Below are 111,942 nucleotides of genomic sequence, written 5' to 3' on the forward strand. Positions count from 1 at the left end.
CACTCGCCAGAAAACTCCTGGTCATCCTCAATGCAAAAGCACGCGATGCGCGCAACGAGGTCGCAATTGCAACTTGACACCCCAGATAGTCGCTCTCCCCCGCTTCGCGGGGGCGAGGAACTCTCGTTTTGAGACGCCATCATCTCAAAACCTCGGAATGTCCGGGAACGGCAGCTTGCCGCCGGAAATGTGCATGCGGCCGAGTTCGGCGCAGCGGCGCAACTGCGGGAAGACCTTGCCGGGGTTGAGCAGGTGGTTGGGATCGAAGGCGCATTTGACCCGCATCTGCTGGTCGAGGTCGACCTGTGTGAACATTTCCGGCATCAGGTCGCGCTTCTCCACGCCCACCCCGTGTTCGCCGGTCAAGACGCCGCCGACCTTGACGCAGAGCCGCAATATGTCGGCGCCGAAACTTTCGGCCTTGTCGAGTTCGCCCGGCACATTGGCATCGTAGAGGATCAGCGGATGCAGATTGCCGTCGCCTGCGTGGAAGACATTGGCGACGCCGAGACCGTATTTCTCCGACAGCTCGCGCATACCGGCGAGCACACGCGGCAGCTCCTTGCGCGGGATGGTGCCGTCCATGCAGTAATAATCGGGCGAGATGCGGCCGACTGCGGGAAACGCCGCCTTGCGGCCGGCCCAGAAGCTCAACCGCTCCTGCTCGGACCGCGATATGCGGCAGGTGGTCGAGCCGTTCTTGTAGGCGATGGCCTCGACAAGGCCGATCAGATGATCGACCTCGACGCCCGGCCCGTCGAGCTCGACGATCAGCAGCGCCTCGACATCGAGGGGATAGCCGGCATGGACGAAATCCTCGGCCGCGTGGATCGCAGGCCGGTCCATCATTTCCATGCCGCCCGGAATGATGCCAGCGCCGATGATGTCGGCGACGCACTGGCCGCCCTGCTCGCTGGTGGGAAAGCCGATCAGCAGCGCACGCGCCGTCTCCGGCTTCTTCAGGATACGCACGGTGACCTCGGTGACGACGCCGAGCAGCCCTTCGGAGCCGGTCATGACGCCGAGCAGGTCATAACCTTCCGCGTCGAGGTGGCTGCCGCCCAGCCGCACCACCTCGCCGTTCATCAGCACCATCTCGATGCCGAGCACGTTGTTGGCGGTGAGGCCATATTTCAGGCAGTGCACGCCGCCGGAATTCTCCGCGACGTTGCCGCCGATCGAGCAGGCGATCTGGGAGGATGGATCGGGGGCGTAGTAAAAGCCCTCCTGCTCGACGGCGGTGGTGATGCCGAGATTGGTGACGCCCGGCTGGGCGACGACGACGCGATTGGGAAAATCGATCGCCAGGATACGGTTGAAGCGGCTCATGACCAGCAGCACCGCGTCCTCGAGCGGCAGCGCGCCGCCCGACAGCGAGGTGCCGGAGCCCCGCGGCACAACCCGGATATTGCGGTCGTTGCAGTATTTCAGCACGCGCGAAACCTGCGCCACCGTTTGCGGCAGCACGACGACCAGCGGCAGCTGCCGATAGGCGGTCAGGCCATCGCTCTCGAAAGCACGCATGGAATTGGCGGCGTCGACGACGCCCTCGCCCGGCACGATGATGCGCATGTCGGCGACGATCTCGTCGCGCCGCCGCATCGTGGCGTCGTCTGGTTTCGGCATGGCCAGGCCGGACATCAACAGCCTCATTTCGCTTGACTGGTCAAAATCTTTTACCAGTGAAGCGCGTTGGTTGCAAATCCTGCCTTGGTCGGGAATCCAGCCTCATGGTCGAGACAGGCTTCCGCAGCGGCAATCTGCCGCTGCCTCGCCTGGCTGTTCTGCTATTCGCTCGCCAGCTTGCCGGGTTCGGAATGCATCCGCCGCACGCGGCGCACGCCCCACCAGACCAGCAGGATGGCGACCGGCACCGAAGCGGCGGTAATGATCTCTGGCGCGAAGGCATGGCCGAAGATCGAGGCGCCCTTGGCGACATAGCCGATAAGGCCGACCACATAATAGGAGACGGCGGCGACCGAGAGGCCTTCGACGGTTTGCTGCAGGCGCAGTTGCAAGCGGGCGCGGTTGTTCATCGAGGCGAGCAGGTCGCGGTTCTGCTTCTCGACCTCGACATCGACCCAGGTGCGCAGCAGCGTCGTGGCGCGAGTCAGTTTTCGCGAAAGGTTGGCTTGCCGCTCCTCGACCGAGCGGCAGGTGCGCATGGCTGGTGCTACACGTCGCTGCAGGAACCCACCCCAGGTGTCGTAGCCGGGCACGGCTTCTTCCTCGAGCGCTTCCAGCCGCTCGACGACGATGCCGTCATAGGCGCGGCTGGCGCCAAAGCGGTAGAGACTCGACGCCGCGTCGGCTTCCAGTTCCGCGGCAAGTTCGGTCAGGTCGGCCAGCAAGGTCTGACTGTCTCGCGTCTCGGCGACCTTCATCTCCCGTGTGGTCTGCGCCAGCCGGTCCTCGATGCGGCGGGCGCGGCCGGACAAGTTCAGCGCCAGCGGCAGGCCAAGCATGGCCAGCGTGCGATAGGTCTCGATGTCGATCAGCCGCTGTGACAACGCGCCAGTGCGCGCCGGGGTCAGGCCGCGATCGAGCACCAGCATGCGGGTCATGCCGTCGCCATCCTGGCGGAAGTCGGTGACGATGGCGGCGTTGCCGCGCTCGACCAGCGAGTAGCACAGGCTGGTCGGATCAAAGCCGGCGATCAGTCTTTCGCTGACCTGCGTCCATTTGCGGATTTCGAGCCGGATGCCGGAAATCACGGTGCCTGGAGGTGAGAAACCGTTGCCGAAGGGCGAATCTTCCTGCGTCCTGCCGCTTTCGGAGAGCGGCCCTTCCCACAGATAGGTCGAGAACTCGGTATGCCGCTCCCAGCGCAGCGAGCCCTTGCCCCATTTCATGGCGTGGTGGCGAGCCTGGCGGTCGGGTGCGGCGATGCCGAGGCGTCGCGATAGTTCGGAAAGCACGGCCATGTCGACGCCGGAGCCGCCCTCGGTCATGAAGGCGAGTTGCACCAGGACGCGTGGCTTTTCGATCAGCGGATGCGGCCGGGCATGGACCTCACCGAGCGCGCCGGGCCGGCCCTCATGTGCGGGAAACCCCATGACGCTGCCCTTGGCGCGCGGCTGGAATTCGAGATTGGACGGGTCGTCTGACACGGCTTGTCCCCCGGGCTTCTTTGAACCCTCTTGCACTCGCGTCCCTCTAGAGCCAATGGCCAGATGACGCAAACAGCAAAGTTTAGCTGAGGATGATATGGCGCCAAGCGGCAAATTCCACATGCTTCGGCCAATTGGATAAATAATTTGACCAGTTGGCGACGCAGGCTTTATCCTGCGCGACACCGGTTCACCTTCCAGGCATTCTGTTGAGCGACATTTTTTCCAGGATCGAGCATTCGCGAACCGCCGACGAGGTGATGCAGCAGATCGAGAGCCTCATCCTCGAAGGCGTGCTGCGCACCGGCGACCGGCTGCCGGGCGAGCGCGAGCTTGCACGGCAGTTCGACGTGTCGCGGCCGATCCTGCGCGACGCACTGAAAGCGCTGGAAGGGCGCGGCCTTCTGACGACAAGGCCCGGCGGCGGCACGCATGTCGCCGATGTCATCGGCCAGCTGTTCACCAAGCCGGTGACGGACCTGATCTCGATGCACCGCAAGGCTGTGACCGACTATCTGGAATACCGCCGCGAGATCGAAGGGGTGGCGGCTGAATACGCGGCGCGGCGCGCCACGCCAGACGACATGGCGCTGCTCGACAAGATCATGGCACGCATGGACGATGCGCACCGGACCGGCGACTTCGACGACGAGGCCGAAATCGACGTCGAGTTCCACCACGCGATCTGCGAATGCGCGCACAATATCATCCTTTTGCACACGCTGCGCTCCTGCTATCGGCTGTTGTCGGAAGGCGTGTTCCAGAACCGGCTGATGGTGTTCACCGTGCCCGGCGCGCGCGAGGCGCTGCTTGCGCAGCACCGGGCGATCCATGCAGCGGTGAAGGCCGGCGACCCCGCCGCTGCCCGGCAAGCGGCGATGGACCACATCACCTATGTTGAACGGTCAATGGCGGAGGCCGAGCGCAGCGGTGACTGGCAGCGCGTCTCGCGGTTGCGGCTGAAGCAGCGCGTCGACGCCACCGATACCGAACCTGCACGCAAACGCTCCTAGTCATCGAAACGGGAAGCCCATGAGCCAAATCCTGACCATCGCCGACCTCAAGGACCTCGCGCGCCGGCGTGTGCCGAAGATGTTCTTCGACTATGCCGATTCCGGCGCCTGGACCGAGAGCACCTACCGGGCCAACGAGGAGGATTTCGGCAAGATCAAGTTCCGCCAGCGCGTGCTGGTCGACATGAGCAACCGCTCGCTGGAATCGACTATGATTGGTGAAAAGGTGGCAATGCCCGTGGCGCTGGCGCCGACCGGCCTGACCGGCATGCAGCACGCCGATGGCGAGATGCTGGCGGCGCAGGCGGCGGAGGAATTCGGCGTGCCGTTCACCCTGTCGACGATGAGCATCTGCTCGATCGAGGATGTCGCCTCCGTCACCAAGAAGCCGTTCTGGTTCCAGCTTTATGTGCTGCGCGACAAGGATTTCGTGATCAATCTGATCGACCGGGCAAAGGCGGCGAAATGCTCGGCGCTGGTGCTGACGCTCGATCTGCAGATTCTCGGCCAGCGCCACAAGGATGTCCGCAACGGCTTGTCGGCGCCGCCCAAGATGACACTAGCCAACATTGCCAACATCGCCATGCGCCCACGCTGGTTGATGGGCATTGCCGGCACGAAGCGCCGCACCTTCCGCAACATTGTCGGTCATGCCAAGGGTGTCGGCGACGTCTCATCTCTGGGTTCATGGACGAACGAGCAGTTCGATCCGCATCTGTCGTGGAAGGATGTCGCCTGGATCAAGGAGCGCTGGGGCGGCAAGCTGATCCTGAAAGGCATTCTCGACAAGGAGGACGCGCTGATGGCGGCCAAGACCGGCGCCGACGCGATCGTCGTTTCCAACCATGGCGGGCGCCAGCTCGACGGCGCATCGTCGTCGATCATGGCACTGGAGGAGATTGCCGATGCAGTCGGCGACAGGATCGAGGTGCATATGGATGGCGGCATCCGTTCGGGACAGGACGTTCTGAAGGCGCTCTGCCTCGGCGCCAAGGGCACCTATATCGGCCGGCCATTTCTTTACGGGCTGGGTGCACTTGGCAAGGAAGGAGTTACCAAGGCATTGGAAATCATCCGCAAGGAGATGGACATCACGCTGGCGCTGTGCGGAAAGCGTCTGGTCACCGACATGGGCAAGGACCAGCTCCGGCGCTAGAGTTCCGTGACAGCCAGACCACGGAGACGACAAGACGTTGACGGAGCCCGGCATCCATTTTCTCGACGCGCATGGGCCGGACGGCATGCGTCTTTATGCGATTGGCGACGTCCACGGCCGGCTCGACCTGCTGGCCGCCATGCATCAGCGCATCAAGGCCGAGATCGAGCAGGAGGCGCCTGCCGACTGGCGCATCATCCATCTTGGCGACTATGTCGACCGCGGGCCGGACTCAAAGGGCGTCATCGACTTCCTGATCGAAGCGCGACAGCGCGACCCGCGTCACCTGACGCTGGCCGGCAACCACGACATCGGCTTTCTCGATTTTCTCAAGACCCCCGACCCGGAGGGGCTTTTCATCCGGTTTGGCGGCATCCAGACGGCGCAGTCCTATGGCGTGGCGATCAGTGAAGGCACCAACGCGTGGTTCGGCAAGGCCGAGTCCGCCGTGCGCAAAGGACATCAGGCACTGGTCGAGGCCGTGCCGCAAAGCCACATCGACTTCCTGCGGTCGCTGCCGTTTTCGGTGACGCTGGGCGACTTTTTCTTCTGCCATGCCGGCATCCGGCCAGGCATCGCGCTGGAAAGGCAAAACCCGCAGGATCTGGTCTGGATCCGCGACATCTTCCACAACCATCCCGGCCTCTATCCGAAGATCGTGGTGCACGGCCACACGCCGGTGCCGGAGGCAGAGGTGATGGCCAACCGCGTCAATGTCGACACGCTCGCCTGGCAATCAGGCATGCTGACCGCGCTTGTCGTCGACGGCGCGGACAAACGCATCCTGACAATGACGATCAAGAAACCTGCGACGATCAAGAAGCCCGGGACTATAAAAGAGGCTTGAGCGCGGCGTGTCCGAGGACCAAAGACGCTCGGGCTTGTGGCGCAGCCCCGGCTTTAGCGAAGCGAGGCGGTGACGCCGTAGCCGTCGACGGCGTTGTGGTTGTTGGCTGCGTCGGCGGCATAAATGCCGAGGCCGCACAGCACGATCGCGGATACCATGGCAAAGGACAGAAGCGCTGCTTTCACGGACGTCATCTCTTGTTGAGCTTTCTGCATCTGTGCACGAGGCGGTTACCAATGCGTTGAAACGGAGAATTCGCTTCAAAGTTTCGACGATTTCGCGCTTCTAGGCATATTCTGTATCAACGGTGTGTCGCGCGGGTCACACAAAAGGTTCATCGCGGTTGCACAAGAGATGCAGAGCGCGCGCCTTCTACGCCGGCGGGCGGACACAAGCCAACGATGAAAAGTGTTTTCCCCGGCGGTTTTACCGCCGCGTGCTAATTATGTCACGCGGCAGGGCACTGGGGGATGGATGCTCAGATCGTCGCTACCCAGGCACGGGCGATAGCGAGGCCCGCGGCATCCGCGTCAGGCCCGTTGCGGGCCATTTCGCCATCGAGCTTGCCGGCCCAGTCAGGATGGCGCGCGGCAATGGTCGGGGCAAAGGACGTGCTCCAATCCTCGACCATCGGCCGGTCGGCCTCGAAATGGAACTGGAAACCGTAGACGGCGCGGCCGACGCGGAACGCCTGGTTCTCGGCGATATCGTTGCCGGCGAGCCGCACGGCGTTCTCGGGCAAAACGAATGTGTCGTCGTGCCACTGGAAGATCGGAAATTTCTCCGGCAGTGCGCCCAGTACCGGATCGGCCTTGGCGTCCGGCGTCAGCGACACGCCGTGCCAGCCGAATTCATTGGCGCCGCCAATGCGGTTCTCGCCACCGAAGGCACGGGCGACAAGCTGGCTGCCGAGGCAGATGCCGAGCACGGCGCGGTCCTTGCCGGCGAAATCGCGGGTCAGTTCGAGCAGCGCCGGGAAATAGGGGTACTCATCGTCGGCCAGCGCATTCTGGCCACCGCCGAGCACCACCATGGCATCATGCCCGGTCGCGTCATCCGGTAGGGGATCGCCCTTGTAAGGGAGACGCAGATCGAGATCGGCACCCGCCTCTGCAAGTGCTGCACCGACCTGACCAAGGCCGGTATTGTCGTAGTTCTGGACCACCAGCACCCGCATGAAAAACCCTGCTGACATGAAAATGATGCGACGAGCGATATCATGCCATCCGCATTGCAGCCAAGATGCGCGTTCGGAGAGAAAGCTATGCCACTGCAAAACCGGGTCGATCCGTTCGGCGCCCTCCACGCTGTGCCCGAGCGCGGCCTGTTCACCGGCAATCGCGGCATCATCCACGATCCCAAGACGAAGACGTTGCTGAAAAAGCGCTGGGCGCTTCAGGCGTGGATCATCTGCGTCTGCCAATTCCGCAATGTGCGGCGCGAACCGATGGGCCGCAACCGGAAGGGCGGTAAGGCCGGCTGGACCGAGCTGTTCTTCCTCGACGAAGTGACGGCATTGGCGGCCGGGCATCGCCCCTGCTTCTTTTGCCAGCGCGAACGGGCCAGGGATTTCGTCGGCCGCTTCGGCGAAGCCTTCGGCGTTGCCGAGCCGCGCGCGCCGATGGTCGACAAGCGGCTGCACAAGGAGCGGCTGGCTTCGGGCGCCAAGCCGCCGATGGTGGCATTTGAAGAGCTTTCCGGCTTGCCGGACGGCGCGATGGTTGCGGATGGCGGCAGCGCTTATGCCTTGCGCGGCGGCAGAGCATTGCGCTGGTCCTTTGCTGGATATGGGCAACCCCACGATTTCGGCCTGCTCGAAGGCAAGACGCTATCGCTGCTGACGCCGACCACGACGCTCGCGGTGTTGCGGCATGGCTTTCGGCCAGTGTGGCATCCGACCGCCGAGGCTTGACGCCGGCGGCCGGCTCGCTCATTCCTCGGCGATGCGCGCCAATTACAAGATGCAACGTCTGTTCGTGCCCGACGATCTGCGGCCAGACATCGAGTTCGACGCCGGCCAACAGCAGAGTCACTATCTCCTGCATGTGCTGCGGCTTGCCGAAGGCGCCGAAATCCTGGTGTTCAATGGCCGCGACGGCGAGTGGTCGGCGGCCATCTCGGCGAAAACAAAAAGGGCGGTGCGGCTGAAGGTGTCGACGCAGCAACGGCCGCAGCCGCTGCCACCCGATCTCGTCTACTGCTTTGCACCGCTGAAGCAGGGCCGGCTCGACTATCTCGTGCAGAAGGCGGTGGAGATGGGCGCGGGCGTCCTGCAGCCTGTCATCACCCAGCACACGCAAGTGGCCAAGCTGTCGATCGATCGCCTGCGCGCCAATGTCGTCGAAGCCGCCGAACAATGCGGCATCCTTGCGGTGCCGGAGGTGCGCGAAGCGGAAAAAATCGACCGTCTGCTGACCGGCTGGGACAAGGAGCGGCGGCTGATCTTCTGCGACGAGGACGCCTCGACCAACAATCCGCTGACCGCGCTGCAGGCGGTCAAGGAAAAGAAACTTGGGCTGCTGGTCGGGCCGGAGGGCGGCTTTTCCGACGACGAGCGCAAGATGCTGCGCGCCTTGCCCTTCGTCACCGCCATTCCGCTCGGCCCGCGTATCCTGCGCGCCGATACGGCGGCGGTAGCCGCGCTCGCGGTGATGCAGGCGACAGTCGGAGACTGGTAAGGCCTCGCCCCTTGCAAGGAATGGGCAGCGCTGCCACGTTCAATTCCTCTTGACCTCTGGCTCAGGATTTTTCGCTTGATCGGCTGCTGACATTTCGTCCATTTACCGCCGGCGGTCGTCCGGCCGCTCTACAGTGCCGCGCGTCCTTTCGGACGCGCAAAGGACGCTGTAGCACTTTGACTGGCCCATGATCCTTTCCGAAAATCGAAAGTCGATTTTCGGGGTCATGTGCGGAGGGCTCAATCATGGCGCGTGATACAACCGATTTTCGGCCGATCGAAGACTTCGACGAACTCGTCGAGCACCTGGCCGAGGGCAACAAACCGCGCGACAAGTGGCGCATCGGCACCGAGCACGAGAAATTCCCCTTCTACGTCGACGGCAATGCGCCTGTGCCCTATGGCGGCGAGCGCGGCATCCGCGCCATCCTCGAAGGCATGCAGTCAAAGCTCGGCTGGGATCCCATCGTCGACGATGGCCGCATCATCGGCCTGGTCGAACCGACCGGCCAGGGAGCGATTTCGCTGGAACCCGGCGGCCAGTTCGAGCTTTCCGGCGCACCGCTGGAGACGATCCATCAGACCTGCCGCGAGGGCAATGCGCATCTGGCGCAGGTGCGCGAGATCGCCGAACCGATGGGCATCCGCTTTCTTGGCCTCGGCGGCAGCCCGAAATGGTCGCTGGCCGAGACGCCGAAAATGCCGAAATCGCGCTACGAGATCATGACGCGCTACATGCCCAAGGTCGGCACCAAGGGTCTCGACATGATGTACCGCACCTGCACGATCCAGGTGAATCTCGACTTCGAGAGCGAGGCCGACATGCGCCGCAAGATGCAGGTGTCGCTGAAGCTGCAGCCGCTGTCGACGGCATTGTTCGCCAATTCGCCTTTCACCGAAAGCCACCCGAACGGCTTGCAGAGCTGGCGCGGCGACATCTGGCGCGACACCGACAACCAGCGCTCGGGCCTGCTCGAATTCTGCTTCTCGCCCGATTTCGGTTTCGCCGACTATGTCGAATGGGCGCTCGACGTGCCGATGTATTTCGTCATCCGCGACGGCCACTATCACGACATGACGCACATCACCTTCCGCCAGTTCATGGCCGGGGCCGCGCGCAATGAAGTGCCCGACGGGCTGCCTACAATGGGCGACTGGGCGAACCATCTGTCGACGTTGTTCCCGGATGTGCGGTTGAAGCGCTTCCTCGAGATGCGCGGCGCCGACGGCGGGCCATGGCGGCGCATCTGCGCGCTGCCAGCCTTCTGGGTCGGGTTGCTCTATGATGAGGCCGCACTCAATGCCGCCGAGGCGCTGACCTCGAGCTGGACGTATGAAGAAACGCTGGCGATGCGCAACGCCGTGCCGGAACAAGGCATTTCCGCGCCGTTCCGCAACACCACGCTGCGCGAGATCGCGCGCGACGTGATGGTCATTTCGCGCATGGGGCTGAAGAACCGCGGCCGCAAGAACCGCGACGGCTACGACGAGACCTCGTTCCTCAACACTTTGGACGAAGTCGTCGCGCGCGGCACAACCAGCGCCGAGGAGATGCTGTCCGCCTATCACACGCGCTGGGGTGGCTCGATCGAGCCGGTTTTCATGGAATACGCCTATTGACCCTCGGATTTGACGCAACCGATTGATCGGCAAAAGTCGCTTCAATCGGAAGTGGAAACAAACTAGGCTTCTTCGGCGAGGATTTCCGGAGGAGACGCCGATGCCTACCTTGTTCGACATGCTGACGCAGGCCCAGAACGGCAACGGCATGCAGGCCCTTGCCCAACAATATGGACTATCGATGCAGCAGACGCAGGCGGCGGTTGCCGCGCTGCTGCCTGCCTTTTCACAAGGGCTGCAACGCAACACTGCCGATCCCTACGGGCTCGGCGCCTTCATGACCGCGATGGCCAGCGGCCAGCACGCCAAGTATTTCGAGGACGCAAGCCGGGCCTTCTCGCCGCAAGGCGTCGATGAGGGCAACGGCATTCTCGGACATTTGTTCGGCTCGAAGGATCTGTCGCGCGCGGTGGCCAGCCAGGCGGCGCAAGCGAGCGGCGTCAATCAGCAGATCCTGCAGCAGATGCTGCCGGCGATCGCCTCGATGGTCATGGGCGGGCTGTTCAAGCAGACGACAAATCAGATGCAGGCCGCTGGCGGTTTCGGCGGCGGCGGCAACAATCCGCTCGGTGAGATCATCGAGCAGATGATGCGGCAAGGAGGCGGCATTCAGGCCCCTGCGCCGCAGCAACGCCAGGCGCCCCAGCCCCAGAACCCGATGGACAACCCGCTCGGCAAGGTTTTGCAGGACATGTTCGGCGGCGGGACGCCACAGCCGCAAAGCCAGCCGCAGCCGGCACCCAATCCCTATGGCGACAACCCGCTCGGCAAGGTGCTGCAGGACATGTTCGGCGGTGGCGCGCCTCAGCCGCAGCCGCAAGGCCGAGCACAACCGCAACCTCAGCAGACACAAAGCCCCTATGGCGACAATCCGCTGGGAAAAATCTTCGAGGAGATGCTGCGGCAAGGCGGCGGTGGCGGCTTCGGCATCCCGGGCGGCCAGCCGGCGCCGCAACAGCCTCAGGCACCACAGCAACGGCAGGCGCCGCAGCCACAGACCAATCCGAGCGGCAGGCCGAAAAACCCCTTTGACGACCTGTTCGGCAAGATGTTCGAGACCGGCGCCCAGCAGCGTGACGACTACCAGAAGGGCGTGGAAACGATCTTCGACCAGTTCAAGCGGGATATGGACCGGCGGTAGGCGACATCAAGCGCCATCCCCGGCCAAGAAAAGAAAAGCCCGGTCCTGGGAGGACCGGGCAGAGTGCAGGCGGGCCGGCGGGGATCCGGCAGGGAGTGGGGCCTGCATACTTTTCAGTCGCGTCGAACCTCGAAAAGGTTCACGGCAACCCAAACGACAAGCGACAGATCAGGCCACCTTGCGGGCGATGTCCTCGATCGTCTCGACGCGATCGCTGGCGATTTCGCGCAACATCGCCGTCGGGTCGCGGCCAAACGGCACGTCGATGGCGACATGCAGGTCGGCGCGCGTCAGGCCGATATCGGCGAGCTCGGCATCCGACATCTCGCCAAGGCGGTAGAAGGCGCGGCGGTTTTTCCAGGCGCGGTAGATGTTGGAGACGGCGTTTGCCACGCGCGTCGCAACGGCCGGACGCGAGGTGATGCGCGAGGTCTCGGTGGCGAAATCAAACGTGGTCATTGTCGGTCTCCTTCAGACTGCCGCATGACCCCGAACCGGAGGTTCGGAAAAGGATCATGCGCAAATCAAAGTTGCTACAGCGTCCTTTGCGCGTCCAAAGGACGCGCGGCGCTGTAGGGCGGGCGAGACCAGGCAATCGGCGCTGGCAACAGCGGCGGTTCCAGTCCCAATTCACATGCTTTCGTGTGGACAATGCGAATTTGCCATGATGCGATTGATTAATCCAACGAATGTTTCTAATCTTTAGCATCAACACTAGTGATGGATTGGACCGATGAAAGCGCCGCTCGATCTCGATCAGTTGCAGACCTTCATCTCGATTGCCGATACCGGCAGCTTCACACGGGCGGCCGAAGAGGTGCACCGGACCCAGTCGGCAGTGTCGATGCAGATGCGCCGGCTGGAAGAGCGGATCGGCAAGCCGCTGTTCGAAAAGGACGGGCGTACCAACAGACTGACCGAGGAAGGCGACAAGCTGCTGTCCTACGCGCGGCGACTGCTCTACCTCAACCGCGAAACGCTGGCTGCTTTCGACGACCGGCGGCTCGAAGGCACGATCCGCATCGGCACGCCCGACGACTATGCCGACCGTTTCCTGCCGGAGATCATGGCGCGGTTCACGCGCTCCAATCCGCGCGTCGAACTGACCGTCATCTGCGAGCCGACGCCGGGGCTGGTCGAGCATATCAAGCGCGGCAATCTCGACCTCGCGCTGGTGACGCACAACGACGTACGCGGCCAGTCGGAGGTGGTGCGGCGCGAGCCGCTGCTGTGGGTCACCTCGGCCAACCACGCGACACACGAGCAGGAAACACTGCCCATGGCCTTTGGCCGGCCGAACTGCATCTGGCGGCGCGCCGCCGTCGATGTGCTCGACCAGCAGAACCGCGACTATCGCATCCTGTTTACCAGCTTCTCGGCAACCGTCATCACCGCCGCCGTGCTTTCTGGCCTGGCGATCTCGGTGCTGCCGGAATGCGCGCTGCGGCCCGGCATGCGGGTGCTGGGTGAAGCCGACGGCTTCGGCGCCCTGCCCGACTGCCGCATCGGCATCATGCGCGGCCAGACGTCGCGGCCGGAGATCGTCGATGCGCTCGCCCGCCATATATCGGAAAGCCTGGACAATATTTCGGTGCCGATCAGCGAGGACACCGGGACATTCGACTTCGCAGCCCTCGCCTTCACCAAGCTGCGGCGAACCAAGCCGAACCAGATCCTGCCCGGCTGGTAGGCAGGGTCAGATATGCGGGTTATGAACGCCTGGCCCGACACGGCCACCTTGACGCGGGCGCCCAACCATCCCCCAATCGGCCGATGAGCGACGCAGCATCCGAATCACGCACCAACGCCGCCGAATACACGGTGAGCGAGATTTCCGGCGCACTGAAGCGCACGGTCGAGGACGTCTTCGGCAATGTGCGGGTGCGCGGCGAAATATCAGGCTATCGCGGGCCGCATTCCTCCGGTCATGCCTATTTCGCGCTGAAGGACGACCGCGCGCGGCTCGACGCTGTAGTGTGGAAAGGCACGATGAGCCGGCTGAAGTTCCGCCCCGAGGAGGGGATGGAAGTGATCGCCACCGGCAAGCTCACCACCTATCCCGGCAAGTCCAACTATCAGATCGTCATCGACAATCTGGAGCCGGCAGGCGCCGGCGCGCTGATGGCGTTGCTGGAAGAGCGCAGGCGGCGGCTGCAGGCTGAGGGCCTGTTCGACGCCGGCCGCAAGCGATTGCTGCCGTTCATGCCGCGCGTCATCGGCGTCGTCACCTCGCCGACGGGGTCCGTCATCCGCGACATCATCCACCGCATCAAGGACCGGTTTCCGCTGCATATACTGGTCTGGCCGGTGCGTGTGCAGGGCGAGACGTCAGGCGCGGAAGTGGCTGGCGCGGTCAACGGCTTCAATGCGCTGGCATGGGATGGCGCCATCCAGCGCCCCGATCTGCTGATCGTGGCGCGCGGTGGCGGCAGCCTCGAAGACCTCTGGGGCTTCAACGACGAGGCCCTCGCCCGCGCCGTCGCCGCCTCCGGCATTCCGGTGATCTCGGCTGTCGGCCACGAGACGGACTGGACGCTGATCGACCTCGTCGCGGATGTGCGGGCGCCGACACCGACGGGTGCGGCCGAAATTGCCGTGCCGGTGAAGGCCGACCTCGAAGCGATGCTTGCCAGTCTCGGCGCGCGGCTCAAGGCGGCGGTCCTGCGCAATTTCGAGCGCAAGCGGCAGGCTGCCCGTGCGGCTGCCCGCGCACTGCCCTCGCCCGATCAATTGCTGGCACTGCCGCGCCGACGCCTCGATGAGGCGACATCCAGGCTCGGTCGGGCGCTGTCCGTCAGTGTCGACCGCAAGCGGGCGCGGCTGCAAGGCCAAAGGCTGACGCCGGCCACGCTGTCGCGGCGCATCAATGAAGCGCGCACGCTGACCGGCCGCGACCTCGCGCGAGCGCAGGCGGCGTTTTTTGCCATAGTGCGCGAACGACGCGCGCGATTCTCCCGCACCGCGACGCGGCTGTCACCGGCACCGATCGTACGGCGCCAGAAACTGCTGGGGGACACGCTGGCGGCGCTGGCGCGGCGGCAGGATCGGGTGATCTCGGTGCGGTTGGAGCGCCTGCGCGGACAATTGAACCAGGCCGACAGACTGCTTGCCACCCTGTCGCACAAGGCCGTTCTGACACGCGGCTTTGCCCTGGTGAAGGATGCCGACGGGATGGTAATCAAGCAGGCGGCCGATGTGGCATCGGGCATGGTGCTTTCGCTGGAATTCGCCGATGGCACCGCCGATGCGGTAGCAACCAGCGGTGCGGCGAGGCCAAAGCCGGTTGCCAAGCCAGCAGCCAAGGCCAAAGAGCCAGGCAATCAGGGATCCCTGTTCTGACACCATGACCGACAATCCGAACCATCTGGCAACGCCCTTAGGCAAACCGCGCGCGCGAAGTTTTGGCATCGGCTTCGACGGGAGCCCCGGGTCGTTCAACGCGATCACCGATGTGCCCGGGGTTGCGGTCGGTTATGCGACGCTGATTTCCGGCGATGGCGCGCTCGTCGTCGGCCAGGGTCCGGTGCGCACCGGCGTGACCGCTATCCTGCCCAGGCGGCGCGCCGATCTTGCCACGCCGGTCTTCGCCGGCATCTTCAGCCAGAACGGCAATGGTGAACTGACCGGCTCGCACATCGTCGAGGAAACCGGCGCTTTCAACTTCCCCATCACCATCACCAACACGCATTCCTGCGGTGTCTCCCGCGACGGCACGCTGCGCTGGATGCAGAGCGTGCTGCCGGTGGCACTCGACAGCGGCTGGGGGCTGCCGGTGGCGGCGGAGACCTATGACGGCTTCCTCAACGACATCAACGGCCACCATTTGACGTCAGAGCATGTCGCCCAGGCCCTTGACCGTGCTGCCAGCGGACCGATCGAGGAAGGCAGCGTCGGCGGCGGCACCGGCATGATCACCTTCGGCTTCAAGGCCGGGTCCGGCACCGCATCGCGCATCGTTGAATGGCACGGCCGCACTTACACGGTCGGTGCCTTCGTGCAGTCGAATTTCGGCAAGCGGCACAATTTTACCGTCCGCGGTATGCGCGCCGGGCCGGAACTCGTCGAACCGGCGGTCCGCGAAGGCACGCCGCGCGCTGAAAAGGGTTCGATCATCGCCGTCATCGCCACCGATGCCCCGTTCCTGCCGCATCAGATGAAGCGACTGGCCCGCCGGGTGCCGCTTGGCGTCGCCATGACCGGCGGTTTTGGCTACCACAGTTCAGGCGACATTTTTATCGCCTTCTCGACCGCCAATGCGAGCGCGGCGCTTTCGCCATCCGGCCGCATCGCCAGCGCCGATTTTATTCCGGACACTGACATCGATCCGTTTTTCGATGCGGTGATCCAGACCGTGGAGGAAGCGATCCTCAACGCATTGGTCACCAATGACGACATGACCGGGCGCGACGGAAACTTCGTGCCGGCGCTGCCGAAGGCGTGGCTGAAAGAAAAATTTGGCTGAAAGCCATCGCTGAAACGAAAAACGCGGGCCAAGCAAGCCCGCGTGTTTCGGATGGAGTCGCTTTTATGCGGTCATTCCGCGGCTTTGCTGGATGCCTGCTGCTGCTCGTCGGCCTCGGCCGCTTCCTCGAGCCGAGAGGCGATAAGTTCCTTGATATCGCCGACTTCTTCCTGGATGTCCTCCAGCGGGATGCCGACCTCCGCCGCCTTGGCAGCGCATTCCTTGGCCAAAGTCTCAGCCTGCTTGTCGATCCTGGCCTGGGATGACTGGCAATGGACCTTTTCGCCAATCCATCCCCGCAAAAACTCGATCGCGTGTTCACTCATACTGCTGTTCCCTGGCGGCAAAGCCGGTTGGTAATCACAAACGTCGACATCCCACAAAGGATGCATGCCCCCATTCGAGCCGAGTCGCGGTCAGCCGGCAAGCCGATGCCGTCCAAGGTCCACAGAGCCATAGGAAATCGAGGGGTCAAGAGCATTTTCTGATTCTGGGGGGTCGGTACCGTTGGCTGGGCCACGCCCAGCTCTGCGCCACTGTTTCTACTTGCTTTTTCCGGTTTCCGAGCCGATTTTCGTCACAATAGATGGCGCAACACACAACAAATTTACAGTTGCTTCGCGGCGCAAACCCTCAGGCGCGCGGGTCGAAGCCGCCGGTATATAGTGTCATCCTCATGCGATGTCGACTCCGCTCGCTATCCTGCTTCTTTCCGCCGCGCCGGAAGCTCCGCGCAGGGCGCAGAGCAAGTGATGATGGAGTTGACCGTGCGGAGCACGGCCTTGGCGGAACCGCTCAGGCGTGCACCGCCACTACCGCCGCGCAGTCCCCGGCCTTGACCAGGCCGGGGAAATGCCGCGCCGCCAGTATGCCCGACATTTTTGCCCGGACCTCCTGTGGAGCGACGCCGGTGCGGCCGGTGGAATGAATGCGGGCCAGCACCGCGCCTTCTTCGACGGGCTCACTGAGATCGACCATGGTTTCGATCATACCGTCATCCTCGGCGAACGAGAAACAATCGCCGGACGGCATGTCGAGCCACTGGGTTCGAGTCTTCTCGACTGCACCATCGACAATGCCGGCATGACGCAGCACATTGAGAATCCCGCGACGCGCGATCCGCACGGTTTGCGCGCGCGACGTGCCGCCGCCGCCAAGCTCGGTGCTGACGAAGACCTTGCCCATCTCTTCGGCAGCGGTGTCGTACATGCCGACGGCGTCGATCTCGATCATGCGCATCGAGAACGGCGCGGCGAAGGCCGCCACCGCGTCGAAGGCTTTCCGTTCCAGCGCCTTGTCGGGCAGCGTGTGCGCGGCGCAGAACGGCACGAAGTCCAGCGTCCTGCCGCCGGAATGGAAGTCGAACACGATGTCCGCGCGGGGAAGTAGCTCACGCTGGAAATAATCGGCGATCTTTTCGGTCACCGTTCCGTCCGGCCGACCGGGAAAGCTGCGGTTCATGTTGCCCTTGTCGATCGGCGAGGTGCGTGTGCCGGCGCGGAAGGCCGGATAGTTCATCGCCGGCACGATGATGACCGTGCCGCCGACATCTTTCGGGTCGAGCGTGCGGGCAAGATCGTAGAGCGCCAGCGGCCCCTCATATTCGTCGCCATGGTTGCCGCCGGAAAGCAGCGCCGTCGACCCCTTGCCGTTGCGGATGACACAGACCGGGATCATCACAGAGCCCCACGCCGAGTCGTCACGGCTGTAGGGCAGACGCAGGAAGCCGTGCTGGACGCCATCCTTGTCGAAATCGACGGTCGGTGCGATTGGCGATGGGCGGAGGCTAGACATCGGGCTCAATTCTTCACCACCAGTTTGCGCGGCACATTGGCCAGGCACTCTACAGCGGTTTCGGTGATCAGGATGGACTCGGTGATTTCCAGTCCCATCGTCTCCAGCCACAGGCCGGTCATGAAATGGAAGGTCATGCCGGGCCTGAGCTCGGTGCGGTCGCCGGGGCGCAGGCTCATCGTGCGCTCGCCCCAGTCCGGCGGATAGGAAAGACCGATCGAGTAACCGGTGCGGTTGTCCTTGACGATGCCGTATTTCTTCAGCACGGCGAAGAAAGCGTTGGCGATGTCCTCGCAGGCGTTACCGGGTTTCGCCGCGGCCAGGCCCGCTTCCATGCCTTCCAGCGTCGCCTTCTCGGCATCGAGGAACTCCGGCGTCGGCTTGCCTAGGAAGACCGTCCGAGACAGCGGGCAGTGGTAGCGGTTATAGCAGCCGGCGATCTCGAAGAAGGTGCCCTCGCCGCGCTGCATCGGTCTGTCGTCCCAGGTGAGATGCGGCGCCGAAGCGTCGGCGCCCGACGGCAGCAGCGGCACAATCGCCGGATAGTCGCCGCCAATGCCGTCGACGCCGCGCGTGCCGGCATCATAGATTTCGGCGACGAGATCGCATTTGCGCATACCGACTTCGATCTTGTCGACGATGCGCTGGTGCATGGCTTCGACGATGCGGGCGGCCTTGCGCATATAGTCGATCTCGGTAGGGCTCTTGACCGCGCGCTGCCAGTTGACCAGCGCGGTGGCGTCGACGAAGCGGGCATTGGGCAGATGCTTCTGCAGCGATGCGAAGGCGGCGGCCGAGAACCAGTAATTGTCCATCTCGACGCCGATGGTCAGCTTGCCCCAGCCGCGATCGGCAAGCACGCTGGACAGAAAGTCCATCGGGTGGCGCTCGGTCGACTGCACATAGTGGTCGGCATAGCCGACGATGTTATCGTGTGCGAGATAGGCGGTGCGCTTGGCGCCGTTGGCGTCCTGGCCGCGCCCGTACCAGACCGGTTCGCCAGATGGCGGCACGATGACGGCCTGATGCACATAGAACGACCAGCCGTCATAGCCGGTCAGCCAGGCCATGTTGGAAGGATCGCTGACAACAAGAAGGTCGACCCCCTTCGCTTCCATGGATTTGCGCGTTTTGGCGAGGCGTTCCGCAAATTCGCCGCGCGAGAATTTCAGGTTCGGTTGCATTGTTCTTGGTCCTCGTTTGTTGGGCCTCGCGGCCGGTATCAGCTTTCGAAAATGGTTCCCGCCTTCACCGCCCGCGCGCGGTCTCGAGCGAGCGTGGCAATCGCCGTGTCCTGGACGCCGGTGCCGGTGAGATCGGCGATGGTAATGTCGCTGGCCGAGCGCCGGCCATGTCTTGCGCCGGCGATGATCTGGCCGAGTTCGGTCACATCCGCATCTCCAGCCATCACACCGGCGGCGATGGCATGGTGCAGTTCGCCCAGGCGCCGCGTCTGGCGGGCGCTGTCGGCGACATAGAGATCGGCCATGCGCAGGATTGCCGGTGCGATCTCGTTCTTGTGCTCGGCGTCGGAGCCCATCGCGGTGATGTGCTGACCTGCGGAAACAAACCCCGCCTTGATCAGCGGCTCGGTCGCCGGCGTGGTGGTGACGATGATGTCGGCGCCGGCAACCGTGTTTGCGGCATCGGATTGGGCGCGCACGACGATGCCGAGCTTTTCACGCAAGGCGGCGGCGGTCACCTGCGCCTTGACCGCATCGCGCGCCCAGATACGCGCCTCGGTGATCGGCCGCACCAGCATGAGTGCTTCGAGCTGCAAGCCGGCCTGCACGCCAGCGCCGAAGATCGCAGCGACAGACGAGTCCTGCCGCGACAGATGTCTCGCCGCGACCGCACCTGCGGCGGCTGTGCGGACATCGGTAAGATAGCCATTGTCGAGCAGCAGCGCCTCGACCAGACCAGTTTTGGCCGACAGCAGCACCATCATGCCGTTGACGCTGGGCAGGCCGAGCTTCGGATTGTCGAAGAAGCCGGGGCTGATCTTGATGGCGAAGCCGTCGATGCCGGGCACATAGGCGGTCTTCACATCGACCTCGCCGCGATGCTCTGGAATGTCGAGCCGCAGGATCGGCGGCATCGCTACCGGCAGAGTTGCGAGCGCGCGGAACGCGTTCTCGACGCAGGCAACGGCATCTGGATCGAGCGTCACGATCGTGCGCAATTCTCTCTCGGTGAGGATCGTCATCCGGCTCATGCGGCACGCTCCTTAAGCGACGGCGCCTCGCAGCAGACGAGTGTGCGGTGCGCGTCCATATCGATGTTGCGGCCGGAAAGCAGAACAACCACTGGACCGCTCGCTTTGACCTTGCCGGCGAGCAGAGCGGCGATGCCGACCGCGCCGGCGCCCTCGACGATCTCACGCTCCCGCGCATAGGTGTGACGGATGCCGGCGGCGATCTCGTCTTCACTGAGCAGGACGACATCGTCGAGCAGGTTGCGGCACATGGCAAAGGTCAGCCGGTTGTCGAGGCCGATGCCGCCGCCGAGCGAATCCGCCAGCGTCGGCAATTCCTCCACCAGCACCGGGTGGCCGGCATCGAGGCTCGCCTTCATCGCCGCACCGCGCGCCATCGAGACGCCGATGACTTTTGTCCGAGGGCTGACGCCTTTAATGGCTGCGGCAACGCCGGAGGCGAGCCCGCCCCCAGAGAGCTGGACCAGAACGAGAGCAGCGTCCGGGACCTGCTCGATCATCTCAAGCCCGAGCGTGCCTTGCCCGGCGATGATGGCGGGATGGTCGAAGGGCGGCAGCGTGACCAGCCCCTCCTGCTTCACCAGCCGATCGACCTCCTGCTGGGCATCGTCCTGGCTGTTGCCGACAATGCGGATCTCCGCGCCAAGCCGGCGGATTTCTTCGAGCTTGTTTTCTGGCACCAGCCGCGACATGCAGATCACCGCGCGCATGCCTTCGAGCCTCGCCGCATGCGCCAGCGCCCGGCCATGATTGCCGGTCGAGGCCGCGACTACGCCGCGCGCTTTCTCCTCGGCACTCAACGAAGCCACGGCATTCGAGGCGCCGCGCAATTTGAAGCTGCCGGTGGTCTGCCGGTGCTCGAGCTTGAGATGAACCAGTGCGCCCAGCCTTTCGGAAAGGCTCTGGGATAGCGCGGTCGGCGTGCGCTCGACCTTGCCGGCAATGCGCTCTCGCGCGGCGCGAATGTGCTCAAGGGTGACATGTTTCATGATCATCAATCGCGCGGCAAGGGCAGCGTCATCAGACGGCCGAATTCGGGATGGGCCGTCTCGTCGCCGCAAAGCCGCAAACAATTCCAGGCGCTCGCCTGGTTGCTGGTGACCACGGGACGGTCGATCGCCTTTTCCATGCCGGTGACCGCGAGCGCACCGCGCAGCGCCGTGCAGGACACGAACAGCGCATCAGCACTTGCGTCGGTCACGTCACGCGCCAGTTCGACAAGCGATGCCGGTGAGATGCGCGCCATCTCGCGGTCGTCCTCGAAGCCGAGACAGGTGAAGCTGGCGATGTCGAAGCCGCGCGCCGCGAAATAGGCGGCCATCGGCCTGGATGTCTCGACGGTGTAGGGGGTGAGGATGCTGATCTTGCTTGCGCCCAGCGCACGCAGTCCGCGCACGCCCGCCATCGGCGGGGTAACGACTGAAACACCGGGCTTGGCGGCCTGGATCGCCGTCTCGATCTCGGCATCGCCGATCACCACCGACGCCGAAGTGCAGGAATAGCAGATGGCATCGAGTGGCTCGTCCGGAAGGATCAGGGCCGCGCCCGCCGTCAGCGCCGGCTGCATCTTGCGCAGGTTTTCCGGCGTCGTCGGGTTGGCGTAGGGAATGCGCGCGACATAGACGCCGATCCGCTCGCTCGCCACCATGCGGCGGAAATCCGGTTCGCTGGTGTGGTCGGTGGCCAGGATGATCAGGCCGACGCGCCGCTCCAGCGGGCGCGCGTCCAGCGCCGGCCGTTTCGGATAGACCTTGATCTCGGGCGAGGGTTTCATCGGCTACCTCTCGATCTTGCCGTAGCGACGTTCCAGCCAGCGCAACAGCACGACCGAAAACAGACTGATGACGAGGAAGAAGGCGCCGACCAGCGTGATCGGCTCGATATAGCGATAATAGGTGTTGGCGACGCTTTTGGCCTGGTTCATCAGCTCCAGCACGGTGATCGCCGACAGCAGCGGCGTTTCCTTGAACATGGCGATGAAATAATTGGCCAGGGCCGGGATCATCGGCGGAATGGCCTGCGGAATGATGATGTGGGTCCAGGTCTGTCTTGCGCTGAGATTGCAGGCCTTGGCGGCCTCCCATTGGCCGCGCGGCACATTGTCGATGCCGGCGCGGTAGACTTCCGCCGTGTACGTGCCGTAGTGCAGCCCGAGCCCGATGACACCGGCGACCAGCGGCGGCAACAGGATGCCGATGTCGGGCAGCACGTAGAAGATGAAATAGAGCTGCACCAGCAACGGCGTGCCGCGGATGAACTCGGCGAGAAAGCCGACTGTGCGCGACAACGCCTTGTTGGGCGAGCGGCGCGCCAGCGCGATGCCCAGCCCGACGATCGCCGCCAGCACCGAGCCGAGCAGTGTCGCCAGGATGGTGATCTTCACGCCCTGGATCAGCGTTGGCATGATTTCCCAGACGAAATTCCAATCCCATTCCATCAGGCACGCACCCCATCGAGGCCGCGTGCCATGCGGCGTTCCAAGGAGCGCACGCCCCACGAGATGAGCAGCGCAAGGATGAAATAGATGATCAGGATTGTGGTGAACGGCACCAAGGTGTTGCCGGTCTGCGCACGCACCACCTGCGCCTGGAAGGTCAGATCGGTGAGCGAGATCAGCGACACCACGGCGGTCGCCTTGAGCAGTTCGATGGCGTTGTTGCCGAAGGTCGGCAGCATCACCAGCAGCGCCTGCGGCAGTATGACGTGGCGCATGCCTTGCCAGCGGCCCAGATTGAGCGCGGTGCAGGCCTCGTATTGCTCGCGGCCGATCGACTGGATGGCGCCGCGCACCACTTCGGCGGCGTAGGCGCCTACATTGAGGCCGAGCGCCAGCACGCCGGCCTGCAACGGCGTCAGCGAAACGCCGATGAAGGGCAGCACGAAATAGGCCCAAAACAACTGCACGAAGATCGAGGTGCCGCGGAAGAATTCGATATAGGCGGTGGCCAGCGCGCGCAGCACGAAGAAGCGCGAGAGCCGCCCCATTCCGGCGAGAAAGGCCATGAACAGGGCAAGCACCGACCCCATCAGCGTCAGCTCGATGGTGACAAGCGCTCCCTGCAATATCAGGCCGAAATAGCCGGACCACTGGGTCATTGAGGTTCCACGTTGGGTTTAGCCGGCAGGCAGATGAGGGGCGGCACGAACCAACGAAAGCATGGCGCCGCCCCTCATCCGTCACTTCGTGACACCTTCTCCCCGTGACCGGGGAGAAGGGAAAAGCGCGCCTACTTCGCCGCGCAGAGCTTGTCGCGCGTCGTCGACATCGCGGCTGCCGCCGAGAAGCCGTAGGGCTCGATGATCTTGGCGAACTCGCCCGATGTCTTCAGCTTGGCCAGTTCGACGTCGAAGGCATCGCGCAGCGCCTCGTCGCCCTTCTTGAAGGCGGCGCCGTCGCAATAGACCGGCGCGCCCTGCACCGGCGCGATGACTTCGAGGTTTGGATCGGCGGCCTTCTTGACCAGATCATTGATCGACAGAACCGGCAGCGAATAGGCATCGATGCGACCGTCCTGCAGCATCTTCACGCCGCTCTGGCCGTCCGGCACGACAATGACACGCTCGCGCGGCACGCCGGCGTTGAGCGCCAGCTTCTCCTCCGTGCCGCCGCCGGGCGCACCGATCGTGGCGGTCGTGTCCTTGGCGACGTCCTCATAGCTCTTGAAGCCTTTCGGATTGCCCTTCTTCACCAGCATCGCCTCTGCGTCGCATAGCACCGGCTCGGAATAGACAACGGCGGCGCAGCGCTCCGGTTTCATGAACAGGCCGGCGGTGACGACATCGAAGCGGCCGGCCTGCAGGCCGGGGATCATGGCGCCATATTCAGAGATCGAGGCAACGATGTCGGCGACGCCGAGGCGCTTGAATATCTCGCGCGCCACATCGGGCGCGGCACCCGAAACCTTGCCGTCGGCGGCGACCGCCGTATAGGGCGGCTCGTTGGCGATGGCGACGCGGGCAAAGCCTTGTGCCTTGAGTTGCTCGAGTTTGCTGTCGTCAGCCGAACCTGCGCTCGAGGCGGCCAGCACCGCCGTCAGTGCAAGACCGGCAACGCCGGCCAGAATGCTAGGTTTGTTCATTGTTCCCAACTCCTTGTTTCTTGTCTTGCTTTTGTTACGGGCGGCCTCACCGCCCCTGACGGCGGCCTTGCCGCCTCGGCATTACGGTCAGACGCGATGTCCGGCCGCGATGATCTTCTTCAGGAAGCCTTGCGTACGCTCCTGCTTGGGATGACGGAAAATCTCGTCAGGTTTGCCTTCCTCGACGATTTTGCCACGATCGAAGAACAGCACCCGGTCGGCGAAGTCGTGGGCAAAACCCATCTCGTGGGTGACCAGAAGCATGGTCATGTCGGTCTCGGCGGCGAGCTTGCGCATGACGTTCATCACCTCCTCGACCAGTTCCGGATCGAGCGCCGATGTCACCTCGTCGAACAGCATGATCTTCGGCGATAGCGCGAGCGCCCGGGCGATCGCCACGCGTTGCTTCTGCCCACCAGACAGCTGTGCCGGCATATTTTTGGCCTTGTCGGCCATGCCGACCATCTCGAGCAGTTCCATCGCCCGTTTTTCGGCGGCGGCACGCGCCGTGCCCTTGGTCAACATCGGCGCCAGAGTCACATTGTCCATGACAGATTTGTGTGGAAACAGGTTGAACAGTTGGAAGACCATGCCGATCTTCTGTCGCATTCTTGTCAGGTGCCGCTCGTCGGCGGGCAGCAGCTGACCATTGCGCTCCATGTGGTAAAGCTGCTCGCCATCGATCTGGATATGACCGCCATCGATGCGCTCCAGCGTCATCAGGATGCGCAGGATCGTCGTCTTGCCCGAGCCCGATGGGCCGATCAGCGCCAGCTTCTCGCCAGGCATGACCTGCATCGACAAGCCGTCCAGCACTTTGAAAGTGCCGAAGCTTTTGGAAATGGCGTCGATCTTGATGATGGGCGTGGGCACTTCAGTTCCCCGTCCTGGAGAGGTCTATGCTCTAACGATGCGGAACGCGCCAAATCATGTCAATTGGGAAAATAATATCATGTCAATTATTCTGATTCCGCACAATTTCCGCGCAAACCGGGCCTAGATAGCGAGCAGCAGATGTTCCGGATCGCCGAGCAAAAGCTTGGTGACAACGCCGAGGCCGGCGCGCAGTTCCCCTTCGGTGGTCGAGCCCAACGAGATGCGCACCGCCGGATGCCAGGGCGCATCCGAGATGCGGAAGGATGTACCGGGTGCAATCGCCACGCCCTGCAGGCGAGCCTGGGCGACAAAGCTCTCCTCGGAGCGGTCGGCCGGCAGTTGCAGCCAGACATGCAGCCCGTCGCGCCGGGCGCGATAGTCCACACCCGCCAGTACTTGCGCCGCGATATCCTGCCGCCGCCGCAATGCCGCGCGTTGCCAGTGGACAAGCTCCATCGCCGTGCCGTCGGTCACCCATTTGGTGGCGATCTCGGCCACCAGCGGCGTCGCCATCCAGTTCGAGACCAGATGCCGGTTGGCGACGGCCGCGACATAACGGTCGGGCGCCGCGAGATAGCCGATGCGCAGGCCGGGCACCGTGATCTTGGTGAAGGAGGTGACGTAGAGCGTGCGCTCCGGCGCAAACGCGGCAACCGGCGGCGGCCGGTCTTCGACCAGGGGACCCAGCACATCGTTCTCGATGATGGCGATGTCGTGCTTGCGCGCCACAGCCGCGATCTGCTCCCGCCGCGCCGCATCCATCAGCGTCGCCGTTGGGTTGATCACCGAGGGCTGCACGAACACGGCGCGGATGTCGGAAAGCCGGCAGGCCTCGTCCAGTGCTTCCGGGATCAGGCCATTGCAGTCGATCGGCAGCCCCTCGAGGTTGAAGCCGAGATAGCGTGCAAGCGGCACCAGCGTGTGGTGGCCGATCGCCTCGGTGGCGACCGTCGAGCCGGGCGGCGCGACGCTCATCAGCGCCACCGTCATGCCGGCGGTGGCGCCGTTGGTCAGGCTGATGTTCTGCGCGGAGATGTCGAGCCCGCACAGTTTCAGCCATTCGACCGCCACCGCGCGATGGCGTGGAAACACCATGTTGGGGCGGAACGAAAGTGCTGAACTCGACGGAAGGTTCTCGGCCAGCCAGCCCAGCGCCTGCTTCAGCCGCTCCAGATGCATCGGCTCGCAGACCGGTTTCAGGATCGACAGATCGATGACTTCGCCGAGCCGCTCTGGCAGATAGGGTGGTTCCGGCTCGCGGCGCTGCGTCTGGACGAAGCTGCCACGACCGATCTCGCCAGAAATCAGGCCTCGCCGGATCAGCTCCTCATAGGCGCGGCCGACCGTTTGCACCGAAAGCTTGAGGTCGTCGGCCAGCCGGCGGTGGGTCGGCAGCCGTGCGCCATTGGCAAGACGCCCGTCATGGATGGCGCGCGCGAACTGGTCGGCCAGCGATTGATAGGCCGGCCGCCGGATGAGCGCGGGATCGGGTTGCCACAATGTCATGACTTATTAGAGATCGAAATCAGTGCAATTGACAATCGAAATAATGCGCCGTCATGGTGCGGTGGACGAAAAAGTGGACGCCGATGAACGCTGCGAGACTCGACCCGATCGACCTGAAAATCCTCGACGCCATCCAGCGCGACGGACGCATCACCAAGTTGGCGCTGGCAGAACAGGTCGGCCTGTCGCCGACCCCGTGCTGGATGCGGCTGCGCAAGCTGGAAAAGGCCGGCATCGTCGCGGGCTACCACGCCAGGATCGCCATGCGTGTCGTGGCACCCGTCGCCACCGTGCTGATGGAGGTGACGCTGGCCAACCACCGCCAGGCCGATTTCGAGCGCTTCGAGCGCGTCATTCGCGACATTCCCGAGATCGTCGCCTGCTGGTCGGTGGGAGGCGGCGTCGACTATGTGCTGAAGGTGATGACACGCGACATCGACGCCTATCAGCGGCTGGTCGACGGCTTGCTGGACCGCGAAATCGGCATCGACCGCTACTTCACCTACATCGTCATCAAGACGGTGAAGGACGAGATCGCGCTGCCCATAGCCGACCTGCTGCCGGCGTCGGCTTAAGGACCGGAGAGATCGTCTGCCGAGGCGACGCAATAGAGAGAGTCTCTCTACTCCGAGGCATCCAAACAGCCTCTCTGTCTGCATCGGGCGGATAATCTTCCCGCATCAGTCCGAACCGGGAGGCCTCGACCATGTCCGCGCATTTCGCCCGCTCGCATCGCCATGAAGCGCTCGACGGCCTCGCCGACCGCCGGCTGCTTCGCGAACTTGCCTATGTCGACGGCCACTGGACAGCGAGCGAGGCTGCCGAAAGTTTCGAGGTAACCGATCCGGCCACCGGCACGACTGTCGCTTTCGTCGCCGCGCTCGATGGCCGGCAGACGACAAAGGCGATCGATGCCGCCGCGCGCGCCTTTCCGGCCTGGCGGGCGCTGTTGCCGCAGGAGCGCTCGAAAACCTTAAGAAAATGGTTCGAGTTGATCGTCGGCGCCAAGGATGATCTGGCCCTGCTGATGACACTGGAACAGGGCAAGCCGCTGCAGGAATCGCAGGGCGAGATCGACTACGCCGCCTCCTTCGTCGAATGGTATGCCGAAGAAGCAAAACGCCTGAACGCAGAGAGCATCACCAGCCATCTGGCAGGCGCCGAAATGATGGTGCGGCGCGAGCCGCTCGGTGTCGTCGGTGTCGTCACGCCTTGGAATTTTCCGTCGGCGATGCTGACCCGCAAGGCAGCCGCCGCCCTTGCCGCCGGCTGCACCATCGTTGCGCATCCGTCCTCGGAAACACCGCTATCGGCGCTGGCGCTGGCCGAACTCGGCGAACGCGCCGGCCTGCCCGCTGGCGTCTTCAACATCATCACCGGCAAGGCTTCGACCATCGTCGGCCGGCTGTGCGAAGATCCGCGCGTTCGCGCCATGAGCTTTACCGGCTCGACCGAGATCGGCAGGCTGATCGCCGCGCAAAGTGCGCCGACAATGAAACGGCTGGTGATGGAGCTTGGCGGCCACGCGCCGCTGATCGTCTTTGCCGATGCCGATCTGGAGAGAGCCGTGAGCATCGCTATCGACGCCAAATTCGCCACATCGGGCCAGGACTGCCTCGCCGCCAACCGCATCTATGTCCAGCGTCCAATCTACGAGCGCTTCTGCGCCGCTTTCGCCCAGCGCATCGAGGCGTTGCGCAGCGGCAATGGCCTTGCCGGTGACACCGACATCGGGCCGCTGATGCATGAGCGCGCAGTGAAGAAGGTCGAGGAACAGGTCGCCGACGCGCTCGCCCTTGGCGCGCGCTGCCTCACCGGCGGCGGGCGGCACCAGGCTGGCCCCCTGTTCTACCAGCCGACGCTGCTGGCCGATGTCAGTGACGAAGCGCTGATCATGCGCGAGGAGACCTTTGGTCCGGTCGCCGCCGTAACGCCGTTCGACAGCGAGGACGAGGTGATCGCTCGCGCCAATGCCACCGAATATGGCCTCGTCGCCTATGTCGTGACCGAGAACGGCGCCCGCCAGCAACGTATGGGCCGTGCGCTCGACTACGGCATGGTCGCCATCAACCGCGTCAAGATCACAGGCGCGCCGATACCGTTTGGCGGCGTCAAGCAATCCGGCATCGGCCGCGAAGGCTCGCGCCATGGGCTCGAAGCCTTCACCGATCTCAAATATCTTTGCCTCGATGTAGCCTAAGCTGCGCCGAAATCGTCCCTTTGTCAGGAGTCAAAAAATGCTCGACCAGTCCAACGAACTCGCCGCCTGGGATCGCGATCATTTCTTCCATCCCTCGACCCATATGGGCACGCATGCGCGCGGTGAATCGCCGACCCGCATCATGGCCGGCGGTGAAGGCGTCACCGTCTGGGACAACAATGGCAAGAAGAGCCTCGATGCCTTCGCCGGCCTCTATTGCGTCAATGTCGGCTATGGCCGCCAGAAGATCGCCGATGCCATCGCCGCCCAGGCGAAGAACCTCGCCTACTACCATGCCTATGTAGGCCACGGCACCGAGGCCTCGATCACGCTGGCCAAGATGATCATCGACCGCGCGCCGAAGGGCATGTCCAGGGTCTATTTCGGCCTGTCGGGTTCGGATGCCAACGAAACCAACATCAAGCTGATCTGGTACTACAACAATGTGCTCGGACGGCCGGAGAAGAAGAAGATCATCTCGCGCTGGCGCGGCTATCACGGCTCGGGCGTGATGACGGGATCACTGACCGGGCTCGACCTGTTCCACAACGCCTTCGACCTGCCGCGCGCGCCGATCCTGCACACCGAGGCGCCCTATTACTTCCGCCGCGCCGACCGCTCGATGAGCGAGGAGCAGTTTTCGCAGCATTGCGCCGACAAGCTCGAGGAGATGATCCTGGCCGAAGGCCCGGAAACGGTCGCCGCCTTCATCGGCGAGCCGATCCTCGGCACCGGCGGCATCGTGCCGCCGCCGGCCGGCTATTGGGAGAAGATCCAGGCGGTGCTGAAGAAATATGACGTGCTGCTGGTCGCCGATGAAGTGGTGACGGGCTTCGGCCGGCTGGGCACCATGTTCGGCTCCGACCATTACGGCATCAAGCCGGACCTGATCACCATCGCCAAGGGCCTGACCTCGGCCTATGCGCCGCTGTCGGGCGTCATCGTCGCCGACAAGATGTGGCAGGTGCTGGTTGAGGGCTCCGACAAGCTCGGCTCGCTCGGCCATGGCTGGACCTATTCGGCGCATCCGATCTGCGTTGCTGCTGGCGTCGCCAATCTCGAACTAATCGACGAGATGGACCTAGTGACGAATGCCCGCGAGACCGGCGCCTATTTCCGCGCCGAGCTGGCCAAGGCGGTCGGCGATCACAGACACGTCGGTGATGTGCGCGGCGACGGCATGCTGGCGGCGGTCGAGTTCGTCGCCGACAAGGACGACCGGGTGTTCTTCGACGCTTCGCAGAAGATCGGACCACAGGTGGCGACGGCACTTGCCGCCAGCGGCGTCATCGGCCGCGCCATGCCGCAGGGAGACATCCTCGGCTTTGCCCCGCCGCTCTGCCTGACGCGCGAAGAAGCCGACACCGTGGTGGCCAAGACGGCGGACGCGGTGAAGAGCGTGTTTGCCAATCTCTGAAATCGACCTGTGAACGCCGTGACCGAAACCCTCCCCGCCACCATGGCCGCCGTGCTGCTCACCGGGCACGGCGGACCGGAAAAACTCGTCTACCGCAGCGATGTGAAAGTGCCCGCGCCTGCTCCTGATGAAGTGCTGGTCAAGGTCAGCGCTTGCGGCATGAACAACACCGATGTCTGGGTGCGCCAGGGCGCCTATGGAACGGAGGAGGATGCTGCCGCGGTGTCGACCTGGCGGCACCAGGGCAACACGCTTGTTTTCCCGCGCATCCAGGGCACCGACACAGTCGGCACCGTCGCCGCCGTCGGCGAAGGCGTTTCGCCTGACCGTATCGGCGAACGGGTGATGGTCGATTTCTCGATCTACAACCGCGACGACGATTCACTCGCCGACATCGACTATATGGGCCACGGCCGCGACGGCGGCTACGCCGAATACCAGGCCGTTCCGGCCGAGAACGCTCATGTCGTCGATACCGAACTGACCGACGTCGAACTCGCCACCTTCTGCTGCGCCTACCTCACTGGCGAACAGATGCTGGAGCGCGCCGCGCTCAAGGCCGGCGAGCGCGTGCTGGTCACCGGCGCCTCGGGCGGTGTCGGTTCCGGCATCGTGCAGCTGGCTCGGGCGCGCGGCGCCATTCCCTATGCCGTCGCCGGCAAGGGCAAGGAACAGGCAGTGCTCGACATCGGCGCCGAGGCTGTCATCACCCGTGGCGTTGCCGACCTCCCGCAAGCCGTGAACGAGGCGACCGGCGGCCAGCCGATCGATGTGGTGGCCGACCTCGTCGGCGGCACTATCTTCAACGACCTGTTGCGCATCCTGAGGCCCGAGGGCCGCTACACCACCGCCGGCGCGATTGCCGGTCCGGTCGTGCAGCTCGATCTCAGGACCATGTATCTGAAGCAATTGCAGCTGCATGGCTCGAGCCAGGGCACGCGCGCCGATTTCCGCCGCATCGTTGGATACATCGAGGCGAAGAAAATCCGGCCGCTGGTCGGCGGCGTCTACAAGCTCTCCGATTTCCACCATGCGCAGGCGGATTTCATCGCCAAGGATTTCGTCGGCAAGCTGGTGGTGGTGCCGGATGCCATGTGGGGTTCGGCTATCTGAACAACCTGACTGTGCCTCAACCCTGCTGGGCCGCTCTCAGCAGCATGCCGAACAGGTCGCGCGGCTCATCGGGGTCGGCCAGCATGTCGAGTTCCTGGTAGAGGCCGGTCGAGCGCAGCTGATCCCTGACATAGCGCAGCGCCGAGAAATCCTCGATGGCGAAGCCGACCGAATCGAACAGCGTGATCTGGCTGGGATCGCGCCGGCCTTGCACTGCGCCTGACATCACCTGCCACAGCTCGGTCACCTTGTGATCTGGCGCAAGCTGCTGGATCTCGCCCTCGATATGGGTCTGTGGCGGATATTCGACGAAGATGTCGGAGCGCAGCAGGATGTCGTGGTGCAGTTCGGTCTTGCCGGGACAGTCGCCGCCGACCGCGTTGATGTGGACGCCGGAGCCGACCATGTTGTCGGTGAGGATGGTGGCGTACTGCTTGTCGGCGGTGACGGTGGTGATGATGTCGGCTCCCTCGACCGCCTCCTGCGCGGTGCCGCAGGCGACCATGTCGAAGCCGAGCCCGGCGAGATTGCGGATGCATTTTTCGGTGGCCGTGCGGTCAATGTCATAAAGCCTCAGCCTGTCGACGCCGAGCATCGCCTTGAAGGCCACCGCCTGGAATTCGGCCTGGGCGCCGTTACCGATCAGCGCCATGCAGCTGGAGCCGGTCGGCGCCAGGTACTTGGCAGCCAGAGCCGACATCGCCGCCGTGCGCAGCGCGGTCAGGATGGTCATTTCGGATAGCAGCACAGGATAGCCATTGTGGACATCGGCGAGCATGCCGAAGGCGGTCACCGTCTGGCGGCCCTCGCGCATGTTCTTGGGGTGACCGTTGACATATTTGAAGCCGTAGACCTCGCCGTCACTGGTCGGCATCAGCTCAATGACGCCCTCGGCGCTGTGCGAGGCGACGCGCGGCGTCTTGTCGAACAGTTCCCAACGGCGGAAGTCGTCCTCGATGTAGCCGGCAAGTTCGACGAGGAAGCGCTCGACGCCGATCTTCAGCACCAGCTTCATCATGTGGTCGACGCTGACGAAGGGGACGATGTTGAGATTGGGAATCATTTTTTTCTTATCCTTGCCGCATGCAGGTGGTCAGTCCTTGGCGATGCGCGTTGTGTGCCTTCATCATCGTTGCCAGCGCTGGATCGTTTTGCTCCAGCGCCCTGATGGCTCCGCTTGTGTCGTAGAGGCGCTCATCCTGCCCCATCTTGAACTTGGCTTCTAGCCGTTCGATCGGCAGGTCGAAGCCGAGGATATGCGGTATGCGCCGCTCCATGCCGCCGGGTCCCAGTTCGCGCATCCGCCAGCGGTCGTCGCGATCTTTTTCGAGCATGTCGACAAGCTGAAGCAGATGTCTTGCGGTGGCGTGATCGTCGAGCGTAACCGGCCTGCCATGGCAATGCACGACGGCGAAATTCCAGGTCGGCGCGCTGTCGCGCACTGGGTTGCGCGGATACTAGGACGGCGAGATGTAGCCATGCGGGCCGTGAAAGATGGCGACCGTCTCCCTGCCCTCGGCAATCAGCGCGCTGTGCGGATTGGCCCTGGCGAGATGCGAGACCAACGTTCCGTTTTCACCGCGCATGGGATCAAGCACGAAGGGCAGATGCGATACGGCGAGGCCCTGCGGTCCTGACGTCACCGCCGTCGCAAAGGCCGCGGCTTCGATCAGGCCGAACACCTCGTCGCGCGACAGCGGCGCAAATTCAGGCTTGCTGTACATCAGGTCAGCTTCGCTGGGCGCGAACCGCCGGGATCAGGCCTTGCGGGCGAACCAGCAGCACGGCGATGACACCCGACAGCACGATGGCGTCGCGATAGGGCGCGATCGCACCGGGCAGTGTCGCCTGCAACAGCACCTCGATGATGCCGAGCAGGAAGCCGCCGGCGACCGCACCCGGCAAGCTGCCCAGCCCGCCGACGACGGCCGCGATGAAGGCCTTCAGCACGGGCGTGAAACCCATCAGCGGATCGACCGAGGCACGCTGCGCCACCCACAGCATGGCCGCCAGCCCGGCGAGCAGGCCGGAAAGCAGGAAGGCGGTGGCGATGATGCGGCTGGCCGGAATGCCCATCAGGCGCACGACGTCGAAATCTTCCGCCGCGGCGCGCATCGCCGTACCGGTCACCGAGCGGCGCAGGAAGACTTCGAGCGCAATCAGCGCCAGCGCCGAGACAACGATGGAGATGCTGGGACCAACGCCGATGGTGAAATCGCCGAAGGAGAAGGCGCCGGTCATCCAGCCGGGCATGGCGACAGCCTGCGGCCGCGCCGAAATGCCGTTCTGGAAGACGACCTTCAACAGGCTGGAAACGGCGAAGCTGGTTAGCAACAGACTGGTGACGCTGGCGCCGCGCATCGGCCGGAAGGCGATGCGCTCCATGGCGACAGCGGCGAGCGCGCCGCAGGAAACGGCGACAAGCACCGCCACCGGGAAGGGAAAGCCGAGCACCAGCGAGGCCAGCAGCGCATAGCCCGACAGCGTCATCAGCTCGCCATGGGCGAAGTTGATGAGGCCGACGATGGAAAAGACGATGGCCAGCCCGAGCGCCAGCAAGGCATAGACGCCGCCGAGGCTCACTGCATTGATGATCTGCTGCGCGATCATGCTTCTTAAGCTCCCAAATAGGCTTGGCGGACGAGGTCCGAGGAGGCGAGTTCTTTCGCCGTGCCCGACAGCACCACCTCGCCATTGGCGAGCACGACGGCGCGGTCGGCGATTTCGAGCGCGAGCGCCACATTCTGTTCGACCAGAAGGATGGTCAGGCCCTTGCGGCGCAGTTCGGCGATCAGGTCGAAGACGGTGTCGATCAGTTGCGGCGCAAGGCCGAGCGAGGGCTCGTCGAGCAGGATCATGCGCGGCTTGCCCATCAGCGCGCGGGCGATGGCCAGCATCTGCTGTTCGCCGCCCGACAGATTGCCGCCCTTGACACGGTAATAGCGGCGCAGGATCGGGAACAGCTCCAGCATCTCCTCCTCGCGCAGCCGCGCCTCGGCCGCCGGCTGATGCACCGCGCCGCCGAGACGCAGATTGTCGGCCACCGTCAGGCTGGCGAAGATGCGGCGGCCTTCGGGAACCAGCGCGACGCCTTTGCGGGCGATCGCCTCCGGCGCCAGCCCGGTGATGTCGACACCATCGAAGATCACCTTGCCGGACGCCGCCGGCACCAGCCCGGCGACGGCGCCGAGCGTCGAGCTCTTGCCGGCGCCGTTGGCACCGACCAGCGCGATGATCTCGCCGCTGTCGACGGTGAGGTCGACGCGGCGCACCGCCTCGACTTCGCCGTACCGGATTTTCAGGGCTTCGACGCTCAGCATGACATCACGGCGCGGGAACGTCGGCGGCGTCGGGGATCAGAGTCTGGACATGCTTGCCCTCGCCGCCCTCGTAGCGCATCAGCGCCACTGGCCGCAGCGGCATGCGGTCGGTACCGGCATAGGTGATCTTGCCGGTGATGCCATCGAAATCCTTCAAGCCGGCGATGGCGTCACGGATCGCCTTGGGGTCGTCGGAACCGGCCGTCTTGACCGCCTGGTCGAGGATCAGTCCGATCTCGTAGCCATTGACCTCATAGGTCGATTCCGGTGCGTGGCCGGCATATTTGGTGAAGGCGGCATTGAAGGCTTCGAGCTTGCTGCCCGGCTCGGCATAGCCGGCCGAGGTGTAGACGACGCCATCGACCAATTTGCCGAGCGCCTTGATGGTCGGCGTGCCTATGGCATCGGCGCCATAGACCGGGATGGTGACGCCGGCGCCACGCAACTGCTGCATGAAGGCTGGGAAGTCGGGCTCATAGGCCGCCGTCATGATCAGGTCCGGCTTGTCGGCCAGGCCCTTGATGTTGGTGATCTCGGCAGAAAAATCCGGCTGGCCCATGCTGAAGGTGCCGCGGCCGACAATAGCGCCGCCCTTTTTCTCGAACACCTTGCCGAAATATTCCGGCAGGTTGGCGGTGTAGGTGGAGTCCGGCGAGGTCAACAGGAACACCTTCTTCTTGCCTTCGGAAACGGCGAAGTCGGCGACCGCCGTCGCCTGCACATTGTCGGCCGGATAGGTGCCGAACATGACGTCGCCGACCGCGCCGGTCAGCACCGGGGCGGAGCCGCACAGCGTCAGGGTCGGAATGCCGAGCGGCTGGGTGAGCTGGCCGGCGGAAATCGAGGGATCGGCATCGCAGGGCGTGATCATGATCTTGGCGCCGGCATCGATCAGCTCCTGCGCGACAGTGGCGGTCTGTGCGGTGTCTGAGCGCGTATCCTTGATCAGCAGCTTGACGGTGTATTTGCCGCCGAGCCCGCCCTTGGCGTTGAGTTCGTCGAGCGACATGCGTAGGCCGGCAAGTGCCGGCTGGTCGTAAGGGGCAAGGCCGCCGGTCTGCGCGGTCGCGGCACCGATGATGATCTCCTCGGCACTGGCCGTCGAAATGGCGGCGATGCCGAACACGGCCGCGCACAGGGCGGCGCGATGGAGTCGATAGAGGCTTGGCATGTCGGTTCTCCTTCTGGATTTCTTATGGTTGGTTGGATTGCTTGTCGTTGCGGTCTATGCGGTCTGGTCTGCGGTCGCTTGATCTGCGGTCTTGGCGCGGGCCGTGCGGCTGCCGAGATAGGCGGCGATCACGGCAGGGTTCTTCTGGACGTCGCCGGGCGTGCCGTCGGCGATGACGCGGCCATGATCGATGACGACGATGCGCTCGCACAAATTCATCACCAGCCGCATGTCATGCTCGATCAGCACCACGCCGATGCGGCGCTCGGTGCGAACCGCCGACAGGATGGAAACCAGTTCGGCGGTCTCAACGGCGTTCATGCCGGCGGCCGGCTCGTCCAGCAGCAGGAAGCGCGGCTTCAACGCCAGGGCGCGCGCCACTTCGAGCCGGCGGCGCTGGCCATAGGCAAGCCTGGCGGCCGGCTGATCGGCAAATTTCTCCAGCCCCATTCGCGCGAGCTCGCCCATGGCCGCCGCCTCGGCATGGCCAAGATCAGGTTCCACCTGGCGTGCGGCGACGACGACATTCTCCAGCACGGTCATGTGCGGGAAAACGCGGATGTTCTGGAAGGTGCGGGCAACGCCGGAGCGGGCAAAGCGGAAGGCCGAGGCCTGCCGCACCGCACCACCCACCGACACGGTGCCGGCACTTGGCTGGACATCGCCGGCCAACATGTTGAGCAGCGTCGTCTTGCCGGCGCCATTGGGGCCGATGATGCCGGTGATGCTGTCGGTCTGAAAATTCAGGCTGACGTCATCGACAGCAACAACGCCGGCATAACGGCGCGACAGATGGTCGGCGGTGAGCCGGTCACTCTCGACATGCTGCGGAGGTGCCGCCGAAGCCGTCACGGCCTGACGTCCGGACCGGCGCAGGAGGTTCAGTTCACGCTCGCCGAAAAGACCGGTCGGGCGTCGCCAGATGACCAGGATCATGGCGATGGCCAGCACGCCCTGGGTCAAGCCGAACAGGACAGGCAGATGCAGGCCGAGCACCTCGCCGCCGCCTTCGAAGCGGCGCACCACTTCGACCAAAACGATGGTGACGATGACGCCGGCGAAGGCGCCGAGCGACGAGGTCATGCCGCCGACGATCAGCATGGCGAGCATGGTGAAGCCGAGGTCGAAATAGAAATCGCGTGGCGAGAAGGCGCCAAGGAATTGCGCCATCAAGGCACCGGCGGCCATGGCGGCAACGACACCCGCCACCCAGGCGGCCAGACGCGCCGTGCGCTGGTCGACGCCGACGGCGGCCGCACCACGCTCATCATTGGCGGCGGCGCGGGTGGCAAGGCCGAAAGAGGTTTCGCGGAACAGCCTCGCCGCCACCAGCGCCACCGAAGCGACGGCGGCGGCCGTCCACAGCCCGACTTCGCGCGGCACGCCGTAAAAGGGTTGGCTGCCGCGGGTGATCTCGCGCCCGGCGACCAGCAGCGTGTAAACAATGATCAGCATGGCCAGCGTGGCGATCGAGGCGCTCGATCCGGAAAGCCTGAGCAGCGGCGTGCCGGTCAACAGGCCGATGATGACAGCCAGGACCAGGACGACGGCCAGCGCCGCGAAGAAAGAGAGTTGGTGGCCGGCGAGGAACTGCGGCAGGTCGCGCAGTGCGGTTTTCTGCAACGCGGTCGGCATGGTGAGAATGCCGGTGGCGTAGGCGCCGAGACCGACAAAGGCCGCCTGGCCGAACGAGACGATGCCGCTGTTGCCGGAGAAGATCTGCAGGCCAAGCACCGCCGTCAGCATGATCGCGGCATAGGTGACCACACGTTGCATGGCGGCGCCGCCGAAGACAAAGGCGGCAAGCGCCACCAGCAGCAGCACCGCCACCATGCACAAGGCATCGGCCGTGGCGTTGCGAAACGCGGCCGGCATGAAGCCGCGTGACTTGCTCTCGCTCATCGTCACCGACGCCATCACGCGGCCTTGAAGCGGCTGGGCGAAAACGGCGCCAGGATCGGCTGCGCGCCCTCGGTGACCAGCCTGGCGACGGCCTCGCCGACGGCCGGACCGGTCTTGAAACCGTGGCCGGAGGACCCCGCCGAAACGACCAGCCCTTCGACATCAGGCATGGCCCCGATGACAGGCAGGTCGTCGGGGCTCATGTCATAGAGCCCGGCATAGCCGGGCCGGATGCCGAGTTCGGCCATGGCCGGCACACGGGTGGCGAAGGTCTCCAGGATCTCGACCGATTCCGATTCCTCGACACCTTCCATATAGTTGTCGGGATTTTCGACAAAGCGGGGACGGCCGGCGTGTTCGTGGCGCAGGCCGGTGCCGCCGCCGGCCCAGGTGCCGGCCAGGATAACGCCGTCATTGTCGGGCCGCGCATAGTTGCAGGAGATGTCGTCGCACCAGGCGAATGGCATGACCTTGCGAGCCCTGCCGGCTGCGTCGAGAACGGCCATCGGATGGCGCTCGACATGCAGCGGCAGATCAAGGCCGACCGTCGCCAGCAGCCGGCGCGTCCATGGCCCGGCGGCCAGAACGACGGTGTCGGCCTCCAGCGCCGTTCCATCGGTCAATGTGACGCCGGTGATCCGATCGCCCTGCCGCTGAAGGCTTTCGACAAGGGTGTTCTGCATGATCCTCGCACCGTTGGCGCGGGCGGCACGAGCGATGGCGTTGGTGGCGCCGAAGGCATCGGCATAACCAAATTCCGGCTCCCACAATGCCAGCGCTACATTGTCCAGGGCAAAGCCGGGCGCGGCGTCGGCAAAGGCTTGTGGAGACAATGTCTCGATGCGCGCGCGCTGGCCGCGAATGCGTTTGGCTGCCGCCGTCCAGCTTGCCTTGTTGTCGTTGCCGCAGACCCACATCATGCCGACCTCGGTGACAAAGGAACCTTCGTCCGCGATTTCCGGCAACGACACGAGGATCTCGCGGCCACGGATGGAAAGCTGCGACAGCTCCGGCATCAGGTAGAAGGCGTGCAGCAGCGCCGACGATTTGCCCGACGGGCCGCCGGCCGGGTGGGTCTGCTCGACCAGCGTGACCTTCACACCGGCCTTGGCCAGATGATAGGCGGCGCTCGATCCGACAATACCCGCACCGACGACGATGACGTCGCTTCCGTTTCGCATGGCTGTTCCCCACAGTCTCTTGGCCGCTTTCCGACAAGGTAGGGCCAGCGATCACACGATGTCAATATCTCTTCATTGTTGACCAATATTTAAATCTCTGTAATAAACTCGACAAAACAAGAGAACACGGATTTCGGGGAGGCCCATGGCGATACGCGATGTTCTGATGCGCGGGGATCTCACGCTGACGCCGTCGGAGGAGAAGATCGTCCGGCTGCTGTTGACGGACTATCCGACCTCCGGCCTTGGCACCGCTTCGTCGCTGGCGCGGCGCGCCGGCGTCAGCGATCCGACCGTGGTGCGGCTGGTGATGAAGCTCGGCTATGAGGGGTTTCCGGATTTCCAGGCAAAGCTTCTGGCCGAGGTCGAGGCAAGACTGCATTCGCCGCTGCTGATGATGGAGGCCAAGCGGCAGAGCGGTTCGAACGACAGTGCCGTGCTGGCCTATCTCGATAGCGTTACCACGGCCTTGCAGAAAGCCACCGCCGCGACCCCGGTCCAGACATACGAGCGGGCGGCCCGTCTGCTGATGGAGGCCAAGGGCGAGGTCGTGCTGGTTGGCGGCCGGTTCAGCCGCCACATAGCCGGCATGCTTGCCGGCTATCTCGTGCAGTTTCGTCCCAAGGTTCGCGATCTCGGTGTGCTCTCGCCACAGACTTTCGACACACTGGCCGACCTCGACCGGCGCGACGTGCTCGTCGTCTTCGACTACCGCCGCTACCAGCTCGATGTGATGGCCTATGCAAAACAGGCGGCGGCGCTCGATGTGCGCATTGTCCTGTTCACTGACCAGTGGCTGTCGCCGATCGCCGATCTCGCCGAAGTCACGATCGTCAGCCCGCTCGAAGTGGCCTCGCCCTACGATACGCTGGCGCCGGCGATCGCCCAGATGGAAGCCCTCACCGCTCATATTGTTTCGACGCTGGACGACGACGCTCGTGCTCGCATCGAGCGGCTTGAGAAGGTGCGGCATGCCAATGCCGTAACGCTCGACAGCAACCCGCAAGAGAACGGCGCGGGTCATACACCCGGACCACGCAAGACACCGGGACCCAAATCAGCAAAGCAGGACGACAAAGCATGACCCAGGCCCTACCCAGACGAAACGAAGCCTTCCGTGCCGGCGAAACGGCGCTGCTGCTCGTCGATATGCAGCGCATCTGGCTGGAGCCGGGCGCCGATCCGTCGCATCCGGAGCGTGGGCCGGATCACTATTTCTACCGGCAGACATCGTCGCAGACGATCCCCAACCAGGAGCGCCTGCTGGCGGCCGCGCGGGCCAACGGCGTCGAGGTTCTGCACACCATCATCCAGAGCCTGACCGAAGACGGCCGCGACCGCTCGCTCGACCACAAGCTGACACCGATCCATGTCGCGCCCAGCCTCGCCGAGGGCCTGCCGGTGGCGTCGCTGGCGCCGGTCGGCGACGAGATCATGCTGCCGAAGACGTCGTCGGGCATCTTCAACTCGACCAATGTCGACTATCTCCTGAAGAACCTTGGCATTCGCTATCTCGTCGTCGTCGGCGTGCTGACCGATCAATGCGTCGACATGACGGTGCGCGACGGCGCCGACCGCGGCTACCTCGTCACCTGTGTATCGGACGCCTGCGCCACCATCACGCAGGAACGCCACGACATGGCGCTCAAGGCCTTTGGCGGATATTGCTGGGTCACCGACACCGACACCGTCGTCGACCGCTTCAACGCTTTGGGAAAAACGGCATGACATCGAGTGTCGAGCCTCTGGTTGCCGTCGTCACCACGGATCTCTCCGCCGTTACGCGGGGCCGCTTCGTTGCCGAAAGCAAGCTGCAGAAAACCGCCGCGACCGGCGTTGGCTGGCTCCAGGCCAATCTGTCGCTGACGCCGTTCAACTCCATCGTCGATCCCAACCCCTGGGGCTCGTCGGGCGACCTGCGGCTGATCCCCGATCTCAAGGCGCGTTTTCGCACGACACGCACCGGATCGGCGACGCCGTTCGACATGGTCGCCGGCGACATCGTCGACCTCGATGGCAGCCCGTGGCTCGGATGCACGCGCACGATGCTGAAAAATGCGCTGGTCGAGCTGAAGGACGCGACCGGCCTGTCGGTCATCGCCGCCTTCGAGCATGAATTCCATGTCGCCGACGGCGGCTTCGCACCGGCACATTCGATGTCTTTCGCCGCACTGCGCCGCGCCGACCCGTTTGCGCCCAATCTGATGGCAGCGCTGGAGGAGGCAGGCGTCGCGCCCGAAGTGGTCATCGCCGAATTCGGCGACGAGCAGTTCGAGGTGACGCACGAGCCGGCGGACGCGCTGACGGCAGCCGACCGCGCCGTCGCCATCCGTGAAATCACGCGCGAATTGGCGCGCAATGCCGGCTGGCGTGCGAGCTTCGCGCCCAAGACTGCGCCCAATGCCGTCGGCAACGGCGTCCACATCCATTTCAGCTTCGTTGACGAGGCCGGCAAGCCGGTGACTTACGATCCGGCGCAACCCGGCGGCCTTTCCGCCAAGGCCGGCGCCTTCTGCGCCGGCGTGCTGCGTCATCTGCCTGGTATCACCGCCATGACGGCGTCGAGCGTGTCGTCTTACTACCGGCTGAAGCCGCACAGCTGGAGCTCGTCCTACACCTGGCTTGCCGACCGAGACCGCGAGGCGTCGTTGCGCATCTGCCCGACGGTGACGATCGGCGGACGCGATCCGGCGCGGCAATACAACATCGAATACCGGGCCGCCGACGCCACCGGCAATCCCTATCTGTCGCTGGCGGCGGTCGTCCGCGCCGGACTGGAAGGGCTGAAGGCGGAGCTGCCGTCGCCGCCGCTGGTCACCGGCGACCCGACACTGATGGGCGAGGCGGAGCGGGCAAAGCTCGGTCTCGTGCGCCTGCCCGAAACCCTGCCGGCAGCGCTGGACGCGCTTGTGGCCGACAGCACTGTGACGGGGTGGTTCGCGCCTGTCTTCATCGAAACCTTCGTTGGCCTCAAGCGACACGAGGCAGAGCGCCTTGCCGGTCTCGATCCGGCTTCCATCTGCGATCTTTACCGGACGCTCTATTGATGACTGCACAGACTGAAAAAGAACTACCCGCTCAAAGAGATTGGCCCGACGCCGTCGAGGTTCTCAACGAGCAAGGCCATTCCGATATCGTGCTGTTGTGCGAGCATGCGTCCAACCACATGCCGGCCGAGTATCGGCAGCTCGGCCTCGATGCCAGCCATCTGCAGCGCCATATCGCCTGGGATATCGGCGCCGCCGAGGTGACCCGCCTGCTGTCGTCGAAGCTCGATGCTCCGGCCTTCCTCAGCGGTTATTCGCGGCTGTTGATCGACCTCAACCGGCCGCTTCATACCCAAGGCAGCATTCCGGTTCTGTCGGAAGACACCGACATTCCCGGCAATGTCGGCATCGATGCGACGGAGCGAAACCGGCGTGCCGAGATCATGTTTTCGCCGTTTCATGACCGGGTGGCCGCGTATCTCGACCGCCGGGCGCAAGCAGGCCGGCAGACGCGGATCGTGACGATCCATTCCTTCACGCCGGTCTTCCTCGGTGTCAGCAGGCCCTGGCATGCCGGCGTGCTGCATGACCATGCAAGCGATCTCGCCGAAGCGATCCTTTCGGGCCTGCGCACCGACGCGGCGCTCAATGTCGCGGCCAACGTGCCCTATGTGATCAGCCGCGACGCCGACTACGCCGTGCCTATCCATGGCGACGATCGCGGTATCCCCGCTGTCCTCATCGAGATCCGACAGGATCTGCTGTCGACACGGTCCGGCATCGAGGAATGGGCGGACCGGCTGACGGCGGCACTGCCGGCACTCGAGACGGAAACCGTGTCATGAGCAATCTCAGCCTGCGCGAACGAGACGCCGCGACCATCGCCCAGATCGGCAAGCTGCGTTTCTCGCCGCTCAGCGTCATCGGCGGCCGGGGCAACCGGCTGATCGAGGAAGGCGGCCGCTCCTTGCTCGACCTGTCGGGATCGGCCGGTCCGGCGGTGCTCGGCTACGGCCATCCGGCTGTTGTCGAGGCGGTCGAGGCATCGATCCGCAACATGGCGGGCGCCAGCTTGCTGCTCTACCCGAACGAGCCCGCCGTATCGCTGGCCGAGCGACTGCTGGCAATCACGCCCGGAGAAGGCGAACGGCGCGTCTGGTTCGGCCATTCCGGGTCGGATGCCAATGACTGCGCGGTGCGCGTGCTGGAGGCGGCCACCGGCCGTTCGCGCTTCATATCTTTCATCGGTTCCTATCACGGCAACCTCTCGGGCTCTATGGGCATTAGCGGCCACACCGCCATGACCCACACGCTGCCGCGGCCGGGCGTGCTTCTGCTGCCCTACCCCGATCCGTTCCGGCCGAATTTCAGCGGCGAGGACGTGCTTGCGCTGCTCGACTACCAGTTCGAGACCACCTGTCCGCCACATCAGGTCGCGGCGGTGTTCATCGAGCCGCTGATGTCGGATGGCGGGCTGATCGTGCCGCCATCCGGCTTCCTCAAGGCGTTGCAGGAGCGTTGCCGCAAGCACGGCATCAAAATTGTCGTCGACGAGGTCAAGGTCGGGCTCGCCCGCAGCGGCCTGATGCACTGCTTCCAGCATGAAGGATTGACGCCCGACCTCGTCGTCTTCGGCAAAGGCATCGGCGGCGGCTTGCCACTGTCGGCGGTGATCGGTCCGAAGCAGATCATGGATCATGCACCGGCCTTCGCGCTGCAGACGACCGCCGGCAACCCGGTGGCGACATCGGCCGGCAACGCGGTGCTGAAGACGATCGAGAGGGCAGGCCTGGTCGAGCGCTCGGCGCGGATCGGCACGCTGTTTTCCGACGCGCTTCGGGCACTCGGCGCCAAGCACGAGATCATCGGTGACGTGCGCGGGCGCGGTCTCGCCATCGGCGTCGACCTGGTCAAGGACCGGGCGACGCGCGAACCCGTTCCAGCCACGACCACGGCCAAGATCATCTATCGCGGCTACGAACTGGGCGCGGCCTTCACCTATGTCGGGCTGAAGGCGAATGTGCTGGAGTTCATGCCGCCGCTGACGCTGACGGAAGACGAGGTGACCGAGGGCGTGGCCATCGTCGACCAGGCGATCGCCGACGTGAATGCTGGCAAGGTCTCGGATGCGGACGTTGCCTCCTTCATAATGTGGTGACCGGGAAACTGGCCAGGCAAATGCTGGCGCAAACGAAGACGCGGACTCTCGGGAAGGTATTCTGTTCCGCCGCGCCGGGCTTTTGCATGTCAGTTTTGCGCCCGAGACCCGGGACAAAAAATGGCCGGGCTCGAATGCGGCCCGGCCAAAAGAAGGTTAAAACCTTCAGAGGGGAACACCGTCCAGCGGAATGGGAGGAAACCGCCGAACGATTTTACCTGTTTGAGCTTATTTCAAAGCCTTGGCGACGAATGACATTCCAAAAAACATACAAAATGGCAAAAATTCGTGCGCCGTACTGTGGAGCCTCACGAGCCCGCAGCTCCGGTATCGAGAAGATCGGCATAGTGGCGGCGTGCCACGTCGGGATGTGAACGCAGTCGGCTTTTGAGCACATTGGTGCCGACATCGCGAAACAACGGGTTGTCGGGATCGCTTGCCGGTCCGCGCGCCTGGGCCGCCAATTCCTCGGAAAGGCCGAGAAGCGGGATGGTCGCGTCGAGCCGCGCGCTGAAGAAGAAGGGAACCGAAATCCGCTCGACGCCGGCAGGCGGCGTCACGACGCGGTGGACAGTCGCGCGCAGATATCCATTCGATGCCAGTTCGAGCAGTTCGCCGATGTTGACGACCAGCGTTCCGGGGAGCGGGTCCACATTGACCCAGCTTCCGTCGTACTCAACCTGCAGCCCCTTGTTGTCGTCCTGCAGCAGCAGGGTCAGGAAGCCGCCGTCCTTGTGCGCGCCGACGCCCTGGTCGCCTTCGGTCACGTCACGGCCGGGATAACGCACGATCTTCATGCGATGGTTGGGCGAGTCCCGGTAGATCGCGTCGAAGGCATCCTCCGGCTGGTCAAGCGACAGCGCGAAGGCCTTCAGCAATCGGATCGCCACCGCCGTCGCCTTGGTCTGCCATGCCAGCAGCGCCGGCTTGAGCTCCGGCAGTGCAGACGGCCACTGGTTCGGCCCTTGCAGCCGTGTCCACGGTGCAATTCCGGGTCCCTGCGCGATGGGCTGGCGCTCGACGCCGATGTCGAGTTGCTCACGCCAGTCGGCCGCGCCCTTGGTCAACTCACCGCCGGCACGGGTGTAGCCGCGAAACTGCTGGGATTTGACCATTTCGATCGCCAGCTTGTCGGCCTCCGGCAATGCGAAGAACCGGCGGGAGGCATCGAGCACGTCGTCGATCTCCGAGGCGGAAATCCCATGGCCGCTGAGGTAGAAGAAGCCGACGTCCCGGGCCGCCGTGCGCAGGTCCAGGAGAAAGGTACGATATTCGGACGCACCTTGTTCGAGACGGCTCAGATCAAGCACCGGCACAATTCTGGGCACGATGAGGTTCCTTCTTTTCTCTGCCTTGCCTGGGAGAAAATAGAAGCGGGCACCGGCAAGAGCTTCGAGCACGAATGGCGTCTCCAAAATGACACGCGAGGCGTGCCGATCAAAGCAAAAGACAGTCCAATCTGGGTCGAATGGAAGAACGTCAGCGCTGCATATTATGACCTGTCGGCAAATAACGTTCCCAACAGGTATTTTGTCCGCAATGCATCTCGTGGGCCGCCTTTCGAGCGCGACTTGGCCATGGGCGACACGGAGCGCGATTGGTTCGCGGCCTGTCAGCCAGTTCGGGTTGGGCCTAGGTTGGATCGCATTGATTCAATTAGCAATCAGAGAGGCCGACGCGGTGCATCCAAAGAATGCGGCACGCGCCGCGCTTGTCGTCGTCTCGACACCGGACCAGGCGCCGCCTGGTGTCGGGGTCGCCCCATTGGCGCGGCTTCAGCATGGCTGAGCTCTCCATCGGCTTTGCTCATGCCGCCTACCGGCTGGGTGACGAGTTCCTGACACGCGGGCAACCCATGCCCAGCTTCGAGGTCCGCAACAGTGCCGAACTGGAGCAGCGCGTCGCCGAGGCCGATGTCCTCGTCGTCTCCGGCTTGTGGCGCAACGAGCTGGCGGAGCGCGCACCGAAGCTGCGGCTGATCCAGACGATCAGTGCCGGCACCGATCAGTTCTCGCGGGCGGTGCTGCGCGAACGCGGCGTCAAGCTCGCCAGCCGGCCCTGATCGAGGCGCTGCGCAGCGGCGAGCCGCTGCCGGCGAGCTCGCCGATCTGGCGCCTGCCCAATGTTCTTGTGCCCCCGCACAGCGCGGGCGAGACCAGCCACTACGAGACGCGCATCGTCGACATGCTGCTCGAAAACATCGCCCGCGTGGCGGCCGGAGCAGCATTGCTGAACGAGGTCGTATAAGCACGGGGGCGCTAAAACCCCGGCGTGATGGGCGACAAATGCGCCCATCCGAACTGACAGGACGGCTCAAGCCAGGCCGAACCGCTCGACGGCGCGCATGATGCCACGCAGCTCGGCGAGGCCTTTCAGCCGGCCGATCAGCGAATAGCCGGGATTGATCCTGGTCTTGCCGATGTCATCGGCAAGCAGATGGCCATGGTCTGGTCGCATCGGAATGCGCCAGTCGGCGCGGCCTTCCCTGCGGCGGCGCGTCTCTTCCTGCATCAGAGCCAGGATCACATGCGCCATGTCGGTGCCGCCCTCGAGATGCTCGGCCTCGTAGAACGAGCCGTCATCCTCGATGGTGATGTTGCGCAGATGGACGAAATGGATGCGGCCGGCGAATTCCTTGACCATGGCGACGATGTCGTTGTCGGCGCGCGTGCCATAGGAGCCGGTGCAGAACGTCAGGCCATTGGCGGGGCTGTCGACGGCGTTGAGGATAAAACGCGCATCCTCGGCGGTCGAAACGATGCGTGGCAGGCCATAGAGCGAGAAGGGCGGGTCGTCGGGATGGATGCACATGCGCACCCCCTCCTCTTCGGCCACCGGAATGATCTCGCGCAGGAACCAGGCAAGGTTGTCACGCAGCTCCTTCGGTCCGATCGCATCGTATTCCGCCAGGGCCTCGCGAAAACTGTCCCTGTTATAGCTGCGCTCGGTCGCCGGCAGGCCGGCGATCAGATTTCGCTCGATCCTGTCGATCGCCTCGCTGCTCAACTCCTTCAGCCGCGCTTCCGCATCAGTGATGCGGGCGGCACTGTAGCTGGCCTCGGCATTGCCGCGCTTCAGCACGAACAAATCGTAGGCCGCGAAATCGATCGCATCGAAACGCAGCGCATAACCCGTCGTCGGCAGCCGATAGGCCAGATCGGTGCGGGTCCAGTCGACCACCGGCATGAAATTGTAGCAGACCGTCGCGATGCCGGCCTTGGCGAGCGCGCGGATTGAGTCGCGATAGTAGCCGGCGTAGCGCTCACGTTCCGGCGCGCCGATCTTGAAGGAATTGTGGACCGGGATGCTCTCGACAACCGACCATGTCAGCCCAGCGGCCTCGATGATCCGCTTGCGCTCCAGAATGCTCTCAAGCGGCCAGGCGCGCCCGTCATAGATATCGTGCAAGGCCGTCACCACGCCTGTCGCGCCTGCCTGCCTGACATGATCGAGTGTTACCGGGTCGTTCGGTCCATACCAGCGCCAGCACTGTTCCATTGCCGCTTCCTTTTTGCGAGAGGACGCAACCTATTGTCGGACCACAATGAGTGTCAAACTAGGAACCGGTTTTCGGACAGCAAATGAAGGAGTTCCCGCGATGAAGGATTTCGACGGCAAGGTGGCATTGGTGACGGGGACGACCGGGATTGGCCTCGCGACCGCCAGACGCCTCGCCGCAGGGGGTGCCGCGATCATCGCCTGCGGCATCGACCGTGCGGCCAACGCGGCGCTGCAAGTGGTACTGGAGAACTCCGGAGCCGGGGCGTTGGTGATAGGCGCCGACGTCTCCGTACCGGATCAGGTTCGCGACGCGGTCGCGGCCGGCGTCGAGCGGTTCGGCGGCCTCGATGTCATCGTCAATTCGGCGGCGGTGCATCCGTACGGAACCGCCGTCAGCACCGATTTCGAGACCTGGAACAAGGCGATGTCGGTCAATGTCGGATCGATCTATCTGACCGCGCATTTCGGCATCCCGGAAATGGTCCGGCGGGGCGGCGGCGCCATCGTCAATGTCGCTTCGGTGCAGGGCTTTGCCTGCCAGCAGAATGTCGCCGCCTATGCCACGACCAAGGGCGCCATCCACACGCTGACGCGCGCCCTGGCCCTCGACCATGCGCGCTCCGGCATCCGGGTCAATTCCGTCAGCCCAGGCTCGATCCGCACCCCGATCCTGGAAAAGGCAGCGCGCGGCGAGAACGGCACGGATGCCGATGTCGAGGCCGCCTACAAGCGCTTCGGCGAAGCGCATCCCATCGGCCGCATCGGCGAGCCGGAGGAAGTGGCCGAACTCATCGCTTTCCTGTGTTCGTCGAAGGCCGGCTTCTGCACCGGTGCGGACTACAGGATCGATGGCGGCCTGACCGCCGGAATCGGCGTGAAGTAGAGCCATGAAGGTTGGGGCCTGGCCTTGCCGACAGTGAGCTAGCGGAACAGATATTTCGAGACTTCCGGGTTGCCGCGACGCCACATCACGTTGTCCAGGAAGTAGTGGTGCACGTTGATGAATATCCACGCGATGAAGAGGAAAAGCGACGAGCCGAGCACCTGTTTGTCGTAGGGAACCAAGGCAGTCAGCGCCATCGGCACGAGCCAGAAGCCAAGGGCGCCCAGAATTGTGCCGGCGACGATGAAGATCAGCACCCGCAGCCTGTAGAGCGGTCCAAGAATGGACAGGATCTTGAATTTCGGATCCTCGACGGCGTCCGCACGGTCGCGCTCGACATTGGTCTGATAACGCCAGACCACCGCCAGGTACTGCAGCGAATGAAGCGCCGGCACCACGAGCAGCCAAAGCGGATTTATCGTCACGAACAGAATCCAGGCATAAAGCGACACGACGTAGGCGACGACGCCGTTATACGGCAGCGCGCCACCGTGCTTGCGCCAGCGATTGACAAACATCACGGCGGTGGCCGCGGAGGAAGCAGCGGCGACCGCGAGCGCGATGTTGAGGAGCCATGGCGGGACAGCGAATGTGTAGTAATCCAGGCCCCAGAACTGCCTTTCGGTGATCACCACATTTGTCTGAAGCCAGGCGAACAGCCACACGGCATAGCCGTTGAACAGCAGTACCTTCTTGTCTTGATCCTTGAAGAACCTGCGCTTCAGCACGGCGTCCACCATCAGCATCCCGTAGCCTTGCTTGACGTAGTGCCAGCCCACGAAAAAGCCCATCGCATTGGTGGCATATCCCAGCAGGCGAGCGTTGCCGGTTACGGAGCCATAGGCAAAGAAAGCGCCCATGATCAGCGGGACCGCAATGCCCGCGATGATGTAGCGGATCTGGAGATTCCTGTCGTATCCGTCGCCGCGCACCTTGCGCGCGAAATTGCGGTAGAAAATCTGATAGGAGTGGGCGAAGTGCGGCTGGTTGATGAGATGGGATAGCAAAAACGCCGTGAGCGCCACGAGGCCTTCGTATTTGAGAGGCACGAAATACAGGGCCGGCAGGATCAGGAACGCGCTTCCGCCTAGCATGAAAAAGTCGATGAACGGACCGAACAGATATTTCTGCGGGGCGGCCTGGACCGAAACCGGGGCATCCGCCGAAAGGTGAAGCGCCATCATGCCTTCTCCCTGTGGTCGTTTATCTAACCATCGACCTGCTTTTCCGACAAGCTCTTCGTGGACAGCCAGTTCGGCGGCGTCGGCGGCTGTTGTGCCGCCAGCTTTTCACGATAGGAATTTTTTCTTGATTCCATGACCTCAGCTATGGTACATGTTGGTTCATGGTGCTGATTTGCGCCGGTGACCCGCCGCACAGGCGGGTTTTTCGTTTCCGACAGCCAATGCGCCGGCGATCGCATCGCGTTCAGCCGAGCAGAATGTCGAGGTCAGTTAAGCTGGTCGAGGATTCCGGAACTGCTCGCCACCATCAAAGTCCTGTAGATCAGGAGCGCTAGCGTACAGATCGCGGCCAGCGCGATCGGCACGCCGAATGGCACCACGCCCTTGCGGTCCAGATGCTGGACGATGAGCTTAAAAGCCCCCGCGGGCAGCAGGAACGGGTTTTTCACGATCGCAGCGGTGGCGAGGGCGAAAACCAGAAGCAGCACCGAAAACACGGCGAGATCGCTGCCGCCGATCAGGAATGGCACGACGGCTATCAGCTTGACATCGCCGGCGCCGATCTTGCGCAAGGCCCAGAAGGGGAAGAGCGCCACAAACAGCAGAATCCCGGCACTGGCACTCAGTCCCATGTCCCACCACGATCCGGTCTGGAGCGACAGCAGCAGCAGGCCCCCCGCCCCGAGGCAGAGCAGCAGCAGCACGTCACGATTGGAAATCTTCTGGGTTGTGAAGTCGAGCCAGCCAATCCTTGCCAGCAGAGGGATGGCGAGCACTTTCAGCACCAGCGCTTCGACGAGCAACATGCTAGCGCTCGATGTTCTGCACGCTGGACGACAGCAGCTTCAGATTGTTGGCGACGGTCGGATCGTTGGGCGCCAGTTCGTAAGCCTTGAGGAAATTGCTGCGTGCGTCTTGCAGCTTGCCGCGCAGCAAATAGGAATAGCCGACATTGTTGTAATATTCGGGCGTCGCGCCGACCAGCCTGAAGGCCTTGGCATAGGCCTTGTCGGAAAGGTCGAAGCGGTGGATTCGGTCGGTGCAGGCGGCCAGCCCCATCCAGGCGTTGCCATCATTGGGCGCCAGTTGCGTCGCCTTGAAGAACAGCGCGCCGGCATTGCCGTAGTTTTCCGCGCGAAACTGGTTCTTGGCTTCGGCAACAGCCTGGTCCGAAGCGTAATATTCGACATCGCTGACCGTCTTCAGCCCGTCGAAAGCATCGCCAAAGGACGTCACGTCGCCTTTCGACGGCTCGTTGGTGCGAACGATGCCGTCGGTTGTGTCTGCCGTCTGGCAGCCGGCAAGCACCGCCATCAACAGGCAGGCGGCCGCCGCGATAGCCCTCTTCATACAGATTCCCCCAAGGGTCCCGGACCTCATATTAGAATCAGATCATACACGCAACTAGAAGAAAATGCCCTTCATACGAATGATGACCGGCAGCATGATCACCATCATAACCACGGGGAAAATACAAAGGCCAAGTGGTATCATCATCTTTACCGGCAGTGCATTGGCGCGCTCCTCGGCACTCAGAATTCTCTGGCTGCGCATCTCGGCGCTATAAACACGCAAGGCATCGGTGAGGCTGGTGCCGAGTTCCTCGGATTGTCGAAACAGCACGGCCAAAGCCCGCGCCTCGTCAAGACCGATCCGGTCCGAGAGTTCGCGTAGCGCGTCCCGCAGTGGCTTGCCGGCGCGCAACTGCAAACTCATGATCGACAGCTGTATTCCCAGCCACTTGTGGGTGGCAGCCATTTCATGACTGACACGTTCGACCGCCGCCTCCAGGCTCATGCCTGCATCGGCGCACGTGATCATCATGTCCATGAAGTCAGGGAAAGCCCGGCGATAGATTCGTTTCTGACCGTTCTCGAAGCGATCGAGCATGATGCTCGGAATCACCATGCAGGCGAGGCCGAACAGGGCAGAGCCAGCAAAGGTTATGAAGCCCGGCAGTTGTGGCGGAAGTATCCGAGACAAAAGTGCATAGATGGCCAAAAAGCCCAGGCAGACCGCGACCAGACGGGACAGGGTATAAAACAGCGGCGCGCTCGATTTATAAAAGCCGGCGCGAAACAGCTTCGCCTCCAAGGCGTTCGGCTCATCCCGTTCCTTCTCGATCGACTTGAAGTAGGCATCGACCGGTCGTTGCGCCGCAAGCTTGGCAAGCTGGTCTTGTCCGAGCATCGATCGGCGGTCTGTAATTCCTTCGCCCATCAGGCTCTGCGCGACGAGTTTTCGTGTCTGCAGAGCCGGGAGGAAGACAAGCGCACCGAACAGGAAGAGGGACACCGCCGCCACAAAGACGGCAATAGACACCAAAAAGCCCAGGTCCTGAACATTTGAAAACAAGTTTATTCATCGCTCCTGTCAGAAATCGAAATTGACCATTCGATACATGATGAAATCTCCTACCAAAGCCAACATCCCGAATAATGTGAAGATCGGGAATATGAGCTGATCGTGCCACACGCCCCCATAGTAAGAGGGAGAAATGATTTGAAGGATCAAGAACATAACGAGCGGGAACAGTGATATGACCCAGGCCGACACGCGCCCCTCGGCGGAGAGCGCCCTAATTTTCATTCGAAGCTTCTGCCTTTCACGCAGTACAGAGGACAGGTTGGACAAGATTTCAGTCAAATTGCCGCCCGTCTTGGCCTGGATCGACAGCGACACCGACAGCAAGTGTAGGCCCTCGAAGCCAACACGCTGCGAAAGCTTTCGCACGGCCTGCTCGATGCTGAGACCAAAGGCGATTTCGTCGGAGACGATGCCGAACTCGGTGCCGAGCGGATCCGGCATTTCGCGGGCGACCAGACCGATCGCGACCGAAGCGGGATGTCCGGCGCGCAGCGAACGGACGATCATGTCGAGAGCATCCGGCAACTGTTTGGCAAACTTCAGTATTCGTTTGTTGCGGGCGCGCCGGAGGACGAGAAGCGGCAGGACAAGCCCGACGACCAGAAAGACAATGAGCGCTGCCAAAGCGGAGAAATTGAAAAAGAGCGCCAGCAGCAACGCGATCACCAGTCCCGCAAGCAGGAACGTTGCGGCGAAGGTCAACGGATTCCCGGTAATGCCGGACTGGGTATAGAGCCTGTTCAGCCAGACCATTCCGAAAAGAAAGTCGCCTGAGTCCGTGAGGCCGCGCTCTCTCAGCAAACCCTGTAGCGTTTGTTCGGCAGGCACATCGCCAGCGAGCCGCTTCAGCCGGCGATTGACTGCCATGGACCGTGAGCGGCGACCGGCAAAGGAAAGATACAGGGCTTCGCCGGCGAGAATGAGAGAGGCCGCCGCCAGCATGTAGATGAAGTACAGCAGAGCTTGACCGGTCGGCATCAGAGGGCGACCTGCGGGTTGAAGGCGTCCTTGGCGAAGTGATGACCAAGCGTCGCGGCTTCCGGAGCGAAGCGCGGACGGACACCTGTTGCACGAAAATCTCCGATAACCTTGCCCTCGGCTGTGACCTCGCGGCGAACGAAGTGGTAGATTTCCTGAAGCTGGACGACATTGCCCTCCATGCCCGTCAGTTCCGATATGGAGGTGACACGCCGGCCGCCGTCCGAAAGACGCTGTGTCTGGACGATGATGTCGATGGCCGAGGCGATCTGCGCCCGGATCGACTCATGCGTCATCGGCATGCCGGCCATGCCGACCATCTGTTCGAGCCGCGAGATGGCGTCTCGCGGCGTGTTGGCATGGATGGTTGTCATCGAGCCTTCGTGACCGGTGTTCATCGCTTGCAGCATATCGAAAGCTTCCTCACCGCGAACCTCGCCGACGATGATGCGGTCCGGCCGCATGCGCAGCGCGTTCTTCAGCAGTTCGCGCTGGCGCACCTCGCCCTTGCCCTCGACATTGGGCGGGCGTGTCTCCAGCCGGCCTACATGCGGCTGCTGCAATTGCAGTTCCGCCGCATCCTCGATGGTGACCAGCCGCTCCCTTGAGGGGATATAACTCGACAATGCGTTGAGCAAGGTGGTCTTGCCGCTGCCGGTGCCGCCCGAAACCAGGATCGATTTGCGCGCCTGCACTGCGATCCGCAGCAGCTCGATCATGGGCGGACGGATCGAATTGAATGTCATCAAACGCTCGAGCGAATAGGGGTTCTTCGAGAATTTGCGGATCGATACCAGCGGGCCGTCGACCGAGATCGGCCGCACCGCGATGTTGACGCGTGAACCGTCTTCCAGCCGCGCATCGACCATTGGCGAAGATTCATCGACCCGCCTGCCGATTGCCGAAACGATCTTGTTGATGACGCGCAGCAGATGCGCCTCGTCGCGGAAACGGATTGCCGTCTCCTCGATCACGCCGCGCCGCTCTATGAAGACGCGCTTGTGGGTGTTGATCATGATGTCGGTAATCGAATCGTCCTTGAGCAATGGCTCGATCGGTCCGAGACCCAGCATCTCGTCGGCGGTGTCGCTGGTCAATTGATCGAGCTCGCGGGCATTCAGCGGGACGTTCCGATTTCGCACGAACTCGCGCACGATCGGACGGATCTCGTTCAGGATCTCATCCTTGGAGGCACTTTCAAGCGCGGTCAGGTTGAACCGGTCGATAAGATGGCGATGCAACTCGACCTTGAGCGTCAGGAAATCATCGCCATGCGATTCAATATCAGCGGCCGTCGAAAGGGGCTGGGCAACAGGCGACACCGCCAGCGGCTCGACCTTTGTCACTGCCTGCTGTTCGCTTGGCCCCTTGATGAACCGCCCCAGCATAATCGCTTATACTCCCCTTGGATGCGTATTAGCGGAAACTAAACGTTAACCAACCGGCGCACAAGCGCCCGGATGCCCTTCGCACAGCCATTACTTCAGACATAGTTAAGAGCAAGCGCCGGCAATCCTTTATTTATTTGACGCGGGCTGACTTCAGGGATTTCCCACTCCTCACGATTTCAATCCAACCCAATCTTTTGCCGAAAAATTGCCAGCACGCACCGTTAAGCCCTTAGATATAAAGGAATATGCATTATTGCTAATGCTTACCTAATTTCGCCACATGAGGGACGGAATTGTGAACGAATGGTTAAGGACGATTGAAAAATGAAAAGAATCAACGTCTTGGTAAGATTCGACTTTGAAATCTTCTTGCCGAATCACGTATATGAAAGTTAAGGAACCCTTAATCTCGTTTGACTCTGCGTTTTCTCGGGACCTAGGATCGAGATGACGGGGGATGCTTGGGTATGGATTTCATCCTTTGCTCTGTCTCGTCGGGTTCAAACCTCCAAAGGGAGAAATTGACATGAAGAAGCTCATGACGATGACCCGGCAGTTCCGCGACGACGAAAACGGCGCTGCCATGGTCGAATATTCCATCCTGATCGGAATCATTGCGGTCGCCGCGATCGGTTTCATCATCGGCATCGGCGGGTGGGTGACGGGCCGTTTCACCGGTCTGTGCGCGGCGATGGACGCCAGCGGTGTCGGCACCTGCGACACTGGCGCTGGTACCTGATCGGATAATCCTCAGGCCCGGAATTCACTTCCGGGCCTGAGTTCAAATCGCCGCGGGCGAATTCCCGCGTCTGCTGGGGCTTGGGGTTTATGCGTGCCAACACACTGATCATGATCGTGCTCGCCGGCGTGTTCGGCGTTCTCGCGGTCGTACTTGTCAACATATGGCTCGCCGGTCAGCGAAGCGCCATTGCGCAAACGGGCATCGTGCAAGGCAGCACGGTCGTCGTTGCGGCAATGCCTTTGAAGTTCGGCGATACGCTGAGCGCAGACAAATTGCGCGAAGTCGCATGGCCAGCGGGCGCGGTCCCAACCGGCGCCTTCAAGACGACGAAGGAGGCTCTGGCCGGAGAAGGCACCAGGCAGGCGCTGCAGACTATTAGTACCAACGAACCTGTCCTCGCCAGCAAGATCACCGGCCCTGGTCAGCGCGCCACGCTTTCGGCGGTGCTTGGCGAGGGTATGAAAGCGGTTTCCATCCGGGTCAACGACGTCCTCGGCGTTGCCGGCTTCGTCTTCCCTGGTGACCGGGTTGACGTGCTTTTGACGCGCACGGTGCGCGGCGACGATGGCGCGGACAAGAGTTTTGTCGACGTGCTGCTGCAGAGCATGAAGGTGCTGGCCATCGACCAGGTGGCCGATGTGAGCAAGGAAAGCCCGACGGTCGTGAAGTCGGTGACGCTCGAGGCCAGCACCAAGGATGCGCAGAAGCTGACATTGGCGGCAGGAGCCGGCCAATTGTCGCTGGCGCTGCGCCAGGCGGCCGCCAGCAAGGGCGAGACGACCGAACGGGTAACCCTTTCCGACCTGACGGGCGAGACGCCGGCCGATGTCGCCGCCAGGCAGGCGGAGCTCGACAAGAAGGCAGCCGCGGAAGCGGAGGCTGCAGCCGAGCGCAAGCGCGCCGAAGACAAGATTGCCGGTTTGACGCAGGCCGTGGAGAAAGTGGGAAGCCGCCTCGACGAGCTGGGAAAGGTGAAGCCAGCTCCAGCCGTGGCGGCGGCACCGCAGCCCGTCGTCAAGGAAGTGGTGAAGTATGTGCAGCCTGAACCGCCGGCACGGGCGACGATCGGCGTTTTTCGGGGCGTGAAGCTCGAGACATATGACGTGCCGCGGCAACAATAATTAAGCGCGGCGAAACGGAATGGGGCTGCGACCGGCAGCGATTGGAGAGACGGGGATGCGGGGATATTGGTTAGGGATAGCGACGGCCGCGTTGTCGTGCCTGGCAGCGCTGTTTCTGTCGAGCCTGGCGGCCGGTGCGGCCGACCGTTTCATCGACGTGTCCACTCCCGCCGTCCATCGTATCTTCCTGCCGATGTCGCAATCGGTGACCGTCCAGGTGAGTGCCAATCTGGGCGATATCGTCGTCGGCGACGAGAAGATCGCCGATGCCCAGCCGATGACCGACCGCACGCTCTATGTCATCGGCAAGGGCGCGGGCACCACCACGGTCAATCTGTTCTCCACCGACAAGCGCTCGCTCGGCGCCCTCCAGATCGAGGTCGGCGTCGATGTCAGCGACATGGCGCAGGCGATCCGCCAGGTGGCGCCGAAGTCGCGCATCGAAATCGGCTCGGTCAACGGCAGGGTCAGGCTTGGCGGCCATGTCAAGGACGGCGCCACGATGGCGACGATCATGGCGGTTGCGCAGCAATATGGTCCCGACGCCATTATCAACTCAGTCATCGTTGACGACAGCCAGCAGGTCAATCTCGAAGTGCGCGTGCTGGAAGCCAAGCGCAATGCCGGCCGCGATCTCGGCGTGTCGATCAAGAGCACGAACGGCGATGGCACGACCAAAACGGGAACCGGCATTGCTGCCGTCGACAAAGACAAAGTGGTGCTCGGATCGGGCACCTTGCTTAGCAACCTCCTGTCCAACTCCACTCCCTTCGGAGCGCTGCTGACCCGCGTCATCGACAGCAACATTAAAGTCGACTTGTACATCGAGGCGCTCGAGGCCAAAGGCGTGGTACGGATGCTCGCGAATCCCAACCTCACCACGCTTTCCGGCGAGGAAGCCAGCTTCAACGCCGGCGGCGAAGTCCCTATCCGCACTCTCGACAAAGATGGCCAGATAAGCATCGTGTACAAGCAATTCGGCGTCAATCTGGTGTTCACGCCGGTCGTACTCGACGACGGCAAGATCCACATGAGGCTGGCGCCGGAAGTCAGCGACCTGACCGGCTTCACCTCGGCCGGCGACCCGATCTTCACAAACCGCAAACTGGAAACCGTGGTCGAATTGCGCGATGGCCAAAGCTTCGCCGTCGGTGGGCTTCTGTCGAGCAAGACCACCAAGCTGCAGAACCAGGTGCCGTGGCTTGGCCAGGTGCCGGTGATCGGGACGCTGTTTCGCAATTCGAGCACCCAGAAGGAAGAGACCGAGCTGGTGGTGATCGTCACGCCGCACGTGGTGCGGCCGGTGAAACCCGGCGAGCAGTTGGCGACGCCGTTCGACAAGACGCGGCCCGCCAACGATCCGGAATTCTTCGTGCTCGGCCAGCTCGAAGTGAACAAGGACATGATCCGAAAATATGAAACGGGCGAAGGCGTCACCGGCCCCTATGGCCACATGCTGGACTTCAAATCAAAGGACAAGATGCTCTATGTCAAGAAATAGCGCCTTGATCCTCATTCTGGGCACCGGCCTGCTGACAGGCTGCGCCGCCGATTATCTCAACCACTATGACTCGGTGACCCTGGCTGCCGGCGACACGCAGAAGTTCAATTCGATGCTGCAGACGGTGGACCCGCTCAACCCGGCTTCGCGGAACACACATATCGAAGGCGACGGCGCTCGGGCCGCGGCTGTTGCCCAAGGGTACAAATATCCACCGCCGCCGCCGCCGCCGGCGCCGATCACGGTCAATGTCGGCGGGTCGGCAAACACGGTGAACTGAGCGGAAGGATGCGGAGGGCGCCGGGCCTGCGAGGAGCCCTGACGCGAGATGAAAGAAAGCAAGGTCATGTTTCGGACCATTCGCGCCTTCTGGAACGATCAACGCGGCGTAGCGATGATCCTCGTTGCCATCATGCTGCCGGTGATCATCGGCTTCGCACTGCTGGCCATCGATATGAGCCGGGCCAACGGATTGCATAACGATCTGCAGAAGGGTGTCGATGCGCTTGCGCTTGCGACGGCTGCGGAACTGGATGGGAGATCGGATTCGATCAACCGAGCCGAACTGGCCAAGACGACACTTCTAACCAACAAAACAAAGTTTTCAACGTCGGGCGATCACACACTCGCCTTGGCTGATGTGACCGTTAAATATTTGACTGGGATACCTGCCGACGACAGCATCGGGTTGAATGCCGCCGGTGTCGACACTAATGGCCATGACTGGTCAAGCACCGATCCCAAAGCCGTGACATTCTCGCTAGTGACAGTAAACCCTTCCGCGGACGCGGACGGCGCCGGTGCTTTCGCGACAATCTTTCCGGCGAGCTTTGTCGGCAGCAACGACACCTTCGATATCCGGCCACAGGCTGTGGCCGGGTTCGTGCAGTCGATCTGCGAAACCGTGCCGATCTTCATGTGCAACCCGTTCGAGACGGCCGACCCGTTGACTAGCAAAACGATCCAGCAGGCTTTCGCGTCGGGGGATACCTACAGTCGGGAATTCCGCATTCTGAAAGTGGACTCGAACCCTGGACCCGGCAACTTCGGGTTGATCGACAACAATCTTAGTTCACTGCGAGATGCCATAGCGATGGGCACCTCTGGCACCTGCTACAATCGCGATGCGCTCACCACGAAAACCGGCGTCACCTTGGGACAGGTCAATACTGGACTGAATACCCGGTTCGATCTCTACAGCGGCTCACTGAACAAGCAGAACAAGAACTGGGCCTATCGCCCGGCGAGCAATGTTCGCAAGGGCCAGAAGACCGGTTGCAGCAAATACGACCCCGTTACGGATGGAACGGCTCTGCCTCTCCCACCAGGAAGCAACTACGTCGACTCAAAAGGAATGTCCGATCAGATTGCGACGCAAGGCTTTTGGACAAGTTATTGGTCGATCAATCACGGCACGACATACCCCAACGTCCCTGCCGCCACCAACCCAACTGGCACCACCACTGCCCCCGCTTCCAGATATGACGTCTATAAATACGAGATTGCGCACGGGCTCGTCGGGGATAAGTCCCTGGCGCCGACAAAAGAAACCGGGACGCCCTCTTGCTACAAGGGGGACAACCCAACGCCGGATCCTGACCGCCGTCTGCTGAACATGGCGATCGTCGACTGCATCGCCAACACGGACAAAATTAACGGGCACGTCCAGATTAAGCCAGACGGCTATGCGAGCGTGTTCATCAACACTCCGGTTCAAAAGCAGGACAATACCAAGGACCCTGAAGATCCTTCGGCCGGCGAGAAGCCGATCAGCTTGGAGATCGTCGACGTCGATGGAGGGTTTGCCAACAACACTCTTGTCGACAAAGCATTCCGCAACGAAGCCCAGTTGTATCGGTGAAATCGACATGACCAGGTTCGGCAAAATCATCCGGCGGTTCCGAGGCGACGAAAGTGGCGCCGCTTTGGTGGAAGTCGCGATTACCGCACCACTCGTGCTGCTGTTATCGGCTGGTGTGTTCGAGTTCTCCAACATCCTGAACACGCGCCTGCTTCTCGAAGCCGGCGTTGAGGATGCGGGTCGTTACATGGCCCGATGCAGCAGCGATTGGGCGACCTGCAAGGCGCGAGCTCAAAACCTTGCAGCCTATGGGGCGATCGCTGGCGGCAGCGCCAGGGTGACTGGATGGCTTCCAGCGACAGTTGACATCACCAAGGCGGTCTCGCTGGACGCGGTTGATGCGGCCACGGGCACGCAGCTTTATCTCAGCAGCACGACCACGGTCGATGTCGTGGATGTCAGTACGTCCTATGCTTATCCGGACGTCGGCTTCTGGTCGTATCTCGGCTTTGGCGCTCTCACGCTGAGCGTGTCCCATCAGGAACGAGTCATTGGATGGTGACGGAGCGCATCAAGTTTTGGGCTAACCAGTCCGGAGCGACAGTGGTCGAAATGGCCATTGCAATGCCGCTGCTATTGACGCTTCTGCTTGGCTTCGTCGATTTCGGCTACGCCTTCTACCAGTGGAATGCTGGGAACAAAGCGGTGCAAGCCGGCGCAAGGCTGTCGCAGATTTCTACACCTGTCGCCAGCGGGCTTCTGGTCGAGACGATAGCGCAGAGCGATGTAACCAAAGTCGGCACTGCGGTACCCGCAAACACCTACAACTATATTTGCACGGCCAATACCGCTGGAAGTGTCTCTTGCATTTGTGGCACAGGCGCTACGTGTCAGAACCTCAATGTGAACCAGGCCGCCTTTGATTTCATTTTCAGCGGCAACAGCAGCCGGGCCGGAATGCAGACTTTCCTGCCAATGCTGGCGAAATCGGAAGTCAGGATTCAATACCAGGCATCCGGTCTCGGCTATTGGACGCGTCCCAGCGGGCCGGTGCCGACCATCACAGTCAGCATCACCAACCATCCCTTCCAGTTCTTCTTTCTGGGCGGATTGCTCGGATTCGCAAACATCACCATGCCCTCCATGCTGAGCACGGTTACGGGCGAAGACATGAAGAGCACCTGGCCATGAATGCCATCAACACCAAGGTTACGCCGACCAAGCGCAAGCAGGTGGCGCTGTTTTCGTCGGATCCGAATTTCAAGCGCGATGTGGCGACGCGGCTCGATGCGCTGGCGATCTATGACGTCAGGGTTTCCGAGACCAGCGACTTCCTCAAGGGGCCGGCCGCCGAGACGCGCCCGGGCATCGTCATCCTCGATCTCGGCAATGGCGAGTTGCTCGGCAGGCCTGGCATCGTCGAGGCGCGCGCGCTGTGGGCGACCGTGCCGCTGATCGCGGTTTCCGACGAGCTGACCTCGGAGCAGACGCGCGTGCTGGTGCGCATGAACGCCTCGGACTGGCTGCACAAGCCGCTCGACGGCAAGGAGCTGCTCAACGCGGTGACCTTCCACGACACCGGCAACCAGGGCGCGAAAAGCCGGATCATCACCTTCATCGGCGCCAGCGGCGGCGCCGGCGCCACGACGCTGGCGCTGTCGGCGGCCGAACATCTCGCCTCGAAATCGGCCGAGCGCGCGGCGTCCACCTGTCTCGTTGACCTGGATTTCCAGAGCGCCAATTGCGGCGCCTATCTCAATCTGTTCAACCAGTTCGACCTTGCCGGCATCATCGGCCAGCCGGAACGGCTCGATGTCGAGCTGATGGATGTCATCAAGCTTTCGCGCCCGTCCGGCCTCACCCTCTACGCGTTCGAGAGGCCGCAGCTGCCGTTCGAGCCGCATGGCAGCGATTTCGTCTTCCGGCTGCTGGACCTCGTGGCCTACCGCTTCGACGACATCGTCATCGACCTGCCCAATCTCGAAACGCCCTGGCACAATTCCGTGCTGTCGACGAGCGACGAGATCTTCATCGTCTTCGAACTCAATGTCGCTTCGCTGCGGCAAGGCAAGCGGCTCTACAAGAAGATCCGCGAACTGCGCGGCAATGCGGTCAACATCACGCTGGTCGCCAACAAGCACAAGCGCAAATGGTTCGGGAACCATTTTTCGCGCAGCGAGCTCGAAAAGATCTTCAAGGCGCCGCACATCAAGTCGGTGGCGCTGGACAACGCGCTTCTGACCGATGCGCTGAACAGGGCCATCCCACCTTCCGAAGTGGATGGACGGGCGCGCTTCAACAAGGATCTGAAGCGGATGTTCAAAGACCGGCTCGATGACGCTGCCCGATAAATATCGGATCGCGAGATACCGGATCGCTGGGCGGCTCGCCGGCGCCTGCGTGCTGGGCGTGGCGCTGGCGCTGTCCGTGCAGAACTTCGCCGAGGCGCGATCGGCACTCTCGGACCGGCCGCCGCTGCCGGCGATGGGGCCAAGCCTGCGCAAGGCCGTTGCCTTCACGACCACCGAGCAGCCGGGAACGATCATCATCCGCAAGGACGAGAAGGCGCTTTACCTGGTGATCCGCCAGGGCCAGGCGCTGCGCTACCAGATCAGCGTCGGACGCGACGGGTTTGGCTGGACCGGCACCGTCAAGGTGGGGGCGAAGACCGAATGGCCGGAGTGGCGCCCGCCGCAGGAAATGCGGGCCCGCCAGCCGGAGCTGCCGAAAATGGTGCCCGCCGGCCCGTACAATCCGCTCGGCGCAAGGGCGCTCTATCTGTCTCGTGACGGGCGCGACACGCTCTACCGCATTCACGGCACCAACGATCCGTCGGGTGTCGGCTTCGACGGAACGTCAGGCTGTTTTCGTCTTACTAACACGGATGTGATCGATCTTTTCAAGCGCGTCGCGGTCGGCGCAAAGGTGGTGGTCCAATGACGACGATCAGCGAACCGGACATGCCGGCGATCGACATCGGAAACCAGGAACAGCGCGCCATCGAGAAGCCCAGCAATCCCAGGACGATCGGCGTCGTGGTCGCCTGCGGTGCCTTGCTGCTCACCGTGATCAACATGGCGGCCGCGGTCTATCTCTATCGGGGCATGAGCGACCTGCGTTTCGTCGAAGCGCGGCTGGAGCAGCTCGGAGCGTTCGAGCAGCGGATCGCGGCGCGGCTCGACACGGTCAACAACGGCTTCCAGAGCCGGTTCGAGAAACTGGACAGCCAATTGCAAGGCAGCTTCAACGAAATCAACGGCGGCATTGCCCGGTTGGGACAGAATGTGCCGGCCGCCGGCGGCGAGGCCGTGTCGAGTGCCGCGGAACCGTCCGAGATCACCACCAGCACGCTGGCGCAAGCGCCAGAAGCTCTCGACGGCGCGAGCGCGGGCGAGCCCAGCGTCATCGAAGCGCCGCAAGCGCCAAGGAAGAGGACCGCGTCGGCGTCGCCCCCTGCCCCAAGCTCCAACTACCAGCGCATCGAGCAGCCTGACGGCAAGGTCTATTACCGCAGGACCAACTAGACTTTTGGGGCGTAGCTGGCGAAGACCGCCTGGAACGATCTAGAGATCGCGCTGCAGGGCCAGGATGCTGATGGCCCGGACGGACCGCTCCCGCGCTTCGGCGAGGAAGGCGATGTGGCAGTAGGCACAGGCCGCCGCCCCCAGAAGCAGCACCAGGCTGTTCTTCAAGGTGAAATCAACAGCCAGCGAAAACTGAAGGCCGCTAGGCGACGTGAATGCAGCAATCGTGCTCGCCGTTTCCGAATGGCTGCCGACCGCGATCATCAGCCCAGCGAAAATCAGGGCGACGTGGTTGGCGAGGAAGAAGAATGCCGACCTTCTGGCGTGGCACGCCATCCAACAGGCGATCGATGCGACGGCCAGGATGGCGGCGTCGACAGCCATCGAGCTGCCCAGGTAGACATCGACCTGCTGCCAAAGCATCACCGACAAGGGGCGCAATTCAAGCCATATCCACCATGCGGTGGGGCTGGCTGGATAGGCGCCCAGCAAGAAGGTCGCCATGCGCTCCCCTGCCAGGACCGCAAGAATGAGAAAGGGGAAGGCAAAAAGCAGAAGCGGCTGGCGTTTCATGTTCCCTCGACAATCTGCAAGCCAGGATAGACCGCATAGATTGCGCAAGGCTTAACGGCTCTCAGGATATCCTGATGGCACAATGTCGGATCATGGCTGAGTGGCGGTGGCATCTGGTCGATTCGCATCGATCCGGTAAGAATCCCCTTGCGCCTCAGTCTCGTGAACCGCAAACGACGCCACACCCCAGGATTGGACGCTTGATGAACGACACCCCCAAAACGCTGGCACCAGACTCGCTCGGGCCAACCGTGACCATTGGAGAGATATTGGTTGAGATCGTCGCGAGGGAGACAGGCGCCGGCTTCCGGGAACCGATCGACCTCATTGGTCCCTTTCCGAGCGGCGCCCCCGCCATCTTCATCGATCAATGCGCGCGTATGGGCGGAGCGGCCGCGATGGTGGGCGTGGTCGGCGACGACGATTTCGGCTTCGTCAACATCGAGCGCCTGAGACGAGACGGCGTAGACATCTCCGCCATCGCTGTTTCCCCGGATTATCCGACGGGCAGCGCCTTTGTTCGCTACCGCGAGGACGGAAGCCGCGATTTCGTCTACAACATCGCCAAATCCGCCGCAGCCCGGCTGGAATGGACCCCGCAGGTCGAGGCGTTGATCGCGCGTTGCGGGCATATCCACGTCATGGGAACGGTGTTCGCAAGCCCCGCCGCCTGGGCGATCACCGAACGCGCGATCCCCCTGATCACGGCACGCGGCGGCACGATGTCGCTCGATCCGAACCTGCGCAAGGAATTGCTGGCCCACGGCCAGACCGAGGAGAAATTCGCGGATCTGGTGGACAAAGCGGACCTGGTGCTGCCGTCGGGCAACGAATTGTTCCTGGCGGCCGGCATGGACGGCGAGGAACGCGCGATCGAGGCGCTGTTCAAACGAGGGGTCAAGGAGATCGCCGTCAAGCGCGGCGAACATGGCGCGTCGGCCCGTCAACGCACCGGCGCCCGCGCCGATTGCCCCGGCTCTTCAATGCGCTGAAGGGCCGGAAGGTGCCGGTGACGCTGTTTCTCCAGCACCTGCCTTCGGCGCTCGCTTGGGCCGACCGCGCCTGCGACGGCGAGGAGATCGCGATCGATCACGTCCAGCGAAGCATCGAGGTGTACGCTCGGGCATGCGGCACCTGAACCCGCGTCCGGCCCCTTCAGAGCCGATGGGCCGGGGGCTGGAACGCTTACAGCGATGGTCCCAATCGGATCGGGCTGCCGTCGCTGAAACGGGATTGACGGAACCTGTGGAGATTGTGCCCGGTCTCGTTGCCCTGGATCAAATCGGACAGGATACGGCCCATTCCGGGTCCTATGCCGAAGCCGTGGCCACTCATCCCGGTCGCGACAATGAGGCCTGGGATCGCAGCGGCCCGATCGACGATAGGCACGACATCCGGCATCGCATCGATCATGCCCGCCCAACTCGCCTTGATCGGCACTGTCTTGAATTGCGGGAAAAATTCCCTGAACCCGCTATCGATGGCGCGGAGCGCCGCAGCCTCGGGAGCGGGATTGAGGACGCGCATCCGTTCGAACGGGGTTTCCTTGTCAGCGTCCCATCTTCGCGGGGTTAACCAGCCGTCCGGATATCCGCGCGGCGCGGCCGGCAGGTAGCGTGTGCCAAAGGGATTGGCCATCAGGGCGCTGGCATATTTGCCCGCATGTCGAAATGCGTCCGGTCCTATGTAGAGTTGGCTACTGCCTCCCGATGCGAGCGTGTATCCGCCATCCTGCCTGCGACGGAACGCGATGCGTTCGTCCGCGGCGGCACCGGCGTGGATTTCGGCCATCGGCGCTGTCGCGGCGACGGTCGCCCTGACGCAGAGCTGCGGGATAGAGATGCCGTGCGCGCGCAGGAAGAGCGACGTCCAGGCGCCGCTGGCGACGAGGACGCTCGAGGTGGCGATGTGGCCCCGCTCGGTCCAGACGCCGCTGATCCGGCCCGCCGAGATGTCAAGCATACGTGCCGCACAATTCTCGATGATCGTGACGCCTTGCCGGGCGGCCAGGCGAGCGATCGCGGGCACGGCGACCCAAGGCTCGGCGCGCATGTCCGATGGGGTGGTCATGGCGCCTTTGAACGGTCGCGACATGGCCGGGATAAGACTTGCCACCTCACCTTGGTCGAGGAGACGCGTGTCGACGCCATGAGCCAGGGCGATCTTCAGGAATTTCGCGAAACCGGCCATCTCCTTATCCGTCCGCGCAAGATAGGTGACGCCCGTCTGCTTCAGCCCTATGTCCTCGCCGCACTCCTCGGCCAGTTGCCGCCAGAGGCGCTGCGCTTCGATCACGATCGGCAGTTCGTCGGCATCGCGACCCTGCTGCCGGATCCAGCCCCAATTGCGCGAGGACTGCTCGGCGGCGATGCGTCCCTTTTCCAGCAGCGTCACCGAGATGTTCCGTCGCGCCAGGAACAGTGCCGTGGTCACGCCAATGACGCCACCGCCGATGATCACGACTTCCGAGGTCTTCGGCAGCGGCTCTTGAAACTGGATTGGAGTGGCTTCGGTGAAGGGGAAGATTATCAAAGAGCACTGTCCCTATTGGTACGCTACGGCGGTATCCGGCTTAAAGACTTGTCTTGGCAGCGAGATTCGGCCGCTTCCGTGGAATGTCTGCGCCGCTTCAGCGCCGAGCACGCAAGCGGCCGCAAGAACCAAGCGTACTACGATGCCTATACACCGCAGAAACTCAAAGATCTCGCTGCGGCCCTCAAGGCCGCCACATCATCGGCGGGAATCGGCGCAACGCGCTATGGGGAGTCGCCAGTGGACCGGCCTCCAAGACTCACGTTTTGAAAGATCGGATGGAAAAAACATGAATGGTGCGTGTGGGGTCAATACATGTTTCGCCAATCCGCGACGAATGACCGGCAAGCCAGCCGCCACCTTGCTGCATTGCGACCCGGGTCTGGCAAACGGTCTCGCGAACCTTCACAACGCACGCCGAGCGAATACGCCGATAGTCAACCTCGTAGGTGGTCAGGCGACCCATCACCGCCAGTTGGACGCACCGCTGACGGCCGATACCGAAGTCTGGTCACGCCCCGGTTTCGCGGTGGGTCAGAACGTCAGCGACTTCACGCACCGTTGGAGAAGATGCCGCGGCCGCCGTCGAAGCCTCGCTGCACAGTCCCGGCGGTATAGCTACCCTCATATTGCCATCAGATGTCTGCTGGAATCCGGGCGGTGTTGTGGGATCGCCCCGAGCCGTGTCCGGCGCGCCCTGCAAGTGAGCCCTGACGCCGTCGCGGAATCGGCACGCCTGCTGCGTTCCCGCCGGCAAACGGCGATCATTCTTGGTGGCATGGCGTTGCGGGCGCCGCAGCTTGAACTGGCGAGCAGAATCGCCGCCGCAGCTGGTGCAAGGCTTTTTGCCCCCGTTTCAAATGCCCGTATCGAACGTGGCGAAGGGCGATATCCCGTCACGCGGCTACCCTACTCCATAGACCAGGCCGTGAAGGTGCTGTCGGACGTTTCCAATGTGATCCTGGTAGGCGCAATGCGTCCGGTGGCTTTCTTTGCCTACGCCGCGTTTCTTCAGCAGAGCTGCCCCGGCTGAAGCCGTTACAACCATGTCCAAAGGGCGCCGATTCCTGAACCGGGAAGAAAACGGACCGTGGGTTTACAGTTTGGCCGGCCACGCATTGAGCTGAATGCAGCATACGGCTGGTGGAGGGCATCACTCGTCCACCGCCAGATTTATGTCCTGTAAATCGCGGGACACCGATTCTACTCTCGTGGCGGCCGTGTCTTTTCTCGGGGTTGCTGCGTGGCAGCACCGAAATTCCGAGGCACGGTCTTTATGGTTGGGCCAATTTGATGCTCATTGCAGCCCGTTGCCTGGACCATCCGTGCTGCCGCCAAATGCCCGGAACAGGGTAGATTCGTTGACGAGTTGAGCAAGTAGGATCTCGGCGAGCGCCTCCTCGGCCATGCGACGTCGTTCCTGCACGTCGAGCCAGATGCGCGAGGTGATGGCACCGGCTCTATACCTTGCTTCGGTAAGCCGCTCCACTTCCTGCGCAAAGGGCGTTGCGCAGACGACGCGCCCGTTCGACGCAATCCGCCCGGGCGCTTAATTTAGCTGCGAGATTCTCGCCGCTTGCGTCTCCACGGTCTGTTCGACTTCCATGACTTCGAGGTCAGAAATGGCGCCACTTGCCCGCTGGGTCCGCACCAAAGCCTATGTTTGCCTGACATAAGCCAGGCTTCTTTCGGCCGAAGCGATCGATTGATTGGAACTCCGGCGAGAGCAGTTTAGAAGTCGATGGTGCTTCTGACTCCAACAACGAGGGCGTTGGGGATTGCCTGGCCGGTCGCATCATCCGCAGCTCCTCCGCCGGGATGGACAATGTACTGGAAATCCGGCTGAATATTCCACCATGGTGCCGCGACGAAGTTGTAATTCACCTCGAAGATGGTCTCGCCGGAACGTATTGGATACGCTGTGCCTGTTTCGGCCGCGGTGTCTCTATCAAGTCCTGATGCCGCATGGCTGATTCCTGAGTGACTGACGCCAACGGTCAGCGTATCGTCTTTGCGGTCTGGCAGTAGGCCGGTAAAGGCCAGCCCTGCGTCGACTCCCCACGCCACCAGATTCCTGTCAGACGGCGCCAACTGCCCGCGCAAGAAGCCACCGACTTTGGTGCCATTCCCCTCAAACAGCGTCTGGTCTACCAGGGCGTAGACACCCCAGTTCCCCGAATGCATGATCGGACCCACCGCTTGAGGCGACGCGCGCGACACCACATCGCCCGAACTGCTCAGGCCATATCGGTCATCGGCAAACGTGCTGGTGTGATACCAGCCACCGAGCTTGTAAGAAACCGATGGCCCGTCCGCCGCGCCGTCCGGATTGAGCTCATAGGCCAGCTCGGCCATCAGCAGGGCGCCACCGGTCAAACTGAATGTGGTGCCGTGAAAGTTGCAAACCTGCGGATCGTCTTGGCAATCCCGGCCGGCCGGGTCGCCGCTGAAAAGCCCACCGCGCACGACAACTTGCGGCTTGAGGTAAATGCCTGAAACCACACCGGGCGTCGCAAGCGGATAGGCCGGTCCGCCGCTCGGCATATCCGAGGCATTCAGCACAGGCCATCCAAACGCACCGTTGAGCAATTTCCCGGCCGAATTGCTCGTTGCGAAATCCTCGTCCGCCGAAACCTGCCCCAACCTGACAAAGCTGCCGTCTGCAAACGTTTGCTGGAGCCAGGCGGTGAAGAGCCGCGTCGTCGGAACCGCATCGATGTTACTTGGATCGCCGAGGCTGCCAACCTCAGCGGCGACATTGCGATCATTGAGATCGTGTATTTGATACAACGTCACATGGGCAGATCCACCCTGCCACAGACCCATCTTCTCAAAATCGAGGTCCAAGTTGACGTCGAAGCGACCTTCGTAGGCCGCGCCCTGGCGGATGCCGCCACTCGCCACATCCATGACCTCGCTGACGTAATCGAGGGTGAACTTAACGCCCTTGTCCTCAAGCGCCTTCCGGTCGCCATTCCAGTCCCCAGTCAGGTGATCCCATTGCCAGATTGAGTTACCCGCCTGGCCGGACGCGGCGGCGGCGCCGGCCGGAGCAGCGAGCAAGATTAAATCCGCCAAAAAAATGAATGACAGCGACCGTTGCAACCGACCGCATCGGGACTTCACTTGGCATCCTCCACGGGGGGCGAAACCTCGACCACAGACATCATTCGCCCAAGCTTCAGCCAATCACCGTGCAACGGGTTGAGCGAGCGCTCGACCGCGTGGCCGAGATAATCGTCGCGCACGGCGACCAAGGTGAGACATGGCTTCCGCTGTACGACTATCTTGAACATGCCCTAAAAGATTGCCAAGCGAAAGAAGAACGCCTTGCCGCAGCCCATCAGCGCGCTAAACGATTGAGGGATCGGCAGTACGATCTTCATGAGTTCTTCTTGCCACACTCTGATGTCGCCGCCTTCGCCGTACTTCGGACGGTCGATGGTGTGGCCCATCAGCATGCGCCGGAGTTCCTCATCCAGCCTGCCATTCTTCATGCGATCCTCAAACGACCAGTGCGATAAAGACATCGACGCTCATTTGGCGTTTTGCCTTCCATCGTTTCTTTTGCTCGGCGCTTTTGGTGCGGAGTTCGTCGCGGACGATTTCGTCGAAATAGAGCTTCAGCGCTTCCGAAATCTTGTCGTCAGGATGGGAGACAGTGCCAGTAACAGCGTCAACCACCGGAGAACTGGCAGGCTTTCCAATCGTCGCCTCGACCCGCTGTAGGATGGTGTCTAGCGGCTCGGCAACGAGGATGTCGGCGAGCGGACGATAGACGAACCCTAGCGCCTCTGCGCGCTTGATAGCGCGCCGGTAACGAATGTGCGCAGCTTCTGGGTTTTCGCCCAGTATAAGAGAGGACCATAACGCGTTATCGGCAGCCTCATGGAGATCACTCGCGGTGCGCGCCTTTAACCGGTCCGATGTGTCCAACGCGCGGCGTACGAAAACACCGCGATCATCGAGTTCTCGTAGCTCCTTTGGGACCCGTCGGTAGTAGTGGAAGCGATCGCCCCTTCGTTGCAGAAAGCGATCCGGATCATGCGCTTCGCGTCGCCTTCCCATATCTTTAAGATACCGTTTGTATCGCAATAAGTAACACAAACGGCCAAAATGGCGCAAGCGTCAACTCAGGAAATGCAAAATTCTTCAGCAAAATCAATAATTTGCAAGATTGGCCGATGGTACCGTTGGCTGGGATCGAACCAGCGACCTCCGGATCCACAATCCGGATGTCTAAGAAAATGGGCCTCGCACAATCTGTTGACGACCTGTGAAATTGTTAGGTTTGGTACCGGATAGTGTTCAAAGCTGCACCGCTTCGGCGATGCGAGAGCAAACCGATGACTAAGATGTGCAAGAGGGCCTTTTGGGGCCAACTTCCGCGGTTAGTCGTGCTTGCAGGCTTGGTCTTCAGGCGGTGGCCGCTGCAATTCTTGGCTTCCAGCGCAGGCGGATCCATTGCCGGATATTGTAGGCCAGCAGGGCCCACAGGGCTTCCGCTCCTGCCTTTGACAACCCGCGCACACGAAAGCGCCGCAGACCCAGCTTATCTTTCAGCCACGCATTGACGAACTCTGCGACACGCCCACGTTCGCGGATTAACGCTTTTGTCTCTGGCGAATTTTTCCGAAAGCGGAACGCACTCACTACAAGGTCTTCGTGTGTAACGACAATCGATCGTCCATAGCGCTGGTTGCCTGAGCAACATTGGCGGCGACTGGGGCATGGCCGACAATCGGTCGGGCTGGCCAGATAACACACCATCTTTCTTCCAGATCGCACATGGCCATAGCGGGCGGTGAGCGTCTTGCCCTCCGGACAAACGTAGCTGTCGGACGCCGTATCGTACTGGAACTTGTCGGGCAGGAAAGCGTCCGTTACCCCCAACACGAGCAAGCCGTTGCTTGGCGCGGCCATCAGTTTCAGTCCATGGCCCGACAAGTTCAATGTCTTTCTCGCGCGCGTCCAGAATGTTCGCCCGACTGGTATAGCCTGCATCCGGGTCCGGACGGCCCGTGATTGAGATCGTGTCACGCCATCTTTTCTCCGCCCCACTCAAATCTGGTGCCGCCAACCCAGAGGCAGCGGGGCAGAACCGCGATCTTGCGAGCATCCGCCCCTTTCGCTTTCTTCATGCCGATCCGCGTTGACGATCAATCGCAGGTTCTGTTCGCTGCTGTGCAGGGTTTGCTCGGCCGCTTTCTGTTCTCCGGCCTAAGGTTCCCATCCCTTTGGGCTGTTAGAGCTGATCCAAAAGTTGACATGCTGCGATAAGATCTCGCGTTCCAAACCCTTCAGTAAATCGCTGGTAAACACTTCCTAGCAGCGATCTGGCCTCCTGATTCTTACCCAAATCCCTCCACATTTGGGCAAGGGGAATTGCTGCCTTTAGTTCCCAACTGAAGGCGGATTGCTCTCGCGCGCAAGAAATTGACCTCAGAAGAAATTGCTCGGCAGAAGCAAGGTCCGGCTGCGGCATCATCAACTCGATCTCGCCTTGAGTTCGTAGCAACTCTGGCCGCCAGCATCGTTCGTTAACCAGATCGGCGCGTGACAACGCTACTTCAAGCACTTGCCGCGCTTCTTCACCACGTGCTGAAGCTGCCAACGCTTTTGATAATACACAGGACGTCGAAGACGCTATGATGCTGTATTGGCTGGAAAGCATGGTTGAGTAGCCTTGCTGGAGCATCTCCAACCCCGTCGAATCGTCCCCATTTACAAGCAGGAACTCGCCCTTCTGTGCACGGGCGATGGCCTGAAAGGCCGGGAGAGAATACTTGGACGCATGTGATAGCGCGCTCTCAATCGGCTCGGCCGCCATCTTATATGCGCCGCACCAAAAGAAGACGGGGATCGTCCAGACTAAGGCAAAGCAGTAGGAAGCATGATGGCTGTAGGCGCGCATGTGTTCTATTGTCTCATGGGCGGATTCGAGAGCTTGATCGGGAAAACCTCGCAGCCACAGGGATCGCGTCAAGGCCAGCCGCGCACGCGCTTCGCTAGCCAGGTCCAATTTCAAAGACGAGGCGGGAAACGCCTGCAACAGGAAGCCATTCTTGCAATGACGCAGCGCAGCTGCCTGATTGCCAGTCGCGTGATATGAGGCGCCAAGCAACCACTCTGAAAGAATTTTTTCGACGGGGTCGCCCGTTCGCTGAGCGATAGCGGCGCTTTCCTTCGCTGTAGCAATCGCACCTTCGAAATCACCATTGCGAACGAGATAGACATTGAAATCGGCGAGCAGATCGAATTGACGACGTTCGTCGTGTAAAATCTCTGACAGATGCAATGCGCGTTTGAACGCGTCCTTGACCTCGTTGACGCTTCCTGGAGCGTAGAGCGCCGATCGCGCCAGTGCGTAATATAATTGTAGCTCTAGTGATGTCCCACGATCTCTTTCAGGTAGCCCAGATATAGCTTGACGGCACCATCTCTGGCATTCTCCAAATTGGGAAATTTCCAGAAATATTGACACGGCATTGGTGGCAAGCTCGCGTCCGATGGCGGGATTGCCCCGATCGGAAAAACTCCACTCAAGCGCCTTGCGGATATTGCCTAGATGAGGAGTATATTTGGCCGCGTCCCTGCCATCAAATCCTTGTCCTGCCAAGCGCGATTTGAGGAAACTGTCGAAGTAGAGGGCGTGGCGCCCGGCTATTGCCCTTTCCTCGTCGCCAACCTTGAGCTTGGCAGAGGCGTATGCGCGCGTCGTATCCAGAAGTCGGTAGTAAACAAAGCCGCTAATCGATGAGATTGAAATCAGAGATTTGTCGGCTAAGCTTGCAATGATGGTCGCCAGTTTCTTTCTGTCATTATCCACAACACCCGCAACCGTATAGGCTGCATCGAGGGGGAATTGACCGATAAAAATTGAGAGTGTGCAGAGCGTTTTTTGCTCGCTTCCCGACAACAGGTTGAAACTCCAGTCAAGCATCGCCTGCAACGTTTGGTGCCTCGACGTGGCACTGCGCCGACCTTGAAATTGTAATGGATCGGCCTCATTGAGGAGGCTGGCCACTCCTCTAATGCCATACGTTCCCACTCGGCTTGCAGCGATCTCGATCGCCAACGCAATCCCATCAAGCCGTCGGCAGATGTCAGCTACAATGGGGGCATCGCTGTCCTGAAGGCCGTCCAAAAGCCCGCCGACAGCAGCTTTTTCCATAAAAAGTTGCACTGCCGGCGAAGCGAGAGCCGAAGCCGCAGACGGCGCGGCGTCAAGCGGCCAAGCAAGCGGCGGGAGCAAATGGACGTTCTCTAACTCGACGCGAAGTGCTTCTCTGCTCGTTGCCAAAATGTGGATGGACGGCGCCCCAGCGACTATATGTTTTGTCAGCGGCGCGACTGTCTCCATAACATGCTCGCAGCTGTCCAGAATGAGCAGGGCGCGCTTGTCCGCGAGAAACGCGGGTATAGCGTGATCTGGTACAAGGCCTTGCACAGAACATCCAATAGCGGCGGCAACCGCACTCGCAGCGTCGGCTTTGTCGTCCAGGGAACCAAGATCGACAAAGAAAACCATTTCGTTTCCAAAGTCAGACAGAAGCGCGTGGGCAACCGCTATCGCGACAGTAGTCTTTCCAATGCCGCCCGGCCCCACAACACTTACCAAGCGGTTTGACTGCACCTGCGCGATCAACTCTGCCAACGTTTCGGCGCGGCCAGCAATTGACCGCAACGGTGCAGGCAAGTTCTTTGGTTGCGGCAACCCGGCTTCACTATAGATAGAGCTAGTGCCGCTATGGGGTGAGCGCAGCAAAGGAGCAACGAACGCGTATCCTCGACCAGGTACGGTAATAACAAACCGATTTCCGTCTCTAGAGTCGCCGAGGACCTTACGAAGAGCGGCGATGTGGACTCGGAGATTGGCCTCTTCGACCGTCACATCCGGCCATACGATATCAATCAATTTACGTCCGCTCACGATCTCCGTGGGCCGATCGGTCAATGCGATCAGAATCTCGAGCGCGCGGCCACCGATTGCGATTGGCTCGCCATCTCTCGTAAGCAATCGTTTGATTGGTGTCAGCACGAAGCGACCAAAGGCAATTGTCGAGATGCCAGATTCGCTGTCGTTTGCCATGATCGAAGCCCTTGGCCTGGCCGGAGCTCGTCTCGTACATTTCCCTAATTCGCTATATGATCGACGTTAAGTCAAGGCGTTGTGGGGCCGCCGTGCGATGCCAGACTTCCGTGTCCACTATCGATCGCCGCTCTGTGCCGCCCAGGCTTTCTCACCCTCGATCATTCTTGAAATCATTCAACGACCGCGTAACCGTGCTGGGATATCTCGCTGAGAGCCGATCCCGGGCCATTTCCAGAAAGCGATTGGCCCCATCCGAGGATGACACCTCGGAAGCGCCGGGACAGCGATCTGGCCCTCAACATCTCTCGGCGCTTCCATCGAGAACAAACTACGCCGTCTTCCTCGGATGAATCTCCTTTTCGAACAGAGTCGGGAGGCAATGAGTGCATTCGCTCCGTTCTTCCAGGCAACGCCTACTTACTGCCTTTCTTGACACGGCCGCTCTCAAACGCGCTGCTGCTATTCACAGGGCTTGGGTTCACGCAAGGGTGATGCCTGTCGATGAAACCTCACCCGACGGGGCGCGTTGTCAGAGTTCAGCCAGTTAGAGGCGGCCCACTCGATGTATGATGCCTGGTTTTCCAAGCCAATATCTGTTGCCACCGGCATAAGCGGCGACATTCGAAACCTTACCAACGCTCGGCAAGCTCTTGACCTTCTCAACGATCATTGGCGCAACGGAGGAAGCGACAAGCACCGATCGGCGAAACGGGCATGCCAGCAGGCCTTGAATGGTAGTGTTCCGGCTGACGTGGCCAGAGACGCGTTTGTCGACGCGGCGCGCGAAGCGCACATGCTGGTCGAGTGATTTGCGTTTCGGACATAGGATTTGGTTGGGGTCGTCGATCAATTTTCGCCCGTCCAAACGGGCCATCACGCTAGCGAGGTCGCCATGAATGCAACAACCCGATTGCACGAACTCGGCCAAAGCCTCTGGTTGGACAACATCACCCGCGACCTGCTGAGCAGTGGCACCCTTCAGCGCTATTGCACCGAATTTTCGGTGACGGGATTGACGTCTAACCCCACGATTTTCGATGAGGCTATCAGAAACAGCACAGCTTACGACGAGGCCCTTCATCGAAAAGCCAGAGAAGGGAAAGCGGGCGAGCAGCTATTCTTCGAATTGGCGCTCGAAGACCTGACCCAGGCCGCGGCACTCTTCGGGCCGGTCCATGAAGCGACGGGCGGTATCGATGGCTGGGTTTCGCTGGAAGTTTCGCCTTTGCTGGCTAACGATGCCGGCGTCACTGTCGAGGCCGCCAAGCGATTGCACGCGCAGGCGCACTGTTCCAACCTCTTTATCAAGATTCCGGGCACGCCGGCTGGCGTCGAGGCCATAGAGGAATCGATCTTCGCCGGCGTGCCTGTGAATGTCACACTGCTGTTTTCGTGCGAGCAGTACTTAGCGGCGGCCGACGCGTATTGCCGAGGAATTCAGCGCCGGATCGATGCCGGGCTCGACCCGAAGATCGCCTCGGTCGCCTCAATCTTCGTCAGCCGCTGGGATAAGGCGGTGATGGATAAGGTTAGCCCAGCGCTGCGGAACCGCCTCGGCATCGCCATATCCGGGCAAGTCTATAAAGCCTACCGGGAGCGGCTTGCCTCTAGCGGATGGCGCAAGCTGGCCGATGCCGGCGCACTTTCCCAGCGTCTGCTATGGGCAAGTACCGGGACCAAGGATCCGAAGCTTCCGCAATCCTATTATATCGAAGCGCTCGCCGCGCCGGCTACCATCAACACCATTCCGGAGAAGACGCTCCATGCATTTTCGAAAGAGGGTGTGTTGCGCGGCGTCATGCGGGAGGACGGCGGCGACAGCGAAACCGTGCTTGGCGATTTTGCAAAAGCCGGCGTCGACATTCAGGCGCTTGCCGCGCAGCTCCAGTTGGAAGGCGCGCAATCCTTCACCAAATCATGGGCCGATCTGATGGCGGTGATTGCCTCGAAGAGCGAGCAGTTACATCGCGACGGTTCGGCCACCGGATGATGAGCGCGCCTCTCGCGGCCAGGACGTTGCCGCTCGCGAAACTTCCAGCATGGAAGGCGTTGCTGACGCATTGCGAGGAAGTACGCCCTTTGCATCTGCGACAGCTCTTCGCCGACGATCCCCAGCGTGGCAAGCGCTTCGCCATCGACGCCTGCGGACTTTATCTCGACTATTCGAAAAACCGCGTCACGGCTGAGACGATCCAGCTTCTCATTCAACTTGCCGAGGCTTGCAGCTTGCGTGAGCGCCTCGAAGCGATGTTCAAAGGGCAAAAGATCAATGTGACGGAGCGGCGCGCCGTGCTTCATACGGCACTGCGCGCGCCTGTCGGCGAGCAAATTTTGGTCGATGGCATCGACGTCGTGCCGGCAGTGCACGCGGTGCTCGGCAAGATGGCCGATTTCACGGACAAGATCCACCGCGGCACTTGGCGCGGCCATACTGGCCTGCCGATCCGCAACGTCATCAATATCGGTATCGGCGGCTCGGACCTCGGGCCGGTCATGGCCTATGAAGCGTTGCGGCACTACAGCCGGCGCGACATCATTTTCCGTTTCATCTCGAACATCGACGGTACCGACTTCGTGGAGGCGACGCGGGATCTGAATCCTGAAGAAACGCTGTTCGTCATCTGCTCGAAGACGTTCAAGACATTGGAAACGCTGACCAACGCCCATACGGCACGTGAATGGGTACTGCGAAAGTTAGGCGACGATCAGGCGGTGGCCCGGCATTTCGTCGCCGTCTCGACCAACACCGAAGGGGTCGCTGAGTTCGGCATCGACACCAATCAGATGTTTGGCATGTGGGATTGGGACGGCGGCCGCTATTCGATGGATTCAGCAGTCGGCCTGTCCACCATGCTCGCCATCGGCGCGGAGAATTTCCACGCGATGCTGTCGGGTTTCCACGACATGGACCAGCACTTCCGCACCGCGCCGTTCGATCGGAACCTGCCGGTCCTGATGGGCCTGCTCGCTGTCTGGTACACCAATTTCTTCGGGGCGCAGACGGTCGCGGTGCTGCCCTACGAGCAATATCTGAAGCGTTTTCCCGCCTATCTCCAGCAACTGACGATGGAAAGCAATGGCAAGCACGTCACGCTTGGCGGTACGAAAGTCGATTACCAGACAGGGCCGATCTATTGGGGCGAACCTGGCACCAACGGGCAGCATTCCTTCTACCAACTCATTCACCAGGGCACCAAACTGGTTCCATGCGACTTCATCGGGCTTTGTCGGGCATTGAACCCGCTGGGACGCCACCACGATCTCCTGATGGCAAATCTCTTCGCGCAAACCGAGGCTCTGGCCTTCGGCAAGACGCCAGAGGAGGTCAGGGCCGAAGGGACCCCGGACTGGCTGGTTCCGCACCGCACCTTCGAAGGCAACCGCCCCACCAACACCTTGCTTGCCGAACGCCTGACCCCAAGGACGCTGGGCAGCCTGGTCGCGCTCTACGAGCACAGCGTCTTCACGCAAGGCGTCATCTGGAACATCGACTCTTTTGACCAATGGGGCGTTGAGCTGGGCAAGGCCCTGGCCGAGAAAACAATCCCTGAACTGGAAGCCTCCCAGACCCCAAATCTCCGACATGACAGCTCGACCAACGCTTTGATCGAGCGCTATCGCCGGTTCCAAAAACGAAAGAAGTAAAGGGCGGTGAGCCCGGCCGCGCCTATGGCCCGACCAACATACTGCGGCGCAACCCAGCCAGCACTTGGACGATCGGGTTGCCTACATCCGATCAAAGGATCCCCATGAAACAGGTGCCACTCGACCAGCTCAGCATCAACACGCTGCGAATGCTTTCAATCGATGCGGTCCAGAAAGCAAAATCCGGCCATCCCGGAACGCCGCTGGATGCCGCGCCGATGGCCTATTGCCTGTGGCAACGCTTCCTTCGCTACGACCCTGCCGACCCCGATTGGCCGAACCGCGACCGCTTCGTGCTGTCGGCCGGCCATGCCTGCGCCCTGCTCTACAGCCTGCTCTACCTGTGCGGCGTCAAGGCAAAGGGCGCGAGCTATCCATCGGGCGACCGGCTTGCCGTGACGCTGGACGATCTCAAGAGTTTTCGCCAGGCAGGCAGCCATTGCACGGGACATCCCGAATATGGCTGGACCTCGGGCGTGGAAACCACCACGGGGCCACTCGGACAAGGTGCGGCAACAAGCGTCGGCATGGCAATTGCGGAACGGTGGCTGGCGGCCACCTACAATCGACCCGATTATGATCTGTTCTCGCACAACGTCTATGCGCTGTGCAGTGACGGCGACATGATGGAAGGGCTCAGCAACGAGGCGGCATCGCTGGCTGGACACCTCCGATTGTCGAACCTCTGCTGGGTTTACGACGACAATCACATAACCATCGAGGGGCCGACTGGCCTTACTTTCACCGAAGACGTGGCAACCCGCTTCCTCGCGTACGGATGGCATGTCGAGCGGGTAAGCGATGCAAACGATCTGATGTTGCTGGACAAGGCTTATCAGACGTTCATCGATACGCATGACCGCCCCACGCTGATCATCGTTCAAAGCCATATCGGTTATGGCGCGCCGCATAAGCACGACACAAACAAAGCTCACGGAGAGCCACTGGGCGCCGAAGAAGTTCGGCTGACTAAGGAATTCTACGGCTGGGACCCGGACGCCGATTTCAAGGTTCCGGAAGGGGTCGCGGCGCATTTCCACGCACATATGGGCAAGCGTGGGGACGCCGCTCATGCCGCCTGGCGGAAATTGTTTTCCGCTTACCGGATGCAATATCCCGACCTGGCCAAACAGATCGACCAGATGCAGCGACGCGATGCTCCCTCCGGGTGGGACGCCACGTTGCCCGCCTTCTCAGCCGATGCGAAAGGCCTCGCGACGCGCGATTCGTCCGGTCAGGTGTTGAACGCCATTGCTGCACACATGCCATGGCTGCTGGGTGGGGCGGCGGACCTGTCGCCGTCAACGAAGACGAACCTCGAATTCGATTTCGCCGGCGACTTTCAGACCCCCGAGGGTGAACAGGCCGTCAGCTACCGCGGGCGGAATTTCCACTTCGGCCTGCGCGAACATGCCATGTGCGCCATCGGCAACGGCATGAGTCTGTCGATGCTGCGGCCGTTCGTTTCCAGCTTCCTGATCTTCACCGACTATTGCCGCGCGGCGCTGAGACTGAGTTCAATGATGGAGCTCCCGCTGATCTCCATCTGGACCCATGATTCCATCAGTCTCGGCGAGGACGGGCCAACCCATCAGCCCATCGAACAGCTTGCCTCGTTCCGCGCCATGCCCGGCATGGTTGTCCTCCGTCCGGCAGACGCGAACGAAGTCGTGGAGGCGTGGAAGGTCATCATGGATCTCAAGGACAGGCCTGTCTGCCTGGTTCTGACGCGACAGGCGGTGCCGACGCTCGATCGCTCGACCTATGCAAACGCAGTCGGCGTGGCGCGGGGCGCCTATGTACTCGCCGATGCTCCCGACGGCAAACCCGATGTCCTGCTGCTGGCGACCGGCAGTGAGGTCGCGCTCTGCGTGACCGCATATGAGCAACTGAAAGTCGAGGGCATCAAGGCACGCGTCGTCAGCATGCCGTCATGGGAATTGTTCGAAAGCCAACCGAAGGAGTATCGCGAGACGGTCCTGCCGCCCGCTATAACAGCCCGGGTTGCGGTAGAAGAAGCATCCGGTTTCGGATGGGAGCGTTATACGGGTTTCGACGGTGCTATCCTCGCTCTGCACAGTTTCGGCCTGTCCGCTCCATCAAAGGTCGTCTCAGAACACTTCGGATTCGAGCCGGTACAAGTCGTTGCGGCTGCCAAGGCGCAAATAGCCGGCCGCCGGTCAATCAAACAAGTCGGGATTGCCCGAACCGAATGAGGCGACCAGCATGACCATGAAAATCAGTGCATTGGCCGGAAAGCCGGCCCCGCCCGACCTGCTGGTCAATGTCGCCAAACTCGTCACCGCCTATTACTGCCAGGTACCGGACCCTGCCAACCCCTTGCAGCGGGTTGCGTTCGGCACGTCCGGGCATCGCGGCACGGCGTTTGAGAACACGTTCAACGAGGCGCATGTGCTGGCAATCAGCCAGGCCATTTGCCTCTACCGCAAGCGACTGGGCATCGACGGCCCCATATTCGTCGGCATCGACACCCATGCGCTATCGGAACCAGCCTTTGCGAGCGCCCTTGAGGTGCTTGCCGCGAACGGAGCGGAGGTGATGATGGCGGCCGGTGGCGAGTATACGCCCACCCCGGCCGTCTCGCATGCAATCCTCAACTACAACAATGGCCGCAAGACTGGACTCGCCGATGGCATCGTCGTCACGCCGTCGCACAACCCACCCGGCGACGGCGGCTTCAAGTACAATCCGCCTAATGGCGGGCCGGCGGATACCGATGTTACCGGCTGGATCGAAAAACGGGCCAATGAGTTGCTTGGCAGCGGCCTGAGAGATGTGCGGCGGATGCCGTTCGAGAAAGCCCTCCACGCGCCGACAACCCATGCCCACGACTTCTTGAATAGTTACGTGAACGATCTCGGCAATGTCATCGACATGGATGCCATTCGCGAAGCGCATGTCCGCATGGGCGTCGACCCGCTCGGCGGCGCGGGTGTCCACTACTGGCCAGCCATCGCCGACCGCTACAAGCTCGACTTGACCATCGTCAATCGGCAGGTCGATCCCACCTTTCGTTTCATGACGGTCGATTGGGATGGCCAGATCCGCATGGACCCGTCTTCATCCTACGCGATGCGAGGCCTTATCAGGCTGAAGGACCAATACGACATCGCTTTCGCATGCGACACCGATCACGACCGGCACGGCATCGTCACGCGCAGCGCCGGGTTGCTGCCGCCCAATCATTACTTGTCGGTGGCGATTGACTACCTGTTCCAGCATCGCGCTGAATGGCGCAAGGACGCCGCCGTGGGAAAGACGGTGGTGAGCAGCCAGATGATAGATCGCGTCAGCGCCAGGCTGAAGCGCAGACTGTATGAAGTGCCGGTCGGTTTCAAATGGTTCGCCGAGGGCCTTCAGGACGGCTCGCTGGGTTTTTGCGGCGAGGAAAGCGCTGGTGCGACGTTCATGCGCCGCAACGGCGCCGTCTGGACGACCGACAAGGATGGCATCGTTCCGGCGTTGCTGTCGGCCGAGATCACGGCAAGGATGGGTCGCGATCCCGGCGAGGTCTATCGCGACTTGACCAAGACGTTGGGCGAACCCGTCGCCGACCGGCTCCAGGCAACAGCAACCCCAGCGCAAAAAGAGAAACTGTCGAAGCTTTCACCGCATGAGATCACGTCGAAGACCTTGGCTGGAGAACCGATCCGGTCGGTGTTCAGCCGGGCACCGGGCAACAATGCCGAAATCGGCGGCGTCAAGGTGGCCACGGAAAACGGCTGGTTCGCCGCGCGCCCGTCAGGCACCGAGAAGATCTACAAGATCTACGGAGAGAGTTTTCGCGGACAGGACCATCTGCGCGCCATCCTCTCCGAGGCCCAGACGATCGTCGATCATGCGCTTGGTGCAGCCGGAGATACCTGAATTGGCGGGCGGCTGCGCTGGCCCTGCGGCTTGTGGCACGCCTCATTTGGCAGCAGCCCCGGCAAAGCCCGATGAAAGGGGCGGCATCGTAGCAGTCCTCCTCCGCTGCGCCTAAGAGTGGCCGTCGTCAACGTTCGGCGACGAATTCGGCGGGTATAGGACCGTTCCATCGTCGCGAACGACGGCGCCAGGTGTCAAATGCGCCTCGTCGACATGCGACGGTCCGAGAATATGCATCACACGCTCGCCTGCTGCGAGGAGATAGTCTGCGATGATCCGCCGGTGGCATCGCCACCAGACTGTTTCGGCACACATAATCGCGCACACCTGCTGGGCGCCTAGCTCCCGGAGGCGGGCAAAGCCAAGCTGGAAGGGCACTGTCAAAGCGTAGTCAGCATAGTTGCGGAAGCTACGGACCCGCCAATATGTGTTGGGGGAAGGCTCCGCGCCGCGCGTCTTTCCCCGAAGGCCGCCTAGCTCGGCTATATGCTCATAACCGATCTGCCACGGCGCCAATGTTGCCGGCAAGCCCAGCCCGTTGAACTGGGGATTGGTGCGCGATCTCGGCATCGCTCTCACATCAACAACGAGTCTGATGCCTTCTTGCTGAAGAAGGTCAGCAAATTCGTCGATCGTCCTCGTGGAGTGGCCTATCGTGAAAAAAGTGTTGGTCATGGCTCCAGCATCAAGGCGCCTGCGTCTGCCTATGACAAGCGATGGTTTCGAAATCAAAAGTGTCGTTTCTGCTACGTCCGCTAGTTTCTACGGAACCGACATCGATAGCGAGGGTTGTTGCGGTAGTCGGTGCAATTTAAGTGCCTGACGGCCGACGAAAACCTCCAGCGGGACGTTCAGACGATCGCCAGGGACAAGGAGAAACACCATGACCGACAAATTCAAGGTTGGCGAAAACGTGACTTGGAATTCCGAGGCCGGGCGGGTCAGCGGAACGATCGTTCGCGTGCATAGGCGCAATTTCGAGGTCGAGGGCTACATTCACCACGCCAGCGCCGAGACACCGCAGTACGAAATCAAAAGCGACAAGACCGACCATGTCGCATTCCACAAGGCCTCGGCGCTCAGCAAACTTCGCGGCTGACGCCATCAGAAAGCGACTGGCTGATGCCAAACTCTCTGCAGCCGCCTACGACCGAGCCGCTCCGCGCCAGTCTGAGCGACGCCGACGACCGCATCTTCCTCAATCGCTGGATGCCGCCGCAGAAAGGGATAGCGCCCAGGATCAGGATCGGGCGTCGCTGGATCAACACCTTATGGAGCCTTCCAATCGCCGCCGCGGCGCTGCTTTGCCTGATCGCGCTGGCTCAAAGTCTGCGTGAACTGCCGATGGTGGAAGTGTTCATCCGACAGAACCCCGGCATCCCTCAGTCCGCGGCTGCGGTGGACGCGGGCTTCCCATGGTGGCTGCAACTGCAGCACTTCCTGAACATGTTCTTCATGCTATTCATCATGCGGGCCGGCCTACAGATCCTGGCCGACCATCCCCGGCTTTATTGGGGGCGGGATTGCACGCCGGGAACCGACTGGTTCCGGTTCCAGGTTCCGGTGCCGAAGGACCGGATTTGGACGGCCAAGGACGACTCCGTCACACTGCCGACCTGGCTCGGTATTCCCGGCCTGCGTCATACCCTTGGGCTGTCGCGCTGGTGGCATTTTTCAATCAACCTGCTGTGGCTGATCAACGGCATCGCCTTTTATGCCCTGCTGTTCTCCACCGACCAATGGCGCAGGTTGGTGCCGCTGACCTGGGAGGTGTTTCCGGCCGCGATGTCGACAGCGATCCAGTATGCCTCGCTGAACTTTCCGGTCGACGAAGGCTGGACCCGCTACAACGGCCTGCAGCAGCTCAGCTATTTCATCACCGTATTCATCGCGGCGCCCCTCTCGATTGCCACCGGGCTGATGCAAAGTCCGGCAATCTCCAATGCGCTCGGGTGGTTCGGCAGGGTGTTCAATCGGCAGGCGATGCGCTCCGTTCACTTCATCTCATTCGCCTGGTTCGTGGCTTTCATCCTGGCGCATGGCGCCATGGTTTTCGTCACCGGCATCAGGCAGAACACCAACCACATGTTCGCCGGCGTCGACAACGCCTCTTGGTCAGGATTCCCGCTGTTTCTCCTTGCGATGGGCATCCTGCTCAGCACCTGGCTTGTGGTGTCGCCCTTCACCATCCGGTACGCCCGGCTGGTACAGCGCGTCGGAGCGTTCATGATTGGCTGGATCATGGGATTGGCCGAAGGTTGGGACCCGCGTTCGCAACTCACAAAGAAGGACATTTCCCCCTACTTCTGGCCGAACGGGACGATGCCGAATTCCAAGGAATTCGACGACCTCGTTGCTGAGAACTTCACCAGCTACAGGCTTCGCGTCAGCGGTCTTGTCGCCGCGCCGCGGGAATTCTCCCTATCCGACCTCAAGGCAATGTCGAAGCAGGCACAGATCACAACGCACTTCTGCATCCAGGGCTGGTCCGGCGTGGCCGAATGGGGCGGTGTACCCATGCGAGATATACTGAGTCTGGTGAAGCCGACGCCCGACGCACGCTACGCGGTGTTCTACTCATTGGCTGACGGCGCTGACGGAGGGCGCTACTATGACGTCCATAAGATCGAGAACATGTGTCACTCGCTGACCATCCTGGCCTATGAGATGAACGGAGCGCCCGTCAGCGTGCTGCACGGTGCGCCCTTGCGGCTCAGATGCGAAAACGAGTTGGGTTTCAAGATGGTCAAATGGGTCGCAGCGATCGAGTTTGTTCGCGATTTCGCCGACCTTGGCGCGGGACAGGGCGGTTACAATGAGGATCATGAGTTCTACGGCTATCGCATGCCGATTTGATCGGCGATAATAACGGGCGCTGTTGCCCTACGGACGATCCTGAGCGCCCACGGATTTTGACGCCAAAGCGATTTCACAGGAATAGGAACGATGTTGGTCGAGAAGATGTTGCCACGCGCGTTCGAGCGGCTCGCGGTAATCGAAGCAAAGGCTCAGATTAAAGAAGCGGCCAAAATGATGTCCAAGCCGCACACCGACCTCGTTGTGGTGTGTGAGCGAGGGAACATGGTCGGCGTCGTTACAAAGACCGACATTGTTGGTCAGATCAGTCAGTGTCTCGGATTCGGTTGTACGGCCAGCATAGACAGCATCATGACGCGCGATGTTACCTATTGCCGAGAGAATGAGGGGCTTCTTAATGTGTGGACGGTGATGAATGAACGGGGTCTTCAGCGCATTCCGGTTCTCGACGCGGGACAAAAGCCAATCGGCATTATTTACACACGAGATGCACTGCAAGCACTACTGGGCGAATCTGAGAACGAAGATGAACTTCTCCGCGATTACATATCGGGGGTCGGTTACCGATAGTGACCTTTTCTCTCATCCTTCTCTGCCTGGAAGGAGCAGTGTGTTTGCCTGCACCTTTGTCATGATCGCATCTTTTACGCTGTTGCTGGGCTTTTCCTTCGGCGGCGTCAAAGCCGGGTGATCGTCATGATCTGATACCGGCGGCGCCCGTGTCCGCAGTTGGAGGTGCGCCAATGCCTCCTTCAGTCTGTGGTCCGTGCGGATGCGCGGGATTGTAGTTATGCGTCGACGTCTCAAACGAGCCGATCCGCTGCCTCGTGAACCGCGGGCAGGAGACCTCGGCCGAGGAGGATTCGCTTGCCGAAAACCGCCGAGGGACAGCGTGTCCAACACCATTTCGACCAAAGCCGGATATTTGCGCGCCCTGACGCCGAGTGCGTCGCCAGGTTCGAATGCGAGTCCCGAGCCAGTCAGCGACAGTCGACGTGTCGGGTTTCCTTGCTCGACCCGCGTCCGGACAGGACAAGATTATCGATGATAGTCTTGGCGAGGTCGGAACTGTTGCCGGTCTCGCCGCCGAACAGGATCGTCAGCGATCACGAGGCAATCGCCAGCGGCGCGACCGACACCGGGTGGATGCTGATGGAGAAGCGATGTCTCCGAAAAGCGCGTGCGCGCCGTGATCGATGCCGGCGAGATAGCCGCTGATCCACAGCGCCTGGCCGGGCTTCAGCTAGGTCGCCAGAGCTGCAAGGCGTTCCCATTGTTATACGGTGAAGCCTGGGCCCGGAAATTCCAATGCCGTCATCTTGTCGCTTCCTTAAGCATGGTCCTGCCGCCGTCGGCTTGGCCGTTCAAAGGGGTACGCACGACGCAAATTGTGGTGGCGGGCCCGACCATTGCATTGCGCTTTTGGCCCAGACAAACGAATGATATTGCTGGCCGACTGCAAGAAGTTTGCAGTAAACAGCAATTTGAATAGAGGTTCTAACATTCATCCGAACGACACTTCTTTCTTTCCAAGAACGAGATATTCCATGGTCAGAAAGTACGGTCGGCCGATTCCAGTTTTTTGTCGTTTTGGAGTTCGATCGGCCCAACAGTTCCCGGTTTCCAATCCGAGGTTCCCGTGTCAGCCGACGAGTTGTCATAGCCGAGATTGGACCTAGCTGCGTCATCACGCGATCCTCGGCCGTCCGGTGGCAGTCGCGACAATGATGGCTTCGATGAAGCTGCGTTCCCCTTCAATTGTTGCAATCCTGATGTCCCGTGCGATCTCGATCCGCGCCTGATCGGTCCCGGCGCGCTCGGCAAGACCTGCCGCCAAGGCGCGAATGTGGGCTTCGCCGGCAGCCATCGCTTCGTCTTCGGTGTCATAGTCGTCCAGCCGCTGGCCTGAATTGAGACGAAAAAGCCCGATCTCTGGCTGGCTGACGCGCGCTTCCGCAGACATCCGCACCTGTCCTACGACGGCGCCCAGCGCATTTGCGACGTCAGCGTGTTCGGCGATGATGCAGTCATTACCGATCAACCGCGGTAGACCGGCATAGTGGAGAGATGCTGACGCCCCAAGGCCGATCACCGGCCGGTCGAGTGCGATCGTCAGCCGCGCCATGCCGCCACGTCGGCCAACCGCCCGCTGAACCAGCGGATTGGCAACGGAGACACCGCCATCCAGTCCGTCTTCGGCAAAGACTGTTTCAAGAATGGCTTCGGCCGAACGCCGGGTCACCGCGGTGAGAACCATCTCGGAAAAAGCTTCCGCGCCTTCGGCTACACGATGCCCCTGGCCGTCGCGCTTGCGTGCGAACAGTTCGGCGCCCAGTCGAGCCGCGACAGGATCCCAGTTCGCTTGCCGGCCTAGCACATGAGCCGCGTCGGATGGCGTGAAGCCCACGATATGCACCAGACCGCGCGCGACCAGGCGATTGAGTGTCGCGACCTGTGACGTCGATACCAGCAGCCGATCGAGCGCGGCGGGAATTGCCGAAATGTCAGCATAGAGCCTTGCCTCGGTAACCGTCAGGCCTGCAGCCAGACGCTCGGGTACACCTATTCGCAACGCGAAACGGCCATCCAGCCGACTCGTGTTGGGGCTGAGCAATTGCCGCCTGAGGCCCTTGTATATGGCATCGTCGTGCTTCACCGCGGCGAGCGCCAGCGGCACGAACCGACGGGGCCCGAGGACGATCGTCGAAGTCAGCGACCGCTCATGAAGCGAGACTTCCGAATCTCCACCGAGACCAAAGGTGCGCATGTCGACTGCTTCCACCATGGTTCGCATTTCGCCGACGGTGGCGCCTTCCGGATCGAGCCGCAGGCGGCCGCCGTCCAGAACGGCGATGTCGGTGGTGGTGCCGCCGATGTCGGACACCACGGCGTCATCGAGGCCGGTCATGTATCGCGCTCCCACCAGGCTTGCCGCCGGTCCTGACAGGATGGTCTCGATCGGCCGGGCGCGGGCGAATTCTGCGGTGACAAGCGCGCCGTCGCCGCGCACGACCATGAGCGGAGCGACGATCCCGCGTCTTGCCAGAAAGCCCTCGGTGGCGTCGACAAGACGATCGATCATCGAGATCAGTCGCGCATTGAGAAGCGTCGTAAGCGCCCGACGCGGGCCTCCGAGTTTCGACGACAGTTCGTGCGAACAGGTCACCGGAAGCCCGGTACGCTCTCGGATGACGTCACGTACCGCGATCTCATGTTCGGGATTGCGAACGGCAAAATAAGAGGCCACGGCAACGCCTGAAACCGTGTCGGCGAGGGACGGCAGCACAGCCACGAGAGCGTCCAGAACCAGCTCACGCGGATCGCCATGGACGTCATGTCCGCCTGGGCAAAAGATCACGGGATCGGAGCCGAGGGCTTTTGACAATCCGTTCCGGGCAAGATCGGCTTCAGCGAAGCCGATCATCACGAGGGCGACCCGTCCGCCCTGCCCTTCGACGAGGGCGTTGGTTGCGAGCGTTGTCGACATCGAGACGAGTTTGATCGCGCTGGGTTCGATGGCAGTCTCGGACAAAACAGCGTCGACGGCGCCGGCGATGCCCTCGGCAAGATCGTGCCGCGTGGTCAGCGATTTGGCCTTGGCCACGATGCCTGTGGATTCCGACCACAGCACGGCATCGGTGTAGGTGCCGCCGGTGTCGATGCCCAGATACAGAGGCGACGGCTGATGCGTATATGTGTTCATTTTATCAGTCGCCCAACCTGGGTCTCGGCGAGAAATATCTCGCGAGCTTGTTTGCTTCGCCGTCGAACGCGTTGGCGTCGGCGGGTTGATCACGCTTGATCGCAATATTAGGCCATACAGACGCGTACTCGGCGTTCAGCGCGAGCCAATCGTGGAGATCTGGCGCGGTGGGAATTTTGCAGCTGATGCAATTGTCGGTGACCACGAACGTCATGCGGCGTTTCTCAGCCATGGACGGTCAGGGCGATCGAACAAGAACAGCTTCAGACTTTCGGCGACGTGAGCGGCCTTCAGCCAACAGAGCCCGGCAGTCTCGCTGTCCATAAATTCGTCGCAACTGTCGCCAAACAAGACGAGGCACCGGTCGAGCAGACCGATCTCAAACTCACACATGTGCTTGCGAACCGCGACGAGACTTTTCCTGTCGTACCTAGTGGTCAGCATGACCGAGGACCAGAAATCGGACATCTTCGCCAGATGCGTTTCCCGATCGCCGAAAACGAGGCGCTCGAAAATCGGCCCGAGATCGGCGTCGGCTCGGATCTTGCCGCAGAAGGAATCGACGAGTTGTCTAATCTGCTCGTCGGGAATTGGACTGTCTGTATCAGGGGCTGGTCCAGCGCTCATCCGGCCCTTCAGACCACGCCGTAGGTCATATCGAGCGGAATGCGGTGATCATCGATACCCCGTACGCCAGCGGTGTTTTCAGCAAGGATGAGTGAGGCTTTCCGCTCCTGCTCCGACAGGTAGGCTCCCCAGAAGGTGACCACGCCGTTGGTAACAGTCACGTCCGAACTTCCCGTCGAGGGCCATGATTCGGATCGCAGGGCGTCAATAATCTCCAACCTGATAGTGCTGTCGTCATACGAGACCGGAGCGCGCCAACCTTTCCTGGCGACGACAAGGGCCCGCACCAGGCTCGCGCGGCTGACGATCCCCACCACCTGTCCGTCGCGAAGCACGGGGACACGCTTGATCCGATTGTGTTCAAGCAGGGTTGCGATCTCGACGACTGGCGTACTCTCGACCACCGTCGCAACCTGCTGTGTCATGACATCGATCACATGCTCGGAATGAGACTTGAGATAGCCTTGCGCCTGAGCCGCGTTGTTGGTGAAAAACCGAAGCCACCAGGAACAACCCCGCAGCGCCGTACCGATCTCGACCCGGCGGATCAGGTCGCCTTCACTGACGATGCCCAGCAGCGCACCTCGATCGATCACTGGCACGGCGCTGATCCCGTGCGACAGGAGAACATCGGCGACCTCGTCCACCGTACTGTCCGGCCCCACCGCGATGACCGGTGACGTCATGACGTCCTTGGCGATCAGCATTTCGTTCTCCTTCACCTGCTTGCAGGCGGCAGTACCGGCGGCAAGGTCGCTCCAGAGCCTTGCCCGTTGCCAGCATGGAGATGGATCGCGCGATAGAACTCCCTTGCATGGAAAGCATAGGCTTCCAGATCGACCGGATCGCCAACGAAAAGCCCGATGTCCTTGGCTTTCCGGAAGAACCAGGGAGCGGGCAAACCGGGATCGAGCGACTTCACGGCAACAGCCGCAAGCAATGGCAGGCCTTCGTCCGCATCGTCGTCCATCAGTTGTTCGAGTGCACCACGGATCACGCCTGTTGCTTCCGAACCAACCATGCTCTCGGCCAGTCTTGCATAGGTGATCGGCAGCCGGGTCTGTGCTTGCAGGAGCAGTTCCTCGCGCAGCCGCGTTGTGAGAGGGCTGTCATCCGCAGGTGCGATTGGGATGCCGTCTGCGTCAAGGCGATTGGCAGATACCCTTCGACCGACCACATGACGCCGTATGTCCGAGCCGGAAAGTATTCTGCCGAAATCGTGTTCAAGCCTGTCCATTATCATCATCGCCGACCTCAAGGTGCCCTTCGCGCGATATCGCCAAGAGTTCCCCTAGCGTTGAAACCTGCTGGCTGGCACCCAATCGGTCAATTTCGCTACGCGCGAGCTTCACTGATCCTTACATGCAAGACAAACGAAATTTATTGCCGCTTCGGCCCAATTATTTTGCATCAGGATTTCGATTGCGGTGAGTGGCGCAGCCCTTCCCTTTTCGGATTCGATGTGCATTTTTGATTGGATGAGGCTGCGTACCCGGAGTGTCCTGGCTTTCAGCAAGCGGTGATTTCGGCCCCGAAAACGGTAGCAGGAGATTTTATGATGATCACTGGGGCTCAATGCCGTGCCGCTCGCGCGCTGGTCGAATGGACCCGTGATAAGCTCGCCGGCAATTCAGGCGTGGATGCGTTGGTCGTCGAAGAATTCGAGCGCCGGATCAGCCTTCCTGACCGTGAGATATGCGACACGCTGCAAACCGCGCTTGAAAGCGCCGGCGCCGTTTTCATCGCCGAGAACGGCGGCGGTATCGGCGTTCGCCTGAAACTCAACCGCTCGGACGTCAAGCGGATCGGCGTTCTGGAGAATGAAGGCGGCATTGTCGGTATAGATGCCGTTCCATAGGCCCAAGGCCTTCGGGCTCAATGAATTCATGGTCGCAGCCCGTCGCTGGACAATCCAGGATCGGCATCGGCTTGATGTGCACACAAGGGAGGTGGCCCTCATGACGGTTATCTGGGGCGATCTCACCAAGGAGGAGCAGACGGCACTCAAGCGAATGAACCGAGGACCCTACCCATCTCTATCGAAAGCCTTGGCCGAACGTCTTGTCTTTCTCGGATTGGCTGAAGAAAGACCGGGCGGGACCGGGATAAACAGGGTCGGACGAGAGCTGGTGATAAGAACGTTGCTTCGCACTCACTCTGACTAGTTTAGGATTGATACCCGCCAAGCTGCATCGAAGTGGCCGACTTGACTTCCCGGATTGCTTCACCAACTATGGTGCTATGAACGCCGCAGTCAAAATTCGTCGCGATTTTCTTTTCCGGGTTTGCCCCATAGCGGGAATGTAGCCCCCGGCTCGGCTGCCATGCGCGCCCCGAGCCGAGGGGCGGTGCGTTTACCCACATGGGATGGTTCCGCAGGGCCTCAAGCCTCCGGAGCATCGGCGTTCCATCAAGATTTTCACGAATTGGCTCGATTCCAGCACCCTTGGCGGGCGGCTGGTCCGAGCAGAAGCACGAGTATTCAAATGCAAGATAACACGAAAACCCGGCGCAAGCCGAACATCCGCATTTCACAGTCGGACCATACGCGTCTGTCGGCAGTTGCGAGCACCGTGGCCGCGCGCAATCCGGAGGCCTCCGATGAACTGCTCGCCGAACTCGAGCGGGCACGTATCGTCGCCGATGGTTGGGTCTCCGCCGGCACCGTCCAGATGGGTTCGACGGTGACGTTCAAGCCCGATACTGGCAATGCCAAAACAGTCACGCTGGTTTTTCCTGGCGACGCGGATATCTCCGAAGGCAAGGTTTCAGTCCTCACGCCGATAGGCACGGCCCTGATCGGCCTCTCGGCCGGACAGTCGATCATGTGGGCCGCGCGCGATGGGCGCCGGCACGAACTGTCGGTGCTTGCCGTGGGCCAACCCGCTGCCGAAGGCGATGCAGTCGATCGGCGCACACCAGCGTCTTCGGCGATCGCGGCGGACGCCTAGACATGGGCGTTTCCATCCGTCTCCTCAATCACTCGGGCAGCCTGATCGCGGGAGTCTGACCCCTGCGCCGGCCTATCCAGGTCCGGCACAGGGGTAGTTTTCCACATCCGATCAAATGCTTGACGCCGGATCCCTTTCACGGGTCCGGCTTGGAGACGCACCATGCCCACTATCGAAAGCTGCCAACTGACCACCAAGGACTACACGATTCTTGAAGTGATGCAGGAGCGCCATCCCCGCGGCGATACCTTCTCGGCGATCCTTCAACGAAAAATTTCGAGCGCGGTTGTAATGTTTCGGGAAGACATCCCGGCAACTGTCGTGACACTCAGCACCCGCGTGGCTTATCGGGTAAACGACGGCCCTGCCGAAACACGCATCGTCGCACATGACGAGATGCGCGGTTTGGTTGGCATGCTTTTGCCGATCACCAATCCGCGAGGCCTGGCGCTGCTCGGCCTGGCCGAAGGTCAGTCCGTAACCATTCCGGCCGCGGACGGCAGCCTTGAAACGCTGACCGTGCATGAAGTGGTCTATCAGCCAGAAGCCGCGAGGCGCGAGAGATTGAAGCTAACTGGGAATGCAGCGTCGGCCCCATCGCGGCTGGGCGGCCCGGTTCTGCGCGTCGTCCATCGTTCCGATGAGCTGCAGGACAAAGCGGACAACAAGGTTGTGGCGACATTCGACACCGGGTTCGACGACCCGGGTCCGTCGGCCGCCTGAGTGCTCGTCTATCCCGAAGGCTGTGAAGGCGGGTAGACAAGCGTTCCGTAGGGTCTTGCTTTCACACCGCCGGTGAGGTTCGCCGGCTCGACCTTGTCATGGCCCATCAGATGAAAAACGGACTCGCGCGGCTAAGGAGATAGCCCGCGACGATCCTTCTGTGACAGCGCCACCAGAGCGTTTCCGCGCACATGACGGCGCATCGCCGCTGCCTGCCGAGGGACACAAGCCGGTCCGGGCGGCAATGAAACTCCACCGACAGCGCGTAGTCGGCATAGTTGTGAAAACTCTGGTTGATCCAGAATGCGTTGAGCGTCGGTGGAATGTCGTGCACCTAGCCGCACAGGCCGCCAAGCTCGGCAATGTGCTCATATCCTATCCCGAACGCTGCCAGGCATTCCGGCTGCACCTCGCTATTGAACCACGGGTTCGCCCCGATCGTCGGACGATCCTGATGTCAACCGTCAGGGCGATCTCTCCAACCCGCAGCAGGGCGACGGATTCAGCAATCGACCGAGTCTAGTAACCGATGGTGTGGAACAGACAAGGCATGCTCGGTCAATCCGTGTCGAACCATCCTTCCAGTCACGCGAACCATGGCTTCGCGCCTGGAGGGACGATCATTTCACAACTTGCTTCAATCCGCGTAGCGCCTCCTGCACGTCGGCTCGCGCCTCGCCTGCTTCCGGATAGACTGCATAGGCCGGATAGGTGAATTCCGGCGCGCCTTCTACCACCTCCAACTGCCCCGCCTCTATATGGGGAGCTGCCGCGCCCCTGCGGAAATAACCCATTCCGCCGGCGCGCAGGATATAGCTCAGCCCGAGCGGACCAAGGCCGACCATCAATCCCGGCTCGCCGAAGGCAGAGGAACTGGCACCATGCTGGGCCGCAAATAGCGGCCCCCAGTCTACATAGACATAGTCCCTGGGGCCGACCGGTTCCCCGTCTCGGTCCGTGGTCCGAACCAGGACGAGCTGCTCCTCGACCAGAAGCTCTACCCTGAAACCCGGCAGCAGCTTCGGCGCATAGAGCACCGCAATGTCCAGGACGCCAGTCCTGAGCTGCTCGATGAGCTGGTCCGGCACACCGACCTGGGCTTGGATGGCGATTTCCGGCCTGGCCCCCTTCATCCAGACCAGCCAGTCGAGCAGCAGCGGATTCCACAGGCTGAGCTCTCCGCCCAGGGCAACGACGCTTGTCCGCCCCGATGGGATGGCGAGCTGGTGCCGTGCCCGCTCCCAGATTTGCACGAATGACTGGGCAAATCGCTCGAACTCCCGGCCCGCCGGCGTCAGTTGCGCGCCATTGCGGTTGCGGATGAAGAGCTGGCGTCCAAGCTCTTCCTCCAGCGTGCGTATCCGCGCGCTGACAGTTGTCTGGGTGACGTGGAGTCGGTCGGCGGCTCTCAGAAAGCTACCGGAATGGACGATTTCCAAAAACGTGCGCGCGCGGTCGATGTCCATCACAGCGTCCATATTAGTGCAATAATCTTGCACTAATACAGCATTTAATTCCGTTTGCCTTCCTGTTTTACGCAGCGCAACGTCCACGTATGCGGGTCTCGGCTGCAACGGATATGGAGCGTGCGATGTCTGATCAGGAGGATGTTTACCCGGAGACGAGAGAATACGCCTCTCCGCCATGCTTCATGCATGAGCTTGTCCCCGGGTACGGCACTGAGCCGGCCGTTCAGGACGCATGGCCCGACGTCTGTCGATGGCGCAAGGCGGAACGCAAGCGCCTGATCGATGAGCGTCTCGCGATCGACGCCGAGGAACGCAATGCGAGGTCTTCACGTATCGCTTCCGCTCTCGACCTGGCTGTCGGCCGGGTGAGCGGGCGGATCGTCAGCGGCTACTGGCCATTCCGCGGCGAGCCCGATCTCCGCAACTGGGCGATAAAGGTGATCGAGCGCGGCGGGCGAATCGCGCTGCCGGTCGTCATCAAGAAGGGCTGGCCGCTGGAGTTTCGTATCTGGGGGCCGGGAGACCCGCTTGAACGCGGCATCTGGAACATTCTTGTCCCGTCACACGGGCCATCGGTCCAGCCAGATGTGGTCATCGCGCCTGTTGTCGGTTTCGACCAGGCCAACTATCGCCTGGGGTATGGCGGCGGCTTCTTCGACCGGACCCTGGCCGCCGCGCCGAAGAGGCCGCTCGTCGTGGGCGTGGGTTACGCCGGCAGCAGGATCGAGACCATCTATCCTCAGCCACACGACATTCCGATGGATGTGATCGTCACGGATGAATGAGTGCAGGCAAGGCCTGATCCCCTCGTGACGGAGGATCGCGGATGCCGTCCATCGTCGAGGCCGTCTTGCCTGCCAGCAGTGAAGAGCAGGAAGCACACCATGTCTAATCCAGCCACGACCTTGGATGATCACAGGCCCCGGTTTCTCGTCCGGTGGCTGCTCTCGACCAACCACAAGGATATCGGGACGCTTTATCTGATCTTCTCGATCATGGCAGGAGTACTCGGCACCGCGTTCTCGGTGCTGATCCGGATGGAGCTTCAGGAACCGGGGCTGCAGATATTCGCCGACCCCTCTGTCTACAATGTCGTCGTCAGCGCCCACGGCCTGGTCATGATCTTTTTCGTCCTCATGCCGGCGCTGATCGGCGGCTTCGGCAATTGGATGGTGCCGATCATGATCGGCGCGCCCGATATGGCTTTTCCGCGCATGAACAACATTTCCTTCTGGCTGTTGGTGATGTCGTTTATCCTCTTCATCACCTCGATGTTCGTTCCAGGAGCACCCGGCACGCTCGGCCATGGCGGTGGCTGGACGCTCTATCCGCCACTGTCGACCTCAGGCCAGCCCGGCCCTGCCGTCGACCTCGTCATCCTTTCGATCCACCTTGCAGGAGCGTCATCGATCCTCGGTGCGATCAACTTCATTACGACCATTTTCAACATGCGCGCACCCGGCATGACAATGCACAAGATGCCTCTGTTTGCCTGGTCGATGCTGGTCACCGCCTTCATGCTTCTCATGTCGCTGCCCGTGCTTGCCGGCGCGATCACGATGCTGCTCACGGACCGCAACTTCGGCACGACTTTCTTCGTGCCCGAAGCCGGCGGCGATCCGATCCTGTACCAGCATCTGTTCTGGTTCTTCGGCCATCCCGAAGTCTACATCATGATCCTGCCCGGCTTCGGCATCATCAGCCATGTCATCTCGACTTTCGCCAAGAAGCCGATCTTCGGCTATATCGGCATGGCCTATGCGATGGTGGCGATCGGCGCGATCGGTTTCGTGGTTTGGGCTCACCATATGTATACGGTTGGCCTGTCCGCCGACACCCAGCGCTACTTCGCCTTCGCCTCGATGGTCATCGCCGTTCCAACCGGGGTGAAGGTGTTTTCGTGGCTGGCGACCATGTGGGGAGGATCGATCGAGTTCAAGACGCCGATGCTATGGGCTCTCGGCTTTGTTCTGCTCTTCACCATTGGCGGCGTCACCGGGATCATGGTCGCTAGCCCCGGCATCGACCGCTCGCTGCACGACACCTATTTTGTGATCGCCCACTTCCACTATGTGCTGTCCTTGGGCGCGGTCTTCGCCATCTTCGCCGGCTTTTATTACTGGTTCCCGAAGATGACTGGTTTCATGTACAGCGAAACGCTGGGCAAGCTGCATTTCTGGCTGATGTTCATCGGCGTCAACCTCGTCTTCTTCCCGCAGCATTTTCTGGGCATGGCCGGCATGCCGCGACGCTATGCCGACTACCCCGACGCATTTGCCGGCTGGAATTTCATTTCCTCGATCGGGTCCTACATTTCAACGGCCGGACTAGTCGTCTTCTTCATCACGGTGGCGGAAGCTTTCAGCCGCGGACGCCAGGCTGGCGCCAATCCTTGGGGCGAAGGGGCGACCACGCTCGAATGGCAACTGCCATCGCCGCCGCCCTTCCATCAGTGGGAGAAGCTGCCGCGCATTCTCTAGCTTCGCCTCCTGCTCCAAATCGGCGCCTGCTGTCACTTCGATATTTTGTCGGGAGAACGACATGAATGAGACCGCAGATCCAAACAACCAGATCCTGCTCGTGGCGATCATCGCGTTCTATTGGGCGTTGCTGGGCATTTGGGATCAACTTCTGCCGCGTTCGGGAGAAGACAAGGCCAAGCGAGACGATGCGCCGACGGACAGGCGGACCAGCGGTGCCGAACACACTTCCTCCGCCGACACCTCCTCGGAGGGGATTCGAAAGATCGACCTGGATTTCGACGTCGCCGCGTTTCTGGCCGGCGCCAGGACAGCCTATGAAACTATCCTGCGGGCCTATGTGGACAGTGACATCCAGACGTTGAAGCGCCTTGTCGGGCCGGAAGTGCTTGATACCTTCGAGCGAGCCATTGCCGGACGCCGGGATCACGAGGAGACACTGCATCTCACCTTCATCGGCACCAGCGAAGCGAAGGTCGTCGATACTCTCGAGGAGGACGGTACCGCTGAGATTGTTGTTCGCTTCGTTTCCGACGTGGTCAGCGTTACCCGCTCGGCCAACGATGCGATCGTCGCCGGCGATCCCGAGCAGATCGTCGAGGTGATCGATACGTGGACGTTCGCCTGTGAAATCCCGTCAACGAAGCTGAATTGGATGTTGATCGCCACGGACGGCGAATGACAGCATGTGCCGTTCCGATAAGTCCGCCTGACAGCCGATGGCTGATGAGCCGTCCACCCGGACGATCATTGCTGTGAGAAGGGCGCCGGCCGGCGTGCTCGTGAATCCTCGGTTACTCGAACATGATCCGAGCGGTACCTCTTTCGGCGATCAACAATCTCCGAGCTTCCTGGATCCTCTCAGCCTGTTGTTTGGTATAGGGTCCCATCGGCCGGGTCTTTGCATCGCCGCGACAGACCCGGCAATACCAGTGGCCGCTGTCGCAGAAGATTTCAACCGAGGTTGGCGTATCGTCGGACGCCTCGTCGGCGACGTCCTTAGTGAACTTGACGATCTTTGAATAATGCTGAGTAGGTGCAACCGCGTACAAACCGTTGTTAGTGTCAAGTTCCTGTTGCATTGTGGACATCAGTCAAACTCCTCTCTGTCGCGATGGCACACCGTTCCGTCATACTGGCTACGCTCTCCCGTGCCCGAGAGTGCTTGCTAATTTGCCATTTGGCGCTCCATTTCCACTTCGGCCTCTAGACTTTCGATGTCGCGAAAGATCGAGGCGACAGCCAGTGTGCGCCCTGCGCGTTTGAAGTGGAGCAGGCAATCCTTGGCTGTGATGTCTCCATCGACCGCGATCTCATCCCATTGCCCGGCATGACCGACATAGTTGATGGAAACGTCGTAATGCTGACTCCAGAAGAACGGCACGGCCGCGAATTTCTCCCGATGGTCGAGCATGTTCCGGGCCGCAGTCTGCCCCTGTCTCTCGGCAACCACCCAATGCTCGACGCGAATGTTCTCGCCGCTGTGAGGATCTGGCCATCTCGCAATGTCGCCGGCCGCGAAGATCCCTGGCTCGCTCGTCTCCAGAAAAGCGTCCACAACAACGCCGTGGTCAACGACCAGCCCGGCCTTCTCGGCGAGCCCGATCCGCGGTCGCACGCCAATGCCGGCGACGACGAGGTCCGCCGTCAACGTACCACCATTGGTGAGGTTAACCCTGCTACCATCGATGCTACTCGCGGTGTCCCCGAGATGGAATACGACGCCATTCTCCTCGTGGAGTGCGCGGATGAAGTCGCCCATTTGCGGACCGAGGACCCGTTCCATGGGTCGTTTATCCGGCGCCACGACATGAACGTCGATACCGCGCGAGCGCAGGGCCGCGGCAACCTCCAGGCCGATGAAACTGGCGCCAAGCACGACGGCGCTGCGCGCAATCGTCGCTCGCTCGATGATCGCCTTGCAATCCGCGAACGAGCGCAGCGTGTGAACGTGTGGCTGGTCGGCGCCGGGAATGGTGAGGCGCACCGGTTCGGCCCCCGTGGCAAACAGCAGCCTGTCGTAAGGAACCGTGCCTTTATCCGCGAGGACAACCTCGCTGGAATGCAGGTCGATGTGAACGGCCTTCGTATTGAGACGCAGGTCGATGTCGTTTTTTGAGTAGAACTTCTCCCCGCGGAGCGGAATCCAATCCTCCGGTGCCTTTCCGGCGAGGTAGTCCTTGGAGAGGTTCGGTCGGTCGACGGGAGGCGCTTGGTCATCGCTGATCATGACGATGCTGCCCTGGTACTGTTCGCGCCGCAGTGTTTCGGCGGCTGCGAAACCAGCTGCCCCGCCGCCGACAATAACGATTTTCTCTGGAACCTTGCCTGAGCTTGCATCACGCCGTTCTGGAGCCGTCCTTTTGCGCTTCTCGCCCACGAATAGTCGACCATCGCGTTCTTCCACCGACCAGCAAGCGAGTGGGTTGAAGGCAGGGGCGTGCAAGGCTTCGCCTGTGCGTAAATCGAAACACGCGTGATGCCAGGGACACCGGACGGTATCCTCCACCACAAGACCGTCAGCGAGCGGCCCACCGTAATGTGTGCATGTCGCGCCAATGGCGAAGACCTCGGCCCCGCGACGCACCAACAAAACCTGCTCGTCGCCGCAATGACCGACAAGCTTTGCACCATCGGGAAGATCGGACAACGCGATGCCCCGGAACAGATCCGGTCCGGTCGGCTTGCTTTGGTCTTGGGTCATTGCCTTCTCCCTTGAGGATCCAGGATCGGAGACGTCCTCTGCAATCGAGAAGCGGGAATTCTTCAGGTAATCTTTGAGTTCAACGGTAGCTTCTCGCTATTCCCGACATCGTGCAAACGAATTTAATCGGCGGTTGCGTGCAAATTTAATGATAGGAACAGGCGGTCCGGCGCATCTACAGGATCGCTTGCCCCCTCTTGCGCCAGAAAGAGGCCCGTCGGTGAGCGGGTGTCTGGCAAGGTTCGGAGCGCCGTCGGTGGCCCGGCCTCGATATCGGCGCCTGTGATGTGATCGCGGCCTGTTTGGCATCGAGAGGGGTGATGGCGCTCCATGCGGAATGCCCAACCTGCCAATGCCATGAGCACTCCGAATGAGCCTCGGCCTTCAGCAGAGTGCGGTTCAACGCAAGCCTTGCCGAAATGCATTTGCGTCCACCGTCATGATCGTGTTTCTAAAACACACATTGACAATGTATGTTTTAGTTGGGATGCTTGCTCGAGTCTATTGCCAAACACAATGAGAACCGAACCCGTGTGGCAGTCTGGATGTGTCTGGCGTGATGCCAAAAGCCGCCTTGGCCTTGCGGAAATGGGAGCGCGCACATGAGCGGGAACAGTCGGAGCAAGAGAACGATCATCATTGACGGCGTCCCGTTGCCGGATCTGCTTGACGAGACCATGATCCATAATGTGGTTCACGGCTTCTACGACGGGATTCGCCGCGATGAACTTCTCGGTCCTATCTTCCAGCAGAGGATACAGCCCGACGAGTGGCCGCATCATCTGGCAAAGATGTGTGACTTCTGGTCGGCGACACTGTTGCGGACGGCCCGATATCAAGGGCGGCCACTGCCGCCACACCTGGCGATAGCTGGTCTTGGCGAGGTGCATTTCCGCCGTTGGCTGAAATTGTTTCGCGCCACGGTGCATGGCATCTGCCCGCCCGACGTCGCGGCGCTGTTCATCGATCGCGCGCTGCGCATCGCTCACAGCTTTCGTCTTGCAGTCGCCTTCAGTCGCGGCGAGACCACGATTGGCATCGAACCGATTGCCGAGAAAGACCTGTGATGACGAATTGGTTGTGAGTGGTTCCGGTGACGGCGCGCCAACCCAAGAGAGGACCCGCCCATGAGGCTGACCAACTTCTCGGACTATGCTTTGAGGATGCTGATGTACGCCGCCTGCGCTGGTGATCGCCTGATCACGATCGAGGAGACTGCCCGCATCTTCAAGGTGTCGAAGACACACCTCAACAAAGTCGCCAACACCCTGACTCGCGGCGGCTATCTGAAGGCGGTGCGCGGCCGTTCCGGCGGCCTTGTTCTGGGCTCCGGCCCGAGATGATCCGGATCGGCGATGTCATACGGCTGACCGAGCCGGATTTCGCGGTTGTGGAGTGCTTTGCCACCGGGAACCAATGCGTGCTCACCGGCTCTTGCAAGCTTTCAAGCATGTTTGGCGACGCGATAGCCTCCTTCCACAGCATCCTTGACCTCTACACGCTGGCCGACGTCGCACTGATGCCTCAAGATTTCCTCGGCAGGCCGTCACCACCCCAAGTTTCCGGCGTGGCGCAAAGCGGCGGGTAAGGTCGACCTCTCCTTTTGATCGGAGACAAAATGTTGCGCCGCGAAGAATCAAGAGCACCGGATCGATTTGAAGACGGAGCAGACGACCGTCACAGTCACCTACGCAGGCGCTGCCCCTTTACCGGACGCATGCCGCTTTTCCTCGGATGGAGATGAGCCATGGTTGAACCAAAGAAGAACGAAGAGACGGTAACAAAACAGTTTGAATCTGGTATCGACCCGGACAACAGTCTGTTGCCGATGCTGATCGGAGGGCTTGTTCTGATCGTCATCGGCGCGATCATCGTCATGATGTTTGTCTAGACTATTTTCGGAATTAGCGATGCGGTGGATAGTCGGCGAGCCCGATGTTCGGAGTTGGAAAGACCAGTCTTCTTCGGTTTATTCGGAAAAGATCAACGATCTTCCGTAGAGAGGGGTTTGCAGGGAATCGCGCGTTCGGCCCGATTGGCCTGTGGGGCGTTTTTTGAAGGCCACCGAGGTCTCGCCCTGTCTCTTAGGCCGAGGGCATCGTTCTCATCACTTTTGCTCACTCGAACTGAAAGCACCCCCTTCGCATGTCGAGCATCAATTAAGACAACGGCAATCCGACCCGTTTAAGTTCATGCCAGTGCCAGTTGGAGATGGCGACCGTCGTATCCGGTGCGCTCGGCGTGAGGTGGGAGTTTGCGGAGCAACTCGGTCAGTGCTCGCGGATCGGACTTCACTTCCATTGGAAGATAGGGCGTACGGACATCCACAACGTCAACAGGATTCCTGGGGCAGCGTGAACCGGAAGACGCAACCGCCCTCTGGACGCTGTTCCGACCAGATCCTCCCGCCATGGCTCTCAACGATGGTCCGGCAGATGGATAGACCGACCCCCATTCCGGTCGGCTTGCTGGTCACGAAGGGCTCGAACAGGCGCTGCGCCACATCTTCCGGCAGGCCCGGGCCAGTGTCTGACACGCTGACTTCCACCATGTCCCGCTGCGCTGGCGTGGATGCGACTGCGAGTTCCTTACGATCAGAACCCTGCATCGCTTCGATCGCGTTGCGCATCAAGTTCACCAGGACTTGTTGCACTTGTATCCGGTCGCAGACGACACGGTCTGCCAACGGGTCGATACGCAAGGCGACATTCTGCCCATGGCTCCCGACGAGAACCAGCCCGACCGCGTCGCCGACAATCTCGGACAGGCTGTCGCCCTGATGCACCACCTTACCTCGCGACACGAATTGGCGCAGCCGTCTGATGATGTCGCCGGCCCGCAGCGCCTGGTCAGCCGCATCTTTGAAAGCCGTCTCGATGAGCGGCAGGTTCTTCATTGACGGATCGGACAGCAGACGGCGAGCTCCGCTGAGGTAGTTCACAATGGCCGAAAGCGGCTGGTTCACTTCGTGCGCCAGGCTTGAGGCCATTTCCCCCATGGCGCTCAGGCGAGAGACGTGAACCAGCTCTGCCTGCAGTTCCTGCATGCGGGCCTCGTCCTTCCGCCGCTCCGTCAAATCCCTGATGAAGCCCGTGAAAAACCGCATATCTCCACTGGCCACCTCTCCGACGACAAGCTCGATTGGGAAAATGCTCCCGTCCTTGCGCTCGGCCGTAACGGTCTTCCCCTTTCCGATGACATGCCTTCGTCCAGTCGCCAGGTATCGCTGGATGTAGCTGTCGTGCTCGCCGCGGACGACAGACGGCATTAGGATGGACACGCTCCGGCCGACGACCTCCTCCGCGGCATAGCCGAACAGCTGTTCCGCCGTCCTGCTGAAGGACTCGATGACACCGTGTTCGCCGGCGATGACCATTGCGTCCGGCACGGTTTCAAGGATCGACCGTAGATTCGCCTCACGGGCAGCGAGTTCGTCGGCGCGCGTCTTCGCCCGTTCTTGGGCGCTATGGAGCCGCTGTCCGAACCACGCCAGCAACACGCATATCCCCCAATAGGCAGCGACGTTGACGCCCTCGGCAAAATCAACGCCGTCATACAAGGGCACGAACACCATGCCGCCAACGAATCCTAAAAGGGCCGCCAGTAATCCCGGACTGAACCCGCCGACCGCTGCCGCGATGACTACAGTCGGCAGAAAGAACAGGAATGGGGCGTTGACACCCAAGGAGTGCGACAGGGCAAGCCGGATCACGAACGCGGCAAAGACGAGCCCCGCTGCGAGCGTATAGCCCGAAATCCGCCTTCTCATCGCGCTACCGATCAAGCGCTGCTTTGCCGCCTCAGCCAGCGACAACGGGTCCTGGATGCGGTTCATTCTCGTGGTCATCGAGACCCTCAGGCTGCCACATCAAAGCTGTACAGGCCGTCCTAATGAAGCAGAATCTCGCCAGGAACGTTGCTCAAGATCAAACAACTTGGCTTCTGACGGAACCCGGCGGACATCCGTCAAAGGATTCCGACGGTTTGGCCCGGCAGGTAGTTCTCGATCGTACGCTCGCACAGGCACGTTGCCTCATATGCGCGGCATGAGCATTGTACGGAAAGCCATGAGAAACAGGCCGAAGCCGGCAACCCACAACATGCCTGCAAGGCTCGTTAAAGCGACGCCGTAGACGGGCAGAAATTCGACCAGGAGGCGCGACAGGCAGCAAATTGTCATCGCTACGAACGCACCAGTCGCAAGAACCGAGGTCTCGAAGGCGCGGCGGCTGTGCTTGCGGATCATGCTCGCCATGATGGCTAGAGCCATCGTGCCGATGGCGCCGATCGTCCAGGCATGAACGGCAACAGCCTCCCCTAGCCTTGCAGGGGCGAAAATGTGGATCGTCAGAAGCCCGAAACCGACGGTGATCCAGACGTACCCAATATGAAGAGCGAGAACTGACGACGACGCCACCATTCGCCATCCTTTCCACTGGGCGACTCGCATCACCTGACTGCAGGCGGCAAAGGCGCAGGCAAGGCCGGTGAATTGTGCCTGCGGCGCAACAACCCACGAACCAAGGGCGCATGCCGCCACGACCGCTGCCGCGTACTCAAGAACAGCGGAGCGATCGATGAAGATCCGGCCGTCGACGCTTTCGACGTAAGCCATGGTCAAAGCCGGCACGACCCGTCCTCCGATGACCATGAGGAGGCCGATGATCGCAGCCAGGGCTAGTCGCAGTGCAAATTCTACCTGGTAGGACGCTGCCGTGAGCACGTTGCTGCCACAGAAGATAAGCAGCAGAAATACTATCTTCAGGTTGCGGCGATCCCGGCTGGCGATCACATGTCCCGCCGCGATCAAGAGGAGCGTCAGGACCAACAACGCCGAGAGGGCAAGCCCGGCCGGATGCGACAGGAACAGGAAAGTCCCCCGGCTGCACAGCCATAGAGCGACCAGCAAATGCGTGGTGAGCGGCGACACTGCACGACGTCCTGTCCATCGAGGGAGAGCCGTCAACAGAAAACCTGTCAGGATGGCTGGAACCATCCCGAACAGAAGCACGTCACGATGCCAATCGCCGGGAGAAATCCCGGTCGAGCCCATGGCCGGCATTCCGAACGCTGAGGGCAGCCAGACCGCCGCGCCTACGATCGCGTCCAATCCCGCGATGAGAAAGAAAGGCCGAAACGGTACCGACATCCGCTTCGCATCGAAAGCGGGCACACTCCGGTCAGCAGCCATGCAACAATTCCTCTAGAGGGAGATAACTGACACGACATCCTCGTTCCGCTTCGCAACTCGCAAAAATCGGCGGTCGGAAAAAACTCAATCCAACGGCAATACCGTCAATGATCGATCTCCGTGTTTGCTCCAGCGCAAACAGGCTGCAAAATGGTCGATTATAGTCAAAAACAATTTTCGGGACCGGTCGGCCAACTGGAAAGGCGGGCTGCGTCTGTTCGCGTTGCGACCGGCCGCGAAACGTCTGCCTTGCGGTGTGCTGACGGCTAAACCGGACGCTGGCAGATTTGATTGGCCGTGCGATAGGAGCGAAGAAGATATGAAGCAGAACGTTCCATTGAGTAGCATTGATGGCGGCACCCGGAGCTTTGCCGACGTGGCCGTTATCGGTCGGTTGGCAAATTTGATCAAGGACGCCCGACTCGACTGCGAGTGCCGTTCCAGGCTCGACGAGACGCTGGCGCGATTTACGGCTCTGGAAGTCCGGCGCGCGGCACGCGAACATCTTGCCAATGCCCGCAGTCAACGCGAGCGCATAGAAGCCATTCTCTTCTTCTTGCAGGATCTCGATGAAATGGGCGCAGCCGAACGGGATCGCAGCGTCTATATGGATCTCGCACTCCTGTTTGACGATATCGCGAGCACTGCAAAGGAAGGTGCCTTCTCAATGCGGCAACTCAGTTTGTCGGCGGTGCCGACCAGGCCATAGGTGATCAACCGCAAGAGCTGGCGAGGCTGCAGGCGTCCCTACCGATCCTGTTCCGGGGATCGTCGATCGCGGTCCGAACAGAGCCTGCGGCCACCTCCGGCATGAGTGAAACTCAACACATTTCGCAAAGGAGAAATCGCGTGAAGAAATGCATGATGCCGACAGTCGCCATGATCCTCTTCGCCGCGCCGGCGCTTGCGGCGGGAATGCATTCCGGCACTCATGACGGCCATGAAATGATGATTATCGGTCACCGGGGCATGAACGCCAAAGCAGACCGTACCATCGCGATCAGCATGGTCGAGAACGAAGATGGATCAATGGCGTTCGATCCGGTTTCAGTCACCGTGAAAAAGGGCGAGACGGTGCGTCTGGCCTTCACCAATGAAGGCGAATACGACCACGAATTTGTCATGGATACGCATGAGCAGGTGATGGAGCATAGGGCCGGGATGGAGAGGCTTCCCGACATGGAACATGCCGACCTCAATGCAATCCGCGTCGGTCCCCAGGGAAAAGGTGAGATCGTCTGGACCTTCACCAGCGCCGGCCGGTTCGACTTCGCCTGCCTGATACCGGGTCATTACGAGCTTGGAATGAAGGGGGCCCTCACGGTCACCGCCAACTGAGTCCCGAGGTAACCAGATCAGGTCGATCGGCGTGTGCGACCTCTTTTCGTAGAGTTCGACATCACTGCGCAGGTCGAGGTCTTCCTATCTCGATCAGCCATTCTGGTGGCCCCGGTCTAAGGCAAACCCAGATGTGTTCGCCAGCAAAGAAGGCTCCGAACTGACGCCTGAGTTTGTCGGGATCAAAATCGAGAACGACCACGAATGTCTGACCGGGTTTGAGTCCGTCGAACATTGACAAGACGGCGGACTGCTTCCTTTCAGGTGGAAGTTTCCGTACGTCATATGTCGCGCCTTTCGGCTGCAGGAAATTCATCGCAATCCTTGCCCGTTGAGCCAATCCATCAGGACGATCACGCGGCGGCGACTTTCTTTTCGCCCCAACGCGTGAGCTTGTCGCCCGGGTCGACGCCCGCCCAGCCGACCAGCCGGGCAGCCATCTCGACGACCATTTCCTCAATCGAGGCCAGCTTGACATAGAACGGCGGTACTGGCGGTGCGATGACTGCCCCCATCCGTGCTAGTCTCAGCATCGCGTCGAGGTGCCCTTCATGGAGCGGCGCCTCGCGCGGCACGATGACCAGCCGGCGCTTTTCCTTCAAGCTGACATCGGCGGCCCTGGTGAGAAGGTTGTCGCCTAAACCGTGTGCCATAGCCGCCAAGGTCCGCATCGAACAGGGAACGACGATCATGCCATCCATTCTGAAAGAGCCGCTGGCGATGGGTGCAGCCAAGTCCTGATAGGAATAAGAGTGGTTGGCGAGGGAGGTCAGTTGGGCAAGGCCATCGGTGCCGAGCTCATGAGGGATGGCCAATCGCGCCCCCTTGGAGACGACGAGATGAGTCTCCACCCCGGCCCTGACCAGTTGACGAATGGTTTCCAGCGCGAGCACGGAGCCGGATGCACCTGTGACACCGATTATCAGCCGTTTGGTCATTGTTGCCCCTGAGCGGTCGTCTGCGAAAAAAACTCGTTCCATCGTTGGGACACCTGCTCCTCGATAGTAGCTGACATCCTCAGCTCCTTTCCCCACTCGCGAGATGTCTCGGATCCAATCTTGCGCGTCGCATCGAATCCGATCTTTCCTCCAAGTCCTTCGAGCGGTGACGCGAAATCGAGCTGGTCGATAGGAGTCCTATCCACCTGCATCAGATCGCGCGAAGGATCCATGCGGGTGGCGACCGCCCACATCACGTCCGGCCATGATCGAATGTCGATGTCGTCGTCAACCACGACGACCATCTTGGTCATCGAGAATTGTGGCAATAGGGACCAGAACCCCATCATCACGCGCCTGGCCTGTCCGGCGTACTTCTTGGCGATCGAGATAACGGCAATCCTGTAGGAGCAGGCTTCCGGCGGAAGCCACACGTCGACGATTTCCGGTATTTGTTGGCGCAGGAGCGGCTTGTAGACATCGAGCAGCGCCTCGCCGAGGACCGAGGGCTCGTCGGGCGCGCGCCCGGTGAACGTTGTCAGGTAATTTGCCCCGTCACGGACGCGGACTCGCTTGAGGTTGAATACGGGGTATCGTTCCGGCGCGTTATAATATCCGGTGTGATCGCCGAAGGGTCCCTCCAGCGCTGTCTCTGCTGGAGAGACGACACCTTCAAGCACGATTTCCGCACTGGTTGGCACGTGAAGCATGATGCTCTTGCAGGGCGCCAATCCGACCCGGCGATTGTTGATCATCCCGGACAGTGCGAGTTCCGAGACGCCTTCGGGCGCCGGCATCACCGACGCGATCAACGTGGCGGGGTCCGCCCCGATGACGACCGCCACCGGCATCTCAAGACCCCTCGCCTGCCAAATACGATGGTGTGCTGCTCCGCCTCGCATGGGAAGCCATCTTATGATCGCACGATCGCGGGCTAGCACCTGCATCCGGTATATGCCCAGATTGTATGTGCTCGGGTCGTCCTCGCCAGGCGGGCGAGTGATAACCACGGGCCACGTTATCAGGGGGCCGGCGTCTCCCGGCCAACAAGTCTGGACGGGAAGAAGCGAAAAATCTGGATCGGCGTCTCGCCACTCTCTAGGCGGGGAGACGATCTTCGGCCGCGCCACGAGTGCACCCCGCGCCATAGGCAACATCTGTCGGGCCTGACGAAGGTTCTGCGGGGCCTGAGGCGATCTCATCCACGCAAGGAGCGCGCCGAGGGTTTCTAGACCATGAAGGTCGGTGCCAAGGCCCCAAGCTACACGTTCCCGGGTGCCGAAAAGATTTGCGACGACTGGAAAGGCTGACCTGACGCCGCGATCGTCGAGAGGCGCCGTAAGGCGGAGCGCCGGGCCTTTCGAGGCAATCACGCGCCTATGTATCTCGGTCAGTTCAAGCCTTGTCGAAACAGGCACGCCAACCTCACGAAGCTGCCCGTTCCGATCGAGGAACGAAAGAAATGAGTCGAGATCTGAAAACAAGGGAAGGCAGCGGTGATGCATGGCGAAATCCGGCCCGACCGGTTCGTCGGCGACTAATTTTGCCATCAGGGCTGACGAAGAACTTTGCGCTTGCGCAAAGAGCGAACGATCCGTCCCCTCTATTTTCCCTTCTCACATCATTTCCGAGGAAGGCGATCGAGGCGAAGGGATTTCACATGGCAGGCAATCTCATCAGCGTAACTGTCGAAGCTTGGCGGTCCGTAATTTCCCTTCTTGCGGATCGCCGGCGGAGCAGGGCAGCGACAAGAGAATTCTGGGCAATGGGTTTGGATGAGTGCACAGGCATCTTGAATGACATCGGTCTATCGCGAAGCGAATTCGACGATGCCATGCGGTTGCCATACGCCTCGGAAGACCTGCTTTCTTCGGCGATGCGTTCAGCCGGCATCGATCCGGACAGTTTCCAATCGCTGCAAGCGCACCGTTTCATGTCACGCATCTGCATCACCTGCCAGCATCGTCGTCAGTGTCATAGCCAACTGGCCGCCTTCGATTTCGAAAGTCACTATCAGGATTTCTGTCCGAACAGCCAGAATTTCGCAGATCTGCTCGAGAACGGACCCCGCACGTAATCCGCCGCGAAATCCGCTTGAGCGACCCCCATATGGAAAGGATGCACTGAATGGTGGCGGGAAACACGGAACCGAGATTGCCGGCGGTCGTTGGCCATCTTTTCCCGGCCTTCGCCGGCTTGCCACTCGGGCCGCTGCTCACGCTGTCCTTGCGCTCTTTGGCCGGGCGACAGCCTCGATTGTTCGAGCGCCTCGGCGAACATCGAACAGCTTGCTATTTCATCGACCCGGTCGACCTCGCCTTCGCATTTACCGTCGTGCCGGACGCGGAGCGCTCGATCGTTCGTGTCGTCAGGAAAAGTGAGGCCGCGACATCAAGCGTCCAGATCAGGGGACCTATTCTGACACTGTTGAGCCTGCTCGACGGCACGCTGGATGGCGATGCGCTTTTCTTCAGCCGGATCATCTCGATCAGCGGCCGCACGGAGGCGGTGCTCGCGCTGAGGAACACAATCGAGGACGCCGAGCTTAGCCCCGCGGACTTACTCGGCCTGCGTGGCTTTCTAGCTCGTTTCGCCGATACGGGCATTCTCGGCGCATTGAGCGTCGCACGCCAAATGGCCGATCGCAACTCCAGACGCAAGGCACCAGTGGCATGAAAAGCGGACGCATGGAACTTGTCTGCCCGGCCGGAACCCCCGCTACGTTGAGGGCAGCCGTCCAGGCAGGCGCGGACGCAGTCTATTGCGGATTTCGCGACGAAACGAATGCCCGGAATTTCCCGGGACTCAACTTCTCCAGGGAAGAACTGGCCGAGGGCGTCCGCTTCGCGCATGACCACGGTAGCAAGGTTCTGGTCGCTATCAACACCTTCGCGCGGGTCAATGATGTCGACCTGTGGAAGAAGGCCGCGGACACGGCGGCTGAATGCGGCGCAAACGCGATCATCGCGGCGGACATCGCCGTCCTCGATCACGTCGCGAAAAACCACAAGCAAGTTCGTCTTCATCTCTCCGTACAGGCAGCGGCCGCGACGCCAGAAGCAATCGGATTCTACGCGACCAGTTTCGGCATCCGTCGCGTCGTGCTGCCGCGGGTGCTTTCTGTTCAGGAGATCGCGGCGCTCAACCGTGCGATCGAAGTGGAAACGGAAGCATTCGTGTTCGGCGGCCTTTGCGTGATGATCGAAGGCCGATGCTATCTCTCTTCATACGCGACAGGAAAATCGCCAAATCTGAATGGCGTCTGTTCGCCACCCGAAATGGTGAGTTACGACGACGAGCCGAACAGCACGGCGGCACGGCTTTCAGGGTTCACGATCGACCGCTACGAGCCTGGCGAGCCAGTGGGCTACCCCACTTTATGCAAAGGCAAATTCAAAGCCGGCGGCAAGACCTCCTATTTGTTCGAGGATCCCGTCAGCCTGAACGCCGGCGGGATGATTGCCGGGCTGAAAGCCGCCGGCGTAACCGCCTTGAAGATCGAAGGACGCCAGCGCGGCAAAGGTTACGTGACGGAAGTGGTCCATGCCTTCCGGAAGGCCGTCGACGCCGTCGGGCAAGGTGGCGACGCGATCGAGATCGATCGGATCCTTGCCGGTCAGTCGGAAGGGTCCCGGCAGACGGCAGGAGCGTACAGCAAGAAGTGGAGATAGCATCTTGTCCGCAATTGCGTTGACGCTTGGGCCGGTGTTCTTCCACTGGTCGCCTGACCGCCTCTTGGACTTCTACCGCAGGATAGCAGACGAGGCTCCGATCGACCGCGTCCATGTCGGCGAAGTCGTATGCGGCAAGCGGATGCCGTTTTCCGACCCGGCATGGCCTGAGATCATCGAACGCCTCGAGGGTGCGGGAAAGGAAGTGGTGCTGTCCACGCTGGCGGCGCCGGCAACCGTTCGAGAGCGCAGAAGCATCGCGGATCTCTGCACCGACGAGCGGCTGGTGGAGATCAACGATGTCACCGCCCTGCCGTCACGCTCCGGCAAGCCCTTCGTGACCGGTCCGTTCCTGAACGTCTACAATGAGGCTTCCGCGCGGTTCCTGATCCAGCGCGGTGCCACAACGATATGCCCACCCGTGGAATTGTCGCTCSCCGCCGTCGGCGCCATGGCCGGCGTATGTCCCGAGGCGGAATTCGAGATTTTCGTCTTCGGTCGGCTGCCGCTCGCGCTTTCCGGCCGATGCTATCACGCGCGCATCAACGGCCTTCACAAGGATTCCTGTCAGTTTATCTGCGAACGAGACCCGGATGGTCTTGCCGTCGACACGCTCGACGACCAGCAGTTTCTCGCGATCAATGGCGTGCAGACGCTCTCCAACCAGGTGCAGGCCTTCTGCCCGGCACCCGCGGATGTCACCTCCAGAAGCGTCCGGCGTATCCGCTTGTCTCCGCACACGTGCGACATGGTCGAGGTGGCGAAGACCTATAGAGCGCTTGCCGATGGGAGAGAGGATCCCAAGGGTGCCCGCTTTATCCTTTCGTGCCTCGATCTGCCCGGCAGGCTGGTCGACGGATACGCCCTTGGCAAGCCCGGATGGCAAACAACCGCTTCGATCTGAAGACGGATTTCGAACGGAAAAAATGACCCAGATTGCAATCATCACGGTGTCGGACCGTGCAAGCCGCGGCGACTACGAAGATCTTGGCGGGCCTGCCATCGAGCGCTGGCTTCGCCGTGTCGTGACGACACCCTGCGCTTTCATCCGTCGCATTATCCCCGATGGTCTCGAGAGTGTTCGGGATGTGCTCGTCGAGCTTTGCGACCAGGGCGGAGTTGATCTGATCCTAACAACGGGAGGAACCGGCCCTTCTCCGAGGGATCTTACTCCCGAAGCCATGCAGCAGGTCATCACGAAGGAGCTTCCCGGTTTTGGCGAACTCATGCGGCGGGCCAGTTCGCGGCACGTCGGCACAGCCATCCTTTCACGTCAAACAGTTGGAGTGCGCGGTCGTTCGCTGATCATAAACCTGCCCGGTAAACCGGCGTCGATCGACGTGTGTCTGAACTCCGTATTTCCTGCCGTGCCGTACTGTCTCGAACTGATAGGAGCAGCGCCAATCATAGCGGATCCAGCGATGCTCGGATGATCTCGCGCCGATATGGCCTTTAGATTTGGAGTTGTGGACAGTTATCTGATCCATAGGATCGTAGCTGCGAGAGCGACCGCAGCAAGTTCCCTGCTGTTTTCTCAAGCGAGTTGCGACGCGTCGGAACTGTTGAGCTTTGAGAAGCAACATCCGATCCGGTGGGGTTAGGCGCAATGTGAACGTCGACAGGGTATCTTTGAGTCCGCGACGGTTGTCTTGGGATGCA

The 111,942-nt window shown here is 61.6% G+C and carries 111 protein-coding genes and 5 pseudogenes (1 of these 116 only partly in view); 62 read left to right on the forward strand and 54 right to left on the reverse strand.

The genetic code is table 11. The features are described 5' to 3' along the window. Nucleotides 1-144 precede the first annotated feature (144 nt). Entirely contained in the window at nucleotides 145-1,641 is a 1,497-nt protein-coding gene (locus ASD99_RS30340; protein ID WP_057146014.1) for an FAD-linked oxidase C-terminal domain-containing protein, read from the reverse strand. Nucleotides 1,642-1,787: 146 nt separating this feature from the next. Continuing rightward, entirely contained in the window at nucleotides 1,788-3,110 is a 1,323-nt protein-coding gene (locus ASD99_RS30345; protein WP_057145892.1) for a DUF3422 family protein, read from the reverse strand. Nucleotides 3,111-3,319: 209 nt separating this feature from the next. Here ASD99_RS30345 and ASD99_RS30350 point away from each other — a divergent pair, with 209 nt between their 5' ends. From ASD99_RS30350 to ASD99_RS30360, 3 genes are read left to right on the forward strand one after another with little or no spacing between them, the layout of a single operon-like run. Then, nucleotides 3,320-4,123 carry an FCD domain-containing protein gene (locus ASD99_RS30350; protein WP_056588866.1) on the forward strand — a complete coding sequence of 268 codons (804 nt, stop codon included), beginning with the start codon at nucleotides 3,320-3,322 and terminating at the stop codon, nucleotides 4,121-4,123. Nucleotides 4,124-4,142: 19 nt separating this feature from the next. Further along, nucleotides 4,143-5,279: an alpha-hydroxy acid oxidase gene (locus tag ASD99_RS30355; RefSeq protein ID WP_056588869.1), complete on the forward strand. Its 1,137-nt coding sequence runs from the start codon at nucleotides 4,143-4,145 to the stop codon at nucleotides 5,277-5,279. 37 nt (nucleotides 5,280-5,316) lie between these two features. Continuing rightward, entirely contained in the window at nucleotides 5,317-6,126 is an 810-nt protein-coding gene (locus ASD99_RS30360; RefSeq protein WP_057145893.1) for a metallophosphoesterase, read from the forward strand. A 53-nt stretch (nucleotides 6,127-6,179) separates the two neighbouring features. Here the strand turns inward: ASD99_RS30360 and ASD99_RS35240 are convergent, their stop codons facing one another. Beyond that, on the reverse strand, nucleotides 6,180-6,311 hold the full coding sequence (locus ASD99_RS35240; RefSeq protein WP_274533732.1) for a hypothetical protein: 132 nt from the start codon (nucleotides 6,309-6,311) through the stop codon (nucleotides 6,180-6,182). A gap of 293 nt (nucleotides 6,312-6,604) precedes the next feature. Next, nucleotides 6,605-7,303 (reverse strand): type 1 glutamine amidotransferase, encoded by a 699-nt coding sequence (locus ASD99_RS30365; RefSeq protein WP_056588875.1) that lies wholly within the window; start codon nucleotides 7,301-7,303, stop codon nucleotides 6,605-6,607. An 87-nt stretch (nucleotides 7,304-7,390) separates the two neighbouring features. Here ASD99_RS30365 and ASD99_RS30370 point away from each other — a divergent pair, with 87 nt between their 5' ends. The 4 genes from ASD99_RS30370 to ASD99_RS30385 all read left to right on the forward strand — a co-directional run bounded on the left by ASD99_RS30370 (nucleotide 7,391) and on the right by ASD99_RS30385 (nucleotide 11,564). Next, entirely contained in the window at nucleotides 7,391-8,038 is a 648-nt protein-coding gene (locus tag ASD99_RS30370) for a hypothetical protein (protein WP_056588879.1), read from the forward strand. Between the two features lie 31 nt (nucleotides 8,039-8,069). After that, entirely contained in the window at nucleotides 8,070-8,804 is a 735-nt protein-coding gene (locus ASD99_RS30375) for a 16S rRNA (uracil(1498)-N(3))-methyltransferase (RefSeq protein WP_056588995.1), read from the forward strand. A 245-nt stretch (nucleotides 8,805-9,049) separates the two neighbouring features. Further along, nucleotides 9,050-10,423, forward strand: a complete 1,374-nt coding sequence (locus ASD99_RS30380; protein WP_056588882.1) for a glutamate--cysteine ligase — start codon at nucleotides 9,050-9,052, stop codon at nucleotides 10,421-10,423. Nucleotides 10,424-10,523: 100 nt separating this feature from the next. Further along, nucleotides 10,524-11,564 (forward strand): DUF937 domain-containing protein, encoded by a 1,041-nt coding sequence (locus ASD99_RS30385; protein ID WP_057145894.1) that lies wholly within the window; start codon nucleotides 10,524-10,526, stop codon nucleotides 11,562-11,564. A gap of 168 nt (nucleotides 11,565-11,732) precedes the next feature. Here the strand turns inward: ASD99_RS30385 and ASD99_RS30390 are convergent, their stop codons facing one another. Further along, on the reverse strand, nucleotides 11,733-12,023 hold the full coding sequence (locus tag ASD99_RS30390; protein WP_056588887.1) for a DUF1127 domain-containing protein: 291 nt from the start codon (nucleotides 12,021-12,023) through the stop codon (nucleotides 11,733-11,735). Between the two features lie 274 nt (nucleotides 12,024-12,297). Here ASD99_RS30390 and ASD99_RS30395 point away from each other — a divergent pair, with 274 nt between their 5' ends. The 3 genes from ASD99_RS30395 to ASD99_RS30405 all read left to right on the forward strand — a co-directional run bounded on the left by ASD99_RS30395 (nucleotide 12,298) and on the right by ASD99_RS30405 (nucleotide 16,026). Continuing rightward, nucleotides 12,298-13,254 carry a LysR substrate-binding domain-containing protein gene (locus tag ASD99_RS30395; RefSeq protein WP_056588890.1) on the forward strand — a complete coding sequence of 319 codons (957 nt, stop codon included), beginning with the start codon at nucleotides 12,298-12,300 and terminating at the stop codon, nucleotides 13,252-13,254. 83 nt (nucleotides 13,255-13,337) lie between these two features. Further along, nucleotides 13,338-14,903, forward strand: coding sequence for an exodeoxyribonuclease VII large subunit (gene xseA, locus ASD99_RS30400; protein WP_057145895.1), 1,566 nt, complete (start codon nucleotides 13,338-13,340; stop codon nucleotides 14,901-14,903). A 4-nt stretch (nucleotides 14,904-14,907) separates the two neighbouring features. Next, nucleotides 14,908-16,026, forward strand: coding sequence for a P1 family peptidase (locus tag ASD99_RS30405; RefSeq protein ID WP_057145896.1), 1,119 nt, complete (start codon nucleotides 14,908-14,910; stop codon nucleotides 16,024-16,026). Nucleotides 16,027-16,097: 71 nt separating this feature from the next. On the opposite strand, the gene ASD99_RS30410 is transcribed toward ASD99_RS30405, so the two are convergent. The 11 genes from ASD99_RS30410 to ASD99_RS30460 form a co-directional block, all read right to left on the reverse strand. Continuing rightward, on the reverse strand, nucleotides 16,098-16,352 hold the full coding sequence (locus ASD99_RS30410) for a DUF768 domain-containing protein (RefSeq protein WP_056588896.1): 255 nt from the start codon (nucleotides 16,350-16,352) through the stop codon (nucleotides 16,098-16,100). Between the two features lie 469 nt (nucleotides 16,353-16,821). Next, nucleotides 16,822-17,820 (reverse strand): N(2)-acetyl-L-2,4-diaminobutanoate deacetylase DoeB, encoded by a 999-nt coding sequence (doeB, locus tag ASD99_RS30415; RefSeq protein ID WP_056588901.1) that lies wholly within the window; start codon nucleotides 17,818-17,820, stop codon nucleotides 16,822-16,824. A gap of 5 nt (nucleotides 17,821-17,825) precedes the next feature. Beyond that, complete coding sequence (doeA, locus tag ASD99_RS30420; RefSeq protein WP_057145897.1) at nucleotides 17,826-19,004, reverse strand: ectoine hydrolase DoeA; 1,179 nt, start codon at nucleotides 19,002-19,004, stop codon at nucleotides 17,826-17,828. A gap of 38 nt (nucleotides 19,005-19,042) precedes the next feature. Then, complete coding sequence (eutC, locus tag ASD99_RS30425; RefSeq protein ID WP_057145898.1) at nucleotides 19,043-20,035, reverse strand: ectoine utilization protein EutC; 993 nt, start codon at nucleotides 20,033-20,035, stop codon at nucleotides 19,043-19,045. Further along, nucleotides 20,032-21,024, reverse strand: coding sequence for a hydroxyectoine utilization dehydratase EutB (gene eutB, locus ASD99_RS30430; RefSeq protein WP_057146015.1), 993 nt, complete (start codon nucleotides 21,022-21,024; stop codon nucleotides 20,032-20,034). The genes eutC and eutB overlap by 4 nt, the downstream gene beginning before the upstream one ends. A 5-nt stretch (nucleotides 21,025-21,029) precedes the next feature. Further along, the gene (eutA, locus tag ASD99_RS30435; RefSeq protein ID WP_056588910.1) at nucleotides 21,030-21,809 is read right to left on the reverse strand and encodes an ectoine utilization protein EutA; all 780 of its coding nucleotides are present in this window, start codon (nucleotides 21,807-21,809) and stop codon (nucleotides 21,030-21,032) included. 3 nt (nucleotides 21,810-21,812) lie between these two features. Next, complete coding sequence (gene ehuD, locus ASD99_RS30440) at nucleotides 21,813-22,472, reverse strand: ectoine/hydroxyectoine ABC transporter permease subunit EhuD (protein ID WP_056588914.1); 660 nt, start codon at nucleotides 22,470-22,472, stop codon at nucleotides 21,813-21,815. Beyond that, entirely contained in the window at nucleotides 22,472-23,131 is a 660-nt protein-coding gene (gene ehuC / locus ASD99_RS30445) for an ectoine/hydroxyectoine ABC transporter permease subunit EhuC (protein ID WP_056588919.1), read from the reverse strand. Before ehuC ends, ehuD begins: the two co-directional genes overlap by 1 nt. A gap of 131 nt (nucleotides 23,132-23,262) precedes the next feature. Next, nucleotides 23,263-24,114 carry an ectoine/hydroxyectoine ABC transporter substrate-binding protein EhuB gene (gene ehuB, locus ASD99_RS30450; protein WP_057145899.1) on the reverse strand — a complete coding sequence of 284 codons (852 nt, stop codon included), beginning with the start codon at nucleotides 24,112-24,114 and terminating at the stop codon, nucleotides 23,263-23,265. A gap of 87 nt (nucleotides 24,115-24,201) precedes the next feature. Continuing rightward, nucleotides 24,202-24,987, reverse strand: a complete 786-nt coding sequence (gene ehuA / locus ASD99_RS30455) for an ectoine/hydroxyectoine ABC transporter ATP-binding protein EhuA (RefSeq protein ID WP_056588926.1) — start codon at nucleotides 24,985-24,987, stop codon at nucleotides 24,202-24,204. A 123-nt stretch (nucleotides 24,988-25,110) separates the two neighbouring features. Next, the gene (locus tag ASD99_RS30460) at nucleotides 25,111-26,496 is read right to left on the reverse strand and encodes a PLP-dependent aminotransferase family protein (protein WP_056588929.1); all 1,386 of its coding nucleotides are present in this window, start codon (nucleotides 26,494-26,496) and stop codon (nucleotides 25,111-25,113) included. 83 nt (nucleotides 26,497-26,579) lie between these two features. Here ASD99_RS30460 and ASD99_RS30465 point away from each other — a divergent pair, with 83 nt between their 5' ends. The 4 genes from ASD99_RS30465 to ASD99_RS30480 all read left to right on the forward strand — a co-directional run bounded on the left by ASD99_RS30465 (nucleotide 26,580) and on the right by ASD99_RS30480 (nucleotide 31,226). Beyond that, a complete protein-coding gene (locus tag ASD99_RS30465; RefSeq protein ID WP_056588932.1) occupies nucleotides 26,580-27,071 on the forward strand; it encodes an Lrp/AsnC family transcriptional regulator in 492 nt (163 codons plus the stop codon). Nucleotides 27,072-27,202: 131 nt separating this feature from the next. Continuing rightward, nucleotides 27,203-28,696, forward strand: a complete 1,494-nt coding sequence (locus ASD99_RS30470; protein ID WP_057145900.1) for an NAD-dependent succinate-semialdehyde dehydrogenase — start codon at nucleotides 27,203-27,205, stop codon at nucleotides 28,694-28,696. A gap of 37 nt (nucleotides 28,697-28,733) precedes the next feature. Continuing rightward, nucleotides 28,734-30,113, forward strand: coding sequence for an aspartate aminotransferase family protein (locus ASD99_RS30475; RefSeq protein WP_056588938.1), 1,380 nt, complete (start codon nucleotides 28,734-28,736; stop codon nucleotides 30,111-30,113). 42 nt (nucleotides 30,114-30,155) lie between these two features. Further along, the gene (locus ASD99_RS30480; protein ID WP_057146016.1) at nucleotides 30,156-31,226 is read left to right on the forward strand and encodes an alcohol dehydrogenase family protein; all 1,071 of its coding nucleotides are present in this window, start codon (nucleotides 30,156-30,158) and stop codon (nucleotides 31,224-31,226) included. A gap of 16 nt (nucleotides 31,227-31,242) precedes the next feature. Here the strand turns inward: ASD99_RS30480 and ASD99_RS30485 are convergent, their stop codons facing one another. The 7 genes and pseudogenes from ASD99_RS30485 to ASD99_RS30515 form a co-directional block, all read right to left on the reverse strand. Then, the gene (locus tag ASD99_RS30485; protein ID WP_057145901.1) at nucleotides 31,243-32,289 is read right to left on the reverse strand and encodes an ornithine cyclodeaminase; all 1,047 of its coding nucleotides are present in this window, start codon (nucleotides 32,287-32,289) and stop codon (nucleotides 31,243-31,245) included. A gap of 7 nt (nucleotides 32,290-32,296) precedes the next feature. Further along, nucleotides 32,297-32,950: pseudogene (locus tag ASD99_RS30490) on the reverse strand (FMN-binding negative transcriptional regulator). A 4-nt stretch (nucleotides 32,951-32,954) separates the two neighbouring features. After that, nucleotides 32,955-33,836, reverse strand: a complete 882-nt coding sequence (locus tag ASD99_RS30495) for a branched-chain amino acid ABC transporter permease (protein WP_027035600.1) — start codon at nucleotides 33,834-33,836, stop codon at nucleotides 32,955-32,957. 5 nt (nucleotides 33,837-33,841) lie between these two features. Beyond that, complete coding sequence (locus tag ASD99_RS30500; protein WP_056588949.1) at nucleotides 33,842-34,546, reverse strand: ABC transporter ATP-binding protein; 705 nt, start codon at nucleotides 34,544-34,546, stop codon at nucleotides 33,842-33,844. Between the two features lie 4 nt (nucleotides 34,547-34,550). Beyond that, complete coding sequence (locus tag ASD99_RS30505) at nucleotides 34,551-35,717, reverse strand: ABC transporter substrate-binding protein (protein ID WP_056588951.1); 1,167 nt, start codon at nucleotides 35,715-35,717, stop codon at nucleotides 34,551-34,553. Between the two features lie 54 nt (nucleotides 35,718-35,771). Continuing rightward, nucleotides 35,772-37,619: a branched-chain amino acid ABC transporter ATP-binding protein/permease gene (locus ASD99_RS30510; RefSeq protein ID WP_244482886.1), complete on the reverse strand. Its 1,848-nt coding sequence runs from the start codon at nucleotides 37,617-37,619 to the stop codon at nucleotides 35,772-35,774. A 14-nt stretch (nucleotides 37,620-37,633) separates the two neighbouring features. Beyond that, complete coding sequence (locus ASD99_RS30515; RefSeq protein ID WP_057145902.1) at nucleotides 37,634-38,800, reverse strand: NAD(P)/FAD-dependent oxidoreductase; 1,167 nt, start codon at nucleotides 38,798-38,800, stop codon at nucleotides 37,634-37,636. Nucleotides 38,801-38,945: 145 nt separating this feature from the next. Between ASD99_RS30515 and ASD99_RS30520 the strand changes: the two genes are divergently transcribed. From ASD99_RS30520 to ASD99_RS30540, 5 genes are read left to right on the forward strand one after another with little or no spacing between them, the layout of a single operon-like run. Next, complete coding sequence (locus ASD99_RS30520; RefSeq protein ID WP_056588960.1) at nucleotides 38,946-39,884, forward strand: MurR/RpiR family transcriptional regulator; 939 nt, start codon at nucleotides 38,946-38,948, stop codon at nucleotides 39,882-39,884. Continuing rightward, on the forward strand, nucleotides 39,881-40,528 hold the full coding sequence (locus tag ASD99_RS30525) for a cysteine hydrolase family protein (protein WP_056588963.1): 648 nt from the start codon (nucleotides 39,881-39,883) through the stop codon (nucleotides 40,526-40,528). Before ASD99_RS30520 ends, ASD99_RS30525 begins: the two co-directional genes overlap by 4 nt. Next, the gene (locus ASD99_RS30530; RefSeq protein WP_057145903.1) at nucleotides 40,525-41,847 is read left to right on the forward strand and encodes a glutamine synthetase family protein; all 1,323 of its coding nucleotides are present in this window, start codon (nucleotides 40,525-40,527) and stop codon (nucleotides 41,845-41,847) included. Before ASD99_RS30525 ends, ASD99_RS30530 begins: the two co-directional genes overlap by 4 nt. Next, the gene (locus ASD99_RS30535) at nucleotides 41,847-42,632 is read left to right on the forward strand and encodes an N-formylglutamate amidohydrolase (RefSeq protein WP_056588970.1); all 786 of its coding nucleotides are present in this window, start codon (nucleotides 41,847-41,849) and stop codon (nucleotides 42,630-42,632) included. The genes ASD99_RS30530 and ASD99_RS30535 overlap by 1 nt, the downstream gene beginning before the upstream one ends. Then, complete coding sequence (locus tag ASD99_RS30540; RefSeq protein ID WP_057145904.1) at nucleotides 42,629-43,945, forward strand: aspartate aminotransferase family protein; 1,317 nt, start codon at nucleotides 42,629-42,631, stop codon at nucleotides 43,943-43,945. Before ASD99_RS30535 ends, ASD99_RS30540 begins: the two co-directional genes overlap by 4 nt. Before the next feature lie 308 nt (nucleotides 43,946-44,253). On the opposite strand, the gene ASD99_RS30545 is transcribed toward ASD99_RS30540, so the two are convergent. Beyond that, nucleotides 44,254-45,273: an isopenicillin N synthase family dioxygenase gene (locus ASD99_RS30545; protein WP_057146017.1), complete on the reverse strand. Its 1,020-nt coding sequence runs from the start codon at nucleotides 45,271-45,273 to the stop codon at nucleotides 44,254-44,256. A gap of 452 nt (nucleotides 45,274-45,725) precedes the next feature. Between ASD99_RS30545 and ASD99_RS35050 the strand changes: the two genes are divergently transcribed. Beyond that, complete coding sequence (locus tag ASD99_RS35050) at nucleotides 45,726-46,007, forward strand: hypothetical protein (protein ID WP_057145905.1); 282 nt, start codon at nucleotides 45,726-45,728, stop codon at nucleotides 46,005-46,007. Nucleotides 46,008-46,258: 251 nt separating this feature from the next. On the opposite strand, the gene uxuA is transcribed toward ASD99_RS35050, so the two are convergent. Further along, nucleotides 46,259-47,443, reverse strand: coding sequence for a mannonate dehydratase (gene uxuA / locus ASD99_RS30555; RefSeq protein ID WP_057145906.1), 1,185 nt, complete (start codon nucleotides 47,441-47,443; stop codon nucleotides 46,259-46,261). A 100-nt stretch (nucleotides 47,444-47,543) separates the two neighbouring features. Between uxuA and ASD99_RS30560 the strand changes: the two genes are divergently transcribed. After that, nucleotides 47,544-48,329 carry an SDR family NAD(P)-dependent oxidoreductase gene (locus tag ASD99_RS30560; RefSeq protein ID WP_056588992.1) on the forward strand — a complete coding sequence of 262 codons (786 nt, stop codon included), beginning with the start codon at nucleotides 47,544-47,546 and terminating at the stop codon, nucleotides 48,327-48,329. Nucleotides 48,330-48,367: 38 nt separating this feature from the next. Here ASD99_RS30560 and ASD99_RS30565 read toward each other — a convergent pair whose 3' ends face one another. The 6 genes from ASD99_RS30565 to ASD99_RS30595 form a co-directional block, all read right to left on the reverse strand. Further along, nucleotides 48,368-49,354 carry a hypothetical protein gene (locus ASD99_RS30565; protein ID WP_244497962.1) on the reverse strand — a complete coding sequence of 329 codons (987 nt, stop codon included), beginning with the start codon at nucleotides 49,352-49,354 and terminating at the stop codon, nucleotides 48,368-48,370. Between the two features lie 425 nt (nucleotides 49,355-49,779). Continuing rightward, entirely contained in the window at nucleotides 49,780-50,319 is a 540-nt protein-coding gene (locus ASD99_RS30575) for a prepilin peptidase (RefSeq protein WP_057145909.1), read from the reverse strand. Between the two features lies 1 nt (nucleotide 50,320). Beyond that, nucleotides 50,321-50,863 (reverse strand): tetratricopeptide repeat protein, encoded by a 543-nt coding sequence (locus ASD99_RS30580; protein WP_057145910.1) that lies wholly within the window; start codon nucleotides 50,861-50,863, stop codon nucleotides 50,321-50,323. Nucleotides 50,864-50,917: 54 nt separating this feature from the next. Continuing rightward, on the reverse strand, nucleotides 50,918-51,868 hold the full coding sequence (locus ASD99_RS30585; protein WP_057145911.1) for a type II secretion system F family protein: 951 nt from the start codon (nucleotides 51,866-51,868) through the stop codon (nucleotides 50,918-50,920). Nucleotides 51,869-51,886: 18 nt separating this feature from the next. Continuing rightward, nucleotides 51,887-52,858, reverse strand: coding sequence for a type II secretion system F family protein (locus tag ASD99_RS30590; protein ID WP_057145912.1), 972 nt, complete (start codon nucleotides 52,856-52,858; stop codon nucleotides 51,887-51,889). Beyond that, complete coding sequence (locus ASD99_RS30595) at nucleotides 52,858-54,246, reverse strand: CpaF family protein (RefSeq protein ID WP_057145913.1); 1,389 nt, start codon at nucleotides 54,244-54,246, stop codon at nucleotides 52,858-52,860. The genes ASD99_RS30590 and ASD99_RS30595 overlap by 1 nt, the downstream gene beginning before the upstream one ends. 529 nt (nucleotides 54,247-54,775) lie before the next feature. Here ASD99_RS30595 and ASD99_RS30600 point away from each other — a divergent pair. From ASD99_RS30600 to ASD99_RS30645, 10 genes are all read left to right on the forward strand, one after another. Next, nucleotides 54,776-54,988 (forward strand): Flp family type IVb pilin, encoded by a 213-nt coding sequence (locus ASD99_RS30600; RefSeq protein ID WP_057145914.1) that lies wholly within the window; start codon nucleotides 54,776-54,778, stop codon nucleotides 54,986-54,988. An 89-nt stretch (nucleotides 54,989-55,077) separates the two neighbouring features. Next, nucleotides 55,078-56,112: a Flp pilus assembly protein CpaB gene (cpaB, locus tag ASD99_RS30605; protein ID WP_057145915.1), complete on the forward strand. Its 1,035-nt coding sequence runs from the start codon at nucleotides 55,078-55,080 to the stop codon at nucleotides 56,110-56,112. A gap of 55 nt (nucleotides 56,113-56,167) precedes the next feature. Next, the gene (locus tag ASD99_RS30610; protein WP_057145916.1) at nucleotides 56,168-57,613 is read left to right on the forward strand and encodes a type II and III secretion system protein family protein; all 1,446 of its coding nucleotides are present in this window, start codon (nucleotides 56,168-56,170) and stop codon (nucleotides 57,611-57,613) included. A gap of 4 nt (nucleotides 57,614-57,617) precedes the next feature. Continuing rightward, nucleotides 57,618-57,893 carry a hypothetical protein gene (locus tag ASD99_RS30615; RefSeq protein ID WP_244497964.1) on the forward strand — a complete coding sequence of 92 codons (276 nt, stop codon included), beginning with the start codon at nucleotides 57,618-57,620 and terminating at the stop codon, nucleotides 57,891-57,893. A 48-nt stretch (nucleotides 57,894-57,941) separates the two neighbouring features. Further along, a complete protein-coding gene (locus ASD99_RS30620) occupies nucleotides 57,942-59,474 on the forward strand; it encodes a TadE/TadG family type IV pilus assembly protein (RefSeq protein WP_057145918.1) in 1,533 nt (510 codons plus the stop codon). Nucleotides 59,475-59,481: 7 nt separating this feature from the next. Continuing rightward, nucleotides 59,482-59,976: a TadE/TadG family type IV pilus assembly protein gene (locus ASD99_RS30625; protein ID WP_057145919.1), complete on the forward strand. Its 495-nt coding sequence runs from the start codon at nucleotides 59,482-59,484 to the stop codon at nucleotides 59,974-59,976. Then, nucleotides 59,970-60,605 (forward strand): TadE/TadG family type IV pilus assembly protein, encoded by a 636-nt coding sequence (locus ASD99_RS30630; protein ID WP_057145920.1) that lies wholly within the window; start codon nucleotides 59,970-59,972, stop codon nucleotides 60,603-60,605. The genes ASD99_RS30625 and ASD99_RS30630 overlap by 7 nt, the downstream gene beginning before the upstream one ends. Beyond that, a complete protein-coding gene (locus ASD99_RS30635) occupies nucleotides 60,602-61,765 on the forward strand; it encodes an AAA family ATPase (RefSeq protein ID WP_056583144.1) in 1,164 nt (387 codons plus the stop codon). Before ASD99_RS30630 ends, ASD99_RS30635 begins: the two co-directional genes overlap by 4 nt. Then, nucleotides 61,749-62,354 (forward strand): L,D-transpeptidase, encoded by a 606-nt coding sequence (locus ASD99_RS30640; RefSeq protein ID WP_057145921.1) that lies wholly within the window; start codon nucleotides 61,749-61,751, stop codon nucleotides 62,352-62,354. Before ASD99_RS30635 ends, ASD99_RS30640 begins: the two co-directional genes overlap by 17 nt. Beyond that, the gene (locus tag ASD99_RS30645) at nucleotides 62,351-62,938 is read left to right on the forward strand and encodes a hypothetical protein (protein ID WP_057145922.1); all 588 of its coding nucleotides are present in this window, start codon (nucleotides 62,351-62,353) and stop codon (nucleotides 62,936-62,938) included. Before ASD99_RS30640 ends, ASD99_RS30645 begins: the two co-directional genes overlap by 4 nt. A 39-nt stretch (nucleotides 62,939-62,977) precedes the next feature. Here the strand turns inward: ASD99_RS30645 and ASD99_RS30650 are convergent, their stop codons facing one another. Beyond that, nucleotides 62,978-63,511: a hypothetical protein gene (locus tag ASD99_RS30650; protein ID WP_057145923.1), complete on the reverse strand. Its 534-nt coding sequence runs from the start codon at nucleotides 63,509-63,511 to the stop codon at nucleotides 62,978-62,980. Between the two features lie 203 nt (nucleotides 63,512-63,714). On the opposite strand from ASD99_RS30650, the pseudogene ASD99_RS30655 reads away from it, so the two are divergent. Further along, nucleotides 63,715-64,564, forward strand: a pseudogene (locus ASD99_RS30655) (sugar kinase); the annotation flags it as partial. Beyond that, nucleotides 64,521-64,649 (forward strand): class II D-tagatose-bisphosphate aldolase, non-catalytic subunit, encoded by a 129-nt coding sequence (locus ASD99_RS35055; RefSeq protein WP_244497966.1) that lies wholly within the window; start codon nucleotides 64,521-64,523, stop codon nucleotides 64,647-64,649. The pseudogene ASD99_RS30655 and the gene ASD99_RS35055, both read left to right, overlap by 44 nt. 47 nt (nucleotides 64,650-64,696) lie before the next feature. Here ASD99_RS35055 and ASD99_RS30660 read toward each other — a convergent pair whose 3' ends face one another. After that, the gene (locus ASD99_RS30660) at nucleotides 64,697-66,043 is read right to left on the reverse strand and encodes an NAD(P)/FAD-dependent oxidoreductase (RefSeq protein WP_057145925.1); all 1,347 of its coding nucleotides are present in this window, start codon (nucleotides 66,041-66,043) and stop codon (nucleotides 64,697-64,699) included. Here ASD99_RS30660 and ASD99_RS35060 point away from each other — a divergent pair. From ASD99_RS35060 to ASD99_RS34415, 3 genes and pseudogenes are all read left to right on the forward strand, one after another. Further along, complete coding sequence (locus ASD99_RS35060) at nucleotides 65,999-66,313, forward strand: hypothetical protein (RefSeq protein WP_162256736.1); 315 nt, start codon at nucleotides 65,999-66,001, stop codon at nucleotides 66,311-66,313. The genes ASD99_RS30660 and ASD99_RS35060 overlap by 45 nt on opposite strands. A 67-nt stretch (nucleotides 66,314-66,380) precedes the next feature. Beyond that, entirely contained in the window at nucleotides 66,381-67,076 is a 696-nt protein-coding gene (locus ASD99_RS35575; RefSeq protein ID WP_413813968.1) for a thiamine pyrophosphate-binding protein, read from the forward strand. Further along, nucleotides 67,057-67,170: pseudogene (locus tag ASD99_RS34415) on the forward strand (GNAT family N-acetyltransferase); the annotation flags it as partial. The gene ASD99_RS35575 and the pseudogene ASD99_RS34415, both read left to right, overlap by 20 nt. Nucleotides 67,171-67,774: 604 nt before the next feature. On the opposite strand, the gene ASD99_RS30675 reads toward ASD99_RS34415, so the two are convergent. The 6 genes from ASD99_RS30675 to ASD99_RS30690 all read right to left on the reverse strand — a co-directional run bounded on the left by ASD99_RS30675 (nucleotide 67,775) and on the right by ASD99_RS30690 (nucleotide 74,135). After that, entirely contained in the window at nucleotides 67,775-69,106 is a 1,332-nt protein-coding gene (locus ASD99_RS30675; RefSeq protein WP_200951048.1) for a carbohydrate porin, read from the reverse strand. A gap of 59 nt (nucleotides 69,107-69,165) precedes the next feature. Next, a complete protein-coding gene (locus ASD99_RS33795) occupies nucleotides 69,166-69,339 on the reverse strand; it encodes a hypothetical protein (protein WP_156389116.1) in 174 nt (57 codons plus the stop codon). Between the two features lie 3 nt (nucleotides 69,340-69,342). Beyond that, the gene (locus ASD99_RS30680; RefSeq protein WP_057145928.1) at nucleotides 69,343-69,540 is read right to left on the reverse strand and encodes a hypothetical protein; all 198 of its coding nucleotides are present in this window, start codon (nucleotides 69,538-69,540) and stop codon (nucleotides 69,343-69,345) included. Between the two features lie 7 nt (nucleotides 69,541-69,547). After that, a complete protein-coding gene (locus ASD99_RS30685; protein WP_156389117.1) occupies nucleotides 69,548-70,168 on the reverse strand; it encodes a DUF6538 domain-containing protein in 621 nt (206 codons plus the stop codon). Between the two features lie 291 nt (nucleotides 70,169-70,459). Beyond that, a complete protein-coding gene (locus ASD99_RS32985; protein WP_162256737.1) occupies nucleotides 70,460-70,966 on the reverse strand; it encodes a transposase in 507 nt (168 codons plus the stop codon). Between the two features lie 322 nt (nucleotides 70,967-71,288). Next, the gene (locus ASD99_RS30690; protein WP_057145930.1) at nucleotides 71,289-74,135 is read right to left on the reverse strand and encodes an ATP-binding protein; all 2,847 of its coding nucleotides are present in this window, start codon (nucleotides 74,133-74,135) and stop codon (nucleotides 71,289-71,291) included. Between the two features lie 565 nt (nucleotides 74,136-74,700). On the opposite strand from ASD99_RS30690, the gene ASD99_RS32990 reads away from it, so the two are divergent. The 5 genes from ASD99_RS32990 (at nucleotide 74,701) to pgm (ending at nucleotide 81,671) form a co-directional block, all read left to right on the forward strand. Then, nucleotides 74,701-74,946, forward strand: a complete 246-nt coding sequence (locus ASD99_RS32990; RefSeq protein ID WP_082583468.1) for a DUF982 domain-containing protein — start codon at nucleotides 74,701-74,703, stop codon at nucleotides 74,944-74,946. Nucleotides 74,947-75,030: 84 nt separating this feature from the next. Continuing rightward, nucleotides 75,031-76,128: a transaldolase gene (gene tal, locus ASD99_RS30700; protein ID WP_057145932.1), complete on the forward strand. Its 1,098-nt coding sequence runs from the start codon at nucleotides 75,031-75,033 to the stop codon at nucleotides 76,126-76,128. Continuing rightward, entirely contained in the window at nucleotides 76,125-77,783 is a 1,659-nt protein-coding gene (gene pgi, locus ASD99_RS30705; RefSeq protein WP_413813969.1) for a glucose-6-phosphate isomerase, read from the forward strand. Before tal ends, pgi begins: the two co-directional genes overlap by 4 nt. 104 nt (nucleotides 77,784-77,887) lie before the next feature. Then, the gene (gene tkt / locus ASD99_RS30710; RefSeq protein WP_057145934.1) at nucleotides 77,888-79,999 is read left to right on the forward strand and encodes a transketolase; all 2,112 of its coding nucleotides are present in this window, start codon (nucleotides 77,888-77,890) and stop codon (nucleotides 79,997-79,999) included. A gap of 10 nt (nucleotides 80,000-80,009) precedes the next feature. Further along, nucleotides 80,010-81,671 (forward strand): phosphoglucomutase (alpha-D-glucose-1,6-bisphosphate-dependent), encoded by a 1,662-nt coding sequence (gene pgm / locus ASD99_RS30715; protein WP_082583474.1) that lies wholly within the window; start codon nucleotides 80,010-80,012, stop codon nucleotides 81,669-81,671. 111 nt (nucleotides 81,672-81,782) lie between these two features. On the opposite strand, the gene ASD99_RS30720 is transcribed toward pgm, so the two are convergent. Next, entirely contained in the window at nucleotides 81,783-82,346 is a 564-nt protein-coding gene (locus ASD99_RS30720) for a DUF488 family protein (RefSeq protein WP_056583167.1), read from the reverse strand. Between the two features lie 208 nt (nucleotides 82,347-82,554). Between ASD99_RS30720 and ASD99_RS30725 the strand changes: the two genes are divergently transcribed. The 4 genes from ASD99_RS30725 to ASD99_RS33805 all read left to right on the forward strand — a co-directional run bounded on the left by ASD99_RS30725 (nucleotide 82,555) and on the right by ASD99_RS33805 (nucleotide 85,980). Further along, nucleotides 82,555-82,770, forward strand: coding sequence for a DUF2945 domain-containing protein (locus tag ASD99_RS30725; RefSeq protein WP_057145935.1), 216 nt, complete (start codon nucleotides 82,555-82,557; stop codon nucleotides 82,768-82,770). Nucleotides 82,771-82,793: 23 nt separating this feature from the next. Beyond that, a complete protein-coding gene (locus ASD99_RS30730) occupies nucleotides 82,794-84,527 on the forward strand; it encodes a molybdopterin-dependent oxidoreductase (RefSeq protein ID WP_056583171.1) in 1,734 nt (577 codons plus the stop codon). Between the two features lie 90 nt (nucleotides 84,528-84,617). Continuing rightward, complete coding sequence (locus ASD99_RS30735) at nucleotides 84,618-85,058, forward strand: CBS domain-containing protein (protein ID WP_057145936.1); 441 nt, start codon at nucleotides 84,618-84,620, stop codon at nucleotides 85,056-85,058. A gap of 610 nt (nucleotides 85,059-85,668) precedes the next feature. After that, nucleotides 85,669-85,980, forward strand: coding sequence for a hypothetical protein (locus ASD99_RS33805; protein ID WP_156389118.1), 312 nt, complete (start codon nucleotides 85,669-85,671; stop codon nucleotides 85,978-85,980). 195 nt (nucleotides 85,981-86,175) lie between these two features. On the opposite strand, the gene ASD99_RS30740 is transcribed toward ASD99_RS33805, so the two are convergent. Continuing rightward, complete coding sequence (locus ASD99_RS30740) at nucleotides 86,176-88,191, reverse strand: hydantoinase/oxoprolinase family protein (RefSeq protein ID WP_057145937.1); 2,016 nt, start codon at nucleotides 88,189-88,191, stop codon at nucleotides 86,176-86,178. A 4-nt stretch (nucleotides 88,192-88,195) separates the two neighbouring features. Continuing rightward, nucleotides 88,196-88,423 carry a DUF3470 domain-containing protein gene (locus ASD99_RS30745; protein ID WP_413813970.1) on the reverse strand — a complete coding sequence of 76 codons (228 nt, stop codon included), beginning with the start codon at nucleotides 88,421-88,423 and terminating at the stop codon, nucleotides 88,196-88,198. A 47-nt stretch (nucleotides 88,424-88,470) separates the two neighbouring features. On the opposite strand from ASD99_RS30745, the gene ASD99_RS33810 reads away from it, so the two are divergent. Continuing rightward, complete coding sequence (locus ASD99_RS33810) at nucleotides 88,471-88,842, forward strand: hypothetical protein (RefSeq protein ID WP_156389119.1); 372 nt, start codon at nucleotides 88,471-88,473, stop codon at nucleotides 88,840-88,842. Here the strand turns inward: ASD99_RS33810 and ASD99_RS30755 are convergent. Together ASD99_RS30755 and ASD99_RS30760 are read right to left on the reverse strand one after the other, a co-directional pair. Further along, the gene (locus tag ASD99_RS30755; RefSeq protein ID WP_056583182.1) at nucleotides 88,827-89,525 is read right to left on the reverse strand and encodes a CBS domain-containing protein; all 699 of its coding nucleotides are present in this window, start codon (nucleotides 89,523-89,525) and stop codon (nucleotides 88,827-88,829) included. The two genes, ASD99_RS33810 and ASD99_RS30755, sit on opposite strands and share 16 nt — an antisense overlap. Before the next feature lie 11 nt (nucleotides 89,526-89,536). Further along, nucleotides 89,537-90,055, reverse strand: a complete 519-nt coding sequence (locus ASD99_RS30760; protein WP_156389120.1) for a hypothetical protein — start codon at nucleotides 90,053-90,055, stop codon at nucleotides 89,537-89,539. 237 nt (nucleotides 90,056-90,292) lie between these two features. Between ASD99_RS30760 and ASD99_RS30765 the strand changes: the two genes are divergently transcribed. The 3 genes from ASD99_RS30765 to ASD99_RS30785 all read left to right on the forward strand — a co-directional run bounded on the left by ASD99_RS30765 (nucleotide 90,293) and on the right by ASD99_RS30785 (nucleotide 92,492). After that, complete coding sequence (locus ASD99_RS30765) at nucleotides 90,293-90,676, forward strand: XRE family transcriptional regulator (RefSeq protein ID WP_244497970.1); 384 nt, start codon at nucleotides 90,293-90,295, stop codon at nucleotides 90,674-90,676. Nucleotides 90,677-91,304: 628 nt separating this feature from the next. Then, complete coding sequence (gene rnk / locus ASD99_RS30780; protein ID WP_056583189.1) at nucleotides 91,305-91,769, forward strand: nucleoside diphosphate kinase regulator; 465 nt, start codon at nucleotides 91,305-91,307, stop codon at nucleotides 91,767-91,769. A 162-nt stretch (nucleotides 91,770-91,931) separates the two neighbouring features. Continuing rightward, a complete protein-coding gene (locus ASD99_RS30785) occupies nucleotides 91,932-92,492 on the forward strand; it encodes a nucleoside-diphosphate kinase (protein WP_057145945.1) in 561 nt (186 codons plus the stop codon). A 106-nt stretch (nucleotides 92,493-92,598) separates the two neighbouring features. On the opposite strand, the gene ASD99_RS35385 is transcribed toward ASD99_RS30785, so the two are convergent. Further along, entirely contained in the window at nucleotides 92,599-92,826 is a 228-nt protein-coding gene (locus ASD99_RS35385) for a DUF488 domain-containing protein (protein WP_320410791.1), read from the reverse strand. Nucleotides 92,827-93,112: 286 nt separating this feature from the next. Then, nucleotides 93,113-93,958 (reverse strand): LysR family transcriptional regulator, encoded by an 846-nt coding sequence (locus ASD99_RS30790; protein ID WP_056583409.1) that lies wholly within the window; start codon nucleotides 93,956-93,958, stop codon nucleotides 93,113-93,115. A gap of 125 nt (nucleotides 93,959-94,083) precedes the next feature. Here ASD99_RS30790 and ASD99_RS30795 point away from each other — a divergent pair, with 125 nt between their 5' ends. From ASD99_RS30795 to ASD99_RS30805, 3 genes are all read left to right on the forward strand, one after another. After that, nucleotides 94,084-94,746 carry a 5-formyltetrahydrofolate cyclo-ligase gene (locus tag ASD99_RS30795; RefSeq protein WP_082525290.1) on the forward strand — a complete coding sequence of 221 codons (663 nt, stop codon included), beginning with the start codon at nucleotides 94,084-94,086 and terminating at the stop codon, nucleotides 94,744-94,746. Between the two features lie 99 nt (nucleotides 94,747-94,845). Next, on the forward strand, nucleotides 94,846-96,441 hold the full coding sequence (gene ctaD, locus ASD99_RS30800; RefSeq protein WP_056583195.1) for a cytochrome c oxidase subunit I: 1,596 nt from the start codon (nucleotides 94,846-94,848) through the stop codon (nucleotides 96,439-96,441). Between the two features lie 100 nt (nucleotides 96,442-96,541). Next, complete coding sequence (locus ASD99_RS30805; protein ID WP_162256738.1) at nucleotides 96,542-97,123, forward strand: Tim44/TimA family putative adaptor protein; 582 nt, start codon at nucleotides 96,542-96,544, stop codon at nucleotides 97,121-97,123. Nucleotides 97,124-97,235: 112 nt separating this feature from the next. On the opposite strand, the gene ASD99_RS30810 is transcribed toward ASD99_RS30805, so the two are convergent. Together ASD99_RS30810 and ASD99_RS30815 are read right to left on the reverse strand one after the other, a co-directional pair. Next, nucleotides 97,236-97,532: a hypothetical protein gene (locus ASD99_RS30810; protein WP_156389121.1), complete on the reverse strand. Its 297-nt coding sequence runs from the start codon at nucleotides 97,530-97,532 to the stop codon at nucleotides 97,236-97,238. A gap of 77 nt (nucleotides 97,533-97,609) precedes the next feature. Further along, the gene (locus tag ASD99_RS30815) at nucleotides 97,610-99,145 is read right to left on the reverse strand and encodes an FAD-dependent oxidoreductase (protein ID WP_057145948.1); all 1,536 of its coding nucleotides are present in this window, start codon (nucleotides 99,143-99,145) and stop codon (nucleotides 97,610-97,612) included. A 653-nt stretch (nucleotides 99,146-99,798) separates the two neighbouring features. On the opposite strand from ASD99_RS30815, the gene ASD99_RS30820 reads away from it, so the two are divergent. The 3 genes and pseudogenes from ASD99_RS30820 to ASD99_RS34225 all read left to right on the forward strand — a co-directional run bounded on the left by ASD99_RS30820 (nucleotide 99,799) and on the right by ASD99_RS34225 (nucleotide 101,036). Beyond that, nucleotides 99,799-100,212 (forward strand): group III truncated hemoglobin, encoded by a 414-nt coding sequence (locus ASD99_RS30820; protein ID WP_244482761.1) that lies wholly within the window; start codon nucleotides 99,799-99,801, stop codon nucleotides 100,210-100,212. Between the two features lie 60 nt (nucleotides 100,213-100,272). After that, nucleotides 100,273-100,733: pseudogene (locus ASD99_RS30825) on the forward strand (RrF2 family transcriptional regulator). 159 nt (nucleotides 100,734-100,892) lie between these two features. After that, the gene (locus tag ASD99_RS34225; protein ID WP_164482338.1) at nucleotides 100,893-101,036 is read left to right on the forward strand and encodes a hypothetical protein; all 144 of its coding nucleotides are present in this window, start codon (nucleotides 100,893-100,895) and stop codon (nucleotides 101,034-101,036) included. A gap of 441 nt (nucleotides 101,037-101,477) precedes the next feature. On the opposite strand, the gene ASD99_RS30830 is transcribed toward ASD99_RS34225, so the two are convergent. Continuing rightward, nucleotides 101,478-102,980, reverse strand: coding sequence for a PAS domain S-box protein (locus ASD99_RS30830; RefSeq protein WP_244482762.1), 1,503 nt, complete (start codon nucleotides 102,978-102,980; stop codon nucleotides 101,478-101,480). A 198-nt stretch (nucleotides 102,981-103,178) separates the two neighbouring features. Next, nucleotides 103,179-104,336 carry an NnrS family protein gene (locus ASD99_RS30835; protein WP_056583206.1) on the reverse strand — a complete coding sequence of 386 codons (1,158 nt, stop codon included), beginning with the start codon at nucleotides 104,334-104,336 and terminating at the stop codon, nucleotides 103,179-103,181. Between the two features lie 319 nt (nucleotides 104,337-104,655). Between ASD99_RS30835 and ASD99_RS30840 the strand changes: the two genes are divergently transcribed. Both ASD99_RS30840 and ASD99_RS30845 read left to right on the forward strand, forming a co-directional pair. Beyond that, complete coding sequence (locus ASD99_RS30840; protein WP_057145949.1) at nucleotides 104,656-105,045, forward strand: hypothetical protein; 390 nt, start codon at nucleotides 104,656-104,658, stop codon at nucleotides 105,043-105,045. Nucleotides 105,046-105,197: 152 nt separating this feature from the next. Further along, nucleotides 105,198-105,674: a plastocyanin/azurin family copper-binding protein gene (locus ASD99_RS30845; RefSeq protein WP_057145950.1), complete on the forward strand. Its 477-nt coding sequence runs from the start codon at nucleotides 105,198-105,200 to the stop codon at nucleotides 105,672-105,674. Between the two features lie 61 nt (nucleotides 105,675-105,735). Here ASD99_RS30845 and ASD99_RS33005 read toward each other — a convergent pair whose 3' ends face one another. From ASD99_RS33005 to ASD99_RS30855, 3 genes are read right to left on the reverse strand one after another with little or no spacing between them, the layout of a single operon-like run. After that, nucleotides 105,736-105,990 (reverse strand): DUF2249 domain-containing protein, encoded by a 255-nt coding sequence (locus ASD99_RS33005; protein ID WP_082525283.1) that lies wholly within the window; start codon nucleotides 105,988-105,990, stop codon nucleotides 105,736-105,738. A 37-nt stretch (nucleotides 105,991-106,027) separates the two neighbouring features. Next, entirely contained in the window at nucleotides 106,028-106,612 is a 585-nt protein-coding gene (locus ASD99_RS30850; RefSeq protein ID WP_057145951.1) for a UbiX family flavin prenyltransferase, read from the reverse strand. Further along, nucleotides 106,609-108,162, reverse strand: a complete 1,554-nt coding sequence (locus ASD99_RS30855) for a UbiD family decarboxylase (protein ID WP_320410792.1) — start codon at nucleotides 108,160-108,162, stop codon at nucleotides 106,609-106,611. The genes ASD99_RS30850 and ASD99_RS30855 overlap by 4 nt, the downstream gene beginning before the upstream one ends. Between ASD99_RS30855 and ASD99_RS30860 the strand changes: the two genes are divergently transcribed. Genes ASD99_RS30860 through mog form a run of 5 tightly spaced genes read left to right on the forward strand, consistent with a single transcriptional unit; the run spans nucleotide 108,075 to nucleotide 111,716 of the window. Then, nucleotides 108,075-108,689 carry a hypothetical protein gene (locus tag ASD99_RS30860; RefSeq protein WP_244497982.1) on the forward strand — a complete coding sequence of 205 codons (615 nt, stop codon included), beginning with the start codon at nucleotides 108,075-108,077 and terminating at the stop codon, nucleotides 108,687-108,689. The genes ASD99_RS30855 and ASD99_RS30860 overlap by 88 nt on opposite strands. A gap of 50 nt (nucleotides 108,690-108,739) precedes the next feature. Continuing rightward, nucleotides 108,740-109,288 carry a ubiquinone anaerobic biosynthesis accessory factor UbiT gene (ubiT, locus tag ASD99_RS30865; RefSeq protein ID WP_057145952.1) on the forward strand — a complete coding sequence of 183 codons (549 nt, stop codon included), beginning with the start codon at nucleotides 108,740-108,742 and terminating at the stop codon, nucleotides 109,286-109,288. Next, nucleotides 109,285-110,283: a ubiquinone anaerobic biosynthesis protein UbiU gene (ubiU, locus tag ASD99_RS30870; RefSeq protein WP_056583218.1), complete on the forward strand. Its 999-nt coding sequence runs from the start codon at nucleotides 109,285-109,287 to the stop codon at nucleotides 110,281-110,283. The genes ubiT and ubiU overlap by 4 nt, the downstream gene beginning before the upstream one ends. A 4-nt stretch (nucleotides 110,284-110,287) precedes the next feature. After that, nucleotides 110,288-111,187, forward strand: coding sequence for a ubiquinone anaerobic biosynthesis protein UbiV (gene ubiV, locus ASD99_RS30875; RefSeq protein WP_057145953.1), 900 nt, complete (start codon nucleotides 110,288-110,290; stop codon nucleotides 111,185-111,187). A 22-nt stretch (nucleotides 111,188-111,209) separates the two neighbouring features. Next, nucleotides 111,210-111,716: a molybdopterin adenylyltransferase gene (gene mog, locus ASD99_RS30880; RefSeq protein ID WP_057145954.1), complete on the forward strand. Its 507-nt coding sequence runs from the start codon at nucleotides 111,210-111,212 to the stop codon at nucleotides 111,714-111,716. Between the two features lie 41 nt (nucleotides 111,717-111,757). On the opposite strand, the pseudogene ASD99_RS35580 reads toward mog, so the two are convergent. Beyond that, nucleotides 111,758-111,942: pseudogene (locus tag ASD99_RS35580) on the reverse strand (IS5/IS1182 family transposase); its annotated part runs 221 nt beyond the window's last position; the annotation flags it as partial.

The sequence above is a fragment of the Mesorhizobium sp. Root695 genome (assembly GCF_001428185.1).
In the GTDB taxonomy this organism is placed as follows: domain Bacteria; phylum Pseudomonadota; class Alphaproteobacteria; order Rhizobiales; family Rhizobiaceae; genus Mesorhizobium.

Bases quoted from the DNA above. Each gene is read 5' to 3' on its own strand.
- ASD99_RS30470 (WP_057145900.1), top strand. From the start codon at position 27,203: ATGTCCGCGCATTTCGCCCGCTCGCATCGCCATGAAGCGCTCGACGGC.
- ASD99_RS30720 (WP_056583167.1), bottom strand. From the start codon at position 82,346: ATGACCAACACTTTTTTCACGATAGGCCACTCCACGAGGACGATCGAC.
- ASD99_RS30795 (WP_082525290.1), top strand. From the start codon at position 94,084: ATGTCTGATCAGGAGGATGTTTACCCGGAGACGAGAGAATACGCCTCT.
- ASD99_RS30725 (WP_057145935.1), top strand. From the start codon at position 82,555: ATGACCGACAAATTCAAGGTTGGCGAAAACGTGACTTGGAATTCCGAG.
- ASD99_RS33005 (WP_082525283.1), bottom strand. From the start codon at position 105,990: ATGAATTTCCTGCAGCCGAAAGGCGCGACATATGACGTACGGAAACTT.
- ASD99_RS30465 (WP_056588932.1), top strand. From the start codon at position 26,580: ATGAACGCTGCGAGACTCGACCCGATCGACCTGAAAATCCTCGACGCC.
- doeB (WP_056588901.1), bottom strand. From the start codon at position 17,820: ATGTCTAGCCTCCGCCCATCGCCAATCGCACCGACCGTCGATTTCGAC.
- ASD99_RS30600 (WP_057145914.1), top strand. From the start codon at position 54,776: ATGAAGAAGCTCATGACGATGACCCGGCAGTTCCGCGACGACGAAAAC.
- ASD99_RS30815 (WP_057145948.1), bottom strand. From the start codon at position 99,145: ATGACCCAAGACCAAAGCAAGCCGACCGGACCGGATCTGTTCCGGGGC.
- ubiU (WP_056583218.1), top strand. From the start codon at position 109,285: ATGAAAAGCGGACGCATGGAACTTGTCTGCCCGGCCGGAACCCCCGCT.
- ASD99_RS30630 (WP_057145920.1), top strand. From the start codon at position 59,970: ATGGTGACGGAGCGCATCAAGTTTTGGGCTAACCAGTCCGGAGCGACA.
- ASD99_RS30595 (WP_057145913.1), bottom strand. From the start codon at position 54,246: ATGCTGGGGCGGTTCATCAAGGGGCCAAGCGAACAGCAGGCAGTGACA.
- ASD99_RS30560 (WP_056588992.1), top strand. From the start codon at position 47,544: ATGAAGGATTTCGACGGCAAGGTGGCATTGGTGACGGGGACGACCGGG.
- ASD99_RS30385 (WP_057145894.1), top strand. From the start codon at position 10,524: ATGCCTACCTTGTTCGACATGCTGACGCAGGCCCAGAACGGCAACGGC.
- ASD99_RS30515 (WP_057145902.1), bottom strand. From the start codon at position 38,800: ATGCGAAACGGAAGCGACGTCATCGTCGTCGGTGCGGGTATTGTCGGA.
- ASD99_RS30835 (WP_056583206.1), bottom strand. From the start codon at position 104,336: ATGGCTGCTGACCGGAGTGTGCCCGCTTTCGATGCGAAGCGGATGTCG.
- ASD99_RS30410 (WP_056588896.1), bottom strand. From the start codon at position 16,352: ATGAGTGAACACGCGATCGAGTTTTTGCGGGGATGGATTGGCGAAAAG.
- ASD99_RS30645 (WP_057145922.1), top strand. From the start codon at position 62,351: ATGACGACGATCAGCGAACCGGACATGCCGGCGATCGACATCGGAAAC.
- ASD99_RS30505 (WP_056588951.1), bottom strand. From the start codon at position 35,717: ATGCCAAGCCTCTATCGACTCCATCGCGCCGCCCTGTGCGCGGCCGTG.
- ASD99_RS30785 (WP_057145945.1), top strand. From the start codon at position 91,932: ATGCCCACTATCGAAAGCTGCCAACTGACCACCAAGGACTACACGATT.
- ASD99_RS30540 (WP_057145904.1), top strand. From the start codon at position 42,629: ATGAGCAATCTCAGCCTGCGCGAACGAGACGCCGCGACCATCGCCCAG.
- uxuA (WP_057145906.1), bottom strand. From the start codon at position 47,443: ATGGAACAGTGCTGGCGCTGGTATGGACCGAACGACCCGGTAACACTC.
- ASD99_RS33795 (WP_156389116.1), bottom strand. From the start codon at position 69,339: ATGTTCAAGATAGTCGTACAGCGGAAGCCATGTCTCACCTTGGTCGCC.
- doeA (WP_057145897.1), bottom strand. From the start codon at position 19,004: ATGCAACCGAACCTGAAATTCTCGCGCGGCGAATTTGCGGAACGCCTC.
- mog (WP_057145954.1), top strand. From the start codon at position 111,210: ATGACCCAGATTGCAATCATCACGGTGTCGGACCGTGCAAGCCGCGGC.
- eutB (WP_057146015.1), bottom strand. From the start codon at position 21,024: ATGAAACATGTCACCCTTGAGCACATTCGCGCCGCGCGAGAGCGCATT.
- xseA (WP_057145895.1), top strand. From the start codon at position 13,338: ATGAGCGACGCAGCATCCGAATCACGCACCAACGCCGCCGAATACACG.
- ASD99_RS30510 (WP_244482886.1), bottom strand. From the start codon at position 37,619: ATGAGCGAGAGCAAGTCACGCGGCTTCATGCCGGCCGCGTTTCGCAAC.
- ASD99_RS30840 (WP_057145949.1), top strand. From the start codon at position 104,656: ATGAAGCAGAACGTTCCATTGAGTAGCATTGATGGCGGCACCCGGAGC.
- pgm (WP_082583474.1), top strand. From the start codon at position 80,010: ATGACCATGAAAATCAGTGCATTGGCCGGAAAGCCGGCCCCGCCCGAC.
- ASD99_RS30460 (WP_056588929.1), bottom strand. From the start codon at position 26,496: ATGACATTGTGGCAACCCGATCCCGCGCTCATCCGGCGGCCGGCCTAT.
- ASD99_RS30640 (WP_057145921.1), top strand. From the start codon at position 61,749: ATGACGCTGCCCGATAAATATCGGATCGCGAGATACCGGATCGCTGGG.
- ASD99_RS30625 (WP_057145919.1), top strand. From the start codon at position 59,482: ATGACCAGGTTCGGCAAAATCATCCGGCGGTTCCGAGGCGACGAAAGT.
- ASD99_RS30740 (WP_057145937.1), bottom strand. From the start codon at position 88,191: ATGAACACATATACGCATCAGCCGTCGCCTCTGTATCTGGGCATCGAC.
- tkt (WP_057145934.1), top strand. From the start codon at position 77,888: ATGAAACAGGTGCCACTCGACCAGCTCAGCATCAACACGCTGCGAATG.
- ASD99_RS30390 (WP_056588887.1), bottom strand. From the start codon at position 12,023: ATGACCACGTTTGATTTCGCCACCGAGACCTCGCGCATCACCTCGCGT.
- ASD99_RS30480 (WP_057146016.1), top strand. From the start codon at position 30,156: ATGGCCGCCGTGCTGCTCACCGGGCACGGCGGACCGGAAAAACTCGTC.
- ASD99_RS30395 (WP_056588890.1), top strand. From the start codon at position 12,298: ATGAAAGCGCCGCTCGATCTCGATCAGTTGCAGACCTTCATCTCGATT.
- ASD99_RS30760 (WP_156389120.1), bottom strand. From the start codon at position 90,055: ATGGACAGGCTTGAACACGATTTCGGCAGAATACTTTCCGGCTCGGAC.
- ASD99_RS30610 (WP_057145916.1), top strand. From the start codon at position 56,168: ATGCGGGGATATTGGTTAGGGATAGCGACGGCCGCGTTGTCGTGCCTG.
- ehuB (WP_057145899.1), bottom strand. From the start codon at position 24,114: ATGAACAAACCTAGCATTCTGGCCGGCGTTGCCGGTCTTGCACTGACG.
- ASD99_RS30755 (WP_056583182.1), bottom strand. From the start codon at position 89,525: ATGCTGATCGCCAAGGACGTCATGACGTCACCGGTCATCGCGGTGGGG.
- ASD99_RS30370 (WP_056588879.1), top strand. From the start codon at position 7,391: ATGCCACTGCAAAACCGGGTCGATCCGTTCGGCGCCCTCCACGCTGTG.
- ASD99_RS32990 (WP_082583468.1), top strand. From the start codon at position 74,701: ATGTATGATGCCTGGTTTTCCAAGCCAATATCTGTTGCCACCGGCATA.
- ASD99_RS35050 (WP_057145905.1), top strand. From the start codon at position 45,726: ATGGCTGAGCTCTCCATCGGCTTTGCTCATGCCGCCTACCGGCTGGGT.
- ASD99_RS30845 (WP_057145950.1), top strand. From the start codon at position 105,198: ATGATGCCGACAGTCGCCATGATCCTCTTCGCCGCGCCGGCGCTTGCG.
- ASD99_RS30405 (WP_057145896.1), top strand. From the start codon at position 14,908: ATGACCGACAATCCGAACCATCTGGCAACGCCCTTAGGCAAACCGCGC.
- ubiT (WP_057145952.1), top strand. From the start codon at position 108,740: ATGGTGGCGGGAAACACGGAACCGAGATTGCCGGCGGTCGTTGGCCAT.
- ASD99_RS30850 (WP_057145951.1), bottom strand. From the start codon at position 106,612: ATGACCAAACGGCTGATAATCGGTGTCACAGGTGCATCCGGCTCCGTG.
- ASD99_RS30530 (WP_057145903.1), top strand. From the start codon at position 40,525: ATGACATCGAGTGTCGAGCCTCTGGTTGCCGTCGTCACCACGGATCTC.
- ASD99_RS30635 (WP_056583144.1), top strand. From the start codon at position 60,602: ATGAATGCCATCAACACCAAGGTTACGCCGACCAAGCGCAAGCAGGTG.
- eutA (WP_056588910.1), bottom strand. From the start codon at position 21,809: ATGAAACCCTCGCCCGAGATCAAGGTCTATCCGAAACGGCCGGCGCTG.
- ASD99_RS30650 (WP_057145923.1), bottom strand. From the start codon at position 63,511: ATGAAACGCCAGCCGCTTCTGCTTTTTGCCTTCCCCTTTCTCATTCTT.
- ASD99_RS30485 (WP_057145901.1), bottom strand. From the start codon at position 32,289: ATGATTCCCAATCTCAACATCGTCCCCTTCGTCAGCGTCGACCACATG.
- ehuC (WP_056588919.1), bottom strand. From the start codon at position 23,131: ATGACCCAGTGGTCCGGCTATTTCGGCCTGATATTGCAGGGAGCGCTT.
- ASD99_RS30745 (WP_413813970.1), bottom strand. From the start codon at position 88,423: ATGGCTGAGAAACGCCGCATGACGTTCGTGGTCACCGACAATTGCATC.
- ehuD (WP_056588914.1), bottom strand. From the start codon at position 22,472: ATGGAATGGGATTGGAATTTCGTCTGGGAAATCATGCCAACGCTGATC.
- ASD99_RS30620 (WP_057145918.1), top strand. From the start codon at position 57,942: ATGAAAGAAAGCAAGGTCATGTTTCGGACCATTCGCGCCTTCTGGAAC.
- tal (WP_057145932.1), top strand. From the start codon at position 75,031: ATGAATGCAACAACCCGATTGCACGAACTCGGCCAAAGCCTCTGGTTG.
- ASD99_RS30690 (WP_057145930.1), bottom strand. From the start codon at position 74,135: ATGGCAAACGACAGCGAATCTGGCATCTCGACAATTGCCTTTGGTCGC.
- ASD99_RS30375 (WP_056588995.1), top strand. From the start codon at position 8,070: ATGCGCGCCAATTACAAGATGCAACGTCTGTTCGTGCCCGACGATCTG.
- cpaB (WP_057145915.1), top strand. From the start codon at position 55,078: ATGCGTGCCAACACACTGATCATGATCGTGCTCGCCGGCGTGTTCGGC.
- ASD99_RS30535 (WP_056588970.1), top strand. From the start codon at position 41,847: ATGACTGCACAGACTGAAAAAGAACTACCCGCTCAAAGAGATTGGCCC.
- ASD99_RS30680 (WP_057145928.1), bottom strand. From the start codon at position 69,540: ATGAAGAATGGCAGGCTGGATGAGGAACTCCGGCGCATGCTGATGGGC.
- ASD99_RS30365 (WP_056588875.1), bottom strand. From the start codon at position 7,303: ATGCGGGTGCTGGTGGTCCAGAACTACGACAATACCGGCCTTGGTCAG.
- ASD99_RS30520 (WP_056588960.1), top strand. From the start codon at position 38,946: ATGGCGATACGCGATGTTCTGATGCGCGGGGATCTCACGCTGACGCCG.
- ctaD (WP_056583195.1), top strand. From the start codon at position 94,846: ATGTCTAATCCAGCCACGACCTTGGATGATCACAGGCCCCGGTTTCTC.
- ASD99_RS30575 (WP_057145909.1), bottom strand. From the start codon at position 50,319: ATGTTGCTCGTCGAAGCGCTGGTGCTGAAAGTGCTCGCCATCCCTCTG.
- ASD99_RS30355 (WP_056588869.1), top strand. From the start codon at position 4,143: ATGAGCCAAATCCTGACCATCGCCGACCTCAAGGACCTCGCGCGCCGG.
- ASD99_RS30590 (WP_057145912.1), bottom strand. From the start codon at position 52,858: ATGCCGACCGGTCAAGCTCTGCTGTACTTCATCTACATGCTGGCGGCG.
- ASD99_RS30810 (WP_156389121.1), bottom strand. From the start codon at position 97,532: ATGTCCACAATGCAACAGGAACTTGACACTAACAACGGTTTGTACGCG.
- ASD99_RS30500 (WP_056588949.1), bottom strand. From the start codon at position 34,546: ATGCTGAGCGTCGAAGCCCTGAAAATCCGGTACGGCGAAGTCGAGGCG.
- ASD99_RS34225 (WP_164482338.1), top strand. From the start codon at position 100,893: ATGGTTGAACCAAAGAAGAACGAAGAGACGGTAACAAAACAGTTTGAA.
- ASD99_RS30380 (WP_056588882.1), top strand. From the start codon at position 9,050: ATGGCGCGTGATACAACCGATTTTCGGCCGATCGAAGACTTCGACGAA.
- ASD99_RS30860 (WP_244497982.1), top strand. From the start codon at position 108,075: ATGAGTCGAGATCTGAAAACAAGGGAAGGCAGCGGTGATGCATGGCGA.
- eutC (WP_057145898.1), bottom strand. From the start codon at position 20,035: ATGAGCCGGATGACGATCCTCACCGAGAGAGAATTGCGCACGATCGTG.
- ASD99_RS30580 (WP_057145910.1), bottom strand. From the start codon at position 50,863: ATGAAGAGGGCTATCGCGGCGGCCGCCTGCCTGTTGATGGCGGTGCTT.
- ASD99_RS30735 (WP_057145936.1), top strand. From the start codon at position 84,618: ATGTTGGTCGAGAAGATGTTGCCACGCGCGTTCGAGCGGCTCGCGGTA.
- rnk (WP_056583189.1), top strand. From the start codon at position 91,305: ATGCAAGATAACACGAAAACCCGGCGCAAGCCGAACATCCGCATTTCA.
- ASD99_RS35575 (WP_413813968.1), top strand. From the start codon at position 66,381: ATGACCGGCAAGCCAGCCGCCACCTTGCTGCATTGCGACCCGGGTCTG.
- ASD99_RS30525 (WP_056588963.1), top strand. From the start codon at position 39,881: ATGACCCAGGCCCTACCCAGACGAAACGAAGCCTTCCGTGCCGGCGAA.
- ASD99_RS30855 (WP_320410792.1), bottom strand. From the start codon at position 108,162: ATGGCAAAATTAGTCGCCGACGAACCGGTCGGGCCGGATTTCGCCATG.
- ASD99_RS30830 (WP_244482762.1), bottom strand. From the start codon at position 102,980: ATGAACCGCATCCAGGACCCGTTGTCGCTGGCTGAGGCGGCAAAGCAG.
- ASD99_RS30340 (WP_057146014.1), bottom strand. From the start codon at position 1,641: ATGTCCGGCCTGGCCATGCCGAAACCAGACGACGCCACGATGCGGCGG.
- pgi (WP_413813969.1), top strand. From the start codon at position 76,125: ATGATGAGCGCGCCTCTCGCGGCCAGGACGTTGCCGCTCGCGAAACTT.
- ASD99_RS30475 (WP_056588938.1), top strand. From the start codon at position 28,734: ATGCTCGACCAGTCCAACGAACTCGCCGCCTGGGATCGCGATCATTTC.
- ASD99_RS30495 (WP_027035600.1), bottom strand. From the start codon at position 33,836: ATGATCGCGCAGCAGATCATCAATGCAGTGAGCCTCGGCGGCGTCTAT.
- ASD99_RS32985 (WP_162256737.1), bottom strand. From the start codon at position 70,966: ATGGCCGCGCCAAGCAACGGCTTGCTCGTGTTGGGGGTAACGGACGCT.
- ASD99_RS30790 (WP_056583409.1), bottom strand. From the start codon at position 93,958: ATGGACATCGACCGCGCGCGCACGTTTTTGGAAATCGTCCATTCCGGT.
- ASD99_RS30730 (WP_056583171.1), top strand. From the start codon at position 82,794: ATGCCAAACTCTCTGCAGCCGCCTACGACCGAGCCGCTCCGCGCCAGT.